This is a genomic window from Variovorax sp. YR566 (assembly GCF_051992195.1).
Taxonomy (GTDB): domain Bacteria; phylum Pseudomonadota; class Gammaproteobacteria; order Burkholderiales; family Burkholderiaceae_C; genus Variovorax.
This window is the reverse complement of the sequence record NZ_CP197093.1, coordinates 57,672-173,014: the sequence shown is the minus strand read 5'-3', so window position 1 is coordinate 173,014 and position 115,343 is coordinate 57,672. Positions and strand designations below refer to the sequence as shown.

97 protein-coding genes and 8 pseudogenes (1 of these 105 only partly in view) are annotated in these 115,343 nt (G+C 63.5%); 75 read left to right on the top strand and 30 right to left on the bottom strand.

Features of this window, described 5'->3' with window-relative positions:
* Positions 1-400 precede the first annotated feature (400 nt).
* The gene (locus ACTG4X_RS34865) at positions 401-631 is read left to right on the top strand and encodes a hypothetical protein (RefSeq protein WP_440534626.1); all 231 of its coding nucleotides are present in this window, start codon (positions 401-403) and stop codon (positions 629-631) included.
* Positions 632-751: 120 nt separating this feature from the next.
* Here ACTG4X_RS34865 and ACTG4X_RS34860 read toward each other — a convergent pair whose 3' ends face one another.
* Entirely contained in the window at positions 752-2,572 is a 1,821-nt protein-coding gene (locus tag ACTG4X_RS34860; protein WP_440534625.1) for a glycoside hydrolase family 28 protein, read from the bottom strand.
* A gap of 143 nt (positions 2,573-2,715) precedes the next feature.
* Positions 2,716-2,940 (bottom strand): hypothetical protein, encoded by a 225-nt coding sequence (locus ACTG4X_RS34855; RefSeq protein WP_440534624.1) that lies wholly within the window; start codon positions 2,938-2,940, stop codon positions 2,716-2,718.
* Positions 2,941-3,422: 482 nt separating this feature from the next.
* On the opposite strand from ACTG4X_RS34855, the pseudogene ACTG4X_RS34850 reads away from it, so the two are divergent.
* From ACTG4X_RS34850 to ACTG4X_RS34815, 8 genes and pseudogenes are all read left to right on the top strand, one after another.
* Positions 3,423-3,527, top strand: a pseudogene (locus ACTG4X_RS34850) (helix-turn-helix domain-containing protein); the annotation flags it as partial.
* Between the two features lie 192 nt (positions 3,528-3,719).
* Complete coding sequence (locus ACTG4X_RS34845; RefSeq protein ID WP_440534679.1) at positions 3,720-4,361, top strand: substrate binding domain-containing protein; 642 nt, start codon at positions 3,720-3,722, stop codon at positions 4,359-4,361.
* Between the two features lie 147 nt (positions 4,362-4,508).
* A complete protein-coding gene (locus ACTG4X_RS34840; RefSeq protein WP_440534623.1) occupies positions 4,509-5,252 on the top strand; it encodes a response regulator in 744 nt (247 codons plus the stop codon).
* Positions 5,253-6,096: 844 nt separating this feature from the next.
* The gene (locus tag ACTG4X_RS34835; protein WP_440534622.1) at positions 6,097-6,486 is read left to right on the top strand and encodes a hypothetical protein; all 390 of its coding nucleotides are present in this window, start codon (positions 6,097-6,099) and stop codon (positions 6,484-6,486) included.
* On the top strand, positions 6,483-7,076 hold the full coding sequence (locus ACTG4X_RS34830; RefSeq protein WP_440534621.1) for a pilus assembly PilX family protein: 594 nt from the start codon (positions 6,483-6,485) through the stop codon (positions 7,074-7,076). Before ACTG4X_RS34835 ends, ACTG4X_RS34830 begins: the two co-directional genes overlap by 4 nt.
* Positions 7,077-7,093: 17 nt before the next feature.
* Positions 7,094-10,870 carry a pilus assembly protein gene (locus tag ACTG4X_RS34825; protein WP_440534620.1) on the top strand — a complete coding sequence of 1,259 codons (3,777 nt, stop codon included), beginning with the start codon at positions 7,094-7,096 and terminating at the stop codon, positions 10,868-10,870.
* On the top strand, positions 10,870-11,652 hold the full coding sequence (locus ACTG4X_RS34820) for a hypothetical protein (RefSeq protein ID WP_440534619.1): 783 nt from the start codon (positions 10,870-10,872) through the stop codon (positions 11,650-11,652). Before ACTG4X_RS34825 ends, ACTG4X_RS34820 begins: the two co-directional genes overlap by 1 nt.
* A gap of 230 nt (positions 11,653-11,882) precedes the next feature.
* Positions 11,883-12,170: a hypothetical protein gene (locus ACTG4X_RS34815; RefSeq protein WP_440534618.1), complete on the top strand. Its 288-nt coding sequence runs from the start codon at positions 11,883-11,885 to the stop codon at positions 12,168-12,170.
* Here ACTG4X_RS34815 and pdxR read toward each other — a convergent pair.
* Positions 12,156-13,709 (bottom strand): MocR-like pyridoxine biosynthesis transcription factor PdxR, encoded by a 1,554-nt coding sequence (pdxR, locus tag ACTG4X_RS34810; RefSeq protein WP_440534617.1) that lies wholly within the window; start codon positions 13,707-13,709, stop codon positions 12,156-12,158. The two genes, ACTG4X_RS34815 and pdxR, sit on opposite strands and share 15 nt — an antisense overlap.
* A gap of 127 nt (positions 13,710-13,836) precedes the next feature.
* Here pdxR and ACTG4X_RS34805 point away from each other — a divergent pair, with 127 nt between their 5' ends.
* The 7 genes from ACTG4X_RS34805 (at position 13,837) to ACTG4X_RS34775 (ending at position 19,935) form a co-directional block, all read left to right on the top strand.
* The gene (locus ACTG4X_RS34805) at positions 13,837-14,046 is read left to right on the top strand and encodes a rubredoxin (protein WP_440534616.1); all 210 of its coding nucleotides are present in this window, start codon (positions 13,837-13,839) and stop codon (positions 14,044-14,046) included.
* Between the two features lie 52 nt (positions 14,047-14,098).
* Positions 14,099-14,740, top strand: coding sequence for an FMN-binding negative transcriptional regulator (locus ACTG4X_RS34800; RefSeq protein WP_440534615.1), 642 nt, complete (start codon positions 14,099-14,101; stop codon positions 14,738-14,740).
* Between the two features lie 22 nt (positions 14,741-14,762).
* Positions 14,763-15,944, top strand: coding sequence for an NAD(P)/FAD-dependent oxidoreductase (locus ACTG4X_RS34795; RefSeq protein ID WP_440534614.1), 1,182 nt, complete (start codon positions 14,763-14,765; stop codon positions 15,942-15,944).
* A gap of 3 nt (positions 15,945-15,947) precedes the next feature.
* Positions 15,948-17,351 (top strand): amidase, encoded by a 1,404-nt coding sequence (locus ACTG4X_RS34790; protein ID WP_440534613.1) that lies wholly within the window; start codon positions 15,948-15,950, stop codon positions 17,349-17,351.
* A 67-nt stretch (positions 17,352-17,418) separates the two neighbouring features.
* Positions 17,419-18,390: a tripartite tricarboxylate transporter substrate binding protein BugE gene (locus ACTG4X_RS34785; protein WP_440534612.1), complete on the top strand. Its 972-nt coding sequence runs from the start codon at positions 17,419-17,421 to the stop codon at positions 18,388-18,390.
* An 83-nt stretch (positions 18,391-18,473) separates the two neighbouring features.
* Complete coding sequence (locus tag ACTG4X_RS34780; protein WP_440534611.1) at positions 18,474-19,376, top strand: NAD(P)-dependent oxidoreductase; 903 nt, start codon at positions 18,474-18,476, stop codon at positions 19,374-19,376.
* A gap of 118 nt (positions 19,377-19,494) precedes the next feature.
* Positions 19,495-19,935: a helix-turn-helix domain-containing protein gene (locus ACTG4X_RS34775; protein ID WP_440534610.1), complete on the top strand. Its 441-nt coding sequence runs from the start codon at positions 19,495-19,497 to the stop codon at positions 19,933-19,935.
* Positions 19,936-19,999: 64 nt separating this feature from the next.
* Here ACTG4X_RS34775 and ACTG4X_RS34770 read toward each other — a convergent pair whose 3' ends face one another.
* Together ACTG4X_RS34770 and ACTG4X_RS34765 are read right to left on the bottom strand one after the other, a co-directional pair.
* Positions 20,000-20,368, bottom strand: a complete 369-nt coding sequence (locus ACTG4X_RS34770; protein ID WP_097201029.1) for a hypothetical protein — start codon at positions 20,366-20,368, stop codon at positions 20,000-20,002.
* A gap of 482 nt (positions 20,369-20,850) precedes the next feature.
* Positions 20,851-21,282, bottom strand: coding sequence for a hypothetical protein (locus ACTG4X_RS34765; RefSeq protein ID WP_440534609.1), 432 nt, complete (start codon positions 21,280-21,282; stop codon positions 20,851-20,853).
* 313 nt (positions 21,283-21,595) lie between these two features.
* Here ACTG4X_RS34765 and ACTG4X_RS34760 point away from each other — a divergent pair.
* Positions 21,596-21,946: pseudogene (locus ACTG4X_RS34760) on the top strand (LysR family transcriptional regulator); the annotation flags it as partial.
* Positions 21,947-22,210: 264 nt separating this feature from the next.
* Here the strand turns inward: ACTG4X_RS34760 and ACTG4X_RS34755 are convergent.
* Positions 22,211-22,675 (bottom strand): hypothetical protein, encoded by a 465-nt coding sequence (locus tag ACTG4X_RS34755; protein ID WP_440534608.1) that lies wholly within the window; start codon positions 22,673-22,675, stop codon positions 22,211-22,213.
* A gap of 1,025 nt (positions 22,676-23,700) precedes the next feature.
* Here ACTG4X_RS34755 and ACTG4X_RS34750 point away from each other — a divergent pair.
* The 4 genes from ACTG4X_RS34750 (at position 23,701) to ACTG4X_RS34735 (ending at position 33,709) form a co-directional block, all read left to right on the top strand.
* Complete coding sequence (locus tag ACTG4X_RS34750; RefSeq protein WP_440534607.1) at positions 23,701-27,729, top strand: RHS repeat-associated core domain-containing protein; 4,029 nt, start codon at positions 23,701-23,703, stop codon at positions 27,727-27,729.
* Between the two features lie 394 nt (positions 27,730-28,123).
* Positions 28,124-28,513 carry a hypothetical protein gene (locus ACTG4X_RS34745; RefSeq protein ID WP_440534606.1) on the top strand — a complete coding sequence of 130 codons (390 nt, stop codon included), beginning with the start codon at positions 28,124-28,126 and terminating at the stop codon, positions 28,511-28,513.
* Between the two features lie 145 nt (positions 28,514-28,658).
* Entirely contained in the window at positions 28,659-33,221 is a 4,563-nt protein-coding gene (locus tag ACTG4X_RS34740; RefSeq protein WP_440534605.1) for an RHS repeat-associated core domain-containing protein, read from the top strand.
* Complete coding sequence (locus tag ACTG4X_RS34735; RefSeq protein WP_440534604.1) at positions 33,218-33,709, top strand: hypothetical protein; 492 nt, start codon at positions 33,218-33,220, stop codon at positions 33,707-33,709. The genes ACTG4X_RS34740 and ACTG4X_RS34735 overlap by 4 nt, the downstream gene beginning before the upstream one ends.
* Positions 33,710-33,831: 122 nt before the next feature.
* On the opposite strand, the gene ACTG4X_RS34730 is transcribed toward ACTG4X_RS34735, so the two are convergent.
* The 3 genes and pseudogenes from ACTG4X_RS34730 to ACTG4X_RS34720 form a co-directional block, all read right to left on the bottom strand.
* Positions 33,832-34,617, bottom strand: a complete 786-nt coding sequence (locus ACTG4X_RS34730) for a metallophosphoesterase (protein ID WP_440534603.1) — start codon at positions 34,615-34,617, stop codon at positions 33,832-33,834.
* Positions 34,618-34,801: 184 nt separating this feature from the next.
* A pseudogene (locus ACTG4X_RS34725) lies at positions 34,802-34,849 on the bottom strand (hypothetical protein); the annotation flags it as partial.
* An 879-nt stretch (positions 34,850-35,728) separates the two neighbouring features.
* A complete protein-coding gene (locus tag ACTG4X_RS34720; protein WP_440534602.1) occupies positions 35,729-37,102 on the bottom strand; it encodes a RepB family plasmid replication initiator protein in 1,374 nt (457 codons plus the stop codon).
* A 550-nt stretch (positions 37,103-37,652) separates the two neighbouring features.
* Between ACTG4X_RS34720 and ACTG4X_RS34715 the strand changes: the two genes are divergently transcribed.
* The 7 genes from ACTG4X_RS34715 (at position 37,653) to ACTG4X_RS34685 (ending at position 46,444) form a co-directional block, all read left to right on the top strand.
* Positions 37,653-38,894 (top strand): AAA family ATPase, encoded by a 1,242-nt coding sequence (locus tag ACTG4X_RS34715; RefSeq protein WP_440534601.1) that lies wholly within the window; start codon positions 37,653-37,655, stop codon positions 38,892-38,894.
* 453 nt (positions 38,895-39,347) lie between these two features.
* The gene (locus ACTG4X_RS34710; protein WP_440534600.1) at positions 39,348-40,445 is read left to right on the top strand and encodes a ParB/RepB/Spo0J family partition protein; all 1,098 of its coding nucleotides are present in this window, start codon (positions 39,348-39,350) and stop codon (positions 40,443-40,445) included.
* 1,170 nt (positions 40,446-41,615) lie between these two features.
* The gene (locus tag ACTG4X_RS34705; RefSeq protein ID WP_440534599.1) at positions 41,616-41,879 is read left to right on the top strand and encodes a hypothetical protein; all 264 of its coding nucleotides are present in this window, start codon (positions 41,616-41,618) and stop codon (positions 41,877-41,879) included.
* Positions 41,876-43,771 carry a phage integrase family protein gene (locus ACTG4X_RS34700; RefSeq protein ID WP_440534598.1) on the top strand — a complete coding sequence of 632 codons (1,896 nt, stop codon included), beginning with the start codon at positions 41,876-41,878 and terminating at the stop codon, positions 43,769-43,771. Before ACTG4X_RS34705 ends, ACTG4X_RS34700 begins: the two co-directional genes overlap by 4 nt.
* Before the next feature lie 438 nt (positions 43,772-44,209).
* Positions 44,210-45,259, top strand: a complete 1,050-nt coding sequence (locus ACTG4X_RS34695; protein ID WP_440534678.1) for a Bug family tripartite tricarboxylate transporter substrate binding protein — start codon at positions 44,210-44,212, stop codon at positions 45,257-45,259.
* Between the two features lie 55 nt (positions 45,260-45,314).
* Entirely contained in the window at positions 45,315-45,683 is a 369-nt protein-coding gene (locus ACTG4X_RS34690) for a chorismate mutase family protein (protein ID WP_440534597.1), read from the top strand.
* A 140-nt stretch (positions 45,684-45,823) separates the two neighbouring features.
* Positions 45,824-46,444 carry a hypothetical protein gene (locus ACTG4X_RS34685; RefSeq protein ID WP_440534596.1) on the top strand — a complete coding sequence of 207 codons (621 nt, stop codon included), beginning with the start codon at positions 45,824-45,826 and terminating at the stop codon, positions 46,442-46,444.
* A 175-nt stretch (positions 46,445-46,619) separates the two neighbouring features.
* Here ACTG4X_RS34685 and ACTG4X_RS34680 read toward each other — a convergent pair.
* Together ACTG4X_RS34680 and ACTG4X_RS34675 are read right to left on the bottom strand one after the other, a co-directional pair.
* A pseudogene (locus ACTG4X_RS34680) lies at positions 46,620-47,337 on the bottom strand (DDE-type integrase/transposase/recombinase); the annotation flags it as partial.
* A 57-nt stretch (positions 47,338-47,394) separates the two neighbouring features.
* Complete coding sequence (locus ACTG4X_RS34675) at positions 47,395-48,051, bottom strand: GntR family transcriptional regulator (RefSeq protein WP_440534595.1); 657 nt, start codon at positions 48,049-48,051, stop codon at positions 47,395-47,397.
* Positions 48,052-48,488: 437 nt separating this feature from the next.
* Between ACTG4X_RS34675 and ACTG4X_RS34670 the strand changes: the two genes are divergently transcribed.
* The 5 genes from ACTG4X_RS34670 to ACTG4X_RS34650 are packed head-to-tail and all read left to right on the top strand — an operon-like array spanning position 48,489 to position 55,847.
* A complete protein-coding gene (locus tag ACTG4X_RS34670; protein ID WP_097201009.1) occupies positions 48,489-49,577 on the top strand; it encodes an ABC transporter substrate-binding protein in 1,089 nt (362 codons plus the stop codon).
* A gap of 2 nt (positions 49,578-49,579) precedes the next feature.
* Complete coding sequence (locus tag ACTG4X_RS34665) at positions 49,580-50,476, top strand: ABC transporter permease (RefSeq protein WP_179830547.1); 897 nt, start codon at positions 49,580-49,582, stop codon at positions 50,474-50,476.
* A 44-nt stretch (positions 50,477-50,520) separates the two neighbouring features.
* Positions 50,521-51,282: an ABC transporter permease gene (locus ACTG4X_RS34660; protein ID WP_440534594.1), complete on the top strand. Its 762-nt coding sequence runs from the start codon at positions 50,521-50,523 to the stop codon at positions 51,280-51,282.
* 9 nt (positions 51,283-51,291) lie between these two features.
* On the top strand, positions 51,292-52,368 hold the full coding sequence (locus ACTG4X_RS34655) for an ABC transporter ATP-binding protein (protein ID WP_440534593.1): 1,077 nt from the start codon (positions 51,292-51,294) through the stop codon (positions 52,366-52,368).
* Positions 52,368-55,847, top strand: a complete 3,480-nt coding sequence (locus tag ACTG4X_RS34650) for a molybdopterin-dependent oxidoreductase (RefSeq protein ID WP_440534592.1) — start codon at positions 52,368-52,370, stop codon at positions 55,845-55,847. The genes ACTG4X_RS34655 and ACTG4X_RS34650 overlap by 1 nt, the downstream gene beginning before the upstream one ends.
* Before the next feature lie 118 nt (positions 55,848-55,965).
* Here ACTG4X_RS34650 and ACTG4X_RS34645 read toward each other — a convergent pair whose 3' ends face one another.
* Positions 55,966-56,922: a LysR family transcriptional regulator gene (locus tag ACTG4X_RS34645; RefSeq protein ID WP_097201005.1), complete on the bottom strand. Its 957-nt coding sequence runs from the start codon at positions 56,920-56,922 to the stop codon at positions 55,966-55,968.
* An 86-nt stretch (positions 56,923-57,008) separates the two neighbouring features.
* Here ACTG4X_RS34645 and ACTG4X_RS34640 point away from each other — a divergent pair, with 86 nt between their 5' ends.
* Entirely contained in the window at positions 57,009-58,265 is a 1,257-nt protein-coding gene (locus ACTG4X_RS34640) for a PLP-dependent aminotransferase family protein (RefSeq protein ID WP_440534591.1), read from the top strand.
* A complete protein-coding gene (locus ACTG4X_RS34635; RefSeq protein ID WP_179830546.1) occupies positions 58,262-58,426 on the top strand; it encodes a hypothetical protein in 165 nt (54 codons plus the stop codon). The genes ACTG4X_RS34640 and ACTG4X_RS34635 overlap by 4 nt, the downstream gene beginning before the upstream one ends.
* 297 nt (positions 58,427-58,723) lie before the next feature.
* On the opposite strand, the gene ACTG4X_RS34630 is transcribed toward ACTG4X_RS34635, so the two are convergent.
* Positions 58,724-59,650: a LysR substrate-binding domain-containing protein gene (locus tag ACTG4X_RS34630; RefSeq protein ID WP_097201003.1), complete on the bottom strand. Its 927-nt coding sequence runs from the start codon at positions 59,648-59,650 to the stop codon at positions 58,724-58,726.
* 120 nt (positions 59,651-59,770) lie between these two features.
* On the opposite strand from ACTG4X_RS34630, the gene ACTG4X_RS34625 reads away from it, so the two are divergent.
* From ACTG4X_RS34625 to baeS, 7 genes are all read left to right on the top strand, one after another.
* Positions 59,771-60,859 carry a tartrate dehydrogenase gene (locus tag ACTG4X_RS34625; protein ID WP_097201002.1) on the top strand — a complete coding sequence of 363 codons (1,089 nt, stop codon included), beginning with the start codon at positions 59,771-59,773 and terminating at the stop codon, positions 60,857-60,859.
* Between the two features lie 159 nt (positions 60,860-61,018).
* The gene (gene dctA, locus ACTG4X_RS34620; protein ID WP_440534590.1) at positions 61,019-62,380 is read left to right on the top strand and encodes a C4-dicarboxylate transporter DctA; all 1,362 of its coding nucleotides are present in this window, start codon (positions 61,019-61,021) and stop codon (positions 62,378-62,380) included.
* Positions 62,381-62,397: 17 nt separating this feature from the next.
* Positions 62,398-63,702 (top strand): glycerate kinase type-2 family protein, encoded by a 1,305-nt coding sequence (locus tag ACTG4X_RS34615; RefSeq protein WP_440534589.1) that lies wholly within the window; start codon positions 62,398-62,400, stop codon positions 63,700-63,702.
* A gap of 1 nt (position 63,703) precedes the next feature.
* Positions 63,704-65,119 carry a pyruvate kinase gene (gene pyk / locus ACTG4X_RS34610; protein ID WP_097201000.1) on the top strand — a complete coding sequence of 472 codons (1,416 nt, stop codon included), beginning with the start codon at positions 63,704-63,706 and terminating at the stop codon, positions 65,117-65,119.
* Between the two features lie 12 nt (positions 65,120-65,131).
* On the top strand, positions 65,132-66,436 hold the full coding sequence (eno, locus tag ACTG4X_RS34605; RefSeq protein WP_440534588.1) for a phosphopyruvate hydratase: 1,305 nt from the start codon (positions 65,132-65,134) through the stop codon (positions 66,434-66,436).
* 86 nt (positions 66,437-66,522) lie between these two features.
* Positions 66,523-67,500 (top strand): Bug family tripartite tricarboxylate transporter substrate binding protein, encoded by a 978-nt coding sequence (locus ACTG4X_RS34600; RefSeq protein WP_097200998.1) that lies wholly within the window; start codon positions 66,523-66,525, stop codon positions 67,498-67,500.
* 568 nt (positions 67,501-68,068) lie between these two features.
* Positions 68,069-69,457 carry a sensor histidine kinase efflux regulator BaeS gene (gene baeS, locus ACTG4X_RS34595; RefSeq protein ID WP_440534587.1) on the top strand — a complete coding sequence of 463 codons (1,389 nt, stop codon included), beginning with the start codon at positions 68,069-68,071 and terminating at the stop codon, positions 69,455-69,457.
* Between the two features lie 128 nt (positions 69,458-69,585).
* Here baeS and ACTG4X_RS34590 read toward each other — a convergent pair whose 3' ends face one another.
* Positions 69,586-70,275, bottom strand: a complete 690-nt coding sequence (locus ACTG4X_RS34590) for an SGNH/GDSL hydrolase family protein (RefSeq protein WP_143696838.1) — start codon at positions 70,273-70,275, stop codon at positions 69,586-69,588.
* Positions 70,276-70,811: 536 nt separating this feature from the next.
* Between ACTG4X_RS34590 and pilQ the strand changes: the two are divergent.
* From pilQ to ACTG4X_RS34545, 9 genes and pseudogenes are all read left to right on the top strand, one after another.
* Positions 70,812-71,657 (top strand): annotated as a pseudogene (gene pilQ / locus ACTG4X_RS34585) (type IV pilus secretin PilQ); the annotation flags it as partial.
* A 429-nt stretch (positions 71,658-72,086) separates the two neighbouring features.
* Positions 72,087-72,905 (top strand): VOC family protein, encoded by an 819-nt coding sequence (locus ACTG4X_RS34580; RefSeq protein ID WP_097200994.1) that lies wholly within the window; start codon positions 72,087-72,089, stop codon positions 72,903-72,905.
* A gap of 10 nt (positions 72,906-72,915) precedes the next feature.
* The gene (locus ACTG4X_RS34575; protein ID WP_440534586.1) at positions 72,916-73,674 is read left to right on the top strand and encodes an IclR family transcriptional regulator; all 759 of its coding nucleotides are present in this window, start codon (positions 72,916-72,918) and stop codon (positions 73,672-73,674) included.
* Positions 73,652-75,304, top strand: coding sequence for a bifunctional 3-(3-hydroxy-phenyl)propionate/3-hydroxycinnamic acid hydroxylase (locus ACTG4X_RS34570; protein ID WP_440534585.1), 1,653 nt, complete (start codon positions 73,652-73,654; stop codon positions 75,302-75,304). Before ACTG4X_RS34575 ends, ACTG4X_RS34570 begins: the two co-directional genes overlap by 23 nt.
* Positions 75,276-76,274, top strand: a complete 999-nt coding sequence (locus ACTG4X_RS34565; protein WP_097200991.1) for a Bug family tripartite tricarboxylate transporter substrate binding protein — start codon at positions 75,276-75,278, stop codon at positions 76,272-76,274. The genes ACTG4X_RS34570 and ACTG4X_RS34565 overlap by 29 nt, the downstream gene beginning before the upstream one ends.
* A 9-nt stretch (positions 76,275-76,283) precedes the next feature.
* Positions 76,284-77,138 carry a fumarylacetoacetate hydrolase family protein gene (locus tag ACTG4X_RS34560; RefSeq protein WP_097200990.1) on the top strand — a complete coding sequence of 285 codons (855 nt, stop codon included), beginning with the start codon at positions 76,284-76,286 and terminating at the stop codon, positions 77,136-77,138.
* On the top strand, positions 77,135-77,308 hold the full coding sequence (locus tag ACTG4X_RS34555; RefSeq protein ID WP_179830543.1) for a hypothetical protein: 174 nt from the start codon (positions 77,135-77,137) through the stop codon (positions 77,306-77,308). The genes ACTG4X_RS34560 and ACTG4X_RS34555 overlap by 4 nt, the downstream gene beginning before the upstream one ends.
* A 20-nt stretch (positions 77,309-77,328) precedes the next feature.
* On the top strand, positions 77,329-77,580 hold the full coding sequence (locus ACTG4X_RS34550; RefSeq protein ID WP_143696837.1) for a hypothetical protein: 252 nt from the start codon (positions 77,329-77,331) through the stop codon (positions 77,578-77,580).
* An 82-nt stretch (positions 77,581-77,662) separates the two neighbouring features.
* A complete protein-coding gene (locus ACTG4X_RS34545) occupies positions 77,663-78,643 on the top strand; it encodes a helix-turn-helix domain-containing protein (RefSeq protein ID WP_097200989.1) in 981 nt (326 codons plus the stop codon).
* Between the two features lie 12 nt (positions 78,644-78,655).
* Here the strand turns inward: ACTG4X_RS34545 and ACTG4X_RS34540 are convergent, their stop codons facing one another.
* The 8 genes from ACTG4X_RS34540 to ACTG4X_RS34505 all read right to left on the bottom strand — a co-directional run bounded on the left by ACTG4X_RS34540 (position 78,656) and on the right by ACTG4X_RS34505 (position 85,516).
* Complete coding sequence (locus ACTG4X_RS34540; protein WP_440534584.1) at positions 78,656-80,104, bottom strand: aldehyde dehydrogenase; 1,449 nt, start codon at positions 80,102-80,104, stop codon at positions 78,656-78,658.
* Between the two features lie 9 nt (positions 80,105-80,113).
* A complete protein-coding gene (locus ACTG4X_RS34535) occupies positions 80,114-81,571 on the bottom strand; it encodes a carotenoid oxygenase family protein (RefSeq protein WP_179830542.1) in 1,458 nt (485 codons plus the stop codon).
* 41 nt (positions 81,572-81,612) lie between these two features.
* Positions 81,613-82,797, bottom strand: coding sequence for an MFS transporter (locus ACTG4X_RS34530; protein ID WP_179830541.1), 1,185 nt, complete (start codon positions 82,795-82,797; stop codon positions 81,613-81,615).
* 566 nt (positions 82,798-83,363) lie between these two features.
* The gene (locus ACTG4X_RS34525) at positions 83,364-83,852 is read right to left on the bottom strand and encodes a transposase (RefSeq protein ID WP_440534583.1); all 489 of its coding nucleotides are present in this window, start codon (positions 83,850-83,852) and stop codon (positions 83,364-83,366) included.
* Positions 83,831-84,253 (bottom strand): hypothetical protein, encoded by a 423-nt coding sequence (locus ACTG4X_RS34520; RefSeq protein ID WP_440534582.1) that lies wholly within the window; start codon positions 84,251-84,253, stop codon positions 83,831-83,833. Before ACTG4X_RS34520 ends, ACTG4X_RS34525 begins: the two co-directional genes overlap by 22 nt.
* Before the next feature lie 174 nt (positions 84,254-84,427).
* Entirely contained in the window at positions 84,428-84,928 is a 501-nt protein-coding gene (locus tag ACTG4X_RS34515) for a GNAT family N-acetyltransferase (protein ID WP_440534581.1), read from the bottom strand.
* The gene (locus ACTG4X_RS34510) at positions 84,925-85,212 is read right to left on the bottom strand and encodes a DUF1778 domain-containing protein (RefSeq protein WP_440534580.1); all 288 of its coding nucleotides are present in this window, start codon (positions 85,210-85,212) and stop codon (positions 84,925-84,927) included. The genes ACTG4X_RS34515 and ACTG4X_RS34510 overlap by 4 nt, the downstream gene beginning before the upstream one ends.
* A 115-nt stretch (positions 85,213-85,327) precedes the next feature.
* On the bottom strand, positions 85,328-85,516 hold the full coding sequence (locus tag ACTG4X_RS34505; protein WP_097200981.1) for a GntR family transcriptional regulator: 189 nt from the start codon (positions 85,514-85,516) through the stop codon (positions 85,328-85,330).
* 35 nt (positions 85,517-85,551) lie between these two features.
* Between ACTG4X_RS34505 and ACTG4X_RS34500 the strand changes: the two are divergent.
* Positions 85,552-85,867, top strand: a pseudogene (locus ACTG4X_RS34500) (transposase); the annotation flags it as partial.
* A gap of 422 nt (positions 85,868-86,289) precedes the next feature.
* Here the strand turns inward: ACTG4X_RS34500 and ACTG4X_RS34495 are convergent.
* Positions 86,290-87,207: a LysR family transcriptional regulator gene (locus tag ACTG4X_RS34495; protein ID WP_097200979.1), complete on the bottom strand. Its 918-nt coding sequence runs from the start codon at positions 87,205-87,207 to the stop codon at positions 86,290-86,292.
* A gap of 111 nt (positions 87,208-87,318) precedes the next feature.
* Here ACTG4X_RS34495 and ACTG4X_RS34490 point away from each other — a divergent pair, with 111 nt between their 5' ends.
* From ACTG4X_RS34490 to ACTG4X_RS34480, 3 genes are all read left to right on the top strand, one after another.
* Positions 87,319-88,746, top strand: a complete 1,428-nt coding sequence (locus ACTG4X_RS34490; RefSeq protein ID WP_440534579.1) for an amidase — start codon at positions 87,319-87,321, stop codon at positions 88,744-88,746.
* A gap of 69 nt (positions 88,747-88,815) precedes the next feature.
* The gene (locus ACTG4X_RS34485) at positions 88,816-89,859 is read left to right on the top strand and encodes a Bug family tripartite tricarboxylate transporter substrate binding protein (RefSeq protein ID WP_440534578.1); all 1,044 of its coding nucleotides are present in this window, start codon (positions 88,816-88,818) and stop codon (positions 89,857-89,859) included.
* 86 nt (positions 89,860-89,945) lie between these two features.
* Positions 89,946-90,131: a hypothetical protein gene (locus tag ACTG4X_RS34480; protein WP_440534577.1), complete on the top strand. Its 186-nt coding sequence runs from the start codon at positions 89,946-89,948 to the stop codon at positions 90,129-90,131.
* A gap of 21 nt (positions 90,132-90,152) precedes the next feature.
* Here the strand turns inward: ACTG4X_RS34480 and ACTG4X_RS34475 are convergent, their stop codons facing one another.
* From ACTG4X_RS34475 to ACTG4X_RS34465, 3 genes are read right to left on the bottom strand one after another with little or no spacing between them, the layout of a single operon-like run.
* On the bottom strand, positions 90,153-90,434 hold the full coding sequence (locus ACTG4X_RS34475; protein WP_440534576.1) for a hypothetical protein: 282 nt from the start codon (positions 90,432-90,434) through the stop codon (positions 90,153-90,155).
* Positions 90,409-90,837, bottom strand: coding sequence for a type II toxin-antitoxin system VapC family toxin (locus ACTG4X_RS34470; RefSeq protein WP_440534575.1), 429 nt, complete (start codon positions 90,835-90,837; stop codon positions 90,409-90,411). The genes ACTG4X_RS34475 and ACTG4X_RS34470 overlap by 26 nt, the downstream gene beginning before the upstream one ends.
* The gene (locus ACTG4X_RS34465; RefSeq protein WP_440534574.1) at positions 90,779-91,045 is read right to left on the bottom strand and encodes a hypothetical protein; all 267 of its coding nucleotides are present in this window, start codon (positions 91,043-91,045) and stop codon (positions 90,779-90,781) included. The genes ACTG4X_RS34470 and ACTG4X_RS34465 overlap by 59 nt, the downstream gene beginning before the upstream one ends.
* Before the next feature lie 339 nt (positions 91,046-91,384).
* Between ACTG4X_RS34465 and ACTG4X_RS34460 the strand changes: the two genes are divergently transcribed.
* Positions 91,385-92,488, top strand: a complete 1,104-nt coding sequence (locus ACTG4X_RS34460) for an ABC transporter substrate-binding protein (protein ID WP_440534573.1) — start codon at positions 91,385-91,387, stop codon at positions 92,486-92,488.
* Positions 92,489-93,423: 935 nt separating this feature from the next.
* A complete protein-coding gene (locus ACTG4X_RS34455) occupies positions 93,424-93,681 on the top strand; it encodes a hypothetical protein (RefSeq protein ID WP_179830539.1) in 258 nt (85 codons plus the stop codon).
* A 314-nt stretch (positions 93,682-93,995) separates the two neighbouring features.
* Here ACTG4X_RS34455 and ACTG4X_RS34450 read toward each other — a convergent pair.
* A pseudogene (locus tag ACTG4X_RS34450) lies at positions 93,996-94,214 on the bottom strand (GntR family transcriptional regulator); the annotation flags it as partial.
* Between the two features lie 334 nt (positions 94,215-94,548).
* On the opposite strand from ACTG4X_RS34450, the gene ACTG4X_RS34445 reads away from it, so the two are divergent.
* From ACTG4X_RS34445 to ACTG4X_RS34420, 6 genes and pseudogenes are all read left to right on the top strand, one after another.
* Entirely contained in the window at positions 94,549-95,061 is a 513-nt protein-coding gene (locus tag ACTG4X_RS34445) for a hydroxyquinol 1,2-dioxygenase (RefSeq protein WP_440534572.1), read from the top strand.
* Positions 95,062-95,098: 37 nt separating this feature from the next.
* Positions 95,099-96,106: a hydroxyquinol 1,2-dioxygenase gene (locus ACTG4X_RS34440; RefSeq protein ID WP_440534571.1), complete on the top strand. Its 1,008-nt coding sequence runs from the start codon at positions 95,099-95,101 to the stop codon at positions 96,104-96,106.
* Positions 96,107-96,174: 68 nt separating this feature from the next.
* On the top strand, positions 96,175-96,498 hold the full coding sequence (locus ACTG4X_RS34435; RefSeq protein WP_440534570.1) for an aldehyde dehydrogenase family protein: 324 nt from the start codon (positions 96,175-96,177) through the stop codon (positions 96,496-96,498).
* Between the two features lie 74 nt (positions 96,499-96,572).
* Positions 96,573-97,493 carry a tripartite tricarboxylate transporter substrate binding protein gene (locus ACTG4X_RS34430; protein WP_440534569.1) on the top strand — a complete coding sequence of 307 codons (921 nt, stop codon included), beginning with the start codon at positions 96,573-96,575 and terminating at the stop codon, positions 97,491-97,493.
* A 7-nt stretch (positions 97,494-97,500) separates the two neighbouring features.
* On the top strand, positions 97,501-98,574 hold the full coding sequence (locus ACTG4X_RS34425) for a maleylacetate reductase (RefSeq protein WP_440534568.1): 1,074 nt from the start codon (positions 97,501-97,503) through the stop codon (positions 98,572-98,574).
* A gap of 145 nt (positions 98,575-98,719) precedes the next feature.
* Positions 98,720-99,016: pseudogene (locus ACTG4X_RS34420) on the top strand (alpha/beta hydrolase); the annotation flags it as partial.
* A 189-nt stretch (positions 99,017-99,205) separates the two neighbouring features.
* On the opposite strand, the gene ACTG4X_RS34415 reads toward ACTG4X_RS34420, so the two are convergent.
* The gene (locus tag ACTG4X_RS34415; protein WP_440534567.1) at positions 99,206-99,970 is read right to left on the bottom strand and encodes an IclR family transcriptional regulator; all 765 of its coding nucleotides are present in this window, start codon (positions 99,968-99,970) and stop codon (positions 99,206-99,208) included.
* A 299-nt stretch (positions 99,971-100,269) separates the two neighbouring features.
* Between ACTG4X_RS34415 and ACTG4X_RS34410 the strand changes: the two genes are divergently transcribed.
* Positions 100,270-100,428 carry a hypothetical protein gene (locus ACTG4X_RS34410; RefSeq protein WP_440534566.1) on the top strand — a complete coding sequence of 53 codons (159 nt, stop codon included), beginning with the start codon at positions 100,270-100,272 and terminating at the stop codon, positions 100,426-100,428.
* 130 nt (positions 100,429-100,558) lie between these two features.
* Here the strand turns inward: ACTG4X_RS34410 and ACTG4X_RS34405 are convergent, their stop codons facing one another.
* A complete protein-coding gene (locus tag ACTG4X_RS34405; protein WP_440534565.1) occupies positions 100,559-101,488 on the bottom strand; it encodes a fumarylacetoacetate hydrolase family protein in 930 nt (309 codons plus the stop codon).
* A gap of 495 nt (positions 101,489-101,983) precedes the next feature.
* Here ACTG4X_RS34405 and ACTG4X_RS34400 point away from each other — a divergent pair, with 495 nt between their 5' ends.
* From ACTG4X_RS34400 to ACTG4X_RS34350, 11 genes are all read left to right on the top strand, one after another.
* Complete coding sequence (locus ACTG4X_RS34400) at positions 101,984-103,426, top strand: MmgE/PrpD family protein (protein WP_440534564.1); 1,443 nt, start codon at positions 101,984-101,986, stop codon at positions 103,424-103,426.
* 62 nt (positions 103,427-103,488) lie between these two features.
* A complete protein-coding gene (locus ACTG4X_RS34395; protein WP_440534563.1) occupies positions 103,489-105,024 on the top strand; it encodes a carbohydrate porin in 1,536 nt (511 codons plus the stop codon).
* A 250-nt stretch (positions 105,025-105,274) separates the two neighbouring features.
* Positions 105,275-106,051: a helix-turn-helix domain-containing protein gene (locus ACTG4X_RS34390; RefSeq protein WP_440534562.1), complete on the top strand. Its 777-nt coding sequence runs from the start codon at positions 105,275-105,277 to the stop codon at positions 106,049-106,051.
* 557 nt (positions 106,052-106,608) lie between these two features.
* Positions 106,609-107,763, top strand: coding sequence for a thiolase domain-containing protein (locus ACTG4X_RS34385; protein WP_440534561.1), 1,155 nt, complete (start codon positions 106,609-106,611; stop codon positions 107,761-107,763).
* The gene (locus tag ACTG4X_RS34380; RefSeq protein ID WP_440534560.1) at positions 107,760-108,188 is read left to right on the top strand and encodes a Zn-ribbon domain-containing OB-fold protein; all 429 of its coding nucleotides are present in this window, start codon (positions 107,760-107,762) and stop codon (positions 108,186-108,188) included. Before ACTG4X_RS34385 ends, ACTG4X_RS34380 begins: the two co-directional genes overlap by 4 nt.
* Positions 108,185-109,591 (top strand): 3-oxoacid CoA-transferase, encoded by a 1,407-nt coding sequence (locus ACTG4X_RS34375; protein WP_440534559.1) that lies wholly within the window; start codon positions 108,185-108,187, stop codon positions 109,589-109,591. Before ACTG4X_RS34380 ends, ACTG4X_RS34375 begins: the two co-directional genes overlap by 4 nt.
* Positions 109,592-109,831: 240 nt before the next feature.
* Complete coding sequence (locus ACTG4X_RS34370) at positions 109,832-110,683, top strand: fumarylacetoacetate hydrolase family protein (protein ID WP_440534558.1); 852 nt, start codon at positions 109,832-109,834, stop codon at positions 110,681-110,683.
* Between the two features lie 41 nt (positions 110,684-110,724).
* Positions 110,725-111,372 (top strand): NADPH-dependent F420 reductase, encoded by a 648-nt coding sequence (locus ACTG4X_RS34365; RefSeq protein ID WP_440534557.1) that lies wholly within the window; start codon positions 110,725-110,727, stop codon positions 111,370-111,372.
* A gap of 312 nt (positions 111,373-111,684) precedes the next feature.
* Positions 111,685-113,007, top strand: a complete 1,323-nt coding sequence (locus ACTG4X_RS34360; RefSeq protein ID WP_440534556.1) for an MFS transporter — start codon at positions 111,685-111,687, stop codon at positions 113,005-113,007.
* A 73-nt stretch (positions 113,008-113,080) separates the two neighbouring features.
* Entirely contained in the window at positions 113,081-114,403 is a 1,323-nt protein-coding gene (locus tag ACTG4X_RS34355) for an MFS transporter (protein WP_440534555.1), read from the top strand.
* A complete protein-coding gene (locus ACTG4X_RS34350; protein ID WP_440534554.1) occupies positions 114,400-114,930 on the top strand; it encodes a carboxymuconolactone decarboxylase family protein in 531 nt (176 codons plus the stop codon). Before ACTG4X_RS34355 ends, ACTG4X_RS34350 begins: the two co-directional genes overlap by 4 nt.
* On the opposite strand, the gene ACTG4X_RS34345 is transcribed toward ACTG4X_RS34350, so the two are convergent.
* On the bottom strand, positions 114,927-115,343 hold the 3' portion of the coding sequence (locus ACTG4X_RS34345) for an integrase core domain-containing protein (RefSeq protein WP_440534553.1). It continues 9 nt past the right edge of the window; the window shows 417 of its 426 coding nt (coding positions 10-426); the start codon falls outside the window, past its right edge; it ends in the stop codon at positions 114,927-114,929. The two genes, ACTG4X_RS34350 and ACTG4X_RS34345, sit on opposite strands and share 4 nt — an antisense overlap.

Genomic DNA, 115,343 nt, shown 5'->3' with positions numbered 1-115,343 from the left:
TTTCCGCCGCATCCCGGACAAGTGGCCGGATGCGGTTGGCCCACGGTTCCGAAATGCCATTCACTACTCTGAGGAGAGGGCTTGTACGTCTCGCTCCCCAACATGTACGAGTCATCGTCGTGCCCGTACAGCGCGTATGCCCAAGCGGTCCGACTCCTTTTCATCTACCCCTCTTGCATGTCAACTCATGGCGATTGAATGGCCACCATGAAGGTCGGCTACTGGCGCGTTGATGCCAACCGGTCTATGAACCCCCTGGCAACGGCGTACGCGCCTGCATCGTCCATTCCGAAGTGCTCAGCCAGGTAGCGTGCTGATGAACGTTGGCTGGTCTCGATGACCACTTCGGGTGGCGGTTCATCGAATTAAAACAGGTCCACAGCAGCGGCGGAATCTACTCATGACCACAAAGCAGGAATTTCCCGACGAGGCACTGAGTGCAATGGCGATCCTGTGGCGCAGGAAGGCACTCGAGGGAGACCTTCACGCTCGCGGGATAGCCCACGAACTCGAGACGGAGTTGCGCAGGCGTGCCGGTGCGCGGTTCACCAACTACGACGCCCTCGATTTGCGGCCGCTCGAGATGAGGGCCGCGCGGGTCCGTTGGTGGCGGTTCTGGCAGGGACGCTGACGGCCATTCATGCGGTCAACGCCACGCCCGTCGCTCCACCGAAATCCAACAGAGGCGTACTCATGGCGTCGGCTGCCTGCACTTTGAAGGGTGCGATGGCAACACAACACGCACCGGCAATCAGATCGGCGAGCTCGCGAGCACCGAACTCAGTGGAACGAAGGCCGCGCTGCAATCGACGGCCGTCGAGCTCCCGGACGAGCCGCTGACCGTGACGTCTTTCGCTGCCGACTCGGTGATGGCCGATGCAAAGCTCACTGCGCCCGGCCCGAAGCTGAAGTGCGCGGCCGCGGGCTGGGTGCTCGGGCCGCCGTTGTGCCCGGCCTCGAAGGCCGGCTGGGCGCCGTCGAACACCACGTTGTCCAGTGAGATGGTCAGTGGGTTCTTCTGTCCGTTGAGCTCGTAGCCGACGAAGGTGAGCAGGCCGCTGCTGTACTTGTTGCTGCCCAGGTTGCGCAAGCCGCTGATCGAGATGTTGGTGAAGGACGGGTAGAGGCTGCCGGTCGAGCTGCTGTAGAACGGGTCGAACACCAGCGGCCGGCGCACGTTGCGCATGCAGACCTGGCTGTAGCTCACGCTGTCGACCAGGCCGCCGCGCGAGGCGTCCGACTTGATGCGCAGGCCACCGCCGTTGGCGCTGTCGAAGCCGTCGACGGACAGGTCATTGACGGCGAGTTGGCTCAGGCCCGCATCGGTTTCACTGCCGATCGACATGCCGTGCCCGTAGTAGAAATGGTTGTGCGCAAACGTCAACTGGCTCGACGCCGGGCCGCTGTGCGACTTCACTGCCACGTGGTCATCGCCGACACTGATGTACGAGTGGGCCAGCAGCACCTGGCTCGACTGCCCAGGATCGAAGCCATCGGTGTTCTTCACCGTGTCGGGCGTGAAGCAGGTGGCCGGCGTTGCAGCGTCCGGCGTCGTCCCCGTGGGGCAGGCATAGCCGGCCCTTGTGTAGACCAGGCTCGGCGACAAAATCTTGATGCCCCATGCAGTGACGCCCTTCACGCCGCTGGTCACGATGTGGAAGTTCGGCGAGTTCTGCACCGTGATGCGGTAGAGCGTGAAGGCGCTGCCTTTCTTCACCTGGATCATGCGCGGGTTCTGCTGGTTCAGGCCGGAGGTCTTGTTCTGGTAGGCCACGTCCCACCAGGTGCGCAGGCCCGCGTTCGGGCCGCTGGTGAGCAGGCTGCCGCCTCGGCCATCGATCGTGCCGTCGCCCACGATGGCGCTGCCGGTCGTGCCGTTCACGCTGATGAGCGGATCGCAGGCGTTCGCGTCCGACGAAGTCGCCGTGCCGCAGGTGCCGGGGCCGTTGTCGTAGTCCGCCGGATTGCGTGAGCCGAAGAGCGTCACACCGCCGGCGATCCACAACGTCACGCCGGACTTCAACTGCAGCGGACCGCTGAGAAAACCTGCTTCGCCTGAGCTGCCTTGCACCAGTTTCACGGCCTGACCGGCGGGGCAGGCGTCGATAGCGCCCTGGATCCGCTGGGCATCGGGCTGTGAGGCCGAGGCACTGCTGTCGGCGGCGTCGAGCGAACCATTCACCGGGCTCAACCGGGCTGCGAGCGTGGCGCACACTGCGGTTGCGCTTGGCAAGCCGGGCTCGCTGACGGTGCCCCACTGGGTGCTGACACTCGCGGCAGCTGAAGACGAAGACGAAGACGAAGACGAGGACGAGGACGAGGACGAGGACGCAATGGTCGATGCCGATGCGGCAGACGCCGATGTTGTCGCGGAGCCCGCATCCCCCGACGCTGCGGAGCCAGAGGAAGCCAGGGCGGAGGAGACCAGGGCCGTCGACGACGAGCCGCCGCCACCACCTCCCCCGCAAGCGGCGACGCATGAAATCAGCGCAACGCCGGTCAGCCAGCGTGCGTTCGCGATGAAGTCAGGGCCTTGCTCGAGTGGGTGGAAGGAAACTGTGGGATCGCTCATGGAGGGGAATTGGACTTGGCGGAGGCCGCCAATTCTTCGCATTCAAGGCATCCATGACTAGACGCAAAAATGAGGTTCTGTCCTTCATGGATGCTCGGATGCAGGCGCGGCCTTGCGCTTTCCCATTTCCCTTCAGCGCGCACCTACTTCTCGTCGCGCAGCCAGTACCAATTGCAGAGCATGCGCTGCCCGATGCGCCTGAACGGCGCGAACGCACGCGACTCGACCATGCCCAGCACATTGGGCAAGGGCAAGGGCGAGCGCAGCTCGAAAACCTCCCTGCCCGAGTCCTTGCCCGCCACGCGTTCGGCCACCGGCAGCAACCGCCGCCTATCGGACTCTCGCTGCCACGGTTTAACGATCATCATGGACAGGCGACCTTCGCGCTGCTGAAGATCGGCATCGGCAAAGGGTGAGCTGCCGCCGGTCTACGACACGATCGCCATGGTGGTGGCGCTGCGTCTCGCGGGCTTGGTACGCACCGAATGCCTCGGTGGGGTGCCTCTTCGCACACTGATCATGAGGCGGTGAAGGCAGTTGTTTGACCGTCTTGCCAAACCTTCACGATGGTTTTAATTGATTGATTTGAACAACTAGTTGTGGCAACTTCATAATCAAAAGGCAATGCAATTGCCATTGTGCAGAAGATGAAATCCACAGTTCTGATCGTCGTTAGGCCTCTTTCTGAGCTGCAATCGATCTTAGTGGATTATTCAAATATTTTCATGATTTTGGATTTAAATGCTGCAACCAGGGTGGTCGGCAAGGACTGAAGCACGTCCGACACACGACAAGACAGCGCGCCATCTCCCGATGAAAGACCCCGGTGCTCGATCTCAATGATGTGGCGATGTTCGTGGAGGTTGCGTACTGTGGCAGCTTCGCTGAAGCGGCCCGGCGCCTGCGCGTACCCTCCACCACCATCAGCCGGCGCATTCAGCAACTCGAAACGCACCTCGGTGCCCGGTTGATGCAGCGCTCCACCCGAAAGTTGACGTTGACGGATGCGGGCCGGACCCTTCGCGAGCGGTGTGGTCCAGCGGTCCAGGAACTGATAGTCGCCGGTCGACGACAGAGCATGGACAGTCAAGAACCGAGGGGCTTGGTGCGAGTGGCGGCGCCAGCTAATTTTTTCGAGTTCTTCCAGATGGAATGGGTTCACGCATTCCTTGACGAGCATCCGCTGGTGAGGCTCGAGTTCGCGCTCAGCGATCTTCCGGTCGACTTGATCGCCGAGCGTATCGACATCGCTTTCCGGGGTGGTCCTTTGTCCGACTCAAGCTACGTTGTACGGAAGATCTTTACCAGCCAAGGGGAGTTGCTTGCCAGCCCGACCTATCTCACGGCGCATGGGACACCCACGAGCTTGCAGGAGCTGACGAAGCACGCGTGCGTCATTTCGCCACCGGGCAGCGGCGACTGCACCACTTGGCGCCTGCAGGGCCCCGATGATGCAAGGATCGACATTAAAGTGAGCGGGCGTTTCATCAGCAATTCCCTGGAAGTGCAGCGTCTCGCGGCTTGTGCTGGACTTGGGATTGCTGCACTGCCATCGGTCTTGGCCAAGGCCGACGTGGAGTCGGGCAAGCTCGTCCCCGTTCTGCCGCAGTACAAGCGCACCGGTCGCCGTCTGAGCGTTCTCTATACGAGCCGCCAACAACTCCCGCGGGCTATTTCGGCGTTCGCCGACATGGCAGTGGACAAACTCAGCTTGCTGGAGTGGAGCCCCGGAACTGGAATTCGGGCAGCTCGGCCAAGCCGGATTCTCCAACTGCCAGCTCAGGCTTAAGAAGAGTTCATGCGAACCAAGGCTGAGTTGTCCTTCGTCTGTGCGCAGAGCAAGACGCGTTTGAAAAGAGCGAGGACGCGTAGGCAGTCGGATTGAGTAAGCCGGCCAGACCTCGCCAACGTCCCTCATGCACGAGTGCTTGTTTCTATGACTACAGCCCAGGGTGGCGACGCGATCGCGATCGTCGACAACGATTCGCACGTGAGGGAACTGCTCGCCGACCATCTTTCGCAGGAAGGCTTTGAAGTGTTCCAGGCCGATGACGGCGCATCGCTTTCCGCAATCCTGCATCGCCGCGCCATTGCCCTCATCGTGCTTGGCCTGCAGTTGCCAGGCGAAGACGGCCTTTCGATCTGTCGGCAACTGCGCTCTGAAGGCGTGCGAACACCGATCATCATTCTCAGCGCCAAGGCGCAGGATGCCGACCGAATCGCGGGTTTGACGATGGGGGCCGACGACTATGTCTGCAAACCATTCAATCCACGGGAACTGCGCGCCCGCATCCAGGCCATCCTGCGCAGAAGCTTTCCAAGGGAGGAGCCGGGTGGGCCTTCCGTCGAAAACGAGGTGGTCCGATTCGGGCCATTCGAGTTCAACATGGGCACGCGCATGCTTCGGAAAGACGGCCGGCTTCTGAGCATCACGACCGCTCAGTTCGCGATACTCAAAGTACTGGCTCGCCATGCAGGACGGCCGATTTCGCGGGAAAAACTTGCGCAGGTGGCGCGTGGTCGCGAGCATGGCGCTTTCGAACGAGGTCTGGATGTACAGGTCGTGCGCATTCGAAAACTCCTGGAGGACGGATCGTTCTCGTACATCCAAACGGTTTGGGGTGTGGGGTACATGTTCGAGCCCAGTGGCAGGGGCAGTGCAATCCGACATCGCCAATGAACGACTCGCGCAGTCCCCACGCTTGCGCTGCAGGCACTGCCCGTCACAGCGCTACGCCCTTTGCCCATACAGCGGGCAGCGGTTGATTCAGCGCGCTTGGCGCCAGACCGACTGACTCGCGTCAGCCGGCTTCCCAATCGTCCCGACGGCGATCAACGTCGCTGCCGGCATCCATGAGTGGCTTGCGATCGCGCTCCCCGCGTGGCCTTCGGCCTTGCCAGGAGGTCTGCCGAATCACCTCCTCACGCATCACCATGCGGCCATCTGCCGCGGTCGGTTCCAGCACCCGTACGACGTTGCGCCGAGCAACATCGCGGCGTTGTCGTCTCATGCAAGTACTTTGGGCCGTTCTGGCAGATCGGCTTCGTTCAACATGCGCCATACGGTCAGCAACTGGTCGTCAGCGCCGCGCAGGAACGGTTGCGCCGACCTCGACATTGCAGCGCTGGTGTCGATCCTGAGAGCATCTGATATCGCTGCCGGCAGGCGGGTGTGGGCGCTGCCGCAGTACACGCGGGCCGGCAAAAGCTGAATATGCGGGAGCGGATGCCGGCATCCAACGGAAAAGCTTCCTTGGCGCTCGGCATCACTGGCAATTGCGCAGAAAAATGGCGGCTTGCATCCCATTTTTCATGGCTAGTCGCAAGTGTGCGATTCTGAAAATAATCGCCACCTAAAGTTTCCAAATGAAGCGCGTGCCTGCATCGTTGGGAGATCCGATTCTTGTGGCCAGGAAGAGCAGCCGATGCGGACACGACGCTTGAATGTTGAGAGCTGCGAAACAGCAGCAGTGTGTGATCGACATCGCAGCCCGAGGGATCTCGGCTTCACGCTGATCGAAGTCATGATCACCGCAGACCTGGGTCACCAGGCAGGGTCAGTCGTTCCCGACGACCGGTCGCAGGATTCGCCTGTCGGGCTTCACGAGATCATGCTGACGATGCCGGCCATGCCGTCGTTCACTGCATGGCTCACCAACAACACGGTCCGCTTCGGACTGGTCGTGACGTTGGCGGTGACCAGCATCGTGGTGGTGGGCGAGATGCACAAGCGCGTCGCCACCTCGTCCAACGACATGGAACGGGCCGCCAATCTCAGGTTGTTCGGGAACTTCCAGGACGCGTCGAAGAAGTCACTCGCATACCCCGCGACATGGAGCGCCGACGACGATCGGCACCGCCGCTACCGGGGCGGCGATTTCACCATCCCGTTGCGCAACATGCTGCTGCCATGAAGATTTCCATGCCCTTGCGGGCCACGCGCCAGCGCGGTGTCATCCTGCTGTTTTGCCTCATCGTTCTCGTGATCCTCATGGCAGGTAGCGTGGCGGTGGTGCGCTCCATGCACACGTCGCTGGCCACTGCCGGCAACCTGGCCTTCCGGCGCGACCTCGTGAACCAGGGCGAGCGCGCCGTGTCCCTCGTGTTGGCCAAGTTCGTCGGTAGCGGAACGCTGGCGGATGCGACGGACGACCTGCCTGGGGAGAACTTCAAGGCGACCAAGCTCGATACCAACACGCAGGGCGTGCCGAACGCACTGCTGAACGACAAGACCTTTGCCACCGTCGGCAAGGCTTCCAACGACATCACCGACACCGCCGCGCAGGTGAGCATCCGCTACGTGATCGATCGCCTCTGCAGCAACACCGGCCCGGCCACCAGCACCGGCTGCGTGCAGTCTTCCGCGGCACCGGCCGGAGGCACGGTCACGCCCACACCGCCGCCGGCGGCGCCCACCGCAACGATCTACCGCCTGAGCCTGCGGGTCAGCGGTCCCCGCGACACGCAGGTATTCATGCAGTCGACGTTCACCAAGCCAGATTGAGAAGGCGCCGCATCTCCATGACAAGCATTTTTCGTCATTCATCGACAGTGGCCTCCAGAGCCGGTGTGATCGCAGTCGCATTGCTGGGCTTGTCGAGCATGGCTGTGCTGGCGGCCACCGCGAAGCTGTCCGATCAGCCTGTCTTCGCAACGGCCGACGTTCCGGGCAACCTGCTGCTGGCACTGTCGGTGGAATTCCCCACAGCGATCAGCGTGGCGAACCTCAACGACTATGCGGATGCCACCGAGTACCTGGGCTACTTCGATCCCCGCAAGTGCTACACCTACCAGTACACCAAACCGACCGAAAAAAAGGCCGATGCGTCCGACAGCTACTTCCAGCCGGCGGGTGCGGCCACGGGCACCAACAAGCACAGCTGTTCGGGCCAGTGGAGCGGTAACTTCATGAATTGGGCCACCATGCAGACCATCGACCCGTTTCGATGGGCACTCTCAGGGGGTTATCGCAGCGTCGATACGACGAGCGAGACCATTCTGGAGAAGGCATGGGGCTCCAATCAGGGCAACCTGACCAACTTTCCCCTGCGGGGGACCGACCAGCCCACAGGGCACAACCTGCCCAGCGCCCTGATCTCCGCTGTCACGCCATTCAGCAAATGGAGCAATTTCAACTCGAGCATCTGGTCGCGCGGCAACACCATGGTGTTCACCGGAACGGGCGACCTCACGGGGACTGGAGACCTCACCGAGACGGGAGACGACCTGAGCAATCTCGACTCCGCGAACAGATCGAAGAAGGCGGATTCTCTCTACCGGGTTTACGTCAGGGTCAAGGTCTGCGACAGCGCGGCCGCAGCCGGCGGCGTCGAGGCCAACTGCGTCAAGTACGGCAGCAACTACAAACCGGAAGGTCTGCTGCAGCAGAACGCCAGCAAGATCCGCTACGGCACGTTCTCGTTCCTGAATGCTGGGGGTGATACGCAGCAAGGTGGCGTGATGCGCGCTCCGATGGGCTTCATCGGGCCGACGTACCCGCAGCCGCTGTCCACCGCGGTGGTCACCAACACCCGCGGCGAGTGGGACGCCACGACCGGCATCATGACCAGCAACCCCGACACGGTCTCGGCTACCGCCAGCGGCGTCTCGCAGAGCGGGGTGATGAACTACCTCAACAAGTTCGGCCAGGCCGCCAAGACCTACATGACGTACGACAACGTCAGCGAGCTCTATTACGCGGCGCTGCGGTACTTCGAAAACCTCGGCAATGTGGCGGAATGGACCAATTCGGTCGCGGCCGACGCGACAGACAGAGACACCAAGCTCGACGGATTCCCGGCAGTGGTCGACTGGAAGGGGAAGGACCCCATCGTTTACTCCTGCCAGAAGAATTTCATTCTGGGCATCGGTGACGAAAACACCCACTACGACTACAACGTAGGCGGAAGTTCAGTCAGCAGGCCGCGGGCCATTCCTGCTGCAGTGGCGGGGGATACGCTGAACAAGGCCGATGCGTGGACGAAGAATGTGCAAGCGCTCGAGGGCTTGAGGTCGACTCCTTGGTGGAACAGCACTGCGACCTACTACATCGCGGGCTTGGCTTATGGCGCGCACATCAACGACATCCGCCCGGACCTTGCCGGTGTGCAGAACATCTCCACTTATTGGATGGATGTCATGGAATACCAGCGGGCCAAGGACCTGAACCCCTACTACTTGGCGGCCAAGTACGGTGGCTTCAGCGTGCCCGCGAGCTACGACACGGCCAACACCACGTCGCCGCTGACGCAGAACTGGTGGAACACGGCTGGCGACAGCATCGACATGAACGGCAACACCCGCCTGCGGCCCGACAACTACTTCCTGGCCGGCAATGCAGGGCAGATGGTGAGCGGCCTGAAGTCGGCATTCACCGACATTGCCAACGCCATCAAGGCATACACGACGTCCTTCTCCCTCTCGACCGCACAGGTGTCTTCCACCGGCAACGCCTCCTTTGCGTCGCAATACGACTCCAAGGGCTGGACGGGCGTGCTGACGGCCAGCACCATCAGCTTCGCAAGCGACGGCACGCCATCCACCGCAGCGGCCTGGACGACCAGCACCACGCTCGAAACCCAGCTTGCCAACGGCGGATGGGATGGGTCTCGGCGCGTCGTCACGTGGGACGGCAGCAAGGGCGTCGCATTCCGCGCCGCCAGCGTGACCTCGGCGCAGCTGGCCGCGCTTGCGCCTGCCTATGCAACGGGAAACACCAGCACCGACTACCTCAACTACCTTCGGGGCGACCGCAAGAACGAAACCACGTCGACCGCCGCCGGAAGCACCAAGGCCCTGCGCGCCCGAACCCTGTTGCTGGGCGACATCGTCAACGCGAAGGTGACACCCGTGGGGCCGCCTGTGCAGAGTTATTCCGAGAACAGCAACCCGGGCTATGCCGCTTTCAAGGCCAAGTGGACCGGCCACCGCTCCACCATGGTCTATGCCGGCGCCAACGACGGCATGCTGCATGCCTTCAACGGTGCCCTCTCGGGCACTGCTGCAGGAACAGAGCAGTTCGCCTACGTGCCGAGCGCCCTGTTCCAGGGGCCAAACGGCACGCCGCAGGTCGACGGGCTGGCGCAGCTCGGCAACCCCAGCTACGCGCATCACTACTACGTGGACGCAACGCCGCTGGCCTTCGACATCGACTTCAACAATGCGGGCGGCGCGTTCACCACCACGAGCACTGGCAGCAATGCAGACTGGCACACGCTGTTGATCGGAGGCCTTGGCAAGGGCGGAAAGAGCTTCTACGCGATCGACGTGACCGACCCGGACAGCATGGCCAGCGAGGCCGCGGTGGCAGGCAAGGTGAAATGGGAATTCACCGACACCACCATGGGTTACAGCTACGGTGCACCCACGGTCGTGAAGACCAGGAAATACGGCTGGGTCGTGCTGCTGACCTCGGGCTACAACAACAGCGACGGCAAGGGTTACCTGTACATCGTCAATCCAAAGACCGGTGCGTTGCTCGAGAAGATTGCAACGCCCACGTCCTCCAACGGACTCGCGCAGGCCTCTGCCTACGTCGCTGACTTTGCCGACAACTCGGCCGATGTCGTCTATGCGGCAGACCTCGACGGGCAACTCTGGCGCTTCGATCTCACGGCCGCCAAGGGCAGCACAAGCTCCTATCCGGCACCGACCCTGATGGCCACGCTGGCCGATGCATCTGGCATCGCGCAGCCTGTCACCACGGCGCCCCTGATCGAGATCCACCCGGTGACGCGCAAGCGCTTCGTGCTGCTCGGAACAGGCAAGTTGCTGGACTCGTCGGATGTGAATTCGAAGGCCGCGCAGTCGTTCTACGCCATCCTCGACGGAACGGCCGGCGCCTTCAGTGCCGTTCGCACCCCGATCACCCGCGCGAATCTCACGCAGGTGACTGACGTGACGACGGGCACTACCTTGTCGAACACCTCGCTCGGCTGGTACCTCGACCTGGGCACCGACGCCAATATCAGCTGGCGCATGGCTTCCAATCCCGTGGCCTACAACGGCATCGTGGCATTCTCCAGTCTGCTGACCACGGGCGACGCCTGCAGCCCGTCGGGGCAGAGCCGGGTCTACGCCATCAACTATGGCACCGGAAAATCGGTGCTGCTGTCATCGCCGGCCGGCTATGTGGCCATGCCCAGCACCGTGACCGATCTGCGCTTTGTCAGCGTGGGCCGCAACACCCAGCTCATTGCTGGAACGACCAAGGGGGACATCACCAAGATTCCCACGGACCCGAAGAGCGGCATCTCGTTGCGTTTGTTGAACTGGCGCGAAGTGCCGACGATGAACTGATGCTGAAAACTCGACTGGATCCGCGAATTCCCATCGACATGTCTGACGCAGGGACCCTCGGATTGCACGCGCACGCGAGGACAGAAACTTCCGTATTGCGACTTGGCGTCTACAAGTTGCCGGTTGCCGAAGTCGCCGTGATTCGAACCATCATCCAACTGTATGCGAACGACGGCGCCTTTCCGTGGACGCTGGTCAATGCACCGCCGTATGACGCGTTGCTTGTCGATGGGACTGCGGCGGAGACTGAGCGCTGCGAGGTGGCCCGCATGGCCGGCGCCGTGCTCGCGCTCACGCGCATGAATTCCGACGAGCGACCCGATACGCTGGCGCGACCGATACGTGCCGACAGACTGCAGCGGTGGCTGAACAGCACCGAGCGCGCTTTGCGCCAGGCGCAGCCAACGGAGGTGGCCGCGGGCGACCAAGCCGCCCCGAAAATCGAGGTCTTCGATTCGGCTCGCTTCATGCTTCGGCGCTGGCCTTCGTCCTTGCTGTTGCGCAACGACCTCGACAAGGTGCGCCTGGCGAGCCTGCTGTCGCGACGGGCAATGAAGGCCATCGAACTCGCAGATATCAGTGGACTCCCGCTTTCTCAATGCGTGACATTCCTGCAGTTGCTGCGAGCAGCTGGCACGCTGGAACTGCATGTGACTCCGGCTGCGACGGCACAGGTGGAGCCGCCAGGATCCGGGGAATTCTTCGCTGCACCCAACCGGCGCAGCTACGTGCGCAGCCTCGTCAACGGCATCCGGCGCCGGCTGGGCCTCAGAATGCCATGAAGAAGAACCAGATTCTCTTCACGGGAACCGTGGGCGCAGGCAAAACGACGGCGATCGGATGCGTGATCGAGGTGTTTCCTGTCGCGAACGATGCGTCGAGCTCCGACGCGTCAGTCGGGAAAGCATGTGCCACCGTGGTGGCTGGATTTCGACCCGTTCACGCCGGACACCGGAGATCGCCTTCGCCTCTTTGAAACGCTGCTGGCACAGCCCGAAGCCGACCGGCTGAGATGGCAGTGGTGAATTCTCAATTGAGCGCATTCAAGATGGTCGAAGCACCGGTGCATCGCGAAACACGGGAATTGCTCGATGAACTTTGGGCAAGCCACCCTTGTCAGCACTCATTGGAGCCGCTCCTCATACGCCTTTTCCCCGTGCGTGTGCTGCGCGTTGCGATGTTTCCATTCTTCATCGCGCTGACGGCACAGGCCGCCGGCGACACCATGAGCAGGATTCGCGAAACGCGCACGATCGTACTCGGCGTTGCCCGGATCACTGCTCTACTACCGACGCGATAACGATCCGTTGAGGGGGTTTTTCGATACCCTTTGGCTGGCAAGCGGTTTTCGTTTTCGCACTGTCATGAGTACCGCGGCGAGCTGCCGCACTGCTGCTTCCATCTGCTCGTTGCTGAAGCCTCCCAATCCCAAGATCAGCCCGGGTTGCCCATTTCCTGGTGAATACATCGGAGACACAGCGCGCACTGCAACTCCAGATTCCAGAGCGCGTAACGCAGCGAGTTCATCATTGATGTCTTTGGCCAGCCAGAGCATGAGATGCATGCCTTGGTCACTTGGCTGCAACCAGCCGAGCTCCTTTGGAATCCATCGGGCGAGCATCGCTATCAACTGCTCCCTCCGGTCCGCGTAGACACCGCGGATTCGCCGAATATGCCGCTCCAAATGGCCTTCGGCGATGAAAGCGGCGAGAACATGCTGATCCGCGCTTGGCGAATGTCGATCGATCAAGTTTCGCCCCCCACAGAACGCCGGCACGAGAGCATCCGGAACGATGGCATAACCCAGGCGCAGTGACGGAAAAAGGATTTTGCTGAAGGTACCGAGATAGACCACACGATCTGGTGCCAGGCCTTGGAGCGACGGAAACGGATGGCCGGAGTAGCGAAGCTCACTGTCGTAGTCGTCCTCCACGATCCACGCATCGTTCGATCGTGCCCACGCCAGCAGTGCGCTCCTCCGTCCCATGCTCATCGGCACACCGAGTGGATACTGGTGCGAGGGAGTCACGAATGCGGCACGCGCGTGCTTGGCCATCGCGATGCCCGCATCGACATCGATACCCGCATGGTCGACGGGAACGCTGATCATGCGATCTTTGCGCCCCATGCTCTCCAGAATCCCCGTGATACCGCGATACGCTGGGTCTTCGACCCAGGCTGTGTCCGATGGGTCGAGCAAGACCTGACAGGCGATGTACAGGCCCTGCTGCGTGCCCGTGGTGACGACGACTTGATCGGCACTGCAACGCACCGACCGTGACCGGCGTACATAGTCGGCGATGGCTTCGCGAAGGACGGGTACGCCATGCGGATCGTCATATCCGGAGGGGGCTCCCGGACCGCGCGCGCGGATGCGATTGCCGAGTCGCCTCCAGACGTCATCAGGAGCTGCTGGTCCAGTGGGAACAGATACGGCAAACGGTATGGGCGGCAGGGGCGCGAACTGTCGCGAGACATTCGCAATGGTCGTTGCGGCCTGACTGAGACGAGGAGGCGCCGCTGTCTCCACCCGCTTGCCCGCGCGTGCGCGGGCCGGGCGCAAGTCAGTGAGGGTAGTGGCAACCCGCGTACCGGCACGGGAGTGCGCCTCGAGAAATCCTTCGGCGATCAACTGTTCGAACGCTTCGGATGCTGTGCCACGTGCAAGGCCGAGCGATTTGGCCAGGTGGCGTGTTGACGGCAAAGGCTCTCCGGGCTTCAGCGCACCGGAGCGTATCGCATCGCGCAGGGCCTGGGTCAGTTGGCGCCCCAGTTGGCCCGCTGAGCGGTCCAGCGCGCCGATCGATGGCAGTTCCATGGTTTGCGGTCGTCTGGGCATCGCTATTCTGGCCTATTAAGAATTGTCAATACTGGCTCTATACCATAAGCCAGTGGGCCACAACAATCTCGGCCATGAAGCGGCTACTCCAGTCGCATGACCGCTCGCGAGGACAGCAGGAACCACCATGAACCACGAGACCGCAGCACCAGTAGGCGCGCCGACAACAGCCTTCAAGAGCTGGCTATGTGTGCTGTGCGGATTTGTCTACAACGAGCAAGACGGTCTGCCGCAGGAGGGCATTGCGCCCGGTACCCGCTGGGAAGACGTACCCGAAGGCTGGGTCTGCCCGGAATGCGGTGCCGGCAAAAGCGATTTCGAGATGACCGAGATTTGAACTCGGCATTCGCCCTGCAGGCAATGCCTGTTTCCCAAACAAGGAGTTTGATATGTATGTATCCCCCCATTTTGATGAGTCGCGAACGGAAGTGCTGCACGACCTGATTGCCAAGCACCCTTTCGGCATCCTGTTCACTCATGGCAAGAGCGGATTGGACGCGAACCATATTCCGTTCGAGCTGAACGCCAAAGAAGGCGCCAAGGGAGTGCTGCACTGCCATGTCGCGCGCAAGAACCCGGTATGGCAAGACATCGTCAATGGCGACGAAGTGTTGGTCGTGTTTCAGGCCGCGGACGCCTACATCTCGCCGCAGTGGTTTCCCAGCAAGCATGAGTTTCACAAGCAAGTCCCCACGTGGAACTACATCGTGGTCCATGCTTATGGGCGAGTCACCATTCGAGATGACGAACGATATGTCCGCGGCATGGTGGCTCGGCTCACTCGAACTCACGAGGCATCGCAGCCAGTGCCGTGGAAGATGACCGATGGCCCCAAAGACTACATCGACATGATGCTGGCCGCCATTGTTGGAGTTGAGATCGAAGTGACACGCTTGGTGGGCAAGACCAAGGTGAGTCAGAACAGGGAAGTGCGCGATCTTGTAGGCGCCGGAAATGCCTTGAACGCGAAAGGCGAGCGGGTGATCGGGGACGCCATGTTGGCGTGCGCCGAAGCCAAGGCCGCTCAATAGACGCGGGCGCAAGGAGGACGCGATGACCACCTGCCAAGAGCCCATCGTGATCGTTGGCGCGGGCCACAGCGGCGCCAGGGCCGCTGCTGCTCTTCGCAAGCATGGTTGGACCGGAGGCATCAGCCTCGTGGGCGAGGAGCAGTGTCTTCCTTATGACCGTCCTCCGTTGTCCAAGGCGGTGCTCCTGGGCAAGAAGACGGGTGAGCAATGCGCCCTCTACGCCGGATCGTGGTACGCGGAGAATGGCATCGATCTGCTGCTCGCCCAAAGTGTTGATCGCATCGATCGACATTCTGTTCAGGTGATGTTGCAAGGTGGACGAAGCCTTGCGTATCACCGGCTTCTGCTGGCCACGGGGTCGAGCATCAATTCGCTCACAGTGTCGGGGGCGGATTTGAACGGGGTATTGCCCTTGCGAACGCCCCAGCATGCTCACGCAATTGCGGATTCGTTGCAAAGTGGCAGCCGCTTGGTTGTCATTGGTGGCGGCGTGATTGGACTGGAAGTTGCGGCTGCGGCTCTACAGCGCGGTTGCACGGTCACGGTGCTCGAACGTGCGCCGCAAGCCATGGGAAGGAGCGTGCCGGCGATCGTCTCGGAGGCGGTGGTGGCTGAGCATCGACACCGCGGCGTGGATGTGCGATTTGGTGTTGAGGTCGCGTCACTCGATGGGACGATCGGGGTGCAATCCGTGCGCCTGTCGACTGGCGAAGCCCTGCCATGTGACATCGTGGTTTATGGCCTTGGTGTTCGACCCAATGCGGACCTGGCTGCAGCCGCAGGCCTGTCGACCGACAACGGCATACGAACAGACCCGTATCTGCGCACCGACGACGACCGAATCTTTGCGTGCGGCGATGTGTGCTGCTACGACAGCCGACTCTACAAGCGGGCGATAAGGCTGGAGAACTGGCGCAATGCCGAGGATCAAGCCGACACCGCAGCCCGAAATATGCTCGGTCAGCAAGTTCCGTTTGACGCGGTCCCTTGGTTCTGGAGCAATCAGTACGACTTTGCGCTTCAAGTCGCCGGCCTTCCCTCGCTGGGCACCGAAACCAAGGTTGAGACGATTGGCCGGTCACGATTGTTTCTCTCCACCGACGCCGAGGGAGTTCTGCGCGGCGCGAGCGCCATCGGTTCGATTCGAGACATTGCGGGCCCCATCAAAGAATTCAAGACTGCGCTTGCAGCGACCGCGAGCTGACCCATGCGCCCCTCGGTCCAATCCCCCCTCCTGGACGCTGATCCGCTTTGCCGCCTGCACACGGCAGAGCTCACCCCGCTTTATCGCTCGGGGGAACTCTCCCCTGTCGAGGTTGCGCGCGCGGCACTTGCCAGGGCCGAAGCGATCAACAGTCCCTACAACGCGTTCACCTACATCGATCACGAGGGCGCGACCGAGCAGGCCCGCGCGGCCGAGCAGCGTTGGCGCTCGGGGTCCCCGCTGTCGCCGATCGATGGCGTTCCGACAACGATCAAGGACATCGTCTGGGTCAAGGGCTGGGTGATTCGCTTCGGTAGCCTCACGTCCAAGGCGCAGCCGCAGCACGAGGACGCACCAGCTGTCGAGCGACTACGCCGCGCTGGGGCTGTCTTCCTTGGTTTGACCACCACGCCCGAGTTCGGCTGGAAGGCGGTCACGGACAGCCCCTTGAGTGGCATCACGCGCAATCCATGGATGCCCCGCGTGACAGCAGGAGGCTCGTCCGGTGGCGCGGCCGTAGCAGCGGCCACTGGCGCCGGTGTCCTTCACCTCGCCACAGACGGCGGTGGATCGGCGCGCATTCCTGCCTCCTTCACCGCGACGGTGGGATTCAAGCCAAGCTTCGCGCGCGTTCCCGTCTTTCCGGTGAACGCGTATGGAACCCTGACCCACATTGGCGCCATCGCAAGGAACATAGCCGACGTTGATGCCATGGTCTCGGTGATGGCGGGCAGAGACGTGCGCGACTGGACACAGTGTGCGTACGTTCCCACAGCACCTGAACACAGCCAAACCGCGCTCACTGGGGCGCGAGTTGGCTACTGGTCACAGCCCGCTGCGGGAAAGGTCGATCCGGAGGTCGCCCAGATCGTCGAGCGAGCCGTTCGCCGAATCGAGCGTGCAGGCGCGTGTGTAGAGCCTGTGCAACTACCCCGCGACGACGTCTTGGACATCTTTCAGCACCACTGGCTCTGCGGTGCGGCGACCCGCATCGACGCGATCCCTGAGCAAGATCGAAGTCGCGTTGATCACGGCTTGCTGGAGGCTGCGTGTCTCGGCAGTCACATGACCTTGGGACTCGTCTCCGCGCAGATGCGTCGGGCCGAGTTCGGTAGCGCCATGGATCAGTTGCTGCGCGAATACGACGTCCTCGTTTCGCCGGCCGCCGCGGTGGCGCCCTTCGAGGCGGGCCACGAAGTGCCGCCAGGCAGTGGCATGTCCCGATGGTTCGACTGGGCCGGCTTCAGCTTTCCAGTCAACCTGAGCCAACAACCTGCCATCGTGCTCCCTTGCGGCCTGACCACGGACGGTCGCCCGGTCGGCATTCAATTGGTGGGGGCCCGGGGCGAAGACGGCCGATTGCTGTCTGTTGCGGGCGACGTCGCACGACTTCTCAACTCGCCATAGGTTCCTCGCGGCGAGCGGCGTCGTTCTCGCCTTCACTTTTCCCACACTGAACTTCAAGGAGAAATACATGAATAGGCGTGAATGGTTTGCATTGTCGAGCGCCGCACTGGCACTTGCCGCCGGGCCCGCGCTCGCGCAAAGCTACCCCAATAGGCCGATCAGGTTGGTGGTGCCGTTCGCACCGGGCGGCACCACGGACATCATCGCCCGCGTGATCTCCGAACCGCTGGCCAGGGCCCTGGGCCAGCCAGTCATCGTGGAGAACAAGGCCGGCGGCGGCGGCGCGGTCGGCACGCTCGAGGTGGCGCGCGCGGCGCCTGACGGCTATTCACTGGGCATGGCCACGATATCGGCCACCGCGGCCAACCCCGCGATCAATCCCAAGATTCCGTACAACCCGCTGACCGACTTCACTCCCATCATCAACATCGCGGCCACACCCAACGTGATCGCCGTGCACCCGAGCTTCCCAGCCAAGGACTACAAGGCCTTCCTCGCCGAGATCAAGGGGGCACCGGGGCGCTACTCCTACGCGTCGTCAGGCACCGGCGGCTACGCCCACCTGCAGATGGAAATCTACAAGAGCCTGACCGGCACCTTCATCACCCACATTCCGTACCGCGGCGCAGGCCCGGCCGTGAACGACACGGTGGCCGGTCAGGTGCCGATGATCTTCGACAACCTGCCCTCGTCCCAGCAATTCATCAAGGACCACCGCCTGGTCCCCATCGTGGTGGCGGCGCCGGAGCGCTTGCCCAGCCTGCCCAACGTGCCGACCTTCAAGGAAGTCGGGCTGGAGCCGATGAATGGGCTGGGCTGGTACGGCATCCTCGGCCCGAAGAACATGCCCAAGGAATTGATAGACAAGATTCACGCCGCAGTGATGAAGGCGCTGCAGGATCCGGCTGTGCGCAAACGCATCGAGGACGCCGGCTCCATCGTCATCGGCAATACGCCGCAGCAGTTCACCGCAGAGATCAAGGACGCGTACATGGACTACAAGAAGGTGGTTGAACATGCCAATCTCAAGCTCGAATGAGCCGCGACGCTTCCGTTCAACCGAGAGGATTGGCAATGGTGCAGAGCTCACCTTGCCCACGGCGAAATAAGTGAAAGACCCCTATGAACAGTACCAATCCCAAAATCTACGAATCCACCACCAGCCGCAAGGTAGCTTTTCTGGGGCTCGGCGTGATGGGCTTTCCGATGGCCGGGCACTTGGCCCTGGCCGGCCACCGCGTAACCGTCTACAACCGCAGCGCGGGCAAGCGGGACGACTGGGCGAAGGAATTCAAGGGCGCTGCCGCCGCAACGCCGCGCGAGGCCGCGGCGGATTGCGATCTGGTGTTCTGCTGCGTTGGCAACGACGACGACCTTCGTTCGGTCGTGCTGGGCGCCGATGGCGCATTCGCGGGTATGAAGAAGGGCGCGGTCCTGGTCGACCACACGACGGCATCGGCCAACGTGGCCCGCGAACTGTCGGCTGAAGCTTTGAAGCACGGCCTGCAATTCGTGGACGCGCCCGTCTCCGGCGGCCAGGCGGGCGCGCAGAACGGCTTGCTCACGGTGATGTGCGGCGGTGACGCCGCCGCGTTCGAGGCGGCCAAGCCGCTAGGCATGGCCTTCTCGCGCGCCTTCACGTTGCTGGGCGCGAGCGGCGCCGGCCAGTTGGCCAAGATGGTGAACCAGATCGCCATCGCCGGCCTGGTGCAGGGCCTCGCGGAAGCCATCGCATTCGGCCAGAAGGCCGGCCTGGACATGGAGCAGGTGCTGCACGTGATCGGCAAGGGCGCCGCGCAGAGCTGGCAGATGGACAACCGCGGCAAGACCATGATCGCCGACAAGTTCGAGTTCGGCTTCGCAGTGGACTGGATGCGCAAGGATCTCGGGCTCGTGCTCGACGAAGCCAAATGCAACGGCGCGCGGCTGCCGGTGACGGCGCTGGTGGACCAGTTCTATGCGGACGTGCAGAGCCTTGGCGGCGAGCGCTGGGACACGTCCAGCCTGATCAAGCGACTGACCTAACCCCGATACTGTTCAGACACGGAGTGCCAGTGTCGGCTGATGCCTCTGGTGGAGCAACTCGCCGTGACGGCGGATTGGCCATTGATGCCCGCATCCAGCGCAACGGCACAATACGGCCATGCCCAACATCGCCTCGATCCTCAAAGCCGAAATCTCCCGTGTCGCTCGCAAGGAAGTGCGCGCCGAGATCGAAACGCTCAAGAAAGCGTCGGTTGCACATCGCGCGTCAATTGCCGAGCTGCGCCGCCAAGTGAACGCGCTCGAAAAGGCGCTGCGTCGTGTCGCAAAGGAAGCGACGCGCCCCGCCGCGACGCCTGGCCTGCACGATGAAGCAGCAGCTGGAACGAAACGCCGGTTCAGCGCAACCAGGTTGGCGACACATCGCGCAAGGCTTGGGCTGTCCGCCGCCAGCTATGGACAACTTGTTGGGGTATCGGGACAGACCATCTACCATTGGGAGCAAGGCAAGGCGCGTCCGCGGGCCGCGCAACTCGAGAATCTTGCGGCGGTGCGGGAGCTCGGCGCACGCGACATTGCGCAGCGCCTAGGCACGCAATAGCGCAGCGGCAGGACTCGAGGCCGGGCGGGCCAATGGCTCTCCGGCAGATTCGCATGGATCGACGTTACCTCCAGCCGTCGCGATCCTCGTGGTAGCGGCGGTGCTGCTCGCGCTCCCACTGCCGGCGACGCCATTCACGGCGCTCTTCCCAGCGCTGCGCGCGACGTTCCTCCCAGCGAGATCCGGGGTCGTCGTAGACAGGCGCCGGAACGGCGTACACCGGTGGCGCAGGCCGCTCGTAGATCGGCGCCGGCCGCGCGTACACGGGTGCCGGCTCGTAGTACACCGGGGCGGGCTCGCGCACGACCACACCGGGTACGTTGATGCCGATGGACCAGCTTGTGTCCGCATTGGCCGATGCAGCGATGAACAAGCCACCGGCAGCGGCGAAACCTGCGGCAACCAGCTTGAGAGCAGTTCGGGGAAAAGTCATTCCATCTCCTGAAGGGCGAGCAGCAGCCCTAATACATGCCCAACGCCCGGCTGTTTGACGCCGCGCACATCGCTACAGTGAAGAACGTTCCCAAATGTCACGCCGCGAACGGATCGACTGAGGGTGCTGGCCTACGACTTCGTCTGGGACACCGCATCGCTTTGAAAAGAAGGGGGCAAGCGTGTGCGCAGCTACGGGGACACCGCCTTGTTCCTGACACGATTCGGATTGCCGTACAAGAGCTCCGGCGTCGCCGCCCTCTCGCCCGAGCGCTTCGCGAGTACGAGATCAGTGAATGGTCGCGCGGCGCATGACCGCTCGTAGGCTCTGGGCTTTCAAATTTGCTCCAGCCAGGCGAACCCCACAGGGAGGACTACCCCCTCGGTATCGAGCGAAATCCTAAGGACTGGACAAGTCGGCGACCCCATTCGATCCACTCGAAGACTATCGGTCGCTCATTTCTGCAAGGTTGGCTTGCCATGTCAGGTAAGGTCCTTCGGGTTCGTTAGCCCCTTCTCCTTCAACCTTCCCTGGTATTTGTTGTGCAGATATCTGTCGCTATCGCACCAGGTAAAAAGCACCCAACCGTCGTCGATCAACTTTCCGTAGTCCGTGGTGGATTGATTCGCCCCATCCGTCAAGATGAAAGAGGCACCTGGATATAGCTTTTTGATTCCTTCCGCCGCGCTCAGATCTTCCGGAGAAAATGGATCGCAGCAGATCCCGTTGTTATCTCCGTGGAATCCATAGATAACACGAAACTGCTTTCCCTTTGTAGGCGCCTTGGCAATTGCCTTTGTTATCGCATCGAACGCAAGCACCAGCTTCACGCCGAAGTCTTCGACATCCGATTGACCGCTATTTGTGAACACGGAGTTCTTGTACTGAAGAATCTTTCCGGTGTAGTTTGGCATGGATTCCCTCTTTGAATTTGGTCCCAACTGATGCAGGCATCGAGACGGAAATCTAAGAGCCCCCCGGTGGAGGGGCAATCCCCGAAAACAAGTAGGCAACCAACGGCGAGATCCGGTTCGCTCGAGAGCAGACACTCGGTACGCTCGCACATCAAACACGAGCACCCTGGAAGCATTCTGAAAGAACACTACCCCGATTGGCGGTACGGGCCTCCAGCGTGCGCCGCCGCGATTGCAGAAGCCGAAGCGAAGCTTGGGCTCCTTTTCCCGATGAACTTCGAGCGCTTTATCGCGAGGCAGATGGCATGAGAGAGAACAACCGGTCGTACCCGCCATCTGCAGCAATGACGAAGTCTTCGAACTGCAGGCCGTGCTAGCGGGGAAGGTCTTGGGGCAGTTGGCTGGTGTGACAGCCGCGCCCTATATCCGTTCAGGGCAGTTGGTGCCCATACTCGCCGACCATATGCCGGACTTCGCCAGCTACTTTGTGTACTTCGGCAGCAGGACGTCGCAACCGGCGCGAGCGCGGGCGTTCATCGACCTCGCGGTCAAGCGGCTGACCGACAACACCGAGTATGTGCTTAGTGAAAAGGAGTTGCGGGGCGGGCATCGCGAAATTCCTGGCCGTGCCCGAAGAAAAAATTCGGGTGCCCCAAAAGGTTGAGCAATTGAGATCACATTGGGTCGAACGGACGCTTCCAGCCTGACCCACACCTGGCGCCGACGGACGCTCGTGACTGGCGGCTGTCAGTGGCCGCGTGGTGACTACCGACAAGTGCGGCTTACCGATTGTTGGCAAGCACTTCCCCTGTATCGACAGATCAGACATGAGCGACCGCTTTTCGGCAGCAAGATCAGCGACTCGAAGGTCCGCCCTGAATAGTCACTCGCACTTCTACAAAGCGGCCGTTCACCCGTACGCATCCTCTCACCTAGGGGCTTCGTCGGGTGCCTCGGAGCTCCAACCCTTTGTGGACTTCAAAACCTCTCCACATGTAGAGATGGCTAGCCATTGCGTGTAGAACGCCTCGACATCCCGGTTCGGATCTCCTCGATTGCGTTCGTAGGTCACTCGCACTTCTGGCGCGTTCCATCCAAACATAACGTCCAGGATGTTTCTGTAGTAAGGGTCTCTGTCTACAGAGCAGCAGTTCGGATGGCTTTTCAGGAAGTCCGCCACCGCCTCTGGCGACTCGTCAATCTTCATGGGCCTCCATTGGCGTCCCTTGAGATCACCGTATGACTGGGACGCCAGATGGGTCACGGCCACCTCGATCAACTGTGCGTCAGTCCAATAACGTCGTTGCTTGACACACGCTCCTCCAGCCTGAAAGGCAAGAAGCGTTGCAAGAACGCATAGTGAGATGGCAATGAAGAGGACTTTGGCCTTCATTCTGAGAGCCTATCGCGCAGGCCCGCGCAAGCCAATGTGGCACATGGTAGTTCTCGTGAGGTCAATCGATCTGCTGGACGGGGCTCTGACGGGTGCGGTGGTCAAGACGGGCCGGGTTGCCCACGTGCGGCACCGGCTGGATGCACAAACTCAGGTGGATCGAGCACGAAGTCGATACTGCGATATTCGAGATACGTCCACTTGGGATGGTCTCTGCGTACGTCCTCGGTGCGCTCGAGGCTGTGCCTGTCCTGGTCTTTCGCGGGTGACCGATGGATGTGTCTAACACCGGGTGCAGTGGCGGCGGCGTCGCACGGTCCGCAAGAGATTTGAGACCAATCCACCAAATCTCTCCTCAATCACCCCTTAATTTCCTCATTGCCGCCCACGCTGCATCCTGAGCGATCGGCTTGAATCAAGAACAAGCCCGAAGTGGCCCTGAGGAGAAGAACATGAGCGCTTGGCGCCGGTGGATGCGTGTGGTTGGAGGAGGGGCGATCCTGTGGATGCTGGCGGTATGCAGCCAGGCCCAGACCATCGACGCGAACTGCAGGCAGTTCATTGCCACTGGCAACATGAATTGCGAGCTCTCGCCAGCGAGCTTCTCGGGTTGGACCTACGCCACAGGCTATGGAAGCGGCTCGACCGAGGAGGAGGCGATCCAGAGCACATGGAACGCGTACTTCAGCAGCACCTCGAACCTGTGCCAGATGGCCTACACCACAGGCACGCAGAGCACGACCGCGAGCGATGGTTTCGTCAACTCGAACCAGGCACTCACCACGAAACGCAGCTTGTCATTTCAATGGGGGTACCTGTCCGGCGGCGCATGTTCGGATGTCCAGACCAGGGCCCTGTTCACCATCACTGGGACGCGTACAGCGAATTGCCGGACCGGCTGGAGTCAGATCTGGGACTCTCCGTATGCCACGAACTTTTGCGGCATCTACGCGTCCCCCATGCCGGCTGAGCCAGCGTCCGCTACGGCCGCCCAGTCTTGCCGTGCACCGAGCGCCGATGCCGGCATGACGCGCGCAGCTGACGGCGAAACCTTCGGCAACCCCCTCGTGCCCGCCACGGCCGAGAAGCTCCAGAGCGAGACGGATTTCGTCGACGGCGGCCTGGCACCACTGAGCTTCGTGCGCATCTACCGCAGCAACTGGGCCAACAGCAGCGCCATCAGCCACGATGTCACGAGTCTGGGCACGGCCTGGAGCCACAACCACGCCATGCGGCTGGGCGTGACCACCGGCACCATCGGCCTGGTCACGCTCACCACGGGCGAGGGCTACCTGCGTTTCTTCAAGCGCGCCAGTGACGGCGTGAGCTGGCAAGCCACCAACAGTGTCGACACGCTGATGGTCACGGCCAGCGGAGGCTGGACCTACCGGCGAGCCGATGACGATGCCACGCTCAACTTCAACGCCGCCGGCCTGCTGCAGACGATGGTCGCGCGCAATGGTTGGACGACCACCTACCTCTACGACAGCGCCGGCCGACTGGCCTCCGTCAGCAATGCCTTCGGGCGCACGATCACATTCGCGTACAACGCCGCGGGCCTGCTGCAATCTGTCACCACGCCGGACGGGCGAAGCATCGGCTATAGCTACGACGGTTCGGGCCGACTGGTCACTTTCACCGCTGTGGACGCCACGACACGCACCTACCTGTACGAGAACACGTCGTTCCCACAAGCGCTCACAGGCATCACCGACGAGGCTGGCGTGCGCTTCGCCACCTTCGCCTACAACTCGCTGGGCCAGGCGATCAGCAGTGAGCACGCAGGCTCGGTGGCTCTGTACCAGGTCAGCTATCCATCGTCCACGACAGCCAAGGTGACCGATCCGCTGGGGACCGTTCGCAGCTACACCTACAACACGGCGGCCAACCGGTTGAACGTCGTCAGCGCCTCGACCCCCGCCGCGATGGGTGAGCGCGATGCGGTCTCGCGCACCGTGGACGGCAACGGCCTGGTGACCGCCGAATCGGACTTCAAGTACCTCCCGGTGCGCAGTGTGACCTGGGACACCACACGGCGCTTGCCGCTGACCGTCGTCCGTGCGCCCAACGCCACTGAGGCGCAGAGCAAGACCATCCAGTGGCATGCGACGCTGGCCCTGCCCGTCCTGGTCACCGAGTCCGGGCGAACGACGGCATGGGCCTATGACGCGAACGGCAACGCGCTGTCGCAAACCGTCACCGATACCGGCTCGACGAGTGCCACTGCGCGGACCTGGCAATGGACCTACAACGCCCAGGGGCTGGTGGCGACCGAGACCGAACCCAACGGCGCTGTCACCAGCTTCACCTACGACACGCTCGGCAACCTCGTCCAGGCTTCCAGTGCGCTTGGCCAGGCCACCAGCTACGCCTACGACAGCGCCAACCATCTGGTGAGCATGAGCGCGGCCAACGGATTGGTGGCGACCTACACCTACGACACCCGGGACCGGTTGACGACGTATACGGTGGGTGGCCTGCAGATCACCACGCTGACCTACAACGCCACCGGCACGCTCGCGACCTTGAGTCTGCCGACGGGCCTGGCGTTCAGCTACGCCTATGACGCCGCTCACCGCCTGATTGGCTGGAGCAGCAACCGCGGCGAGTCCGGCACCTACACCCTGGACGCCATGGGTAACCGCACCGCCGAACAGATCAAGGACAGCGCCGGCAACGTCGCCTGGACGAGCGCCCGCACGATCAACGCGATCAACCGGGTTTCGGCCAGGACGGATGGGCCGAACCAGGCAAGTGCCTTCGGCTACAACAACAACGGAGACTTGGTCACCGAAACCAACGGGCTGAGTCAGAGCACTCAATACAGCCTGGACAACCTACGCCGCGTCAAGACCGTGACCGATGCGGCCAGCGCCAGCGCAAGCCTCAACTACAACGCCCTGGACGCGGTGACCTCGGCCAGCGACTTCAAGGGCGTCACCACGACCTACGCACGCGATGCCCAAGGCAACGCCACCACCGAATCCAGCGCCGACACCGGCGGCTCCGGCACCCAGTACGACGCCCTTGGCCTACCGAGTCAGGTCACCGACGCCCTGGGCCAGACAACAACCATCACCCGAGACGCCCTGGGCCGCCCCACCGGTCTGGTCTTTGCCGACGGCAAGACCACCACTCTGCGTTACGACCTCAGCACCAACAGCAAGGGGTATCTGTCCGAGATCGTCGACCGCAGCGGCACCACCGAATACACCCGGGACAGCTTCGGGCGCGTCACCCTCAAGAAGCAGACGCTCGCCAACGGCACCACCCAGCAGGTCAGCTACGCCTACAACCCCAACGGCACGCTCGCGAGCATCGGCTATCCCAACGGCGGCACGCTCAGCCACAGCTACGACGCTACCGGCCGCCTGACTGCCTTGAGCTGGAACGGCAACCCGCTGGTCAGTGGCATCGCCTGGAACCCATTGGGTCAGCCCACGGCATGGACTTGGGCTTTCACTACCAGCAGTCCTCAACTGGCAGCCAGCCGCAGCTACGACACCGCAGGCCGACTGATAACCACCGAGTTCAGCGGCTACAGTTACGATGCCGCGGGCCGCATCACCAGTCTCACGCAAAACCTCTGGCAGCCCGGCGACAGCGATTCCACCAACAGCACCATCGCCAACGCCAATGTCACTTGGAGCGCCGGCTACAACAGCGTGGGTCGCCTCACGAGCTTCAACGCAACGGGCAACACTGCCAGCTTCGGCTACGACGCCAATGGCAACCGCTCCAGTAGCACCCGGGTCCTGAACGGCCAGACCACCAGCCGCACCTATACCGTAGGCTCGGGCGTCAACAAGCTGATGGGATTTGCGCAGACCATCAACGGCTCGAGCAGCACCAGCGTCACCTACGGCTATACCGCCAACGGTGACCTCGTGAGCGACGGACTGCGCAGCTATGGCTATGACGCCGAAGGGCGCCTGAGCAATGCGACGACGGGTGCGACCGACACCAGCCCGACCACGCGCTATGCGCACAACGCGCTGGGCCAGCGGGTGTTCAAGACCGAGCCGTTGTACCCGGCCACGCAAGGCGACGAAAGCGACTCGGGCTTCATGGCCAGCCTGATCGCGTTTTTCCGGCAACTGTGGAGTCCGACGACCGCGACGGCTGAGCAACTAGGCTATGCCTACATCTACGACGAGCAAGGTACGCTGATCGCCGAGGTGGGCAGTGGTGGCACGAACAGCACGGGCGAGGCGCAGTACGTCTACCTGCCCACGGCGAGTGGGCCGATGCCGATCGCAGCCATCATCAACGGCAACACCTATGCCGTGCACAGCGATCACCTTAACACCCCGCGCAAGCTGACGAATGCAGACGGCCAGCCTGTCTGGCAATGGGGCGATAGCGCCTTCGGGGAAGACAAACCGACGCTGGCGAAGTATCGCTTCGCCAACACGGAGACAACACCGAACCCGGGCACCACCGGCATTGCGGAGGTGAAGTTCAACCTAAGGTACCCAGGGCAGTACGCGGATGAGGAGTCGGGGCTGAGCTACAACGGATTCCGCAGCTACATTGCGGGACTGGATCAATACACGCAGAACGATCCGATCGGCCTCGCCGGCGGCTGGAATCGGCGAATCTATGCGGAAGCAAATCCTTTGAGTTTCATCGACCCACAGGGACTCTCTACAGCTGCCGAAATTAGCGCAGCGCTTGGAACACTTCGGGATAGCTATCCAATGGATTTTCCGAAATCGCCTTCTTCAGTGAATCCTTTCCCGATGGGTGAGAACGGGTTAGGCATGACCGATTGGACGAACAACATCAGAATAAATTCTGATCGATTCGGCGATAGTTCCAAGTGTGTAAGGAGCGGAGACGAATACCAGTTCTTACAGACCCTCGCGCATGAGCTTCTCCATGTCAATGAGTCGATAGCTCGACGACTGCTCAGCAACAGCTTCAGAATGGGCAACCCACTAGGCTACTTCCATCGACAGTTGGACGACAAAGCCGATGTAATGATCACTCAACAGCTCATCACGAAGTACATCAAGGCACGCAATGCAATGAAGGACTGCACATGCAAATAATGAAATTCATGCGGTGCGCGTGCTGCGTGCTTCTCTTTGCCGGCGTTGGTGCGTGTAGTCACGTCGATGAGGTCACGCCGCGCTCTTATGTTGGCTTGCTCGTAGGAGACACAACGTCACTTCGCAACGAGATATCGCAGGCACTCTCAACGGGCCAGGCCGTGCCCAACGCAGGAGCGATGACACTGAAACCTCGGAGCGATGGCTTGAGCGTCGTGCCGGTGGATTTTGGCTGGATCACTGCAAGTGGTTCGATTGTTGTGCACAGCAAAAAATACGGTGTGGTTGTGATTCAGGAGCCGACACTGACGCAAGGTAGTGTCAAGTGGGGATGCGTTGTATATCCCTCCGAGGCCAAACCCAGCATGTGTGGTTCTTCTTGAGGATCGTGCCAATGCTCAAGGAGTCTCGCGTTGGATTGACACAGAAATCCGACGATCCACTCGCCCGTATGCCCCGCCGACATGAGCATTCTCTATTGAGAGCGACCTTTGGTTTGCCTACGGCACACCTCTTCGCAACTGCTACATCTCTTTTTGGTCGGTTTTTTCATCTGGGCCGAATGATCCTTGGAGGCGACTTGGGCAAGGTGATTCAAGGCATTGTTCTGGACAAGTGGTTTGCTCGCATTCCCTGCTGGCAGAGTGGTGGCTACGATTCCGAAGTGATCGATATTGCGACGGGGCGATTGATTTATTCGAACCACGAAATGCTTAAGGTGGGGCAACTGCTTTCAAAGCAGCTAACTCCCTTCTTCGGTGCGATCGGCGTGGCGATGAAATAGCTCTTTCCCGGCCAGCAAGAGAGAAACAAAAAACCACCATATTTCTCCTCGATCGCCCCTTAGTGTCCTCGTCGCTGTCTGCATCGAACCCTGAGCGGCCGGCTCGAATCAACAACAAGCCCGAAGTGGCCCTGAGGAGAAGAACATGAGCGCTCGGCGCTGGGGGATGTGCGCGCTTGATCGGCGCCGCTGCGGGCGATTTCTTGTGCAATGGGCGCTTGCGATGCTGATGCTGCCTCCGCTGGTACACGCTGACGTGCAGGCGGTGAACTATTGGAGCTTCACCTCTTCGACCAATGTAGGTAGCGGCTACACAAGTGCTCAAGCTGCGTGCGATGGATACGTGGCCGCCAGACAGAAGGCAATTCCGGGTTGGGCCTTTGAAGCCGGCGTGGTCACGATGGGATCGGTGGTTGGTGGCAATCAGGAGGCCACGTGTACTGTGTACGCGATGGCCGGAACAACGCGTGTCGGCCCAATGACGGCCAACCTCTATACGCCCATCGCTGGAACCTGTCCCACGAACAGCACCGCAACATCATCCGGCAGTTGCCGGTGTGCACTGCGTTATCAGGACGATCCATCTGGAACCGCTTGCGTCGCCGCGACTCCCGAGCCGCCTATCTGCAAGGTGGCAGGCTTGGGTACAAAGAACCCTATCCTTCCCGCAACGGCCGAGAAATACCGTTTCGAGACGGACTTCGTCGACAGCGGACCGGCAGCCCTGTCCTTCTCCCGGATCTACCGCAGCACCTGGGGCACAGACGCCACGCACTCGGCCGGCTCAATGGGGAAAGCCTGGGGGCACAACCACACGACGGCTCTGACTGCGACACCCTCGACCAGCCCAACCGCTGTCACCATCACCAGCGCGGAAGGCTTTCTTCGGACCTTCTTCAAGACCTCTGGTGCCACGGCCTGGAGTGCCACAAACAGCGCCGACATTCTCAGCCAGAACACTGACGGCACCTGGAGCTATCGCCGCGCCGACGACGATGCCGTTCTGAGCTTCACAGCCGATGGGAAACTCCAGACGCTCACCCCGCGCAACGGCTGGACCACGGCCTACACCTACGACACCGCGGGGCAACTGTCCTCCATCAGCAACGGCTTCGGCCGCACGCTGGCCCTGACCTACAACACCGCCGGCCAACTGGTGAGTGTCACCACACCTGACCTGCGCGTCATTGGCTATGCCTACGACACGACCGGCCGCCTGGCCGTTGTCACCTATCCGGATGCCAGGACTCGCAGCTTCGTCTACGAAAACACATCCTTCCCGCAGGCCCTGACGGGCATCCTTGACGAGAGCGGTGCGCGCTTTGCCACCTTCGCCTATGACAGCCAGGGACGGGCGATCGATTCGGCCCTGGCGGGCTCAGTGGACCGTTACCAGGTCAGCTATTCGGGCAGCACGGCTTCGATCGTTGACCCCTTGGGTACTACGCGCACCTACGGCTATAGCGCCACGAAAGGCAGACTGACGGCCATCAGCGGTAGCCTGGTCTCGGGTCTCGATGAAGTCGATGCCGCCAGCCGCGTGCAGGACACAAACGGCCTGATCACTTCGGAGACCGACTTCAAGGGTGCGGTGACCGCCACGACCTGGGACACCACCCGACGTCTGCCCACCGCGGTCGTCCAGGCCTCCGGCACCACCGATGCCCGGACAGTGACGACGCAGTGGCATGCGACCTTCAGCTTGCCAACATTGGTGACCGAAGCCGGTCGCACCACTGCCTATACCTACGACGCCCTCGGCAATGTGTTGTCGAAGACCGTCACCGACACCGCCACCAACAAGGCTCAACTCTGGCAGTGGACCTACAACACATCGCAGTTGGTCGAAATCGCCACCGAGCCCAACGGTGTGGTGACGAGCTTCACCTACGACAACCGCGGCAACGTCCTCACGTCGACGAACGCGTTGGGCCACGTCACCAGCTACGCCTACGACACCGCGAATCGGGTGGCGAGCAGTACAGCGCCCAACGGTCTGGTCACCACTTACACCTATGACCAGCGCGACCGCCTCCTGACCCAATCCGTCGGCGGCCAGACCACCACGCTGACCTACAAGCCCTACGGCACGCTGGAGACAGCGTCCTTGCCCAGTGGTCTGATCCTGACTTACGCCTACGACGCAGCCCACCGCCTGACCGGCTGGAGCAACAACCGCGGCGAGATCGGCACCTACACCCTCGACGGCATGGGCAACCGCACTGCCGAGCAGATCAAGGACAGCTCAGGCAATGTCGCCTGGAGCGTTGCGCGCACCGTCAACAGCATCAACCGCCTTTCGGGCCGGACCGAAGGTGCCAATCAGTCCAGTAGCTTCGGCTACGACACCAACGGTGAGCTCACCCAAAGCGCCAACGGCCTGGGCCAGATGTCTCTGTACAGCCTGGACACCCTGCGCCGCGTCAAGAGCGTGACCGATGCGGCCAGCGCCAACGCCAACCTGAGCTACAACGCCCTGGACGCGGTGACATCGGCCAGCGACTTCAAGGGAGTCGTCACCAGCTACACCCGGGATGCCCAAGGCAACGCCACCGCCGAGAGCAGTGCGGACACAGGTGGCTCCGCCACCCAGTACGACAACCTCGGCCTGCCCAGCCAGGTCACCGACGCCCTGGGTCAAGCAACGACGATCACCCGCGATGCTTTAGGCCGTCCTATCGGCCTGGTCTTCGCCGACGGCAAGACCACCACCCTGCGCTACGACCTCACGGCCAACAGCAAGGGATACCTCTCCGAGATCATCGACCGCAGCGGCACCACCGAGTACACCCGCGACAGCTTCGGGCGGGTGACCCTCAAGAAGCAGACCCTGGCCAACGGAAGCGCTCAGCAGGTCAGCTACGCCTTTAATGCCAACGGCACCCTCGCGAGCATCGGCTACCCCAATGGCGGCACGCTCAGCTACAGCTACGACAGCACCGGCCGCCCCACGGGCCTGAACTGGAACGGCAACCCGCTGGTCACAGGCATCGCCTGGAACCCGCTGGGCCAGCCCACTGCATGGACCTGGGCCTTCACCACCAGCAGCCCACAGTTGGCAGCCAGCCGCAGCTACGACACAGCCGGGCGCATGACTGCCACCGAGTTCAGCAGCTATGGCTATGACGCGGCTGGCCGCATCACCAGTCTCACGCAGAACCTCTGGCAGCCAGGCGACAGCGATCCGGCCAACAGCACCATTGCCAACGCCAATGTCACCTGGAGCGCTGGCTACAGCAGCGTGGGTCGCCTCACCAGCTTCGACGCCACTGGCAACACCGCCAGCTTCGGCTACGACGCCAACGGCAACCGCACGAGCAGCCGCCGGGAAGCGAACGGCCAAGTCACCACCCGCACCTACACCGTGAGTTCGACGAGCAACCAGCTCTCGGGGTTTACACAGCTCATCAATGGATCGAGCAGCACCAGCGTCACGTACGGCAACAACGCCAACGGTGACCTCGTGAGCGACGGACTGCGCAGCTATGGCTATGACGCCGAAGGGCGATTGAGCAATGCGACGACCGGTGCGACCGACACCAGCCCGACCACGCGCTATGCGCACAACGCGCTCGGACAGCGGGTGTTCAAGACTGAACCGCTGTACCCGGCCACGCAAGGCGACGAGAGCGACTCGGGCTTCATGGCCAGCTTGATCGCATTCTTCAGGCAGCTTTGGAGCCCGACGACTGCCACGGCCGAGCAACTGGGCTATGCCTACACCTACGATGAGCAGGGCACGCTGATCGCCGAGGTGGGCAGTGGTGGTACGGCCAGCACGGGCGAGGCGCAGTACATCTACCTGCCCACGGCGAGTGGGCCGATGCCGATCGCTGCCATCATCAATGGCACTACCTACGCCATCCACAGCGATCACCTGAACACGCCGCGCAAGCTCACGAACGCAGACGGGCAAGCTGTCTGGCAATGGGGCTACAGCACCTTCGGCGAGGACAAGCCAACGCTGGCGAGGTACCGATTCGCCAACACGGAGGCCACACCTAACCCGGGCACCACCAGCATCGCCGAGGTGAAGTTCAACCTCAGGTATCCGGGGCAGTACGCGGATTCGGAGTCGGGGCTCTTCTACAACGGCTTCAGGACGTACTCACCACTAGGCGGCTTCTATACGCAGAACGATCCGATCGGATTGGGTGGCGGTTGGAATCGTCGGATCTACGCGGGGGGCAATCCCCTTGGAATCTCAGATCGCGACGGGCTGGACTGGGATTGCTACGTGCCCTTTGGTGGTTGCGTGCGTCGACCGCCTTTGCTCGATCCTGACGGCATTCCTATTCCACCTCCTGGTATATCGTGGCCCCGACTACAACCTCGACCGATCTCGCCCCTGGACATGACCATACCGGGGCGAATCCTGGGAATTTGCCAAGGAATCGGCGACCTGATTCAGTCGTCAAAGGGTAACGGGGACGTAGAGGATGATGCACCTGATGGACCGTTCAGTTGGTGGCACAAGGGGCGATGGAAAAACCTGGACCAGTTGCGAGGCGATTGGGAGAGAGGAAATGGAGCTTCGTGGCCGCAGGACGCCAGTGGCAAAAAGCATCAGGGGTCACATGAAATTCCGCTTGCTGATGGAGGAACTGATGATTGGCGAAACATCAAACCAAGACCGGACGATGAGCATCGAGGCCGTCATGATGACGCAGGTGATTTTTCACGATGGGGGCGAAGGGGTAGACGATGAGTATTGATTTCTCGAAACTGTTTTCTTGGGACAAATACTTCCTCAATGCGGGGAGTCTTGATCCTGATTCAGAGTTGATCAAAAAGCTGCATGAAGAAGCTCGAACCTTCCTTGAGTACTACACTTGGTGTGGGCGCATTACTGAACAGTATGTTGGCTTGATGTACCCAGGAATAGTTGGCGTCTTCCTGTTCAGGATTGAGCCGACCCGACAGGATGTTGACGAGTGGATCTGGGTCATCGTTGGAGACCTCCCGCCTGCATACATCACCTGCGAGGAGAGTCCAAACCCCGCGACCGCTCTTGATGCCTACGTTGGTGCGATGCAAGAATGGGTTGAGGCGGCCGAACAGGGGGGCCCCATAGACCAACTCATCCCGGTAAACGTGGAGCCATCGAAAGAGAACGCCGCGCGACTGAAGACGCGACTGAATTTCTTGGATGAGGAGATCTTGTCAGGGTATGAAGAAGATCTGAAAGCAAGATAAGGTCACGCCAAGGTAGCCATAGTGCACGCAGCAGGCGGAAGTGATGCTCGCATCACACTTCAATTGGGAAACTCACTGCACTACTCCATGAGGAGTGGCGCGCAGACGCCTCGGACAAGCACTCATACATCGATCCTTCCGCTCCAGTTCACATAACCTCGCGGGTTGCATATCACCCGGCAGGACCGGACCTGATAATCGAAGCGCTGATGTGTGTGTCCGTGCACCCAGAGCACAGGTACTTCGAAGAAGACCTCCGGAAGCTCGGTGACAAAGGCGCCTGAAGCCCAATCGTCGGCGTAGCGCTGCGCCAACGACCCGCGATGAGGCGCATGGTGCGTCACCACCACCGTCGAGCCGGCGAAGGGTTCTGCAAGTTTTTCTTGCAGCCACGCGCGCTGCGCCTGATGAATCTGAAGCGTGTCGGCCGCTTGCAGCTTTCTTCCTTGCTTGTGGCGCCAGGTGTCGGGCTCTGCTGACTCGTCGGGTGCCCGGATCAGTGTGTAGTCGTTCAGCAGGTTGGTCGCCATCTTCATGGCGCGTGCTGCGTCGCTGATCAGTCCTTCGGGCGTCTCGACGGCGAGCTCGAAGTCTGTCCACAGCGTCGCGCCGAGAAAGCGCACGCCGTCGATCACCAGCTCGTCACCGTCAAGGAGATGAACGTTGCTGCCCTCGGCCTCCCGACGTGCATCGGTCAGTGTCGTGTCCAGGCGGCCGTCGTAGTACTCATGATTGCCCAGCAGGTACACCACGGGCTTGCGGCGGAAGCGATCCGCTGCCCATTGGACAGCGCGCTTGGCTGGCGAGTGGATGTCGCCGGCGAGGATGACGACATCGAACTCGAGACTTGGCTCCGGCTCGAATGGCGCGAACTCGAGATGAAGGTCGGAAAGGATCAGGAGTTTCATCGGGAGATACCTTCAAAGCGAGCGCGAAGCTCGGCACTGGCCTTGTCGTCGAAGCCGGTGAACGAGCCACACGCCACCAGGTGGTCTTTGCAGTGACCGAATTGCCAATAGGCGTCGTCGAGCGCAACCCAGGGTTCGTCAGCCCCGTCGACGCCTTGAAGGCGCGGCTGTAGTGCGACTGCGAATAGCCAGCCAGTTGCGCGAGTGTCGCAAGCTCCACTTTCGACGGCATCTTCGCCTCGAGATAGCTGATCGCATCCGTGAGCTGTATCGCCGAGAGCCCAGGCACGCTCTCTTTCACCTCGGCGGGCCGTTCTAGAAGCCTTGCTGCAATCGCCGCAGTGAGCGAGTCACCGTATAGCTGGGCGCCCGGATCGTGATCGTCGATCGCGTCTACTAGCAGGCTGATCAACGTCCACAAGCGGTCGTCATTGAAGCGGAGCCGGGGAACGTCAAGCAGTCGCAGGGATTGAGAGAGCCCTAGCCGCTCTCGAAGCGCGCTGCCGTCGAAGCTGATCGTCGCGCACTTGATGTAGCGGGAATCTGCCGAGTGACCCCACACATCCATTTTCGCCGGCGCGAAGAACATCGGCCGAGGCTTGTACTGGTACGGATTGGGCCTGTTGGGTGCCGTCCTGGCTTCTGCCCGGTCCTTTCCCACCTCTTCAAGTTGAGCGACCAGCCGGCTTGACTCTTCATCTTCCTGCTCGATCTGAAACAGGATCCGGCCCGTGCAGTTGAACTCGTGCAGATCGACGTTCACGCCGTTCCAGCGACGGCTGATCGTCTTCCGACTGGCGACGTTCTGGGGGAGTTCGGGTGGGTCCGACATGGGTTCGGGGATCGTCGCATCCCTTGTGGTGTTGCGGTAGCCTTGGTTGCTTGCGTGTCGCACAAACTGAAACGCTGGAAGGATCGAGATGGATATTGAAGACCTGCGACCTTTCGTGGAAGTGGCCAACGCGGGAGCCGTGACCGCAGCCGCCTCGCGCTGGGCGTCGCCAAGTCCATCGTCAGCCGGCGGCTCATCCGACTGGATCCGAGCCGCTCTTGCAGCCCTATTGAAAGCAACCACTCACATCCATGATCTGAAGCCGCCGGGCACAGGGGTCTACATTCCTGCGACGCCCTGAGCCAGAGCAAAATCGAGCAGCACCCGATCGGAAGGTTCCTCGGGCCAGGTGATCTGTGCCAGCCAGCGATGGAAGGTCGTTGCCGCAATGCGGCTGGCGGGCCCGTCGCGGCGCCACGCCCGGGCGATGGGCGCGGCGATCTGCGCGAGCCGTTCGGCCTCGAAGCGCGAGCGCATCTCGGATTGCATGGCTTCGGGCATTTCCAGGTAGAGCGCCTTGGCCTTTTGCATGCGATCGTTCTCCCACAGCTCCCGGATGCGGTGCATGCGGTCCTCGCCTCCAAGCGCGGCTGCGGGCCGTCCCTGGGACGGGCCCGGCAGGGCCGTCGCCGCGGGTGCTTCACTCGCCCCCTTCACGCCGGCATAGCCCTTCTTCAGGGCGTCCTTGAAATACGCTGCTGGCGACTTGAGTGCCGGCAGCGTCTGGTTGCGAAGCCGCTGTTCCACGTGCTCGAGTGTGCCGCGCAGCTGTCCTTCGTCAGTCGTCGCATACAGGTCCTGGGCCTCGTCCTGCTTGAGACCGAGCGCGATCAGCTTGCCGACCAGTTCCAGGTCGAACACGTTGCGGCTTGGATCGTCGGCCGCGCCCAGACGCTGCTGCAGCTTGGGCACGACCCGGAACTGGATTTCCTCGATGCGCCGGCCCCGCTTGTGTTCGATGAGTTCGAGGCTGAAGTCCTCGCACAGCGCCTCGATCTCGGCCAGCGCCTTGCTGATCACGTCACGCTTGAGGAAGCGATAGTCGACCTGCGTGATGTCGCTGCGCCCGGTCAGGACGGCCGCCCACCACAGCACGTCCTCGCGCATCGACAGTCGGCTGGGCGAGGTGAGATAGCGCGCACCGATTTCGTAGAGCACCGCCGCGGGATAGCTGCGCATCTGGCCGCTGATCTCGAGCAGCACGCGCGTGTACTGGTGCGGCTTGACGAGGCGCTCGCGGATCTCTTCGGGATAGCGCCAGGTGATCGTGCAGGGCCGCCCCCTGCCCTGCTCCTCGATCGTGACGGTGCCGAGCAGTTGGGAGGACACCCAGCGCTTCAGGCCGGTGCCGCTGGTGGACCATTCGATGGTGGTCGCCTGCATGTCGCGCAGGTGGGACTTGAGCAGCTCGGTGTTGTTGGAGTTGAAGCGCGCGTCACCGATCAGCTCGCTCAGGGCCAGCTTGTAGACAGGCTCGTCGACGCCCTGACGCTGCGAGTGGTAGAGCAGCGCGTTGTAGATGCGCCGCGACAGCAGCGTCAGGCGGCCACGTTTGGGGCGGATCGCAATGGCCTCGTTGGCCTTGGCAACGCTCTGCTCGTCCAGGGTTGGCAATGGCTTGGGCGACTGTCGCGGAACTTCGCCCTCTTCCATGGACTTCTTTCAGGGGATCAACGGTTTCACATCATGCCCACGATTTGTGAATCGGTCAATTTACAGATTCGCGGAGAGTGCCTTGAGACATTGAAATGAAACACTTGGAGAGATTGAAGAATTGACGAAGCAGTTTCTCGAACGCTGACAAGGACTTGGAAAGGTTTGTGTGAGTGCCGCTGGGATTTGGTGTGAGAGGCTTTGGGATTGAATGTGAGATCGGATGGGATTCGACGCGGCTTGACGTGTGCATGGTTGGGATTTGATGTGAGTGGACAAGGGTTGCCACGCACTGCCTGGATGTTTTGGGCGAGAGAACCTCGCCGAACGCCGGTTCGACGGGGCTTTTGAGGTCCCTGCCCCGCCGGATCGGCTGAAATCCCGGTCGTCTGGACGCCTGTCGCAGGCCGCAATCCCAATGGATCTCACCTTGGTCCCCAATCTCTCTCACAGTTCGCACCTCCGCACAGGTGCTGTTCTTTGCGTATCTTGTTCATTCGACGGATTCCCATAGAATGGCCAAATTCTGTCGAATAAAAGGCCCTTCTCCATGGCATTGCCCGCTCCCGCCGGTGCTGGAAACCAGGTTTCCACGCTCCCCCCGTCCCTCCCCTCCCCTTCCCGTGCGCGCATCGACATGCCGCGCATCGCGGCCCTGGCCGTGCGTGCCGGCTCCATGGTCGAGCAGATCCGCAGCCGGCTGCTGGCGCCCGAGGCCCGCAAGGTTTCACCGATCTACTCTACCGCGCATCTGGCGGCCCTGTGCGGTGTCGACAAGGCACACGTGGCCTACCGCATCACCAAGGAGGATCTGCCGAGCGGGCGGCTGACGCCGGCCGGCGGCAAGCGCAACTTTGAGCTGAGCGAACTGCGCGCGTGGACGCGCACCTACCGCGCCGACAAGATGCGCCCCGCCGGCAAGAAGGCGTTCACCATTGCCGTGGGCAACTTCAAGGGCGGTGTCGCCAAGACGACGACGGCCATGGTGCTGGCGCAGGGGTTGAGCCTGCGCGGCCACCGGGTGCTGGCCATCGACACCGATCCGCAGGGCTCGCTCACGACCCTGCACGGGCTGCTGCCCGAAGCGGAGATCAGCGAGGACATGACCATCGCGCCCCTGTGCGACGGCAGCCAGTCCGACATTCGCTACGCGATCCGCTCGACCTACTGGGACGGACTGGATCTGGTGGCTGCGGCTCCTTTCCTTTTCTCGGCCGAGTTCGCACTGCCGGCGCGCCAGATGCAGGAGCCGGGCGCACGCTTCTGGGATGTGCTCAATGCCGGACTGGAGAGCGTGCGCGATCTCTACGACGTGATCGTCATCGACACTCCCCCGTCGCTCTCCTACGTGACCATCAATGCGTTGTGGGCAGCCAACGGGATCATCGTGCCGGTGCCGCCCTCCGGCCTGGACTTTGCGTCGTCTGCGCAGTTCTGGTCGCTGCTGGCCGACCTGGGCGGCAACCTCGACGCGCAAGGCGGTGATCTGGCCGGCAAGGCTTTCGACTTTCTGCATGTGCTGCTCAGCCGTGTCGACCCGAGCGATCCGGCCACGCCGGCGGTCAGGCAGTGGATCCAGGCCACCTACGGCGAGTACACGCTGCCGGTGGAGATCCCGAAGACCAGCGTGACCAGCAACAAGGCGGCCGAGTTCGCCACCGTCTATGACGTGCAGAAGTACGAAGGCGCTGCCAAGACCTACAAGCGCGCGGCCGATGCCTACGACTCCTTCGTGGATCTGGTCGAGCAGTCCGTGGTGAGCAGCTGGTCGGACAAGGCACAGGTGCAATGAAAGCCTTGACGCACGAATCGAAGAGGGCGCCGACGCTGCGTGGAAACCCGGTTTCCACCGGGCCGTCGGCATGCCTGTCACGACCGGACGCAGCACGCAGGCTCAGGCCGTGCGAAACCGGACACTCCGATGACGGGCGCCGTGCCTGTCATCAACAGCTGGCATGTTCAGGTGCGTGGAAACCAGGTTTCCACACACCGGCTCCGGGCTCGCTGCCTGGAAACCAGGTTTCCAGACACTCGGCTGCGGGCGCTTCCTTCGACCTCGTCTCGCCGATTCCGCGCCGCACGGCATCTGCGTGGACACCATGTTTCCACGCACCGGCTGCGGCATGCCGTCTGGAAACCAGGTTTCCAGACACTCGGCCGCAGGTGTCTCTCTCGATTTCACCCCGCCAATTCCGCGCCACGCAGTGCGCGCGGAAACCTGGTTTCCACCGCCCTGGAGGTTCCAATGGCTAGTACCCGTAAACGTCTCGAAGCTTTGACGGCCGGCCTGTCGATCCCGGAGCCGGCGCCCGCGGCGGCTCCGGCTTCCAATTCGACGGCGCCGGTCCCGACGGCGCCGGTCCCGACGACGCTGCCCGGCGCCGCTGCCGCCGTGGAAACCAGGTTTCCACCCGCGCAGACCAGTCAATTCGCCCCACGCACCGGTCCCGGCCAGATGCTGGCGTTCCGTGGCCAGATGCAGGCTGTGGAAGGTGAACTGACAGCCCTGCGGGAGCGGCTTCATCAGCACGATGGCTCGACGCCGACGCGCAAGCTGGACCCTGCGACCATCCGGGCCTCCCGCTGGGCCAACCGCCATCCGGCCTCGTTCGAGAACGCGGAGTTTGCCGGGCTCAAGGCCGACGTCGAGCAGGCTGGCGGAAATGTGCAGCCGATCCTGGTGCGTCCGGTGGCGGATGAGCCCGGGCAGTACGAGCTGGTCTTCGGGCACCGGCGCCATCGGGCTTGCCTGGAGTTGGGCATCCCGGTCCTGGCGGCGATCTGGCTCGACGAGCTCGGCGACGCCGAACTGTTCGCGGCCATGGACCGCGAGAACCGCGAGCGCGCCGATCTCTCGCCGTATGAGCAGGGCGTGATGTACCAGCGCGCGCTCGAGGAGCAGCTGTTTCCGACCCAGCGCCAGCTGGCTGAGAAGCTTGGCGTGAGTCACACCTGGATCCGCAAGGCGCTGACGGTGGCGCAGTTGCCGTCGGCCGTGCTCGAGTGTTTCCGCAGTCCGCTGGAAGTGCAGCACCGGCATGCGGAGCAACTGAACGCGGCCCTCGACAAGGATCGCCGCAGCGTCCTGAAGCGTGCCGAGAAGGTGCGTGGCCAGAAGCTCGCGCCGGCGGCCGTGGTGGCGCGTCTGCTGGGGCTGGAGGCGGCCGCGAAGCCGGAGAAGCTTGCCCTCCTGAACGAGGGCAAGACGGTGGGCTCGTGCCTGCGGGCACCCGACGGTGCCGTCACGCTGACCTTGCTGCCCGGCCCCGTGTCGGACCTGCCGACGGACGTCCTGCTGAAGTGCGTGGCCGAGGCCCTGCAGAAGGTCAAGCTGCTCGGCTAGCGCGGGCAGGCCCCACCGTCATGTGAGTGCCATTGGGAATTGCACAGGGAACGGATGGGGCGGGGCAGGGCGACTGGCAACCAGGCGTCCATGTCCCGAATCCAGGGCCTCCTGACTCACGCGACGGCCTGCTTGCTGCGGGCCAAAGCCATGATCGCAGTGGCCTTGGCGTCGAGCGGTCGACCTGGCACGGGCAGGCCCGGGCTTCGTTCCATCCTCAGGCTGCTCGCGGGGCTCAATGAGAACAGAAAATCCCCCGTCAAGTCGCAATGTGTGCGCTCACATTGTTCAGGTCACGCAGCTGAGCCCGATGCCCAAACCGGGGCCAGTGTTGACGTGAAGCACACCGACTGGACGCAGCCAAGCGCCGATCGCACTCGGGTTCGGGTTTGGAATGGCCAGTCCCTCAGCGCAAGCGAGTTCCTCAGGCAGCGGAGTCCCGCACCGTGGCATCCGCCTTTGATCCTCGCTGTGCTCACAAGAGCGCCAGAAACACGTCGCCAGCGGTCTTTCCTTCATGACAAAAACCAATCTGACGAGGCCCCAAGGAAAGAGCAGGGGGTTGCCGTTCGAGTCGAGTGGGCTCTTGCGTGTCCGCAAGGTCCGTCCGCTGGCCGGCCTTGGTGTGCACAGGTGCTCGTTCCTGGCCACACGAAAATCGCGCCGGGCCGTCCCGCTGCGGGAAGGTTCCCTCGCGATGCTCGTTGCGAGCGGAGAGTCGACATGACGCTCAAATCATGAATGAGAGCACCCACTTACAGTGCAAAGCCAAAGCAACCACTCAACTACAGTCTTCTTTCGACCTTCAGCGGCATGCAAAGCCCCAATCAGGCTTGGAAAATCCCAATCCAATCAATGGCTTAGGGCTTGCCCCGATGCTAGTTTCGAACATAGGCCGTTCCCGGCAACTAGAATTAGAATTGATGATTATGCGAACCGATGGGCAAGGCCAAGTTCTCACCCGGGCACAGAAAAGAGAGGGAAGCGTGACGAATTCTGAGCATTTGCACCTTGTCCGACCGATAGCATCAAGGGGAAACGTATCGCAATGAATGCAGCAGTGAACAAGATGATCTGGAAGTGGGGACCCGCACGGTCACTGGCCAGGCGGTCCGCGCCGGCGTCGGCAGTCCCGTCGGCCGGCATCAACGAAGAAGGAGGCCCGACGCGATGAGCCGCCACCCCGTCCCAAGCGCCGAGGAACTGGCCGGATTGGACGACGAAGAACTCGAGCGCCTGACCGTGGAATGGCGCGCGCGAGCTTCGCGCGGTGCGAAGCAGGCCTACGGCGTGGCGCATGCGCTGGAAGTCGAGCTGCGCCAGCGCATTCGCATCAGCCGGGCGCAGCAGTTGCCGCCACCCGTGAGCGCGGCGCGGCGCTGGTGGAAGTTCTGGCAGACCAGCCCGACCTCCGGCGCCACGACCTCCACGTGAAAAAGACGCCCCCGCGCAAGCTGCACCGGGGCCACTTCGCCTTCATGCGGGCGCTTGCCCAGGGGGTCGACGAGCGCGCCAGCTGGGACCGCTACCTGCGCCTGGAGGGCGAGCACGTCGATCTGCGCACCGTGCGCCGCACGATCGCCTGGATCCGTGACGCGTTTGCCGCGGCCGCGCGCCGCGAACAGAAACCGGGCACCGCGCGCCTGATCTTGCTCGACCCCGAACGCTTCACCGCCGCGCCGGCGTTGCCGAGCCTGGCCGAGTTCGCGCTGGCCCGGGGGATGGAGGATTTCTCGGAGGCCGAACAGATCGAGGCCTACGAAGTTGCCTTCGGGCAGGCCGGCGCTGGGGGAAGAAGCCGGGCGGCAGGCGGCGGCCAGAGCTCACGGCGCGCGCGCGTCATCGAGCGTCAGCTGGAGGCGCTGCGCTGGCTCGAGGGCCTGGTCGCGCAGGACCCGCGACCGGGCGACGCCGTGGCCGCCTGGCTGCATCCGGTGTTGGCCGAGCGGCTCGAGCGCGCGGGACTGGCGACGTTGTCCGCGCTGGTGGAGCGCATCAATGGCGCCGGTGCGCGCTGGTGGGTGCATGTGCCGGGCGTGGGCGAACGCAAGGCGGCCCGCGTCCTGGACTGGGTGCATGCGAACGAGCGGGTGCTCGGCTTGCGCATCGGTGTGCACGCGGCGCAGCCGCGCGCGCAGTTGAGCCCATCTGCCTTGGCGGCGGTGGTCCCGGCGGCCACCGCATTGGTGCCCTACGAGAAGTTCGTGCTGCCCGCCGCGCTGGATGGTCGTGCGGGCGCTTGCCGCGCCCCGCGGGAGGCCTGTCGGCTCGCGGCGGCCAACGACCATGAGGCGATCGGCGCGTGGCTGGCCTCAAAGGGCAGCAACGCCGCTGAAAAAGGCTCCCTGTCGTCTACGCAGCGCTCGTACCGAAAGGAAGCGGAGCGGCTGCTGCTCTGGGCGGTGCTGGAGCGTGGCAAGGCGCTGTCTTCGCTCACCGGCGAAGATGCAGGTGCCTACCAGGCCTTCCTCGCCGCGCCGCCCGCCGCCTGGTGCGGGCCGCGCCATCATCAGCGCTGGTCGCCGATGTGGCGGCCGCTGGAGGGCGCGTTGACGCCGGTGGCGCAGCGCCAGTCCCTGATCATTCTTCGCAGCCTGTTCGCCTTCCTGGCGAGCCAGGGCTACGTGACGGGCAACCCTTTTTCGGAATCGGCCTTGCCCCCCGACTCGCAGCGCCCGCTCGGCGCGAACCGCACCCTGAGTTTCGCGCAGTGGGACCACATCGATGCGCTGCTGTGCGTCCACGTGGACACCGCTGCCGGGCGGCGCCTGCGCCGAGGCATGCGCTGGCTGTATGCGACCGGACTGCGGCTGGCCGAGATCACCGGCGCGCGCTGCGAGCACCTCCAGCTGCGACATGCGACGGCCGCCGACGGTTCGACCACAAGTGCCTGGCTGCTCTCGGTGAGCGGCAAGCGCGGGGGCCAACGCCAGGTGCCCGTGCCCGCCGAACTGGTCGATGAGCTCGGGGATGAGCTGGCGCGCCACGGCTTCGATCGGCAGGTGGATGCCGCCGGCAACCGTGGCATCCCCGTGCTGGCGCGCTTCGAGACGGGGGGCGAGTACCCTCCCGGCTGGTCGCCTTCGGGGCTCTACCAGGCCATCAAGGCATTCCTCGCGCGCGCTGCCGCCCAGGGCCTCGACGTGGCCGATGCCGAGCAGCTCAGGAAGGCCAGCACGCACTGGCTGCGGCATTCCCACGGCTCGCATGCCTTGCGGGGCAGGGCAGGGCAGGCACCGCTGCCCCTGCAGGTGGTGCAGAACAACCTGGGCCATGCATTGCCGAGCACGACCTCGATGTACCTCGCGAGGCGCCGCTCCGGCTAGGCAGGGGCAGGCGTGCGCGAATCCTGCTCCCGGCGCCGCGCAGGGTTGCGCATGGCCGAGCGCTGGTGGTACATCCGCGGCACTTTCATGATCGAAGACCACGGGCTGACTGGAGGCGTTTTCGTGACGCTCGCGGGGCTTCGGTGCCACTCGGCTCAGGCAGCGCCGAAGGTCGCGACCTCGGGCCATATCGGCCTTGCCGGCAGCTGGGCGGCCTGCCCGGCATGCATGCGATGGGTGTGCTGCAACCGGTGTGCAGGTGCTCGACAACGATCTTGCATGGCAAGCAAATGCGGCAAGCCTTGGCTGCGCCCGCTCGTGGGCAAGTCGGGCCCATGCGGCGGTGACGCGAAGTGGAGTTTTTGCGCATCAAGCAGGAGTTGATTCGGCGCTTTGGCGAAGAAAGACTTGGGCCTCCGATTCCCAATTTCTCACGCCATGACCCTTCTCTTTTTTCGTTCATTTGCCGCGCGCCTGCTGTGTGTTTTGGGCGCGCTCGCCTGCACTGGCGGTGCCTCCGCGCAATCGTCCGGCGCAAACCGCTCCGATCTCGGTCCGCCGGGCGCCTCGAGCACCCGTTCCGCGGATCTGAACTGGCCAACGCGGCCGCTGCGCCTCGTCGTCGGCTTCGGCGGCGGTTCGTCGCCGGACTTCGTGGCACGCGTCCTGGCCACCCCGATGGCGAAGGCGCTGGGTCAGCCGGTGATTGTCGAGAACCACGCCGGCGCCAGCGGCAACATCGCAGCGGACATCGTCGCGAAGTCCACCGACAAGCACACGGTCGGCATCCTCATCAACGGCAACATGACGATTGCCAAGATCCTCAATCCGGCGATCCCCTACGACCCGCAGAAGGACCTGCTGCCGCTGAGCATCATCTGCACGGCACCCCTGGTGCTCGCCACGACGTCGGAGGTCTCGAAGGCCGATGCCCGCGGCTTCCTCGATGCGGCGCGCGCGGCCGGCAGCCACTGGAGCTACGGCTCGCCCGGCATCGGCACGATCGGCCACCTCGGCATGGAGCTTCTCAAGACGCGCACTGGCATCGGCGCCGTCCACGTGCCCTACCAGGGCAATCCGCAGGTCATCTCCGGCCTGATCGGCGCGCAACTGCAACTGGCGCTGCTTCCGCCGGGCCTTGCCGACGAGCAGATCAAGGCCGGCAAGCTGCGCGCGATCGGCGTGACCTCGCCGCGCCGCTCCGCGCTCGTGCCGGACTACCCGAGCCTGCAGGAAGCGGGGCTGAAGGATTTCGAGCTCGAGATCTGGACTGCGGCGGCGGCACCTGCCAGCCTGCCGGCCCCCATCGTCCGGCGCCTGAACCAGGTCCTCGCCGAAGTCATCCGCTCGCCCGAGGTGCGGCAGAAGCTCTTCCAGCACGGCTACGAGGCCGTCGGCATTTCGGGCGAGGCGCTGGTGCGCCGGGTGAAGGCGGACACGGCGGCACTCACGCAGATCATCGCGAGCCAAGGCATCCGGCTTGAGTAAGGAGATTCATATGCATTCAGCACAAGAGTCGCGCCCGGACGGGCGCGAGGAAACCATGGAACCCGCAGCCCATGACGCAGCCTCGGCCCCGAAGAGCACGGGCGCAATCTCTGCCGGCCGCAACGAGGAAGCCGAGCGGATCCTGCAGTCGCTGCGCGACGAACTCGATGGCCTGGACAGGACGCTGTTGGAGACCTTGAGGCAAAGGCTTGTCTGCTGCTGCCGTATCGGTCTGCACAAGCGCAACCATGCGATTCCGATGATGCAGCCTCACCGCATCGGCGTGGTGCAGGAACGTGCGGCCGTCTTTGCCGCCGAACACGGCATGAGCCCGTCCTTCCTGCGCGCGCTCTACGAACTGATCATCACGGAGACCTGCCGGTTGGAGGATGAAATCATCGGCGCGCCCGTTGCCGCTGCATGAGGCTGCGCATTTTCCGTTCGGATGAGATCCGGCCAAGGCATCGCTGGCGCCAGCAGGTCGCGCAGGCCGGGAGCCTTGCCAAGGCGGGCGTCGAGATCGACCATCTTCCGGAAGTCTTCCCCTACCGCTAAAGCAAGTACATGCTCATCTTTTCGACGCTGGGCCGCGAGGGCAGCAACCACCACTTCGTTCTCCAGCAGTACTTGGTCGCGCATGGCATCGCACAAGCCACTCGCATCGTGCTGTTCGACGACTTCCACTGCGGCGCGCGTGCGCTGATCGCCGGCGAGGCGGACTACCTGCTTCAGTGCGCCGTTCACCCCGCAGCTGCCGAGATCACGGGCACCTATCGCACGGCCATGGCGGTGGTCGACGCCTTCATTTCTCCCAGCCGGCCCATGGCGCTGGTACGGGCCATGGGAAGCGGGGAAGGCTCCGGCAAGGTGGGCGTGCAGCCCGCCACGCAGAGCTATGCCGATCTTTCCGCCTGGCCGACCGTCGTTCACGAGCCCACGGTGCTCGCAGTTCAGGCCGGCCTCGCCGAAGGACGCTACGAAGCGGGCATCGTCTTCGCATCCTTCGCCGCGGCACACGCCGAACGCTTCGAGGTGATGGAGCCCATCGGCACTGTCTGCGACGCGTGGATCGTCTACGGACGCGAAGCCGTCGACGAAGGCAGGGCTGTGGTCTGGAATGGCAGCCCGGTCGCACGGCAGTTCCTGGAACGGATCGGACGATCGCCGAAGCCCGGCGGCAGCTGAAGCGTTCTCGGACGATCACGCCGCAAGCATGTTCGGCGCCTGTACCAGAATCATCGCGGGTGCATTGTCGCGGGCGGTTTTCCATGGGCAGCACCGACCGAGTTGGTGCGATGTCTGCACCGCATCAAGGATGCGTGGCCATCTTGCGCGACTTGCAGCCACTGACAGGCCCTGCTGGATGGTTGGGCTTGGTCGTGCGGTGCTCGATGCCAGTGGCAGCACATGCGCGATCAAACATGTGCACTCGTAGCCTGGCCGTCGGCCCATTCCTGCGGGACGGAAGGTCGCAGAACTGGATGTCGTTGTCGGTCAGCACCGTGTGTATCTTGTAGGGCACGGCGCTGAGCAAGGCCCGTAAGAGCGCAGCGGCGGTCTCTGCTGTGGCTTGCTCTTCCAGGCGCACGAAGGCGAACTTGGAGGTGCGATCGATGGCAACGAACAGGTACAGCTTTCCTTCAGCGGTTCGTACCTCGGCGATGTCGATGTGGAAGTAGCCGATTCGGGTAATGCCTGAACGCCTTGCGCACCGGTTTGTCGCCTTCGACATGAGGCAATCGGCTGATCCCATGACGTTGCAAGCAGCGATGGAGTGACGATCGTGTCAGATGGCGGATGGTCGGCTGCAACGCGTACAGACAGTCGTCCAGGGCAAGCAGCGTATGCCGCCGGAAGGCCACGATGATCGCTTCCTCCTCAGGAGAGAGGACCGTGGATCTGGGCTGCCTTGGGCCAGTCTGCAGATCGGCCGCAAACCCACGCTGCTTGCACTTCGCGATCATCTTCTGATTGACCCCATGGCGCTTGGATAACGCCCTCAGGCTCTCTTGACTCCCTTGTATTGCTCGACGGACCGCCTCTGTCGTGGTGGCGCAGCCGTGAAGAATCTGGCCCATAGTGCCTCCTTCCATTGGGGGGAAAAGAATGCACCATCAAGCCCTGGGATCGAACACCTAGTCGATGTCGACAATCGCATCCACGAAGACGGGCTCCCAGTCCAGGATGTGGCGCTTCATGAGTTCGATCGCTTGGGCAGTGTCGTTCGCCTCCAGCAGATCGACGATACGGTAGTGCTCGGGCACGGAAATCTGCTGGCGCCGCAGGCCGGCATCCGAGTCGATGCCGTACAGACGCATGTTGTCGCGCAGATTCATGATCATGTCGAGCAGGCGCCTGTTTCGCGCCAGACCGACCAGGTGCAGGTGATAGACGCGGTCGGTTTCCAGATACTTGAGCGTGTTGCGCCGGTTGACGGCTTCCTCGATGGCGCGCGCTTGCAGGCGCAGCGCGGCGCATTCTTCGGAGGTGACCGAGGCGATGCAGCTCAGCGCGTAGGCCTCAAGCTGCGCGCGCAACGCAAAGAGCTCCTTCATGTCGGTCACCGTCGGGCGCTTGACCTGGAAGCCGCGGTTGCGTCTGGCCTCCAGCAGCCCGACGCCTGCCAGCTCCAGCAGGATCTCCCTCACAGGAGTGGTCGAGACGCCCCAAGCCTTTGCCAGGGTGGGCACCGTCAGTATTTCACCCGGGCCGATCTGCCCGGACACGATCTTCATGCGCAGTTCCTCCAGCAAGGACGAGCGCGGGCTGGCGTCGAGGGCGGATTCGCCCATCCAGTTTTTATCCACGAAGAAGCCTCTCCATCAAGTCGAGTGCGTCCCGCGGCCTGCGGGCGCAAGCCGTGATCTTAGACCCATTGCAATAGTGGCGCGTGACGCGCTACTATTGCGGTAAGTGATGTGTGACGCGCTACTCTTTTCGCCCAAGGAGATCGACAAAGGCCCCAAATGGGGGCAGCGAGCACTGTTCAGGGGGTCCGCTTTTTCTGCCAGAAGGCGCGTCGCGCTTGAATCGCGACGCTTGTCGACGGATTGAGCACGTATTGGATATTGAATTAGCTGATTAGAAATCAGCGGATGAAGTGTGCCTTTTTATTCTGAATAAATTTTGATTTGAGTTGCTTTGGTGCGCCAGATTTATTGGCACGATCCGTGCTGATCCCGCTGTGAGTGCGATGAAAGTTAATGACTTCTCAACATAAGGAATTGTCATGATCTCTTGGCCGAATCAAATTAATTCGCTCGACTTGGCGGCCGTCAAACTGCCGCGGCGAAAATTCATTCGAAGCGCTGCAGCAGCATTGGGCGCTGCATGGGCAGGCGGCATGCCGGCCTGGGCGCAGGGCGCGGGCGGCGAATTGCTGGTCTCCAATTGGGGCGGAGACTGGAACAGCAATGTGATCAATGCGCTTGAGCAGCCCGAGCTCGAGAAGGACGGCATCAAAATCCTGCGCGACCTGGCGGCAGCGCCCGCTCGCAAGACCAAGATCCTGGCAGAGCGCAATCTGCCGCGAGGCTCGGTCGACATCGCGCACTTCACCGACGCCGATGCCTATGAGCTAAATGTACAGGGTGCCCTGGAGGAGCTCGATTACGCCAAAATACCAAATGCCAAGCATTTGCTGCCGGGCGTGCAGAAGCCCTACTTCATTCCGTTCTATATCAGCGGCGTGGTGCTGATCTACAACAAGAACAAGATCAAGACGCCCCCGACCTCATTTGCGGATCTTTTGAATCCGAGCTATGCGGGAAAGGTGGGTTTGATCGATCAGATCTATTTCAACTATTTCCTGGCGATGGGTTTGCTCAACGGGGGCAGCATGGCCAATGCCGAGCCCGCTTACGACAAGCTGCGCCAACTCAAGCAGGCGGTTCAGCCGCGCATCTATCCCTCGCACCAGCAGGCTGCCGCGGCCCTGGCCTCCGAAGAGATCTGGATCACAGCCAATTACAACGCACGCGCTGCCCAGTGGAAGGCCGACGGTCTTCCCGTCGAGGCGGCCTACCCGAAAGAGGGCGCCATTGCCTTCGAAGGTGGCGTGTGCATGCCCAAGCGTGCCCGCAACAAGGACAACGCCTACCGCTACCTCAACGCGATGCTGCTGCCTTCTGTCGCCCAGAAGATCGGCAGATCGACCTACTACGCGGTGCCGATCGACAACGCGAATCTGCCGCCCGAGCTTCAGGCAATTGACTTCACGCCGGCGCAACGCAAGAGCTTGAACCGCCTGGACTTGGGCTACACCGCCAAGAGCCAGTCGACATGGCTGGAGTGGTGGAACAAGGAAATCAAGGTCTGACGATGTCGCGGCAGTTGCAACTGGGGCCCTTGCGTCCCACCGGCAGCAGCGCCTCGATGCTGCTGTCGCCGTCGCTGATCCTGGTGGTGGTCTTGCTGCTGGGGCCGCTGGTGCTGCTCGGGCGCTACAGCCTGAACCGTTTCGAGCCGGGCCAGTTCATGGTGGCGGGCTTCACGCCCGAGAACTACCTGCGCTTCGTCGCCGATCCGTTCTACCGGGGCGTGCTGTTCCGAACCATCTGGATCAGCGTGCTCAGCACCCTCATTTGCCTGGTGCTGGGCCTCCTGCCGGCCTACTACATCGCCCGCGTCAGATCCGGCAAGGTCAAGAGCCTGCTGCTGATCCTCGTGATCCTGCCGCTGTTCATGGGCAATGCGGTTCGGGTCGCCGGCTGGATGGTGCTGCTTGGCGACCGGGGGCTGGTCAATGCCTTTCTGAGCGCGGTCGGTCTGACCGACGCGCCTGTACAGCTGCTCTACACCGGCACCGCTGTGTTGATCGGGATCATCTCGGTGAACCTGCCCTTCATGATCATCACGCTGCAGAGCGTGATCGAAGGCATCGACCGTCCGCTGGAAGAGGCGGGCCTGAATCTCGGAGCCAACCATTTCGAGATGTTCCGCAGGGTCTTGCTGCCCTTGATGATGCCGGGGGTCGTGACCGGCACTGTGCTGTGCTTCATCCTCGCGATGAACGCCTACGCCACGCCTTTGCTGATCGGTGGGCCGAAGTTCCAGATGATGGCGCCTGCCGTCTATGACCAGATCACCCGCTCCAGCAACTGGCCCTTTGGCGCCGCCCTGGCGTTCGTGTTGATGGTCACCACCCTGGTGCTGACGGTGCTGTCGTCGTGGCTGCTGGGGCGCAACAGCCCGAAGGCCGCGGAGGCACACGCATGAAACCGGGCCACCTGACATCTGCGGCCTACCGCTTGGCGGTGTGGGTGACGCTGTTCTTCGTGCTGACACCGCTGCTCGCGGTGATTTGGGTCAGCAGCTTCAGCAACAAGATCATCAGCTTTCCGCCGCAGGGCTATTCGCTGGACTGGTATGCCAATGCCTGGCGGATCGAGAACTTCCGCGATGGCTTTCTGTTGAGCCTGAAGGTCAGCCTGCTGGCGACGCTTTTCGGCCTGCTGGTCGGGGTGCCGGCAGCGCTCGCTCTGGTGCGCGGCAGGTTTGCTGGCAAAGGGTTGATCAGCACGGTGCTGATGTCGCCCATGATGATCCCGGGCGTGGTCGCCGGCAGCGCGCTGTACGTGTACTTCATCCAGTTCGAGCTTCTCACGACCTGGCAACTCGCTGCTACCTTTCCCGGGCTGGTCGGCGCGCATTCGGTGCTCACGGTTCCGTGGATCGTCCGACTGGTCACGGCCTCGCTGATGTCCAACGGCAGCAGCATCGAAGAGGCGGCTTTGAACCTGGGTGCCACGCCTTGGACGGTGCTGCGCCGCATCACTCTGCCGATGGCCCGGCCCGGTCTTGTAGCGGGGGGCTTGTTCAGTTTCATCGTGTCCTTCACGGACCTGGAGAAGTCCATCTTCCTGGTCGGGCCCGGCAGCACGACGCTGCCCATCGCCATCGTCAACTACCTCGAATGGAACCTGGACCCGACCGTGTCTGCGGTCGCCACGGTGCAGATTTTGATGATCGGTGTCGCGCTCGTGTTTTCCGACCGGTATGTCAAGCTCAGCCGTGCCTTCTAGAACCTCCCCATGACTTCCTATCTCGACTTTCAGGGTATCGGCAAGCGCTACGGCAGCTTCCAGGCCGTCAGCGATTTCAGCCTGCAGATTGAAGAGGGCGAACTGGTCGCCCTGCTGGGGCCCAGCGGTTGCGGCAAGACCACGACGCTGCGCATGCTGGCCGGTTTCGTTCCGGCCACCGAGGGGGCCATCCAGTTGTCGGGCAAGGACATCACCCACCTGCCGTCCTTTCGCCGCAACGTGGGCATGGTGTTCCAGGGCTATGCGCTGTTTCCGCACATGACGGTGGAGCAGAACGTGGCTTTCGGCTTGGAGATGCGCAAGATCGAAGGCGCCGAGATCGGCCGCAAGGTCGAGAAAGCGCTGGCCCGCGTACGTCTGAACCAGCATGCCAAAAGGTTGCCGCGCGAGTTGTCCGGTGGGCAGCAGCAACGGGTGGCGCTGGCGCGCGCCATGGCGATCGATCCGGCGGTGCTGCTGCTCGACGAGCCCCTGTCGGCGCTGGATGCGCGTCTGCGCCACGAAGTGCGCGCCGAGATCCGCCAGCTGCAGAAGGAGTCGGGACTGACGACGCTGATGGTGACGCACGATCAGGACGAGGCACTGAGCATGGCCGACCGGTTGGTCATCATGAACCAGGGGCGGATCGAGCAAATCGGGAGTCCGGGCGAGGTCTACGAGCGTCCGGTCAATCGCTTCGTTGCGGAGTTCATGGGCAAATCCAATTTCCTGCAAGGCGCGGTCGCGGGCGATGGCCGGTTCATGACCCGGGCCGGCGAGTCGCTGGGCGCCGCAAGCGGCGCCTTGGCCGCTGCCGCCTGTGCGCTGCTGAGTTTCCGGCCGGAGCGCACGCGGTTGTGTGCGGCCGATGCCACCGTTGCCGGTGGCTGGAACAGCCTGGCCGCACGGGTGCTGCGTTTCTCCTACCTGGGCCCGTTCGTCGAATACCGGCTGGCCCTGCCCGACGAGACCGAAGTCACGGCCGTCCTGCCCAACGCCGGCGAAGGCGCGCTGCCCGAGCTCGCTGCCGGGGCCGCCGTCAGCGTGCAATGGCAGGTCCGGGATTCGCGCCTGCTGCCGTCGTGATGTCCGAGGCGCGCCAGCACGCCGCCGCAGGCGCGGTCGAGATCCCCGGCTACTGCACCCTGTGCCGATCGCGTTGCGGCACGATCAACCAGGTCGAGAACGATCAGTTGATTGCGGTGCGGCCCGATGTGTCGCACCCGACCGGCAGCGCCATGTGCATGAAGGGCAAGGCTGCGCCGGAGATCGTGCACAGCCCGCACCGGTTGATGTACCCGATGAAGCGCACCCGGCCCAAGACCGACCCCGACCCGGGCTGGGCGCGCATCGGGTGGGAGGAGGCCCTGTCGATCACCGCCGAGCGGCTGGGCACGATCCGGGCCGAGTCGGGCGCAGAAGCGGTGGCGTTCTCGGTCACGACGCCGAGCGGCACCCCGCTGTCCGACAGCATCGACTGGATCGAGCGATTCGTCCGCCTTTTCGGCAGCCCGAATACGGTGTACGCCACCGAGGTGTGCAACTGGCACAAGGACCACGCGCATGCCTTCACCTTCGGATGCGGCATCCAGCCGGCGGACTACGCCAACGCCGAGACCATCGTGCTGTGGGGCCACAACCCGGCCAATACCTGGCTGGCGCAGGCCAATGCAGTGGGGCAGGGCCGCGCCAAGGGCGCCAAGCTGGTCGTGGTCGATCCGCGCCCGACGGCTTTGGCGCGTCAGGCCGATGTCTGGCTGCAGGTGCGCCCCGGCACCGACGGCGCGCTGGCGCTGGGCATCGTCAACCTGCTGATCGAGTCGGGTCGCTACGACCACGACTTCGTACGCCGATGGACCAACTGCCCGTTTCTGGTGCGCGCCGACAATGGCTTGCTGCTGCGGGAAAGTGCCATCTGGCCGGATGCCACGGGCAGCCGCTGCGTGGTGTGGGATGCGGCCCGCAATGCATGCGTGCCCTACGATCCCGACGTGGCGCTGGATGAGGCAGCCAGCCAGTCGCTCATGCTCGAAGGCAGCGTCACTGTGCGGGACGTCTCGGCCTTGGTCGACATCGTCTGCGAGACGGCATTCACGGTGCTGCGCCGCGAGGCGAGCCGCTACACGCCCGACGAAGTCGAGCGCATCACGGGGGTTGCGCCCCCACGCCTGCAGGAAGCGGCCGACTGCTTTCGAGGTGGGCAACGGCTGGCCTATCACGCCTGGAACGGCGTGGGCCAGCACACCAATGCGACGCAGACCGAAAGAGCGCTCGCCACCCTGTACGCATTGAACGGCAGCTTCGACGTCGTTGGCGGCAACCGCGTGCGCGAGGGCCCGCCAACCCATGAGGTTGCCGGCATGTCGCTGCTGAGCCCTGCGCAGCGGGGCAAGGCCCTGGGGCTGGCGGATCGACCGATCGGCCCGCCTGCCAGCGGCTGGGTCATGGCGCTCGATGTCTACCGGGCTATCCTGGAGAAGAAGCCCTATGCGGTGCGGGCGATGATGGCCTTCGGCACCAATCTGCCGGTCTCGCACGGGGATACGGCCCTGGCGGAGCAGGCCCTGCAGAGCCTGGAATTCCACGTGCACCTGGATCTCTTCGAGACGCCGGCAGCACGTTACGCCGACGTGCTGCTGCCGATCAACAGCCCGTGGGAGCGCGAAGGCCTGCGGGTCGGCTTCGAGATCAGCGACGCGGCGGCCGCGCACGTGCAGTTCCGGCCACAGATGGTCAGCGCGCGCGGCGAGTCCCGCTCGGACAACGACATTGTTTTCGAGCTGGCCGTTCGGCTCGGCATGGGCGGGGCGTTTTTCGGCGGCGATCTTCACGCCGGCTGGAACCACATGCTGGCGCCCACCGGGCTGGATGTGGCACAACTGCGCTGCGCGCCAGGCGGGCTGAAGCTGCCGATCGATGCGCGCGAGCGCAAATACGCCATCGCCCTTGCCGGTCGCGCCGATGCGGTCCGTGGTTTCGACACGCCCACTGGCCGTGTCGAGGTCTATTCCGAGACCCTGCACCGCCACGGCCAGCCGGCCGTGGCGAGCTACCAGCCTGGCGCCGAAGGCCTGCGCCAGGACAGGCAGCGCGGCTCGCGGTTTCCACTGCTTCTGAGTTCGGCCAAGAACGGCTATTACTGCCACTCGCAGCATCGCAGCCTCGTGTCGCTGCGCAAGCGGGCACCGGAGCCCGTCGCCGAGATCAGCCCGGGACTGGCCGCGCTGCGCGGGGTGCGGCAGGGTGACTGGATTCAGGTTTCGACACGTGTGGGGCAGGCTCGGTTCCAGGCGCGCATCACCCCCGGCCTGGCCGACGATCTGGTCGTCGCCGAATTTGGCTGGTGGCAGGCTTGTCCCGAGTTCGGCCGGGACGCGCTGCCGCTCGGCGGTGGTGCGTCGAGCAACTACAACAGCCTGATTTCTGCGCAGGACAGCGATCCGGTCAGCGGCTCGGTTGCGATGCGGTCGTTTCGTTGCGACATCGCGCCCGACACCCAGGCGTTGGCCAGCTGGCGCAGCTGGTCCGGTTTCCGCGCTTTCCGCGTCGCCGCGCGGGTGGCGGAAGCGGACGGGGTCATCGGTGTTGAGCTGGCAGCGATGGACACCGACCCAGTGCCTGATTTCCATCCCGGCCAGCATGTCCAGATCCAGCTGGAGGTGGGCGGCCAGTTGCTCAGCCGCGCTTACTCGCTGACCGGTGCCGCCGTGCTGACGGGGCGTCGCGGCTACAGCATCGCAGTGCGTCGTCAGCAGGGACGCAGCAGCGAGGGTGGACTCTGGGAGGGGCTGGTGTCCGGTCACCTGCACCGCGAGGTGGCCGTGGGCCAGGTCGTGGCGCTGAAGGCCCCGGCTGGCACTTTCCTGGTGCCGCGTCGTTCGCCGCAGCCGCTGATCCTGCTGGCGGGCGGCATCGGCATCACGCCGTTCATCAGTTTGCTGGAGTCCCTGCCGGACGGCGATCCCCTGGAGCTGAATCTCTACTACGCCAACCTGAATCACCTGACCCATGCGTTCATGCAGCGCATCATGGCGCATCAGAGGCGGCTGCCGGGGCTGCGGGTCTTCAACCACTACTCGCGCCCGGTGGACGGCTGGCATCCCTTGCGCGACGAGGTTCGCACCGGCCGCATCAGTGCAGAAGCGGTGCCCCAGGCGCTGATCGAGCGCCGCGCCCGCATCTACATGTGCGGGCCGGTGGGCTTGATGGAGAGCTTCGCCCAGGGGCTGGTCGCGCGTGGCGTACCCCGCTTCGACATTTTCCGGGAGGTGTTCCGTTCACCGCCCGGGCCCCTGCGCGAAGAGGGGCGCACCTACCAGGTCATCTTCGGCCGGTCGGGCACGATCCGCGCCGACTGGTCGGCGGCCAAGGGTACCCTGCTCCAATTGGGTGAGTCCGTCGGCGCGAGACTGCCCAGCGGATGCCGCGTGGGGCAATGTGAAAGTTGTGCGGTCAAGATCGTGTCGGGCAAGGTGCACCATCTCCATGGTGCAGAGCCCGACGAGCTCGACGTGTGCCTGACGTGCCAAGCGGTGCCCACGACCGACTTGGTTCTCGACATCTGAGCCCCGGCAGGGAGGGCGTGGCAATCCTCTTGCTGCGAGCCAGCCGGACCGGCAAATGGGCAACGGGCGCCGAATACATCGCTTGCATCCGCGTGCCCGGGCGTTGTCTCCTCATCCTTCAGATCGACATAGGGCCCGGCGAGCGAGAGGACGGCCGTGCAGCGGACTGCCCCGATGCCTCCGCAAGGGCTCGCAGTTCGTCGAGGAACTTCGCCGCCGGTCCTGGCAGCATGCCGACGCGGCGGCGAAACGCGGTGAGGTCTCTGCGGCTTGTGATGCCTTCGATGGGAAGCGTGTCGAAAAGGCCGGCCTGGCGCTCGGTCTCGAACATCGGCTCGTTCATCCATCCGAGGAAGCCGAACCGTGCGACCAGGTTCTTCATGACGAGCACCGAGCGCGTGTCCACAACCATCTCCGGCATGGCCAGCCCCTGGCCGGCGACGGTGCGTTCGAACTGGTTGTACGGCTCCGACCCCTTGCCGGGAAGAACCCAGCGTTGTTCCAGGAGATCGCTGTAGCTCAGGGCCTGCCTGGACCGCAGCGGGTGGTTGCGTGCCGCCACCACGTACGAGGCGTCGGTCCAGCGGCAGTCCTGCACCGCCTCGATCTCCTCCGTGTCCGGCAGGCACGGTGCGAGCGCCAGATCGATTTCGTTCTGCACGAGTGCAGCGGCCAGGCGGTCCCAGAAGCCTTCCAGCACCTGCACTTTCAGATGCGGCCAGCGCCCGAGAAAGTTGCCGATCGCCGTCGGCAGGACGGAGCATGCAACGCTGCTGACGGCGCCTACCCGGATGGTGCCTTTTGCCAGGCCGCGCATCGCATCGATCTCCTCTCTGGCAGCCCTGGCTTCCTGCTGGAGCCAGTTCGCGCGCGGCAGCAGCGCCCGGCCGATGTCCGTCAACTGCATGCCCTTGGAATGCCTTTCGAAGAGCGCAGCACCCACGCTTTCCTCCAGCCGTTGAATGGTTCTGCTCAGGGCGGACTGGGTGACGTTGAGTACAGCGCTCGCGCGTCCGAGGCTGCCGGCGGCCACCACGGTCGTGAACGCGCGCAGTTGCTGCAGGTCGAAAGTCATGCAGGGATGGTATGACTCTTCGATCAAAAGGCAATATCGCGCAAGCATGTTGCGCTCGATACTCCAGCCTTCAACAAGGACCCTTCGTGAACTGGAAACTGGCATCACGCATGCAGGCGGCAGGCCCGTCGATCATTCGCGATCTGAGCAAGATCGTGGCTCAGTCGCCCCATATCGTGAGCCTGGCGGCCGGGGTGCCGTCGCCGGAGACCTTCCCTGTGTCCGAGTTCGCGTCGGCATGCGATCGCGTGCTCTCGCGCAGCGATGCGCGCGCGTCGCTGCAGTATTCGGCCACCGAGGGGCTGCCCGAATTGCGCCAAGCGGTGGCGGACATGCTGCCGTGGCGCGTGGACCCCGATCAGGTACTGATCACGAACGGATCCCAGCAAGGGCTCGATCTGGTCGCGCGGGCATTGATCGACAAGGACAGCCGGGTCCTGGTCGAACAGCCGACCTATCCGGGAGCGCTGCAGGCGTTCGCTGCGTCGCAGCCCGAAGTGCAGGAGGTGCGCTGCGCGTCCGACGGCATCGACCTCGCCGACCTTGCGAAGCGCAGCGGGTCCGCAGCCGGACGTGCTCGCTTCCTGTACCTGCTGCCGACGTTCCAGAATCCCACCGGCCGCACGATGAGCGATCCCCAGCGGGATGCACTGGTCGACGCCGCGGGAAGACTGGAACTGCCGCTTGTCGAAGACAACCCATACGGCGATCTGTGGTACGACCGGCCGCCACCTCTTCCGCTGGCAGCACGCTGCCCCGACAACTGCATCTACCTCGGCACGTTCTCGAAGGTGCTCGCGCCCGGAATGCGTCTTGGCTTTGCCGTGGCGCCGAAAGAGATCGTGGCAAAGCTCGCGCTGGCCAAGCAGGGGGCCGATCTGCAGCCTCCTACGTTCAACCAGCGCGTGGTGGCCGAGGTGATGGGCAACGGCTTCCTGGAGCGACACGTTGCAACCATCAGGGCACGCTACAGGGTGCAGCGCGACGCGATGCTGGCTGCGCTGCAGCGGGAATTCGGCGAGGACGGTATGGCCTCACCCGACGGGATGCAGTGGAATACGCCGGGAGGGGGGATGTTCATCTGGGCTCGGCTTCCGGCCGGGGTCACGTCCAGGGCCGTGCTTCCTCTTGCTCTGGAAAGAGGCGTTGCATTCGTGCCGGGCGAAGCCTTCTATGCACAGGGCGGCGACGCGCGGGCTGTCCGCCTGTCCTTCGTCACCGCGTCGGTGCCGGAGATCGAACGCGCCATAGCGGCATTTGCCAACGCCGTGAGAGCGGCTTTGGCGCTTTCTACTGGCGGATCCCGCAGCGGCCATGCGAGTGGCGATACTACGCGCGCATGAGCGCCCAACTGCAGGAACAGCGACAAGGGCTGCAATGGCACGCCGTGCGGCTGTGCCTTCTGCGACTGGCGCAGCAGCATGGGAAAGCGCCGACCACCCGCTCGCTTCACTCGTCTTCGCAAGCGCTGGACAAGGAACGCCACAAGCAGTTCATTGGCTGAGCCATTCAGAACAAGTCCCCGACAGCCAGAGTTCTGAGCTTCAATGAAAGCAGGGTCTCGGGCCGAGCTTGGCGTGGGTGTGCGGGGGCCGGTGTCCGCGCCGCGAGAGGCCGCAGGCGGCTCGATGGTGCAAGCCGGCTGCCTTGCCTGCAACGCTGCATCGGCATGGCAACCCGAACCGGCGGTCCAGTCAACGGCAGACTTTCATTGCGCAGGCAGCACGGAAGTGCACATGGCCTCGGGCGGGTGGATCAACGCCAAGACATTCGTGCGAAGCTGGGTTCGAGGTCGAGTGCTCTAGGTTTTTGCCGATGCCGCCTGCGTGAACGAGAGCACCAGGAAATCCACGAACGCCCGGACCCGGGCGGCGAGTTGGTGGCGCTGTGGATACACCGCGTAGATGTCGGCATCCGGTGTGGCGTACTGCGGCAACACTTGCACCAGACGGCCATTGCGAAGGTAGCGCTCGATGTCCCACTCGGCCCTCATCAGGATGCCGTGTCCATCGAGCGCCCAGTTCACCGCGATTTCGCCATCGTTGGTGGTCAGATTTCCGCGCGTCTTCACCGCTTCGGTGTTCGCATTCCGATGCCTGCCGCTGGCGAGTCGCCACACGCCGTAGGCCTCCTCGCCCTGACGGATCCCGATGCAGTTGTGCTTGGTCAGGTCGTGAGGAACCTTCGGAATGCCGTACTTGGACAGGTAGGCTGGCGCAGCGCAAAGCAGTCTGCGGTTGGCCGCGACGCGCTTGGCGATCACGCGGGAGTCTGGCGGTGCGCCGAAGCGGATGCAGACGTCGAACGTGTCGTCGGTCAGCGGCGGCGGGTTGACCGAGAGCTGCAGCTGAACCTCGACCTGCGGATGCTTTCTGACGAACTTCGAAATCAGCGGTGCCACGTGGCTGCGGCCGAATCCCAGGGTGGCGTTCACACGCAGCAGTCCCTTGGGCGTTGCCCTGGCCACGCCCAGCAACTCTTCCATGCTCTCGATCTCGCCAAGGATGCGCCGTGCGTTCTCGAGGTAGACATCTCCTTCCGGTGTCATGCTCATGCGGCGGGTGGTTCTGTTGACCAGAGAAACGCCAAGGCGCGCCTCCATCAGCGCGAGGTGCTTGCTCACCGCAGCGGTCGTCACGCCCAACTCTCTGGCAGCCGCACTCAGGCTGCCGGCCCCTGCCAGGGCCGAGAAGAACCCCAAGTCCGTGGGTTGGATTGCAACGGTCATCTCCCGCTCCCATTGTTGAATTCAATTTGAAGATGGATTTACTTTAGGGCCGAGTCAAAACCCTGTCCAGTTCTTACAGTCACGCCAATCTCATCGACCACCACCCACCGGAGACAACCCATGAAGACATACAAGATTGCAACCATCCCTGGCGACGGCATCGGCAAGGAAGTCGTGCCCGCCGGCCAACAAGTGCTGGAAGCCCTGGCTTCGGCCGACAGCAACTTCAAGTTCGAGTTCGAGAACTTCGACTGGGGCGGCGACTACTTCCGCGCGCACGGCGTGATGATGCCGGATGACGGCCTGAATGCGCTGCGCGACAAGGACGCCATTCTTTTCGGTTCGGCGGGCGATCCGCACATTCCCGACCACATCACGCTCTGGGGCCTGCGCCTGAAGATCTGCCAGGGCTTCGACCAGTACGCCAACGTGCGGCCCACGCGCATCCTGCCGGGCATCGATGGTCCCCTCAAGCGCTGTGGCCCGGACGACCTCAACTGGGTCATCGTGCGCGAGAACTCCGAGGGCGAGTACGCCGGCGTCGGCGGCCGCGTGCACCAGGGCCACCCCATCGAAGCGGCCACCGACGTGAGCATGATGACCCGCGCGGGCGTCGAGCGCATCATGCGCTTCGCCTTCAGGCTGGCACAGTCCCGCCCTCGCAAGCTGCTGACTGTCATCACCAAGAGCAACGCGCAGCGCCACGCGATGGTGATGTGGGACGAGATCGCGCTGCAGATCTCCAAGGAGTTCCCCGACGTCGCCTGGGACAAGGAGCTGGTCGATGCGTCGACGGCGCGCATGATCAACCGGCCGGCCTCGCTCGACACCATCGTCGCCACCAACCTGCACGCCGACATCCTCAGCGACCTCGCGGCCGCGCTGGCGGGCAGCCTGGGCATTGCGCCCACCGGCAACATCGACCCGGAGCGGCGCTATCCGTCGATGTTCGAGCCCATCCACGGTTCGGCCTTCGACATCATGGGCAAGGGGCTGGCCAACCCGGTGGGCACCTTCTGGTCGGTGGTGATGCTGCTGGAGCACCTGGGCGAGGCCGAGGCCGCGCGCCGCGTCATGAACGCAGTCGAAGCCGTCACGGCGGATGCATCGCTGCATACCCGCGACCTTGGAGGCACGGCAACGACCGCGCAAGTGACCAAGGCCGTTTGCGACCAGGTCGCCGTCGGCGCGCAGCGCAAGGCCGCCTGACGGCGCCACCCGACGCCGGCCGGCACGCAACGACGGCCGGCGCGTCCCCTTCCTGACTCTCGGGGGAGCCGCGCAGCACGCGCCGCTCTCCGCCCCTCAAGCAGCCGCCAAGCGCTGCGGGGATCGACTCGTTCCCGCACATCCACCAGGAGACAAATCATGCACCGCTTCTTCGGAAAGCTGTACGTCCAAGTGCTCATCGGCGTGTTCGCCGGGGCTGCGCTGGGCTTCTTCGTCCCCAACATCGGGAGCGATTTCAAGCCCATGGGCGACATCTTCATCAAGCTGATCAAGATGGTGTTCGCACCGATCATCTTCGCCACCGTCGTGCTGGGCATTGCCCGGATGGAGAACATGAAGGAGCTCGGCCGCGTCGGTGTCCGGGCTCTGATCTATTTCGAGGTCCTCTCGACCTTCGCTCTGGCGCTGGGCCTGGTGGTGGTCAATGTGGTCGGTCCCGGCAACGGCATGAACGTCGACCCGACCCAGCTCGACACCAAGGCGATCGCCAGCTACACGGCCGCCAGCGCCAAGCCCGAGGGCTTTGTCGATTTCCTCCTGCACCTGGTGCCGACCAGCGTGGTGGATGCGCTGGCGCGCAACGACATCCTGCAGATCCTGGTCTTCGCGACCCTGTTCGGCGTGGCGTTGTCGCACATCGGGCCGCGTGCCAAGCCGGTGGTGGAGTTCCTCGATTCCTTCACGCACGGCGTGTTCGCTGTGGTCGGAATGATCATGCGGCTTGCTCCGCTGGCGGCCTTCGGCGCCATGGCCTTCACGGTCGGCAAGTATGGCCTGGGCTCGGTCGTCTCGCTGGGCAAGCTGATGGGCACGATGTACATCACCTGCTTCCTGTTCGTGGTCGTCGTGCTCGGCGTCATTGCGCGGATGTCCGGATTCAGCCTCTGGAAATTCCTGAAGTACATCAAGGACGAGCTCTTCACGGTGCTGGGCACCAGTTCCTCGGAATCGGTCGTGCCGCAGCTGATGCGCAAGCTCGAGCATGCCGGCGTCTCCAAGCCCGTTGTCGGCCTCGTCGTGCCCGCTGGCCTGACCTTCAATCCGGACGGCCAGTGCATCTACTACACGATGGCCGCGATCTTCATCGCCCAGGCCACCAACACGCCGCTGACGATGACCGACCAGCTCGTGGTCCTGGGCGTGCTCCTGCTGACCTCCAAGGGTTCTGCCGGTGTCACCGGTTCGGGCTTCATCACGCTGGCCGCCACCCTGGCCTCGATGGGCAAGATCCCGGTCGCGGGCATGGTGCTGCTGCTCGGCGTCGACCGCTTCATGTCGGAGGCGCGGGCCATCACCAACACCATTGGCAATGCTGTCGGGACGATCGCGATCGCCCGCTGGGTCGGTGCCGTGGACCGCGAGCGCCTGGCGCAGGTGCTGGAGGGCAAGAGCGATCCGCAGAACCTCGCCGAGTTGTACGAGGGCGATGACGGCGGGGCCACCAACGTCAAGCCCCTGCGCGCCGAACTCGGGACCGCGGCTGCGCGAATCGCCGCCTGAGCCGGATGACTGCCTTCATGAATCCCGCAGACCCCCGGCGCCTGCTGCGCGCCATGTTCGACGCCGCGGTCGCGGCGGCCCAGCCCGCGCTGTGCGTGCCGCGCCACCTGCCTGTGCCTCCAAAGGGCCGCCTGGTGGTGATCGGCGCCGGCAAGGCTTCCGCTGCCATGGCGCGCGCCGTCGAGGATCACTGGCACGGACCGCTGAGCGGCCTGGTCGTGACGCGCTATGGCTACGGCGTGCCTTGCGAGCGCATCGAGATCGTCGAAGCAGCACATCCTGTGCCCGACGCGTCCGGCGAAATCGCAGCCAAGCGCATGTTCGACATGGTCCGCGGCCTCACGAGCGATGACCTCGTGCTGTGCCTGATCTCCGGTGGTGGCTCTTCGCTGCTGCCGCTGGCGTTGCCCGGCCTCACCCTGGAAGACAAGCAAGCGCTCAATCGGCGGCTGCTCGCGAGCGGAGCCAGCATCAGCGAGATGAACTGCGTGCGCCGCCACCTCTCGGCGATCAAGGGAGGACGTCTGGCCGCGGCATGCCATCCGGCGCGCGTGCTCAACCTGCTGCTGTCCGATGTGCCCGGTGACGATCCCGTGGACATCGCCTCCGGGCCGACCGTGCCGGACAGCACCACCTGTGCCGACGCGCTGGAGATCCTGCGGCGTCATGAGATCGATGTGCCCGCGCAGGCACTCTCGATTCTGCGAAGCGGTGCCGGGGAGACGTTGAAGCAAGGCGACCCCCGCCTGCCGCCCATCGAGACCCGTTTCATCGCGACGCCGCAGATGGCGCTCGAAGCCGCGGCGGCGCTCGCCCGGGAAGCCGGCCTGGCGCCCTGCATCCTCGGTGACGCGATCGAGGGAGAGGCGCGCGAGGTCGCGAAGGCGATGGCCGGTATCGCACTCCAGGTGGCCCGTCACGGCCAGCCGCTTGCCGCGCCCTGCGTCTTGCTGTCCGGCGGCGAGACGACCGTCACGCTGCGCGGACGTGGCAGGGGCGGGCGCAACGTGGAGTTCCTGCTGTCCCTGGGCATCGCGCTCAACGGCGAGCCCGGCATCCACGCGCTGGCCGGCGACACGGACGGCGTCGACGGCCAGGAGGAGATCGCAGGCGCGGTGCTCGCACCCGACAGCCTGGCCCGAGCGCGGGCGCGGGGCATGAAGCCGCGCGAGCGCCTGGACGACAACGACGGCCACGGCTTTTTCGAGGCGCTCGGCGACTCGGTGGTGACCGGGCCGACGCTGACCAACGTGAACGACTTTCGCGCGATCGTGATTGCCGCCGACCACGGCAGCAGCGAGCGCGTCCACAGGAGAAATTGAGATGCGCAGAAACAAACACGCAAAGATCGTCGCGACGCTTGGCCCGACAAGCGATGAACGCGCAACCATCCAGGCACTCTTCGATGCCGGTGCCGACGTGTTCCGGCTGAACTTCAGCCACGGCACGCACGAGGACCACCGGCGCCGGCTGGACCTGATCCGCGGGATCGAGCGCGACAGCGGCCGCCCGATCGGCGTGCTGCTGGACCTGCAGGGGCCCAAGCTGCGCATCGGCACCTTTGCCGATGGCCCGGTCCATCTGGCCGAGGGCAAGGCCTTCCGGCTCGACCTCGATGCGAAGACGCCGGGCAGCGACAAGCGCGTCGCGCTGCCGCATCCCGAGATCTTCGCGGCGCTCGAGGCGGGCACCGACCTGCTGCTGGACGACGGCCGGCTGCGGCTGCGGGTGGAGAAGTTCGGCAAGGACTTCGCCGAGACGCGCGTGCTCAACGGCGGCAAGCTGTCCGACCGCAAGGGCGTGAACGTTCCGGGTGTGGTGCTGCCGCTGTCTGCCCTGACCGAGAAGGACCGCACGGACCTGGCATACGGCCTGAAGCTCGGTGTCGACTGGGTGGCCCTGTCGTTCGTGCAGCGCCCCGAGGACATCGTCGAGGTCAGGACCATCGTCGACGGGCGCGCCGGCATCGTCGCCAAGCTCGAGAAACCGGCGGCCATCGCGTCGCTCGACGCCATCGTCGCGGAAACGGACGCCGTGATGGTCGCGCGGGGCGACCTCGGCGTCGAGATGCCCGCCGAGCAGGTGCCTTCGATCCAGAAGCGGATCGTCCGCGCCTGCCGGCGCGCCGGCAAACCCGTCATTGTCGCCACGCAGATGCTCGAGTCGATGGTCACCGCGCCGGTGCCCACGCGCGCCGAGGCCTCGGACGTGGCGACCGCCATCTACGAGGGCGCCGATGCGGTCATGCTCTCGGCCGAGTCGGCCAGTGGCCGCTATCCGGTGGAGGCCGTGAGGATGATGAGCAGCATCATCACGCACACCGAGGGCGATCCGAACTACCGCAGCGCGATCGATTCGTCCCGCGCCGAGCCGCTTGCGCGCGCGGCCGATGCCATCGGCTGCGCGATGCGCGACATCACGGGCCTGCTCAATGCGGCGGCCACCGTCGCCTACACCAGCTCGGGCTACTCGGCGCTGCGCATGGCGCGCGAGCGGCCGCGCGCGCCCATCATCGGAATGACGCCACGCCTGGCCACCGCCCGCCGCCTGGCACTCGCGTGGGGCGTCCATGCCGTGCTCTGCCACGAAGTGGTGGACGTTCCCGAGATGAGCGAGCTTGCCTGCCGCACCGCGCTCAAGGAAGGCTTCGGCGTCTCGGGACAGACCATCGTGATCTCGGCCGGCATGCCTTTCGGCACTTCCGGCACCACCAACCTCCTGCGCATCGCGCAGATCTGAACGGGAGCGGACATGGCAACGATCCAACGAATCCGCGGCTTCGAGATCCTGGACTCCCGTGGCAATCCCACAGTGGCCGCCGAGGTGGTCCTGTCGGACGGCGCGAAGGGCTTTGCGGCCTCGCCCTCGGGCGCCTCCACAGGCGCGCGGGAGGCCATCGAGCTGCGCGACGCGGACCCGCAGCGCTACCTTGGCAGGGGCGTCACCAAGGCGGTGGGCCACGTCAACGGCGAGCTGGGCAAGGCGCTGGTCGGCCATGCCGCGGCCGACCAGGCCGCGCTCGACCGCAGGATGATCGAGCTCGATGGAACGCCGACCAAATCGCGCCTGGGCGCGAACGCGATCCTGGCGGTGTCGTTGGCGGCCGCCAAGGCTGCGGCGGCCTCGGCAGGCGAGTCGCTGTACCGCCATCTCGGCGGCGAGCGCAAACCGGTCCTTCCTTTGCCCATGATGAACATCATCAACGGCGGCGCGCATGCGGACAACAACGTCGACATGCAGGAGTTCATGATCGTGCCGGTGGGCGCGCCCGGCTTCGCGGAGGCGATGCGCTGGGGCGTCGAGGTGTTCCACTCGCTCAAGGGCCTGCTCAAGAGCCGCGGTATGTCGACCGCCGTGGGCGATGAGGGAGGCTTTGCGCCCGACCTCCCGTCGAACGAGGCGGCCATCGAGGTCATTCTTCGCGCGATCGAACAGGCCGGGTTCAAGGCCGCAACGGAAATCGCGCTGGGCCTGGACGTTGCAAGCTCGGAGTTCCACAAGAGCGGCCACTACGAACTGGCGTCCGAGGCAAGGCGCTTCGATTCGGCGCAATTCGTGGACCACCTGGCCCGCTGGGTGGATGCCTATCCGATCGTGACCATCGAGGACGGGATGGCCGAGGACGACTGGGACGGGTGGGTGCTGCTGACGCAGAAACTGGGCCACCGGGTGCAGTTGGTCGGCGACGACCTGTTCGTCACGAACACCGAGATCCTCCAGCACGGCATCGCGCGCCGCGCAGCCAACTCGATCCTCATCAAGCCGAACCAGATCGGCACGCTCAGCGAAACGCTCGCGGCGATCGCCATGGCGCAAAAGGCCGGCTACACCGCCGTGATTTCGCACCGCTCAGGCGAAACCGAGGACACCACGATTGCCGACCTGAGCGTGTGCACCGCAGCCAGGCAGATCAAGACTGGCTCGCTGTGCCGATCGGACCGCATGGCCAAGTACAACCGCCTGCTCCTCATCGAGGCCGAACTGGGCCGCGACGCCGCCTTCGCAGGCCGCATCGCGCTGGCCTCCAGCCGGGCCCTGCCGCCCGGCGACTGTTGAATTCAGGTTAACGACGAATTCACCTGGACGCCGGATCCAAGACCTGTAGCTCCCTACAGTCATATCACAACCATATGGAGACAACCATGAAGAATCTGATGTTCCGCCTTCGCGCTGCCTCGACGGTGGTCGCACTCGGCCTGGCCGCCTCGCTCGCATGGGCGCAGGCCTATCCCGTCAAGCCGATCACCCTGGTCGTGCCGTTCCCTCCGGGTGGAAGCTCGGACGCGCTGGCCCGCGCGATCACCACGCCGCTGTCGCAAAGCATCGGCCAGCCTGTGATCGTGGAGAGCAGGCCGGGCGCGGGCGCCACGGTCGGCGCCGACTATGTCGCCAAGGCCAGGCCGGACGGCTACACGCTCCTCATGGGGGCCGTGCACCACACGATCGCCACGAGCGTATACAGGAAGCTGCCCTACGATTTCGAGAAGAGCTTCGCGCCGGTCACCACCGTGGCCCTGGTGCCCAACGTGCTGGTGGTCAACGCGAAGTCTTCGGCGACCGACGTCAAGAGCCTTGTGGCGCTGGCCAAGGCATCGCCGGGCAAACTGTCGTATGGCTCGAATGGAAACGGGACGGTGCAGCATCTGATCGGCACGCAGTTCTCCACCATCGCCGGCGTGGAACTCCTGCACGTACCCTACAAGGGCAGCGCGCCGCTGACCACCGATCTGCTCGGCGGACAGGTCGACATGTCCTTCGACACGCTCACGCCGTTGGTGCCGCACATCAAGGGCGGCAAGCTGCGTGCGCTGGCCGTGACCACGGCCAAGCGCTCGAGCACGCTCCCTGATGTGCCGACGCTGGCAGAGGCCGGCATCAAGGACTTCAACCAGGGGACCTGGTTCGGCATCCTGGCACCTGCGGGAACGCCCAAGGAGATCGTGGCCAAGCTCAACGCCGAGATGGTGAAGATCATCCAGTCGCCGGAGTTCAAGAAGCGCATGGAAGACATTGGTGCCGAGCCGGTGGGCGACACCCCACTTCAAATGGCCGCGCAGATCAAGGATGACACGGCCAGGTACGCAAAACTTGTCAAGGATGCCAAGGTTGCCATCGATTGATGAACAAGCCCCAGCGTTCGAATGCCAAGCATCGATGCTCTGGAGCCATGAGATAGTGTCCCTTCACGGAAGGCTGCCTTCCATCGCGCCGAAGACGTTCGCCGCGAAAAGCAAAGGGAAGCGGCGGCTCATTTCCGTCGAGCAAACGGTCGTCGCGAAGCCCGGCATCGCAGCGACGCTCCTCGGGCAACATGGCGTTCCTCGGTTTCCTTTGCAGCACGCTGCCCCGCAAGGCGATCCAACGCGGGCCTCTTGCACAGGCTTTCTTGTTGGCCACCTTCGTGTCCCATGCCGGGTGCGGCGATCCACCTCCGAGCCGCGCGGCCAGCGTGCACTGGCTGCTGGCTGCTGCGGGCGTATCTCGGATCGCATCCCAGCCACGGCGGGGTGACGCCAGACCAAGGCATCAACTGCCCGCTGCATGGCGTGCGCCGCAGACATGGTGCGTGCTGTTTTCCGATGGGATTGGAGGCGCTGGCCCTCGTTGAATGCGGAGCAAGTATGAAGGCCTTCTCGTCTGCGCGGCCATGGGGGCGTGGCCCTTCGCGCAGGGGTATCTTGTTCCTTCATGAAGGTCAGCATCACCACCAAGCTCTTTGTCGCCGTGCTGGCCACCGCCGTGCTGGCCGTGGTCGCGATGGGCGCAGCCTCGCGCTGGAACTTCGAGCGCGGCTTTGTCGGCTACCTCAACGAGCAGGGCGTGGAGCGGCTCGACTCCGTGCTGCCGAACGCCGTTGCGGCCTACCGGCAGAACGGCAGCTGGGACTTCCTGCGAGACAACCCCCGCCCCTGGTTCGAGATCATGCGGCCCGCGCCTTCCGCCTCGGGCGAGCGCTTCGAGCCGGGGCGCACCCCGGCGCTGGTGTCCGACCTGACGGGCGCCGTGCTGCGCATCGCGCTGCTCGATACGGACAGGAAGGTGATCGTGGGCTTCAGGGAGATTCGCAAGGGTGCCATTGAACGCGCCGTGGTGGTCGACGGCAAGACCGTGGGCTGGGTCGCGATGATGCCGTTCCAGAGCGTGAGCGAGGCCGGCGACCAGCGCTTCCAGAAAAACCAGCTGCGCGCGAGTTGGGTCATCGGCAGCCTGTGCGTGCTGCTGGCCGCGGGCATCGCGTGGTGGATCGCGCGGGTGCTGCTCGCGCCCGTCAAGCGTGTGGCAGCGGCCACGCACCGATTGACATCGGGCGACTACGCGAGCCGCGTGGCGGTGGCATCGCACGATGAGGTGGGGCAACTGGCGCGCGACTTCAATTCGTTGGCCTTCACCTTGCAGCGCAACGAGCGGATGCGCCGCGAGTTCATGGCCGACGTGTCGCACGAGCTGCGCACGCCGCTGGGCGTGCTGCACGGCGAGCTGGAGGCGATGGAAGACGGCGTGCGCCGCCTCGATGCGCAGGCCGTGCGCTCGCTGCAGCACGAAGTGGGCATGCTCAACAAGCTGGTGACCGACCTGTACGACCTGTCGATGGCGGACGTGGGCGCACTCGCGTACCGCAAGGCCGACATCAACCTGCGCGAGCTGCTGGAGCTGAGCGTGGATTCGTTCCGCGAGAGGCTGGCTTCGGCTGGCCTGCGACTGGAGCTGGTGCTGCCCGCGCAGCCGCTGATGATGTTCGCCGACGAGCGGCGCATGCAGCAGCTCTTCAGCAACCTCGTGCTCAACGCCTGCCGCTACACCGACGCGGGCGGTATGCTGCGCATCGAGGCGCGCGAGGCCGACAACCAGATCGCGATCGATCTCATGGATTCGGCGCCTGGCGTCGACGCGGCGCTGCTGCCGCGCCTGTTCGAGCGCTTTTTCCGCGGCGAGGGTTCGCGCAACCGGGCCAGTGGCGGCGCGGGCCTTGGCCTTGCCATCTGCCGCAGCATCGTCGAGGCGCATGGCGGCACCATCGAGGCCAAGGCTTCGCCGCTGGGCGGGCTGTGGATCGCGATCCGCCTGCTGCGGGCCTGAGGATGCGGTGGCACCGGGCCTGCGAAGTGCCTTCACAGGGCGATGGGTGCCGGTGCGCATCACCGCATCGCTCGCTGCGCGCCGGCGCTCCAATCACCCGATTCACCGGGCGTTTGGCAAGTCCGGCTTCACTGGGCGCATTCGGGAGCAAGACTGTCCAGCACATTCACGATGCGTCTCACGAGTCGATCCGAGTACGATTTCGCAGGATGCAGGATATCCGCCATTTCGGCGCGCGAGTACTCGACCGTGTCCCAGTCTGCGAAGGGGACCCGCAGATCAGCTGCCACGCGCCTGATGGCTCCGTCGCTGTACGTTCGTCCTGGAACAGGAACGAGTTGCCGGGATAGCCCGGTCAAGATCACCTCGCGTCCTTCCCGGCGCGACACAGCGATCATGGCCCGCAGCGCGGGCTCCAGAGGAAGATTCTGTGCCGCGTCGTTGATGCCGTGCGCGATCACTACAAAGTGGCCGGTTCGCGACTCCCGTTCGAATACCTTGGCGCGTGCGGTGGCCGTCTCCCCGTTCACGGTGTGGTCGGTGACTTGGTATCGAGGGCGCAGCCGATGCAGCGTTGTCGATGGCGGCTCCTCCAAACGAAATGAGCCGCCATAGCCACCGTGCAGGATGGAGTCGCCATAGAGATCCACGCTGCAATGCGATGCCTGCAAATCCGAAGGACCCTGTGCCTTGGCCGCGGATGCCGCAAAGCTCCGGTGGTGAAGGATCTGGGGCTGCGCTTCAAGCTGCGCAACGAGGCGTCCCGGAGTTGGGGGAGCACCTTCGCAAGCAGATGCAAGAAGGAAAATGCTGGCCATTCCAATGGCTTGGAGCAGCGACGTGACAGGCGGTGGATGGAAGCGCGAGACTCTTGCAGCGAGCATGCGCCCATGCTGGCGAAGCGGTGGTTAAGTGCCGTCTGGCTGGCGCAAGTTATGTAAAGGTGCCATCCATCCGGCGAAGCCGCATGGCCATGCGGGCGCCACTCTTGGCGTTTCGTGCGCGCAGCGGTTGGGTGGCCGTGTTGAAGGCAGCGATGGCAGTGACCAATGAATCCATGATCACCCAGGGGTACGACGCTGGAGCGTCGGGCGAACTGCGTCATGGCCCTTGCTCATTTCTCGTTCGGAAGCGCGGTCTCGAATTCCACGCGAGCATGCCGGGTGCTGCGCAGGCACCGAAGCGTCGCATGACACCTACCTCACTCGAGGAGTGCGGACGCTCCTTGGGAAGCAGGCAAGATCAGCTCCACCAAAAGGCCACCGCCCTCGCGCGGCGATGCCGTGACGCTTCCGTTGTGCATCTGCATCGCGCGACGAGCAATGGCCAGACCGAGGCCCACGCCGTGCACTTGCGCACCAACCAGCTCTTTGTTTCGGACATCCCCTCGCGGCTTCAGCAGGTCGCCGAGCTGATCCAGAAGCTCGATGTGCCGGTGCGACAGGTACCGATCGAGGCGCGCATCGTCGAGGCATCGGACACCTTCAGCAAATCGCTGGGCGTCAAGCTGGGTGGATCGTCCAAGGGCAGCAACAGTTCGATCGGCACCCAGGCGACGACGAGCAGCGACGGCACCGTGTCGTACTCGTCGACCTCCAGCAGCAACTTCGTCAACCTGCCGGCCAGCAGTTCCAGTGGCACTTCCACGGGAACCTTCGCGGTTTCGCTCTACAACTCCAGCATGTCGAAGATTTTGAATCTGGAAATATCCGCGCTGGAAGAAGACGGCAAGGGCAAGGTCGTGGCGAGCCCTCGGGTCGTCACGGCCGACCAAACCAAGGCCCTGATCGAACAGGGGACTGAACTTCCTTACCAGTCTGCCACGTCGAGCGGTGCGACCTCGGTCTCCTTCAGGAAGGCGAATCTCAGGCTCGAGGTCACGCCGCAGATCACGCCAGAAGGAAACATCATCCTGACGCTGGATGTGAACAAGGATTGCGTCGGCCAGTCGACCACTGCGGGCTACGCCATCAACACGAAGCATGTTCAGACCGAAGTGCTCGTAGAAAACGGAGGAACTGTCGTGATCGGCGGGATCTTCGAACTGTCGGAAACGAACGACGAGTCACGGATACCGGGACTCGGCGAATTGCCCTATGTCGGGGTGCTGTTCCGATCACGCACCCGCGAGGTCAAGAAGAGCGAACTGCTGATCTTCATCACCCCGAAGATGATTACCGATCGGAACGCGGCCCGCTAGCCGCGATGCGATGTGGGGACGAGCGCAGTGCGCTCAGGCGGCACTGGGGGAATTCATGTCGGCAGGGGGCGCGTCACTGCTAAAAGCACCTTCGGCCAACCACTGGAGGAAAAATAGGTGCATCTATCGCGGCGCATACCTCAGGGAAACGCCATAGCGGACCGATGAAATGTCACCGATGAACGCGAGATCCGCCATGGAAGTGCGGCTCGGCGGGGCCATGCACCGTGCGTGGTTGCCTGCGTGTTGATTTCCGTGCCGACGTGACCCGTCGCCTAAGCCAACAGGCCCAACACACCGGAACACGATTGCGCCTGAGACTCCGGCTTCCGTTGTTTGATGTTCAGGTTCTCAGAATCTGAGAATTCCGTTTGTGCTTTGAGAAGCGGCAATCGATGATCGAGCCATCCAAAGATCAGGAGAGACAAGATGGAAATCGGTGCATCCCTCGCCGCACTGGAGCTGTACTCAAGCGATCCGGCCGCGATCGCGAGCTTCTATGCCAAGACCTTTTGTCTGTCTTGCGACCCGACGGGCGGGTCGATCGATTGCCATGCAGATGGCCGTCGGTTGAAGGTCTTCGCGGGACAAGCCGGCCAGTTGCGGCGGGCCGTTTTCCGGTTCCATTCACGCAGCGATTTCGACGCTCATCGAAGGCTTCTTTCGACGCGGGGAATCCAGGTGTCCGAGCCCGGGGCGAGCCACTACACCGTTTCGGACCCGGACGGCCGCTGGATCACTTTTCTCGCGCCCGAGGTGGATCGACCCATGCCGCCGGGAGACAGTCTTCTGCGCGCGCGTCTTCAGCATTTTGCATTGCGTTCACCGACGCCGACGAAGCTGGTCGAGTTCTTCGTGGACGATCTGGGCTTTGTGCTTTCCGACAGGGTGCTTGACGCGCAGGGCGACCTCACCGCCGCCTTCATGAGAACCGACTCGGAGCACCACTCGCTGGCGATCTTTCGTGCGCCGCAGGCGAGCTTCGATCACTTTTCGTGTGAAGCGCCGGACTGGCAGCAGCTGCGCGACTGGGCCGATCACATGGCCCGCACCGGCACCGACCTGGCCTGGGGCATCGGGCGGCACGGGCCGGGCAACGACACATTCCTGATGGTCCGGGACCCTGATGGAAACATGGGCGAGATCTCGGCAGAGCTGGAAGTCTGTCGGCCCGGTCGACCGGCGGGTGTGTGGCCGCACCGGCCGCAAACCCTGAACCAGTGGGGCGTGGCCATCATGCGCAGTTGAGGCGCCTGCCATGTCCAAGACCAGCAATGTCTTGCAGGTTCTTCGCCTTTTCGGTGGCGCGCGCAAGCAGCTTCGGGCCACCGACATTGCATCTTTGCTCGGCGTGTCGGCCGCAACGGCCTACCGCTATGTGTCCGAACTGGAAGAGGCCGGATTCGTCGAGGGCGCATCGGCCGGCCGCTATGTGCTGGGCCCGACGATCGTCGAGTTGGACCGGGAGATCCGGGTCAACGATCCCTTGATCGCTGCGGCTTCGGAGGTGATGCGAACGCTGTGCGAGCGCAGCGGTGCCACCGTCATTCTCAGCCGCCTGCACGGCCACAAGGTGGTCTGCGTGAGCGAGATGCGCGGTCGCTATGGTCCCACGACCGTGAGCTACGAGCGGGGCCGTGCGATGCCGCTGTATCGCGGCGCGACCTCGAAGGTGATCTTCGCCCACATGGCTGCTGCCGAGATCGCTTTGATCGTGGAACGCGATGCGAGTGGCCTTCGAAGTGCGGGTCTGCCCTCCAGCCGGGAGAGACTTCTCGCATACCTCACCGAGATCCGGGCCCAGCCCGTCTACGCCACCGCAGGCGAGGTCGACGCGCAGGCTATGGGCTGGGCAGTCGCCCTTCATCACGGCCAGCATCTGCTGGGAAGCTTGAGCGCGATCTATTCGAAGGCGACGCCCGAGGCGGCCAGGGCAAGAGTCGGCGATCAACTGGTCCGCGCAGGGCTGCGAATCGAAGGCCGCATCGAGGCCCATGGACCCACGAGCCAGACATGAAGGCAGAACGAAAACGGAGATACGCATGACCGATGAAAACTCATTCGATGTGGTCGTGGTCGGTGCGGGGCCGGTCGGCCTCACGCTGGCCAACCTTCTAGGCCAGTACGGCGTGAAGACGCTGGTGGTGGAGAAAAACCGTCAACTCGAAGCCGAGCCACGCGCCGTGACGCTGGATGACGAAAGCCTTCGCACGATGCAGGGCGCGGGCCTCATCGACGCCGTGGCAAGGGATGTGGTGCTGGGCTATGGCGTGCAGTACTTCGACTGGCGGGGCAAGCCATTCGCGTCCATCCAGCCAACACGCCAGGAGTACGGCTACCCCAAGCGCAACGCGTTTCGTCAACCCATGCTGGTGAAAGCATTGTTCGAGGGACTGGCCCGATTCCCGAACGTCGAGGTGCGGTTCGGCCATGAACTTCTCTGCATCGAACAGGATGCCGACGAAGCACGTTGCCAACTGGACCACGAGGGTGGCCCGAGCGTGCTGGCTGCAAGATGGGTGGCTGCGTGCGACGGTGGACGCAGCAAGGTGCGCGACCTGCTGAAGATCACGCTCGATGGCAAGACGTACCCCGAGCGCTGGCTCATCGTCGACCTCGCAGAACGCACGCTTGCCCTGCGCCACACGAGCACGTACTGCGACCCACGCCGGCCCGCCATTCGACTCCCCGGCCCACGAGGAAGCCTGCGCTACGAATTCATGCTTCGTGACAGCGACCATGACGAGGACGTCCTGAATGAGCAGACGTTCCGGCAATGGATCCGCGAACGGGTGGCGCAGGATGCAGAGTTGCCACTGGTGCGCAAGGCCATCTATGGATTCCACGCGCGCGTGGCGACACGATGGAAGGCGGGACGCGTGCTGCTCGCTGGTGATGCGGCGCACCTGACGCCACCGTTTGCCGGTCAAGGACTCAACAGCGGTATTCGGGACGCCACGAATCTCGCCTGGAAGCTCGCGGCCGTTGTCCGATGGGGTGCGCTGCCGGCGGTGCTGGACACTTACGAACTCGAACGCCGCCCCCATGCTGCGGCCCTGATCCGCATGGCATTGCGCATCGGCGCGTTCATGCAGCCGAAGACCGTCCCGGGGGCCTGGCTTGCCCAATCCGCACTCCGCCTGGCCTGCCTGATCCCTGCCTGCCGTGACTACATTCTTCAACTGCGTTTCAAGCCCAAGCCGCAACTGCAGCAAGGCGCGTTCCGTCCGACGGCTGCGCATCCCCGGTCCGAATTGATCCCGCAGCCGGACGTCGAATTGCAAACGGGAGAAATCGTGCACCTGGACAGCGTGCTCGGGGAAGGCTTCGCCGTGCTCGGCTGGGATACGCCGGCCTTCCGCGCACAGGCGGCTTCGCTTTTGCCGGACGGCGCGCCAGGGCGGGTCGTCGCAATGCTGCGCGCTGACGAGGACTTCCTGCCCGCGCCGATCGACGCCGCGATCGTGGCCGTGCGCGATCGCAGCCGCGAACTGGAGAAAACGCTGGCCAGACACGATGCGGTCGCGTGGGTCATTCGACCCGATCGTTACTGGTCGCGCTTGATCGACCAGAACGCCCTTGCTTCCCCTGCCAGGCAATCCAGCCAAGGAGACAGCCATGTGCCAGCACACCAAGCACTCGCGTGAAGGCGCCCGTATCGCGGCGTTTGCGGCCAGCCTGGTGCTGGCGGCCAGCGTCGCAGGCGCCCAGCCGGCGTTCCCCACGAAGCCCGTACGGTTGATCACGGCCTTTGCGGCAGGCAGCGGCCCGGACGTGGCCTTGCGGGTGGTGGCCGAGCGGCTTTCCAAAACGTGGGGCCGGCCGGTCATCGTGGACAACAGACCGGGTGGCAACGGCTTCATCGCCATTGCGGCGCTTCGGCAGGCGCCTGCGGATGGTCACGACTTGATCCAGCTGGACAGCAATCATGTGACAACCCATCCCCACACGTTCACGAAGTTGCCATACGACGCACAGAAGGACCTGGAGCCGGTGCGCCCGCTGTTTCGAAACAACTTCTTCATCGTCGTTTCCAGGGACAGTCCGTACAGGTCGCTCGATGACATCGTCGCTGCCGCACGCCGCAAGCCGGGCCAAGTGACTTACGGCTCCTGGGCCAACGGAAGCCCCGGCCACCTTGGCGTGCTGCGTTTGCAGAAGATGCAAGGCATCGCGATGCTGCACGTGCCCTACAAGGAGATGAACCAGCTCTATGCCGCGGTCGCCACGAAAGAGGTGGACTGGGCGCTGGGCAGCGCTGCGAGTGCCGGTGCTCTGGAGAAGGCTGCAAAGGTCAGATTCATCGCCATGGCTGGGCCGAACCGATCGAAGGGCCACCCCGACGTTCCTTCGGTCGATGAGCAGCCCACCACCAAGGGCTACGAAGTCGTCGCCTGGACCGGCCTGTTCGCGCCCAAAGGAACGCCCAAGGCGCTGCGGGAAAAGATCAGCGCGGACATCAAGGCGGCGCTCGACACGCCCGAGGTGCGCGAGCGCTACCGCGGCTTCGACTACGAACCGCTCGATGCCGATCCGGATGCGTTCGCGCAGCTCATCCGTCGGCAAACCAAGGGCTGGGACGACATCATCAAGTCGGCCCATCTCAAACTCGACTAAGGAGAAGACATGAAATTCATCAGCTACCGGCTCGCGGGCGAGGCATCCTACGGAATGCTGCGCGGCGCGTCCGAAGTCATCGATCTTCGCAAGCGCCTCGGCTCGCAGGCGGGCACCCTGAAGGCACTGATCGAGACTGGAGAAGCAGCAGCCCTGGCATCCGCACATGCGGGGGCCCTTGCCGACCACACGCTCTCCCATCTCGAGCTCTTGCCGCCGATCGCCGATCCGAAGACGATCGCATGCGTTGGCCACAACTACGAAGCGCATCGCGTCGAGACCCAGCGCGATCCGACGGCACATCCGTCGATCTTCTTGCGCGGGAGCGAGTCGCTCCAGGCGGCAGGCGAACCGCTGCTCAGACCTGTGGAATCGACGCAGCTCGACTATGAAGGCGAGCTGGCCATCGTCATCGGCAAGAAGGGGCGCCGCATCTCCGAGGCCGACGCCTGGGACCACATCTTCGGCGTGAGCTGCTTCAACGACGCCAGCGTGCGCGACTGGCAGCATCACACGCGTCAGTTCACTCCAGGCAAGAACTTTCCGAGGACCGGCGGATTTGGCCCATTCCTGGTGACCCTCGACGAACTCCCCGAGGACCGTACGCTCGACCTGCGCACGCGCGTGAATGGCCAACAGGTGCAGCATGCGCGAACTGACCAGATGATCTTCCCCATCCCGGTGCTGGTGAACTACATCTCAACCTTCGTGACACTGGTCCCGGGCGATGTCATCGTGACGGGAACGCCCGGAGGCGTGGGCGTCAAGCGCACGCCCCCCCTGTGGCTCCAACCGGGGGACCACGTCGAGGTGGAGATTTCCTCGGTGGGCCTGCTGAAGAATGGCGTGGTGGCGGAGGAATGAATGCCGACATCGCGCTGGTCCTGTCGCAAGAGAGGCCGCGCGGCCGCCTTCTGGAGGAAGGCGATATCGAGGCGGTCAGCCTCGATCGCGGAGACGGTCGTGTGCGTCAACCCGGCGCGCTGCGGGATGACGCTTCTGAAGGTGGTGAGCAGATTTCCAGGCTCGTTTGACCCCCCGGGGTCAGGATTGCGTGGAAATCAACAGCGAGGGATGTACCGATTTCCATCCGGTCTTTGTTGATCTATCGATGGCCGGATCATCGATTGCCGCTTCTCAAAGCACCAACAGAATTCTCAAGGTCTGCGAACCTGAACATCAAATCGCGAGCGCCGAGGTTTGCAGCAAAACCGTGTCCAGGTGCATCGGACAGCGTCTGCGCCGCCCGCAAGAGGAAGGGCTAACCCCCTTTCTTGTCGCTCAGCAAGCTTTTTCTTCTTATTGAATTCTCAGTTTTTGAGAAATCGATTTGACCGAGAGCCCGTGCGCTACGGAACATACCGCTGCGAACGAAGGAGACAACAAACATGACAAGTCGCGCTCAGGTTTCGGTCGATGCAGTGAGTCCGTCCCAACGACTGCCCGCGTGGCATAGCTTGGTGAGTACGCATCTGGGGCGCACGCCAGAGTCGTTTCGGGCCCGGGATTCCGGCCGGTGGGAACCCTTGGCAGGCCAGGCGTTTTGCGGCAGCCTCGAATACGGCATGCTGGGCGGCGCTGGTCTTTGCCGTCTGATTGCCACGCCCCATCGATTTGTCCGCTCGATGTACACCCGCCTGGAAGACGCACCGAGCCCGCTGATGCTCGTGATGCAACAAAAGGGTTGCGCCGTGTTCGAGCAGGATGGACGCAGCGGAATGCTGGAGCCGGGCGATTGGTGCATCCTCGATGCCGCCATGCCGTTCGCCGTGGACCATCCGTCGGGTTGCGACCAGATCATTCTGACGCCGCCTCGGCCTTCCGATCCGGCGCTGGTCGAACTGATCGCACGGGGGCGCGCGCTGCGCTGTGGCGGCAACAGGGGATCTTCGCGGCTGGTGCAAACCATGCTCGGCGAGGCGTACGGGCAGTTTGACCGACTGCCGTCGGATACCGCCAGGATCCTGGCCGATGCCATCGCATCGTTTGCCTGGCACGCCGTGCAGGAACGGTGTGCGACTTCAAACAAGGACACGGTTCGCGATACCCTGCGCCACAAGCTGAAGGCCTTCATTGACAAGAATCTGTCCGAGCCCCGTCTCTGCGTCGAGATGATCGCGCAAGGCTGCGGCTGTTCCGTGCGCAGTGTTCACCGCGCATTCGCAGACGATCCTCAGGGTTCGGCTTCCGAGCACATCTGGCATCGGCGCGTGGCACAGTGCGCAAGTGCGCTCAAGAACCCGAACAACGCATCGCGTTCGGTCACCGATATTGCGATGGACTGGGGGTTCTCCAGCCCTTCACACTTCAGCCGGGTATTCAGGAGCCACCTCGGGGTCTCCCCCAAGGCCTACCGGCTGGCCCGGTAGGGCGGGAAGGCTTCAGAACGGATAGTGCCGAGCCGATGTCTGCACGGTGAGCCAGCGCAGATCCGTGAATGCATCAATTCCGGCGTGCCCCCCGAACCGGCCGACGCCACTGGCCTTGACGCCGCCGAACGGCATCTGGGGCTCGTCGTGCACCGTGGGCCCGTTGATGTGGCAGATGCCGGATTCGATGCGTTGCGCAACCTGCAGTGCGCGCGCGATGTCGCGACCGTAGACTGCGGCCGACAGGCCATACTCGTTGTCGTTGGCGCATCTCACGGCCTCTTCCACGCCCTTGACCCGGACAATGCCCTTGATGGGGCCGAAGGATTCTTCGCCATAGATCTTCATACCTGGTTGGACGTGATCGAGGAGCGTCGGTGCCATGAGTGTGGTGTCAGCGCGACCGCCGCACAGCAGGCGAGCGCCGGCGGCCAGCGCGTCGTCCAGCAGCATGTTGCAGCGCTCCACGGTCGCCATGTCGACGACCGAGCCGAGTGCTGCTGCGGAGCCTGCTGGCCCGGGAGCCAGTGCGCGTGCCTTGCTGGCGAGCCGCTCGACAAACTCGTCCGCAATGGACGCATCGACAATGATTCGCTCGGTCGACATGCAGATCTGGCCCGAGTTCAGGAAGGCCCCAAAGATGGCGCCATCCACGGCTTGATCGAGGTCGGCATCGTCGAGCACCACCAGCGGCGCCTTGCCGCCCAGTTCCAGCACCACCGGCTTCAGGTGCGCGGCGCATTTGACGGCGATGATCTTCCCCACCTTGGTGGAGCCGGTGAAGTTGATGCGACGCACGGCGGGGTGCGAGATCATGGCGTCGACGACGGCTTCCGCGTCGGCCGGGGCGTTGCTCACGAAGTTCACGACGCCGGGGGCAACACCGGCGCGGGAGAACGCATCGACGATGCACCGGTGAGTCGCCGGGCAAGCTTCCGATGCCTTCAGAATCACGGTGTTTGCGCAAGCCAGCGGCACGGCGATCGCACGCACGCCGAGAATCAGGGGCGCATTCCAGGGCGCGATGCCCAGGCAGACGCCGGCGGGCTGGCGCACGGCAAGGGCCAGGTTGCCGGGAACGTCCGAAGGAATGACTTCGCCGCTGATCTGGGTTGTGAGTGCGGCGGCCTCGCGCAGTATTCCGACCGCGGTGGTCGCATTGAAGCCCGCCCAGAGTTCACTGGCACCGGTCTCGCTCATCATGGTGGTGATGAGGGTCGGCAGGTTGCGTTCCAGTTCATCTGCTGCCTTCGTCAGGATCGAGCGCCTCTCGGCAGGGCCGGTTCGCGCCCAGGCTGGAAAGGCTCGCTGCGCTGCGACAACTGCCGCGACGGCGTCCTCGGGCCCTGCCGCCGCCGCCGTCGTGACCACCTCTTGGGTGATCGGGTTGCATCGCTGGAACGTTGCGCCTGAGCGGGCAGGGGCGAGTTCCCCCTGGATTTGAAGTTGAACAATGTGCATTTGTTTCTCCTAGAGGATCGTTGGATTCGCGGGGGCCCAGTCACCGTGGAAGGCGTCGCGCAGTCGGATCGGCAGTTTGATCTGTGCGATCGGTCCGGCTTCGATGTCGGCGGCGTTCAGCACGACCACGGATGCCAGTGCTGTGTCGTGGTGATCCAAAACAGCCAGCAGCAGCCCCTCCGCTGCAGGAACGGGCACGAACTGCGGCTCCTGGAATGTGGTTGTGTCGGACAGAAAGAGCGCCTTGACGTCGCCGGTTTGCGTGTCGACGCGGACCAGGTGGTTCGAACCCAGCCCGATCGGTCCCGCCACGAGTTGACTTCGGCTGGGATCGATCCCGCCGTAGTAGATGAAGCGATGCGGGCGCATCGACAAGCGTTCGTCGATCCGAGGCAACTCTCCTGGCATCGAACTCAGGACACGCGCATCGAACGAAGTGTCCGGACTTTCGGCGTCGAAGCGCCAGCGCGTGAGAAAGGGTGCATTCGCTTGCGGGTCGTGCGCGCTGCCATCTACCGCGGGCACGTAAGGGAACACGTTTCGTGCAGAAACGCAGAGGTCGATCGTGATCTGGCTGCCTTCGTTGAAGGCGTTGGCGACGTGGTACGAATAGCAAGCCGGCCTGCGAAACCAGCGCATGTCCTTTGCGCAGCCGTGCCTGGGCATCACCCCGATCCAGGTGTCCAGGGCGTCGTTCCACATCCAGTGGGTCCCTCCCGCTTTCAGGCGATCCAGATCGCAGGTTGTGGGAAAGACGCAGAAGATGACGTAGTCGCGCGTCACCGCGAAATCGTGCTGCATGGCTGCGTACGGCGCCTCGAACCACTCTTCCCGTACCAGCGTGCCGTGTCTGTTGGCGACGCAGTAGGCGACGCTCTTGCTTGCATCGCCTGCCGCTTCATACCCGAAGAACACCCATTCGCCGGTCTCCGGATCGCGCTTGGGGTGCGCGGTGACTGTGCGCGAGCGCAGCTTTCCATTGAAATCGTGCCGGCCCTTGGTCTCCAGGGTCACCGGATCCAGCTCGTACGGAAGGCTGTCCTCCTTCAACGCGAACAGCCGGCCCGCATGCATGAACGCTGTCGTATTGGCCGTGCCACGATCGAGCCCGCGCACTGAAGGGTGGTCGGTGAACTGGTTGCGATACAAGCCGAACAGGGCTTGGCGGGCCGCGCGCTCGGCCTCGAAGCGCTGCGTGCGCACGTACCTCATCTTGAAGTCAACATGGCCGTTCGCGAAGGTGAATGCGCTGACGACACCGTCGCCGTTGATGTAGATGTCGTCTCCCAGCATGGGCGGGTATTGCGGGTCGGGACCGCACCGGTACCAGGTGCCCTCGAGTGCCTTGGGCAGTTCGCCGATGACTTCCAGGTCCTGTATCTGGCATTCGACGCGTGAGGGCGCATTCATTCCAGTGAAATGCGGCAATGCGGGGAAGTTGCGTGTGTTGCTTGAAGGGTTGTGCATGGATACAGATGAACTTCGAGATGGGAATGGATGCCCCGGCATCAGGTGGGGCTGAGAGGGGAGGGCGCGCGGTGGCATTCGCCGCGTGCATGGCGCGATGTCACCAGCACCGACAGGGTGAGCGCGATCGCGTAGATGGCGGCGGCAGCCCAGCCGACGCTCCTGAAGCTGCCGACGCCCACAGCAACCGCGCCGACCACCGGGCCCAGCGCCTGGCCCATGAAAATTGCAGCATTGGCGAGGCCGGGCAGTCGGCCGGTGGGGTCCATTTCAGCCGTCAGGGTCAGAAGAGAGGTGAGCCCGAAGAACCACACCAACATGATCACGCAGGCGGTCAGCGCATAGACCGCCAGGCCACTGCCGTAGACCATCAGCAAGGTGGCGAGGATGGAGCCGGTGAAAGCAATCAGCTGGGCGGTGCAATGGCTGATCCGCCGGCCCACGATGCCGGCCAGCGCCGCGCCAGCCGCGCCCGACAAGACACTCAGCCCGAGAATCATGCCGATGCGATCAGGTGCAATGCCCATCGCCTTGCCGATGCGCTCCTGGTAGACCCACAGTGCGCCATGCCCGGCAAACAGAAGGACCACGAGGACAAGCAGCAACGTGCTGTTTGTGCGCAGCGCCTTGACGGCGGCGCGACCCGGGTCGCCTTGCTCGCTCGCTGGAGCTTGGGCAGGAATTCTTCCGCACAGGCCCAGACTCAAGAGACAAAGCATGATGAAACCTGCGAACACCGCCGGAATTCCGAAAGCCGAGATCACCGGCGGGAGAATGCCCAGGCAGGTCGCGCCCCACAGCAAGATGCAGATGTTGAGAACCGCGAAGGTCTTGTCTTTGTGGGTGCGCAAGGCGGCGCTGGCGTACACCACCGCCTGTGCCACGCCTCCGGAAGCACCCGCGAGCAAGCGCGCGATGCACAACATCGCGAAGCTCTCTGCCAACGTGCTCCAGGTGCTGGCGATCAGAAGCACAACCAGGGCTGCCCGCGCGAGCTGCTGTCGGTTCTGTCGGTGCGTGCCAAAAGCCGCGACCGTACAAGCCAGCGCCATGGACACCAGTTCGATGCCGAACAGCATTCCCATTTGCTGCAGGCTGATGCCCATGCGGTCCACCAGGGCGCCGCCCAGGACGGGCTGCATCTGGATGGTGCCCATGGCTGTCACCATGCAGATTGCCAGCGCGAACATCGTTGTCCTGCTGTCGATTTTTGTCGTGACATCCATGGCGCTGTTTCTGTGAATGAGGATCAGGCAAGGGTAGGAGTTGGCGTTGAGCGGGTCTGGCATCGCTGCGACGGCATTGCCTGGGCGCGCCAGCGCAATCCCAGGGGTTTCCCTGACTGGGGCGCGTGGCGCTTTCTTCCGGGCCGGATGATCGTTGGGCTTACGGACGCGTCGCGTCGCTTGCCTTTTCTCTCTGCAAACGACGCAAGCGCGCGAAGATCGGGTGGACGGCGTGCGTGGCCCACGCGGCAAGGTCTGGCGCGTGCCGCGGCCAGAATGCCATGCTTCATGTGATGGATAAATCGGAAACCTGAGGAAAAAATCAACTGCTCAGAAGAGTTCGTGTGCGCCAGATTTGGCAAATAAGATCTGTTTTCGATGAGCCAGGTTCGGCGACCATCCGCCTGTCACGCCGCGGTCGCGGGCTCGGGTCCCGTCCACGCCGCCAATCTCTCAGGAAAGCGGCGCCTTCGCAGGCTGTGTAATTAGTCTGCTGGTCGCTTGAATCGAAACGCCCCGCGCGAGCGGGGCATTTTTGATTGGGCGAACAAATGCGCCAAGGGGCCTCAGCCCCGCAACGCTTGGTGCATCCAGGCCGCGCCCTTTATGTTGAACACCCGCTTGAGGTTGTAGGCCATCACTGCCAAGCTGAATTCCGCGCGTGCGCCGCGTGTGCCTCTCATCAGCAACCGGGCGTTGCCGAAGATCAGGCGCTTGATGCTGGCGAAGGGATGCCCCACTGTCTGTCGCCTCAAGGCCATCATCCAAGGCGATGCGGCCAGCCTGCTCGCGTTGGCCTGCAGAGGCTCTTCGTACAGATGGCGCGAGACGAAGCGCTGTCTGGCGGTGGTGCATTGGGGTTTGCGCGCGCAGCAGGCGCAATCGCTCGGCTGCACCGCATAAATCACCCTGCTGTCCTTGAGCGAGAGTTGCTTGCGCCGCAGGAGTTGGCCTGCGGGGCATGTGAAGTTGTCGCGGATCGCGTCATAGACGAAGGCGCTGCTCTCGTACAGGGTGCCGTCACCCAGGTTGTTTACCGAACGGTTGACCGCCACGTAGCTGGTGATACCTTGAGCGTCCAGGGCTGCTCCAATGCGCGGCTGGCCGCCTCTGCCATGGGCTGCAACTGGCGCTGAGCGCTTGTCTCGCAAACCACTTCATGCGTGACGATCAAATGGCTTTGCATCTCCACCGCCGTCTGCAGGTTGTAGCCCGGCCGGCTGTCAAGACTGCGCATCGGACGCGCTGCGGGCTCGCCGCTCACGATGGTGCTGGCGCCGCTGCGCATGAGTTGCTGCGCTTCATTGGCAATGGCGCGACCCTCGGCCTTCAGGCGCTCCAGCGCCTGCACCCAGGCGTCCACCACCCGCACCAGTGCGTCCTGCCCCTCCAGCTCATCGAGCATCAGCGGGAATAGCGTCGCCTGTCCACGGTCCTGTCCGCGTCGATGTCCCATTGGCCAGCCTCCAATGAAAAATGCCCCTCCAGACCAGCGTCTAAAGGGCACTTATCGCGGACTCAACGCAGATTGTTTACACAGCCTGTTCGCGGCCCGTTTTTTCTTTCTACCCCCTTACACCCCCTCGCATCTTTGGCGAGCCACGCCGTGACAAGTCGCGCCCGCAAGTGCTCAGTTCTTCTTTGCAAGGGTTGCAATCGGCAGCACATAGGTCAGCGGGTTGCTGCTGAAACTGACGAAGCCATGATGCTCGTAGAACGCGGCGGCGGTCTTGCCCTTGGCATCGACAACCAATGCGAAGACGCCCATGCCTGACTGCATGGCGCGCAGCCCTGCATCCCACAGAAGCGCCGCGCCGAGCCGACGCTTCTGGAACGCCACGCTCACCGCAAGGCGGCCAATGCGCGCGACGGGAACAAGAGGGTATTGCGGCAGCTTCTTCGCCATCGCCTCGGATAGGTCGGTGAGAGGCACGCTGCCTGCTGCGAGGGTGTAGTACCCGGCGATCGCATTCGTCGCTTCGTCGATGGCGACGTAGCAGGCGCTGGTGCGACGGCGCATGTCCTGCGACGCTTGCTCTCGCAGGTACTTGTCAAGGGGGTCGCTGCCGCAGGCGAAAGCCGCGCGGTCATGTTCAGGCGCAAGCGCCTCTATGCGGAACTGACCAGTCACCGCGCGGAGGTGATCAGTTTCTTGTGAGCTTTGGCCGCGCGCGCCATCGCAGGAGAGAGCGCGGGAGGATCAAGCAGCAACGAAGTAAAGCGCTGCTGCTCTTCCATCGACAGTCGGATGATCTGCGTCTGCTCGATCGTGCGGCGTGCCGCTTCTTGCGCGGCACCGACGAGGAAGTCACTGAGGCTGCGCCCTTCGATCTCTGCCGCGCGCCGAACCACAGCCAGTACGTCAGGCGCAATGCGGGCTTCGACACGCTCGGTTCGGGTGATATCGGTGGACATGGCAAACCCCTCTTTCCTGTTAAATGTACGGTATTTTGCCGTACAAGTCAAGAGGAAAGAGTTCCTGACCGCAAAGGCTCATTTCTAACTTTCGCGGATATCAGATACGCGAAAGTCAGACTCTTCGCCTCACCGTCGGGCGCTTGACCTGGAAGCCGCGGTTGCGTCTGGCCTCCAGCAGCCCGACGCCTGCCAGCTCCAGCAGGATCTCCCTCACAGGAGTGGTCGAGACGCCCCAAGCCTTTGCCAGGGTGGGCATCGTCAGTATTTCACCCGGGCCGATCTGCCCGGACACGATCTTCATGCGCAGTTCCTCCAGCAAGGACGAGCGCGGGCGACCGGGCCAAGGGCCGCACACGCCGCAAGACGATGACGCTCGATGCCGACGAGTTCAGGCGCCGCTTCCTGCTGCATGTCCTGCTGGGCGGCTTCCATCGCATCCGCCACTACGGGTTCCTGGCCACCGGCAATCGAACCGCCAGCCTCTCACGCATTCGCGAACTGTTGCTGCAGCAAGCCGATGTCGCTGCGCAAACACCGGGCTTTGACGGCGAGCTCGAATCAGCGCGACCGAGTTTCTTCTGCCGCACACTGCGGCGGTCCGATGCGCATCCTGCAGACCTTCGCGCGCGGGCAGTCGATTCGCGCGCCGCCTTACAGCAACAGTCTCGGACACCATGAGTACACGTCTGCATCAGCGTTCAGTCCGAGCCTCAGTCCTTCATCCTCCTGGGTCGACGCGGAGTCTTGCCTTCGCCCTCGACGAAGGCCTGGCCGCCGGCCCCATTGCTGCGCGACTCGACGCCCCGGCGTCGGTCCGCTGCGCCTCATCGACGCCATTGGCCGAACTCTTGCCTCGCGTCACCGGCACGTGTTCGACTCACGCCGACCGAATCCCCATAGCTTCGTAGCCTTCTCAGCCCTCAGCGATGCATTCCGCGGTTTCCTCCAGGGAGGCTTGTCCAACACCAGCCCTCGGGCCGTTGGTGCGGTCGGCGCTGTTGTCGTGCACGGGCTGGTATCGGACAACTCTAGACCAAGGCGACCAGTGGGTACGCTCCGAATCAGCCGTAGCAATCACAAGGTTGGCTTGACGCAAGGCGTCCCCGAGAGGGCAGAGCGCACCGCGTCCACGAAGGGCTCGATCAAGGGACTTTGGAGGTCGCTTCTCCAACAGACTGCGACATCGAACTGGTCCTCGACATCTGCCAGCGGCCGGAACTCCAGGCCAGGCGGGCTGCCATAGGCCGCGCAGGCAGGCAGGATCGCAACACCTTCGCCGGCCATGATCAGGGGGTAGGCCGAATGGATGGTCTCGACGCGGTGTGCGATCGTTATGCTGATGTGCTCGCGCCGTAGAAGTCTGGCGACCAGAGAGTGGTCGACGCCTTCCACCGGCCCTGGCAGACTGATGAGATTGTGGCCACACAAAGTCGCGAGAGGGATGCGGCGGAGCTGCGCGAGCGGCGAATCTGCTGCCATTGCCACGCACAAGGGCTCAGACGCGACTGTCGAGGTCGCGATGCCGTTGCGGCTCGCTGGTGGCATGCACACGGCGACTGTGACCTTCAGGTCAGAGATCATGGCTTCGTAATTGGCCGCGCTCATCTCCACAAACTGGAGTTCGACGTCCGGCATTTCGGCCCTCAGCTGCGGCACGAGTTTCGGCAAGAGCGAATAGCCCAGCGCGAACATGTAGCCGACCGTGAGACGGCCGCGTCGGCCCGCGGCCACGGCACGCGCCGCCTCGAAACCGTCCTGCGCGAGCGCAAGCGCCGATCGCGCCCGCACCAGCAACGCCTGGCCGGCATCAGTCAACTGCATGCCGCCTGACAAGCGGCGAAAGAGCTGCGCCCCAAGTTGGGTTTCCAGCGCACGGATCTGCACCGACAGCGGCGGCTGCGCCATGTGCAGCCGCAGTGCCGCTTTGCCAACACTCTGCGCATCGGCCACGGCGACGAAGTAGCGAAGGCTTCGCAGGTCGACCCTGCTCATACGACTCTCATATGGCTCTGTTGTTTCTCTGTATTGGACGGCAAGCACCCTCCATGCCAACCTTCATGCATCGGCTGCCGGGCGGCAGCAGAGATGAAGGAAATCGAGGACATGAGCGACGAGTTGTGTTTCATGACAGCGACTGCACTGCGCAGGCATATCGCGCACAGGGAACTGTCCCCGGTCGAGGTGACGAGGGCGGTGCTCGAGCGAGCCGAGCGGCTGCAACCCGAGCTCAACTGCCTCATCACGATCTGTGCCGACGAGGCCCTGGCACAGGCCAAAGAGGCCGAACAAGCTCTCATGAGGGGCGAGCCGCTGGGCCTGCTGCACGGCGTGCCCTACACCTGCAAAGACGTGATCGATACGCAGGGCATTCGCACCACCTATGGTTCGCTGCTGCACGCACAGCACGTTCCCACACGAGATGCGGAGGTGGTAGCACGGCTGCGCCGACAAGGTGCAGTCCTGGTGGGCAAGACCACGACCCCCGAGTTCGCCGCCAAGTGCCTGACCGACGCGCCGCTTTTCGGTCGCACGCGCAATGCCTGGAGCGCCGCACATTCAAGCGGGGGCTCGAGCGGCGGCACAGCCGTCGCGGTCGCGGCATCGATCGCGCCCATCGGTGTCGCAACCGATGGTGGTGGCTCCACGCGCATCCCAGCTGCCTGCAACGGCATCGTCGGTCTCAAGCAGAGCAGCGGACTGGTACCCCACAGCCAGGCCGACGACGTCTACGGCAACGTGACCTTCGTCACTCCGATGTCCCGCACGGTGGCCGACACCGCACTCATGCTGCAGGTCATGGCCGGCGAGGATGCGGGCGAGCCATGGTCCACCGGCGTCGAGGTGCCAGATTACGTGAAGGCTTCCGCGCCGCAGGGTGACTTGCGCGGCAAGCGCGTGCTGTACCGCGTGGCACCCGAAGGGCGCATTGTGTCGGCCGAGGTGGAAAGAGCCTTCCACATATCGCTCGCTCATTTGCAGGCCCTGGGCGCGGATCTGATCGAGATGCCTGGGAATGCGTTCGACATCGAGCCGATGTGGCGCGTGATCAATCACACAGTCTGGCGGACCTGCTATGCCGACATGGCGCGCGAGCATCCACAGATGCTGAGCGCAACCTTCCAGAAGCAGATGGCTTTGGTCACTTCGGTGAGTGGCGTTGACTACCAGAAAGCCATGTTCGAGCGGACGCGCTTCTTCCGCTTTGTCCAGTCACTCTTGAGTGACAACGACCTCCTCGCGATGCCGACCTTGACGCGCACGGCCCTGCCCATCGAGCAGGACTTGTTCGGCAGCCTCGAGATCGACGGTCAGGTGTTTCCAGAAGTCCGCCCCAACTGGTTCCCCTGGACCATGCCCTTCAACCTGACCGGACATCCAGCCATCAGCCTGCCGAACGGCTTCGGCGCCTTCGGTCTGCCCATCGGCATCCAGCTTGTCGGCCGCCTCCGTAAGGATGCCGAGCTGCTGCGCTGCGCGGCGCTGCTGGAGCGGTCACAGGGCCTGCTGGACCGCAGGCCAGCGATCGGCTGATTCACCGACCAGTTGCTGCGCGCGCCTATCGAAGTTCATTCTCCGTTCATTCCATCCTTTCGCCCGATCATGACCAAATCATCTTCCTGCCCCGACCCTGAGGTTCCCGCGCTGTTCCCGCTACGGCGCTCGCTCGTCGCGGGCGCGGTCTTCGCGACCCTGGCCCTTGCGATGGCGCCGTTGCAATCAGCAGGCGCCGCCACCTATCCGGACCGACCCGTGACAATCGTCTCGGCGTTTCCCGCAGGCGGCATCGTTGACGCCATCGCGAGGCGAATCGCACAGGGCATGTCCGATCGCCTCAAAACCTCCTTTGTGGTCGAAAACCGCACGGGCGCGGCGGGCAGCATCGGTTACTCCTATGCATCTCGCGCCAAGGCAGATGGCTACACGCTGGTGCTCGCCAGCGGCCCGACAACGATGGTGCCGCCTGGCGCCACGGCCTCGAGCTGGAACCCGATGACTGGCTTCAGCGCAATTGGGATGATCGGCACCATCCCGCAGGCCTTCGTCGTTCCTCCCAAGACCTCGTCGCGTGACCTTCGCGACTTCGTCAAGTCTGCGAAGGGCGAGGCTACGCACTTCAACTACGGGTCGCCTGGCATTGGGACCACTCCCTTCTTCACACTCGAGCTGCTCAAAAAGCAGCAGGGCATTGCGCTCACGCACGTCAGCTACCGCGGACAACCCGACGTGATGATTGATCTGATGCGCGGAGACTTGAACATCACGGCGGTGACGCTGCCGCTGGTCTTACCGAACGTGCAAACCGGAAAGATGACGGCCATTGCCGTGACGTCCCAGACGCGCTCGCCATCACTGCCCGACGTACCGACAGTGCACGAGCTCGGCATGCCCGAGCTTGGCATCTCGAACTGGTTTGCACTGCTGGGGCCTGCCAACCTGCCGCCCGACATCGTGAACACGCTTTCAAAGACACTGGGGGAGGTCCTGAAGGCGCCGCAGATCCAGGCTGATATGAAAGAGATTGGCTTGCTGATCCAACCGATCCCGCCGGCAGAGACCATGGACTTCGTCAAGTCTGACATCGCCCGATGGACCGCAATGATGGCCAACTTCGGCGAGGCCGACTCGCAACAGGCCAAGAAGTGAGATGGGCCCCGGCTCTTTCTCGCACACACATATCCAGCCGCTGCCCCCATCGCCGACTGATCCGGTCCGCATCCATCTCTTCTTTCATGGTGGCCCTGGTCGCCGCCTGCGCGCTGGTGCCCGCCCATGCCAACGACGAAGGCACGCCCTACAAGCTGGTGCTGGGCTTCCCGGCCGGCGGCGCACTGGACGTGCTGGCTCGCTCGCTGACGTTGAGCAACGCTGTAAGGCAAGGCCAGCGTTGCGGTCAGCAACTGCTTCCAGATGCGTGACCAGCCGTAGCAGCCGCGTGTCTAGGCGTGAATGGCTTTGATATGCACCAGCAAAGCATCGTCGCTCATCTGGCGCCGCTGAGCACCGCAGGCCTTGCGAGCGAAGTGCTCGTGGTATCCCGTCATGCTGATTCGCAACACCCGGCATTGCACCGAGATCGGCCACACCCGTCGATGACGTTGGACGAAGGCGTGCTTCACCGCTGCGCTTTCGCGAAGTACGCCGTCGCTTTTTCCAGGATGCCGCGCTCCATCTTCACGCTCATTTAGAAACGGCTTATTCGGCCTGCCACGGATTGACAAGTGCCACGCTCGTTTTAGCGTATCCACCGGTATCCCGTGACACGATCGTCAGCCCATGATGCAGAGCGGTGGCCGCAATGATGAGATCAGGTTGGGGGAACGTGCGGCCACTCTTACGTCCTTCCTCGACCAGCAACCGCCACTTGAACATGATGTCTTCGCTGATGGGGAGAACACGGTTCTCGAACATCGGGCGCAGCTGCAGGTTCAACCAGTCACTAAGGGATGCACGTTTGTGGATGTCTTCAATCAGCTCGATATCGAAGCGGATCTCTGCGAAGGTGACAGCACTCACAAATAGATTGTCCAGCGGCTGTGCGCTAATGAAAGAAACGACTTTCGGTTCAGGTCGAACGCGCCACAACTCGGACAGGATATTGGTATCGAGCAACCAGCCTGTCACAGCTGAACATCCCGAACGGGGGAGGCTTCAGAGGGGGGCAAGAACCAAATCGATTCGCGATGTGGCGAGGCTTGCAGCGCGTCCACCAAGGCTTTGCCTGTCTGCTCACCCGGCAAAGCCTGAATTCCTCGGCGGCGATGACCAGGACTTCATCGCGACCATGAACAATCACGTGTTGCGGCCCGTCGCTACGGACGCGCCGTACCAACTCGCTAAAACGCGCTTTGGCATCTTGAAGCAGCCAGTGCCCCGGTGGAGGGGCTGGCCGCTTAGATGAAGGATTGCTTGGCTCGAAAAATCTGGTCTTACTGACCAGATCAGTACCGCCGTCTCACCGATACAAAAAAAAACCGGCGTCGCCGCTCCTGTGGCGTCCAAGGGTTGAGGGTCGGTTCAGTACCGCTGGGCGTGGTGCCTGCAGGGCGGTCCGGCCATCCGGGATTTCCCGCGGATGACGTATCAATATGTTGCATATATTCAACGCTCTTTAATACAAAAGAGGAAACCGGCCATGAAACACGGGGGACTCGCACAGTGGCTCGCAGTCATGGCAATCGCGACGGCGGCGATGAGCAATGCATGTGCCCTTGAGGTGCTGGTGGCGCAAGTCGCGCCCATTCGCGGTTTGGAGGCCAGGCAGGGCGCGGGCTACGCTGCCGGCATGCGTCTGGCGTTCGAGGCTGCAAACCGCCGGGGCGGCGTGAACGGCCACACCTTCGTGCTGACCACCGAGGACGATGGCAGCCGACCGGAATCCACCGTCGAACAGACCCGCAAGCTGCTCACGGAAAAACGCCCGCTGGTGCTGGCCGGCTACTTCGGCAGCCAGAATCTGCGCGAGTTACTGGCCGCGCGACTGCTGGAGCAGCAGCACATCGCCCTGGTGGGTTACCGCACGACTGACATTGCGCCCGCGCACGCGCAGCTCTTCAACGTGCGCGCCGACATCCCGAGCGAACTGGCCAAACTCACCAACCAGTTGGCGACTGTGGGCGTCACCAAACTGGGCCTGCTCTACGAGGCGGGCCCGGGGGCCGATGCGATCGTCGCGGCGGCGGACCAGGCCGCCGCGCAGGCCAAGGTCCGTTTCCTGACGCGCACCTCCTACGCGAGCGGCAACCGCAACGCGAGCACATCGATTGCCGATGCGGTGCAGGTGTTCACCAAGGCTGCGCCGCAAGCCATCATCCTGGTGGTCAACGGCGCCCCGACCGCAGCCTTCATCGAGGCCTATCGTCTCAGCGGCGGCACGGCGCAGCTCTTCGCGTACTCAGGCGCGGACATCGAGCAACTGTCGCAGCGCCTGGGCGAGGACCACTTGAAGGGCGTGGTCATCTCCCAGGTCACCCCGAATCCCTACAAGAGTACCAGCCGCCTGGTGCGCGAGTTCACCGAAGCCGTGGCCCAGCAGAAACCCAAGGAGTCGAAAAGCTACGTGATGATGGAGGGCTACATCGCCGGACGCGTGATTGTGGAAGCGGTGCAGCGCCAAGGCCGCACGCCCACGCGCGAGGGCATGATCGCCGTCCTCAATGCGATGAACGACTACGACCTCGGGGACTACACCATCGGTTTCAGCGGAGGTGCGCGCAGCGGTTCGAGGTTCGTGGAGCTTTCAATAGTGAACAGCAATGGCAAGGTTCAGCAGTGACCAAAGCTCCGTGCAACCCTGGTTGAATGGAGCCGATTTTCTACCGCAGAGGCTTCCTTGCGTTGGGAAGACCCGGCCTGAAAGAGGAACGGGACGGGAAGTTGGCACCATCTTTCCTTGACCCGCACCGCGACGGACCTGTCGCGCCTGGTGTGGTCGAGACGCTCCAAGCGTGAGGAGGCTTTCGCCGAGGAGAGCAGGTAGCGCAATCGTCAACCAGGGGTCAGCTCAGGCAGGCCCTCCAGCTGCAGCGTGGGCATGTGTTGTGGGCTGAATCCCGCCACGGTACGAACGCTTGGGCATTTCATGCATGACAGGGCGGTGTGATCTTGAATCAGCTTGCGGCCACCTCTGATTTTGAACAAATAAGAAAAGAAGGATTTGGCCAAAACGCCGATCACCCTGCCGACCAGGATTCTGTTGAACTCGGTCCCACGCAGCGAGTTGCTGCGTCAACTTGGAGGGCGCCTCGCGTTGACACGCCGCTCGTAACAGATGACGGCCGCTGACTTTGCTTCGGAGCTTGGAATTTCCCGAACCACCCGGACTGCCGCAGAACGTGGGGATCCCTCAGTGCCCATGGGCACGTACGTTCGCATCTTGGAAAAGCTGGGCAAAGTTGCCGACCTGGCATTCGTTGTCGCATTTTCGCGAGGCCGCGCATCCGCCCGCAGGGCTCGGCGCTGCTCAACGAGGTCAAGAAGTTCCTGCTGGCCGAAACCTGGTGAGCCGGGACTTCGCGCTGGCGCAGTGGCGCGTTGCCCCTGAGGATTACTTCAGCGCAGATATCTCCCGGCTCTTGATGAGCCGGGCCCGAAGCGCAATCGCCTCTGCATGGCGAGCAGCCATTCGCTCTATGCGCTCTGTGTCGAGGCCCACGGTGCCGTCTGAGGGGCCCCCGCGGCAATCGACGGATGGGCGTCTAGCGATTGGGCATGCAGCTTGAAAACGCCACCCTGCGCCGCCGGGGACTTGGCTCGATGCTGCTGTTGCGAGGGCCTTGTCCGATGTCGCCGGCGAACCATCGAAAGATGTTGGCGCGGTTTCTCCACCCGTCGCTGAAGCGCACGAAGAGAAAGCCCCGCTCTGCGTTGCCGAGCGCGTCAACGGGTATGCCGGCGGCGCGCAAGGCCATGATCTCTGCGTCGATAGCCATGTCGGATGGCAGCTTCAAGGTGATCGTTGCGCTGTGAATGGGGTGCCTGGGCATCGTTTCGCTTCCGTCAAACTTCCCGAAGGCGCAGTTGACCTGAAGAGAGCTTCTTCGGGGATCCCGCATTTATAGGATGCGCTGGCGACAGCCTATGGGACGGCTCGCGATAACACCGCCCGCTCCAGCAGTCCTCTCAGAAAGACCCAGGGAAAAATTCCCCTGTCGTGCCCGTCGTTGAACACGAATTGAACTCCGTAGGCACCGACCGGCAGGATGTCCATTACGCACAGTCCGGTGGCGGGCTGCAGGTCTTCGGCGTCGTCGGCGCGTGGGGTCGCGCGCAGCGCCTTGCAGAATCTTGAAGATCAGGTTCTCGCGCTGCAGGTCGCTGAGCGCCTGGCGCACCGTGATGCGGCTGACCTTGAACAGCGCGACCATTTCGCTTTCCGAAGGCAGCTGCGCATGCGGTGCGTAGGTGCCGTCGAGGATGCGCTCGCGCAGCGTTTCGCGCACCTGGGTGTAGAGCGGGACGGGCGAAAAGGCGATGGGCTCGAGCGCCCTGGCGGTGGACATGCGGCTGACCTGTTATGACCGGTTGAATGAGGTCGGATGCTAGTCAGCGATGCTTTTTTCTTTAAATAAGGAAACGTGCTTTGATATGCGGGAAATAGGATGATCAGGCGGCGCTTCAGCAAGGTGCCTCAGTGGGACGCAGGGATGTTCGCAAAGGGATCCTGCCGCGGACGTGATCACCGACTGAGGCGGCGCTGCTTGCGGGTTAACCCCGTCGATTGACCGGATTTCGCGAACAATGAGATCTGCATTCAGGGCCTACCCCTGAGCAGGCGTGGCTCTTAGAGTTCAGCCCATCGCACACGATAGGCTCAATGCCACAGAGACCCACCCCATGACGGAAGTCGCCTACAAGACCCGCTTCGGTTCACTCAAGCACTTCGAGAAGGGCCACGTCGAGCCCATCGACGACGACGTTCGCCACTACGCCTTTTCCAACTGCTTCGAGATCGCGAGCATCAGCAAACCCTACGAGAAGGTCGTGTTCGGCCAGAACCAGATCTACGTATTGGAGACGCTGCGCGCCGAAGGCACCTCGCCCTGGTACACCTGCGCGCACGACGAATTCGCGCTCGTGATGGACGGCGACGTCGAAGTGCACCTCGTGCAGCTCGACGACGGCCAGACAGTGGCCGACAAGGAAAAGAACGGCGCCGTGCTTGTCAAGGGCGAGCCCAAGGGCAAGAAGATGGGCTGGATGAAGCTCTCGCGCGGCCATCAGGGCCTGCTGCCGAAGAACACCGCCTACCAGTTCCGCAGCGCCGGCGAGCCGGGCGTGATCGTCCTGCAGAGCTGCAAGGGCGACCTCTCGGTCGAGAAGTGGGCCGACATCTGCCAATCGCACTGAGTGCATTGACCGCACCCGAATCCAGGAGCCACACACCATGAACGCACCCGCAGAACTCGCCAAGGTGATCGCGTCGCAGCCCGACGCCACCCTCGGCTACAAGGACTTTTCGCTCGGCAGCTTCAGCTTCCGCCGCGACGAATACTTCGTGCATATCGGCTGGAAGACCCGCGACGGCCGCCCCATGAGCCACACCATGGACGCCGGCAGCCACCTGCGCGCACTGATGCGCGACGTGGCCTGGGGCTTCTTCTACGGCTGGGTCAACTTCGACGACGTGTTCGGCACCGTCAACCACTACGAGTCGGTCGACCTGTACGCCGGCAGCTTCAACGGCACCATGAAGGACGCGGGTATCGACCTGCTCGAGAACTTCCCGACCGCGCAGATCCGCGCCACCTTCGAGGCCATGCTCGACGACTGGACCAACGAGAGCTTCGACCCCTTCGCCGCGCCGCAGGAAACCGGCTCGCCCTACGGCCGCAAGAACGGCAACAACACCGCCAAGATCACGAGGGCGCGCGAACTTGCCAAGCGCTGCGTGGGCCTGAAGGGAGACCTCGACCTGCGCAGCGACGAACGCGGCGCTCCGGTGAACCGCGCCTTTGCCGACGTGCCGCAGGGCCAGCCCGAGCTGCACCCCGAGCCCGGCTTCGAGAACGATGTGCACGCCTTCAATCTCTTCGGCTTCCTGAGCCGCTCGCAGGTCACCTGGAACCCGAGCTTCACCTCGGTGGTGAAGCACAGCTACATGTGCCCGACGACCGAGGAGCACATCCTGCCGATCATCCACGGCAACGACCGCGTCGAGTGGTTCTTCCAGATGACCGACGAAATCCACTGGGACTGCGGCGACAAGAACACCGGCAGGCCCATGGCCCGCGTGATCATGAAGGCCGGCGACATGGCCGCCATGCCCGCCTACTGCCGCCACCAGGGCTTCAGCCCCAAGCGCTCGATGCTGCTGGTGTGGGAGAACGGGTCGCCGAGCCTCGTGTACGAAATCCAGAAGGGCGAGAGCCCGGAGATTCCGGTCGAGTTCTGACCGGTTTTTCTCTCCCTCCCGACGCCCTTCCATCCAACTCTCCCCAAGCGGGGAGGGAGAGGAAACTCATGCCTGCTCTTTCCATTCGCCACCAGCTCTTCATCGACGGCCGCTTCGTCGACGCCGAATCCGGCGAGACCCTCGCCACGCTGAACCCGCACGACGGCATGGCGCAGGAAGAGGTGTTCGGCCCGTTCGGGACGGTGATCACTTTCAAGGACAGCGCCGAGGCGGTGGAGATCGCCAACGGCATCGACTACGGGCTGGGAAGCGGCCTCTGGACCAACAACCTGCAGCACGCCCACAAGGTCGATGCGACGTGCGAGTACACGCAGGTCAGGAGCGTCGGGATGAACGTCGACGCGCAAATGCCGCCGCACTTCAAGCACTGACACCGGAGACACAACCGATGAATTCACTTCTTGCCCGGTGTCTGATGGTCTGCGCACTTCTTGCGGGAGCGTCCATGCCAGCGCAATCCCAGACGCCGGCCTGGCCGAGCAAGCCGGTGCGGCTGGTCGTCGCCTTTCCGCCCGGCGGCATCGTGGACAACGTGGCGCGGCAGATCCAGCCGCGGCTGCAAGCGGCATTGGGCCAGACCGTGATCATCGACAACCGCAGTGGCGCAGGTGGCACGGTCGGCTCGATGGAAGTTGCCCGCGCCGTGCCCGATGGGTACACGCTGCTGATGGTGTTCGACAGCTACGCGACCTATCCGCTGGTGTATCCCAAGCTGGGATTCGACGTTGCGAAGGACTTGCTGCCCGTCACGCAGATCGCTAGCAATCCGCTGGTGCTGGTGGTTAACCCCAAGGTGCCGGCCCAGGACCTCAAGGGCTTCGTCGGCCTGCTGAAATCGCAGCCTGGCCGCTACAACTACGCGAGCGTCGGGCCAGGCTCCAGCAATCATCTGACGGCCGAGTATTTCAAGGCCGAGACCGGCACCTTCGTCACGCACATCCCCTACCGCGGCGGTGGTCCGGCCCAGCAGGATCTGCTGGGCGGACAGGTCGAGATGATGTTCCTGTCGGCCGTGCTGGCGCAGCCCCATGTCAAGGCCGGCAAACTGCGCGCGCTGGCGCAGACCGGTGCCCGTCGAGCGAGCGCCTATGTCGATCTGCCGACAGTGGCCGAGAGTGGCTACCGCGGCTTCGAGGTGAACTCCTGGGTCGGCATGCTGGCGCCGGCCGGCACCCCGCGCCCGATCGTCGACCGGCTGCAGGCCGAGATCCGCAGGATCGTCATCGACCCCGCCTTCGCGGCGCGGTTGCAGGAGCAGGGCCTGACCGGCATCGCCAACACGCCCGAGGCGTTCGGGGCGGCGCTCAAGCTCGAGCAGGCCAAGTGGACGCGGCTGGTGCATGAGCGTCAGCTCAGCCTCGAATAGGCAGGCGATGAGCGCTCGCGACTTCATCCACACCTCCCGTCCGCAGCGTGTCGTGTTCGGTGCCGGGGCGCTGCAACACCTGGCGCGCGAGATTGACGCGCTGGACGCGCGCCGTGCGTTGGTGCTCTGCACACCCGAGCAGCGCGGCCAGGCCGAGCGCGTCGCCGACATGCTCGGTGCCCATGCGGCGGGCGTGTTCGACCGCGCCGTGATGCACGTGCCGATCGAGACGGCCCGCGAGGCACGCGCTGTGGCGCAGCGCCTGGATGCGGACTGTGCCGTGGCCATCGGCGGCGGTTCGACCACCGGCCTTGGGAAGGCCATCGCGCTCGATTCGGGCTTGCCGATCGTGGCCATCCCGACCACTTACGCGGGCAGCGAGATGACGCCGATCTACGGGCTCACCGAGGGTGGGCTGAAGAAGACCGGAAAAGACCCCCGCGTGCTGCCGCGCACGGTGATCTACGACCCCGAACTCTCGCGCACGCTGCCGGTCGGCTTGAGCGTGACCAGCGGCATCAACGCCATGGCGCATGCGGCCGAAGGTCTGTACGCCCAGGACAGCAATCCGGTGATGGACCTGATGGCCGAGGAGGGGATTGCAGCGCTGGCGCGCGCGCTGCCGGGGATCCGTGCCCAAGCCGACGACATCGACGCGCGCAGCGATGCGCTCTACGGCGCCTGGCTCTGTGGCAGCGTGCTGGGCGGTGTCGGCATGGCGCTGCATCACAAGCTGTGCCACACCCTGGGCGGCAGCTTCAATCTGCCGCATGCGGAAGTGCACACGGTCGTGCTGCCGCATGCGCTGGCATTCAACGCCGCGGCGGCACCTCAGGCGATGGCACGCATCGCCCGTGCGCTGGGCGTGTCGACGGCCCCGCAGGGCGTGCAGGACCTGGCCCGTGCCAACGGCGCACCGGTCGCGCTGCGCGACATCGGCATGAAGCAAAGCGATCTCGAACTTGCGGCGGACATCGCGGTGCAGAACCCGTACTGGAATCCGCGGCCTTTCGGCCCCGCCGAGCGCGACGCCATCCGTGCGCTGCTTCAGCGCGCCTGGGCCGGCGCGCCACCCGGTTGATTGCGCATTCCCGATCGCAGATCCAACAAGAAGAAGGCAACGATGACCCCGCTCGCGCTTTCGGCGAGGTCGGTGAGCCTTGCGAGGTTCGTGGCGCGGCGCGCGACCTCGGCGGCGAGCCGATGCCAGCGGTCACCATGGCGAGGCGTTCACGGCTCGTGATTTCCGCCCCAGCAACGCGTGGTACCTGAACGATGATGCCAACATCGCCTACGCTCGCAAGGCGCCCAATGCCGGCCGCCTGCCGCAGCCGGTGCTGTACGTCAACGGCCACTGGGATGGGATCTGCAGCATCATCGGAAATCGCCAAGGCGATCCGATGCGCGCGGCCTGCGCAGACCTTGTTGTGACGAGCGTGCCCGCCGGACATTGGCTGCGGTTGGAACGCAAGGCAGAACACATCCAGGCCACCCGCACCCGGCGCCAGAGCAAAAAGCTTTGATGGCGGCAGCGGGAAAGTGAAGTCCCGCACTCGGAGCGGTTGTCCTACGCTGGTTCAGCCGCTCCGCCAGCACCTGCGCCAGCAGGTCGGCGGTGGGCCCCTTGTCGAGGACGTGAGCCGGCACCGGCGCTTGGGTGATCCTCCTCACAGCACCTGCACACCGGCGTGAGTGATCCAGCAGTCTGTTTGCTAAAAACCTGTCGCCTGGGGCTGGTCGGCCTGGATCAAGGCGATCTCGATCTGCCGTGCCGCGTTGTGCATTCGCTCGATCAGCAGCGGCTTGTCAATGAGCGCGAAGTGTGGCCGGGTGGTCACGATGATCATGGCCGAGGGTTCAATCAAGGTGCCCGACGACACCGGAACGGCGGCGCCGGCCGCGTCGGGATCGAGTTCGCCAACGGATACCACGTAGCCATCGCGCTGGATCTGCACCATCCGGGCGCGGAATTCCTTGAAGTTGCCGCCCAGCCCGGCCGCTGCAATGTCGGCGGCGTGATCTTCGTAGAGTCGCCTGTGTCTTGCCAACGACAACGAAGCAATGATCACCTTGGAGCCGCCGCCCCTGAACAAGGGCATCGGTCGCCCCCGGCCGAATGCCAGGGGCCCGGACTTTGCGCCGATCTCCTGGTGGATGGCCAGAATGCTCGCGCCGTAGATCGTGGCCAGCAGCACGTTGCAGGTGGTTTCCTGCGCAATTTGGCTCATCACGGGCCGGCAGGCCATCAGCAATCTGTCGCTCTGCTGGATGTAGTAATCCATCTCGATGATGCGCGGCCCCAGGGAGTATCCGTTTTCCGCGCGCCTGAGCAATCCGGAGTCGCAGAGCTCCTTGAAATACCGATATCCCGTGGGCCGCGAAAGCCCGCTGCGGGCCAGCAGTTCGTCGGACGTCCAGACCGGTCGCTCGATGGAGAAAAACTCGAGCAGAGACAGCATCTTGTTCAGACTGGACATCGCGATTTCCGCCGGATCGTTGTGAATCGAGCATGCTAGCTGACCACCTGCGCTGCGCCGTCACCAGTGCCGGGCCGAGACGGTCCCTCGAGGACGGAGGCGAGCTCCGACACTGCTTCTCGGCGCTGTGTCGATCAAGCGAACTGAGTCAAGGTGAACGCGATGGTGGAGGTGTCGCCGGCTTCCGAGGTGTGGGTTGCAATGGTCTAGGGTTTTCCCTAAACTGGGGTTAACCCTTGAGGAGGCCGCTCGAAGCGGCCTGTGCCTCAAGCCTTCAATGGTACGTACAGGAATTCGACATGAGCCCCACCACTTTCCTTGCCCGCCGTGCCACCGGCCACCCATCCAATGCACGGGCGCAAGCCGCTGCGGCCGCCACGAAGCGAGCAGGCTGGTTGCATTTCGCCAATCACATGGCGACCTGGGCCACGGGTGGCCGACTGCCGCTGAGCGAATAACGCTGGGGCCTGGCGCCAACAAGAAAGAGAAAGGACCGCTGGAGCGGTCCTTTTTTCTGGCCGGCCGGCAGCCGCCAGTCGGTTGAATCGACCCGCCCTCGAACTGTGTCTCGGGCGCGCAATCGACTGACTAGCTCGGGGTGTATTTCCCCGAGAGCTGGGGCGACAGGGCAGGCAGGCCCTTGGCCTGGCGTTCCAGACGGGTTTCAGTCGACCAGGTTCGTTGCAGGTCGTCCCGGACGAGGACCGAGAGGGTGCCGACGCGTTCGACCGTCAGCTCGAGCCGGTCGCCGTGCTGGACGGCACCCAGGCCCCGGTGGTTGGTGCCGGTCGCGACGATGTCACCTGGCTCGAGCGGATGAATATGGCTGAGCCATTCGATGCACTTGGGGATGTCGTGTGCCATGTCGTCGGTGTTGAAGTCCTGCCGGAGCGCGCCATTGATGCGCATGGCGATACTCAGGTTCTGCGGGTTCTCGATTTCGTCCGCCGTCACGATCCACGGGCCCAGCGGCGCAAAAGTGGCGCGCGATTTCATCTGGAAGAAGGTATTTCTGTCGGGCTTCACGCCACGCGCCGAGCCGTCGATAAAACCCGTGTAGCCGAAGACATAGTCTTTCCAGTCGGCAGCGGCAACCTTGTCCGCGCGACGGCCGATGACCAGCGCAATTTCAGCTTCGGCCTCGAACACCGAGGCCGCCATATCCGGTAGTTCCATGGTGTCGCCGTGGCCGATCACGCCGGACGACGCCTTGTGAAACGCGTTGATCAGCGGAGGTTCGGCCAGCGAACCGTTCTCCATGTAATTCACCGCCATGCAGACGATATTCCCAGGCTTGGGGATCGGGGGACGAAGCCGTACGTCAGGCAGCGGTATGCGCGGGCCTTGCCTTGCGGCCTCCACCAACGCCGACTTTTTTTTGGCGAAGTTTTCGATGAGCCAAGTCATGGCCAGGCTTGCTGTGGCCTCGGTGTAGGGCGGCACCTGGGAAGAAATATCAACGACTGCGTCGTCGGTGACCAGGCCGAGGCGATAAGAGTCGAAAAAAGCCAGTTTCATGGGAGAGAAGTTCCTTAGCTAGAAGAATCGATGCGAGTCAGGCAAAGCCATGCATGCGGGCGAAAACCCTGGAAGCCGCGGATTGCGGCTGACGAAAGCGACGCGCAGTTCGACGTCATCGGCGACGACAACGCCGAACCTTCCACGCACTGCCTTTTCATCGTTGCGGATCGCGGATCCGCAGCCCATGCAGGCTGATCGATGCGCGACCCATCGCGTCACCTTGATCGCGATCGGAAGGGTTCGGCGCCTTGGTGCTGAGCGATCAGTGAAATCTAGCATTATGAGATTTATTGGTCAATCCCAAGCAGCGAAAAGGGACGCGCCGAGCACGATGCGGGTCCGATAATTTTCATCTGTCAGAAGCGTAGCTATCGCCCGTTGATGAGCCAATGAGGATGGTGTCGGTGTTTGCACCTAGTCTCGTTATATGAGATTTGGCTTCAAATCCATAGCCGGCCCTCCCCTGACTCCTGCAACGAACGCTTCCGCCTCATGACCCGTATCGACACGATCGCGCAACGCCTCACCTCCGGCCTGCTACCCGCCGCGCTTGAAGGTGCTTGCCCGGCCTTGCCCATTCATCTGCTCGATACCGTCGGGGCGTGGATCGCGGGCAGGGCATCCCCCGAAGGCGTGCAGCTTCACCGGCTAAAAGGGCAGGGCACCCACGTGCCGGCGGTCTTCGCTGCATCCATGCTCGATTCCATCGCCCTGGCCACCGCAACCGCACGGCTGACCGAGGTCGACGACGTGCACATGGCGTCCTGCACCACCCCAGGGGCGGTCGTCATCCTCAGCGCCCTGGCGCTTGCCGCCAGTGCCGCTTCCGGTCCGGCCGGCGCGATCGGGCCGGGCCGTCTGGCTGCGAGCATCCACGCGGGCTACGAAGTGATGACCTGTCTGGGCGAGACGTTTTCGGGACCCGAAATACTGCACAGCGGCATCTGGCCGACGCTGCTGCTGGCACCGGTCACCACCGCGGCGGTGGCCTCGACGCTGCTGGGCCTGGACGCCGAGCGCACCGCAAACGCACTGGCGATCGCGCTCACGGCGTCCAACGGGCGCCCCGGGGGCAGTGCCAGCGCAGGCGTGGCGGCCGGCCCAGGGACCTCGGCCCGATGGCTGCTGCTCGGTATGGCGGCCAGGGCCGGTGGCGCGGCGGCCCTGAGCGCCGCGCGGGGATTCAGCGGTGACCGGACGCTGCTGGACGGCTCGGCGCTGGCAGCCCTGCACGGCATCGCGTTGGCACCGCAAGTCGTGGAAAGTTTCTTGCGCCGGGGTTCTGCGGTGCAGCGCACCAGCATCAAGCCCTATTGCATGGCCAAGCACAACATCGCGGCGGTCCAGGCCTTCAGGCAGTTGCTCGAGGAGGGCATCGCGCATGCGAACCTGACTCGAATCCGGGTGAAGCTGCCGCCCGCCCATGCGCGGATGGTGGGTCACGACGACACCGAAGCGAGTCGGCTTTCTCGCATCACGAGCTGCGCCTACAACATCGCGCTGGCCGGCGCGAGCCCGCAGCATCTGCTGGACATTGAGCGTCGGGAGCCGGTGCACAGCGCGGACATGTCGCGGCTGGCGCACAAGGTCGAGGTCGTGGCGGACGACCAGCTGCAAAGCCTTGCCCCGCAGGCATATCCGGCCACCGTCGAGCTCTTCGTCGGCGAAAAGATGGTGGCCTGCAAGACCGTCGTCGACGCGTGGGGCGACCCAGCGCTGCCCTTCGACATGGCAGCTGCCCGGTCGAAGTTCAGGCGGCTGGCAGGCGAGGTGGTCGATGAAAACGTGGCGGCAGAGGTCGAGACCCTGTGCAGTGGGTTGTTCGACAGCGCCACGGCCCCGCAGGTGCTATGGCGCGCGCTGGCGGGCATCGACAAGGCACACCTGCAAAGACCCGTTTCCAAGGTTCCTGTCGGCCCGCCGGCGCGGCCGTGACCTGCGTCGGGCCCGCATCAAAGATCCCGTCCAAGCGAAGCTAAATATAAGGAAAGAGAGACATGAAACAAGTTACGAACATCACGCGGTATGCCAAAACAGTTGTCGTTGCATTGGGATGCTCGTCCCTCACGGCGATGGCTGGCGGCCCGGACCTGGAGACAGTCACCGCACAGGCCGGTGCAACGGACAGCACGCAGGCTGCTGGCGCCCCCGCCACGGCCGACAAGCCGCTTGATCCTGCCAGCGCGCCAGAATCCGTCAAAGGCGTTTTCCTGCCGACTCCGAATGAAAGCAAGCTGAATCCGCCGAGTGCCGCGAACATCGGCGCACGGCCTCCACCCGGTGCCCCTCCCCCCAGAACAGGGCCGTTGAGCGGGATTGGCGATGCGCTCGAACAGCACGGGGTCGACCTCGGCTTGTATGTTGCGAACGGGCACTTCGCCAACCCCTCGGTCGGTGTCTCCAGGGGCAGGTCCGTTGATTACTTTGAGCTGGGGTTTTCGGCCAATGCCGATCTTCAAAAGCTCGTGGGCATCTACAACACAAAACTTCATTTCACGGAGTTTTGGCAGCCACCCTCCAACAACACTGCCAACTTCTCGTCTCAAGTGGGTGCCGGGCTTGCGCCGTTTCCCCCGACACAAACGAATTCAAATCTCGTTAAATTGACGCTGTCGCATGAATTCTTTGATGAGAAGCTTCATGTTGAATATGGGCGCATGAATCTGACGGACGACTTCATGGTCGCAAACATGTGCACCGGCTGCTTTGCAGCGACACCGCTGATAACGCTGGGAGTGCCACCGCGGGACAAATCACTCTGGGGCGCGCGAATGTCGTACGCGCTGTCAGACCGTACCCGCCTGGGGTTCGCCGTCGTCGAAGACAACTACGACCTTCAAACCACGTCAACGGGTTGGAATTGGAATGGCGCCAAGACGCGCAAGGGCTGGATAGGTGTTGGGAACCTCACGTACAAGTCGGACTTTTCCAACAGCCAGCATCCGCTCAATGCCGAGGTCGGCGTGTATCACAACACGAAGCCGTACGTCGACGACCGCAGTTTTCCTGTGCCTGTTCGTGGGCCTGATGGCGCCCTGATTCCTGTGACGACCCATGACAGCGGCACGTGGGGTCTCTACGGCCAGGCAAGAAAGGTCGTCTGGAAAGAAGCGGATGCCCAAGGCCCCTTTCCTCCTAACGTCGCACTCTACGGTGGGGCATACGTCACGCCAGGTACTGGTCAGCCATTTCCCATAGAAGCGTATGCGGGCGTCGAATATGGTGGTTTTCTCAAGAGCAATCCGATCGCATCGATCGGCTCGACCTGGCGCTATCTGCAGCTGAGCAAGGGACGGGCTGCATTCGAACAGCAGTCTGGCGTGGGCAGCAATTCAGTTCACCGAGACACGTTCGCATTCGATGTGCACGGTCAGTATGGACTGGCCCCCGGCGTGCTGATCAACGCCTCGCTCCAATATTTTCTGCATCCGAACAGGATGGGGCGTTCTGTTTCGGCGGGGACCACTCGCAGCGGCTGGTTGTTCGGCGTGTTTCTCGTCGTCGACCTTGGCCGCATCACGGGTTTGAAGTAGCAGGGAGCGGGCCCTTCTTTCCTGAGCCACCCTGGCGAAGGAACCATCTTGCGCAGGCCGAGCCGAAACCGTATGGACCGTCGAATCACGTGGTTGACCGCCGTGGCCGGGAATGGTGGCTGTGGGCGCGCGATTTTTTCCTTGCCGTCGCATAATCTTGCGCCACCGCCTCGCCGACGCGACAAGCGACGGTGCAGGCATGTGCGAAGGCTTGCGAGTTCATTTGGTAGCTGGATCTGCTGGAGGGTACATGACACCGCCACTGCGAACCCTTGACCGTGGGCTGAACGTTCTGGGGTATCTCAATAAAGTACGGATCGCCTCGGCGCAAAATATCGCCAAGGCGCTCAAATTGCCCTTGCCGACTGTGTATCGGATCATCGAAACGCTTGTCCACGGCGGTTTTGTCGAGCGAGTGAATCCCGATGAAAACGTCTATCGACTGACTATCGCGGTGCGTCGTCTGAGCGGGGGAATGACCAGCGAATCCGTGTTCGTCTCAGTGGCGACGCCGGTGCTCTTCGGGCGACGGCAGCAACTGAAGTGGCCGAGCGCAGTGTCTACCTTCGAGGATGACCGCATCGTCGTGCGCGAAAGCACGGACCGCTTCAGTCCGCAGCCGATTGGACTGGGTGCCGTCGGCAGGCGGATTCCGATGTTGTCGACCCCCCTGGGATGGGCCTATCTCGCGTTTTCCGACGACGAGCAACGACGTGAGATCCTGGCGCACCTGCGCAAGTCCCAAGCACCGGAAGATCGTGTCGCTCGGGACACGCACCACATCACTCACATGATCCGATCGATTCAGGCGGATGGCTATTGCGCGTCAGACGAGGTCCCGTACAAGCGTTGCGACAGTATCGCGTTGGCCGTGCTTTGCCGGGGCAGGGTGTTCGGTTGCATCAGCACCGTGTGGCCCCACTCGTTGATCCCCGAGGACGTCGCCATATCGCGGTTCCTGCCCGTACTGCGTGAGGCCAAGGCAGAAATAGAACATAACCTCGAAACCGCAGGGATCGAGTGGTAGGGCGCGCCGATGCGCGTCCGACGCCGATCGGACGCTGAAGTGATCGCGCAATGCTCGCCGTTGCGCGGCGCTTTCCAGGAATCGGCGCGGTCAACGGCATCTTCATCCGCAACTCGAACCAGATCGGCGCGTTTGAGTCGGGCCTGACTTGACTGCCTATCGGCTCGGTTCGGTGCCCGCCATCGTGTTCGGCGGCGCGCCCACGGCAGCGACCGTGGGCATGGTTGCACTGCCGGTCGCGCCATTGCCCCGAGCAAAGGAAATGCGTGCGGACATGGCCACCGCCCGTGCACGACGGCAGATCCAGGTGGAGTGGTCAAGGGGATCTGCAGTTCTTCACACGGCGTCCCCGCAAATCCGATCTGCTCTGGCGCGAATGCCTGCAGCGCCACGGACTCGGCGTGGGCATGACATGGCATGCCACGCACGTCATCCCTTCATCTGCCTTGTTTCTCATGCGTCCGTCGATTCACACGGCGGACACTTGCACAGTCTGCATGGCAGTCCCGGCTCGGTGTCGATAACCTCGTGAAATCGAACCGTGACGTGGAGTACGCGTGAGCCTCAATGGAAAAGCAGTCATCATTGGTGCCTATGAGCACCCCGGCAGGGACTTGCCGGATCGTTCAGCGGCGCAGATTCACGCCGATGTCGCGTTGGGTGCTCTTGCCGATGCCGGGCTTGGATTGCAGGACGTCGATGGCTACTTCTGCAACGGCCAACTCGGGTTTGGTGCCATCTCGCTTGCAGAGTACATTGGCCTGAAGCACCTGCGCTACACCGACTCGACCTTCACGGGCGGATCCTCTTATCTCTGCCATGTCGGCCATGCGGCGCTGGCGGTGGCAAGCGGCAAGTGCCGCATTGCCTTGGTGACGCAGGGCGCACGCGTTCGCGGCATCGTGCGTGGCGCGAAGCTGCCGCCGGACACGCCGGAGTACCCCTTCGAAGCGCCTTACGGCGAAACCAACATCGGGATCTACGCACTGGCCGCGAAGCGGCACATGCACGAGTACGGAACGAGTGCGCGGCAAATGGCCGAAGTGAAGGCGGCTGCCGCGTTTCACGCCCAGTACAACCCGAACGCCATGCTGCGAAAGCCTGTCACCGTCGATGACGTGCTCGCTTCGCCGTTCGTCGCCGATCCCTTGCGCAGGCTGGATTGCTGCGTCGTCACCGACGGTGGTGGCGCGGTGATCGTCACCACCCCGGAAATTTCAGCAGGCCTGACGCGCCGATCGGTCAAGGTCCTGGGTCACGCAGAAGCGATCAAGCACACCATGGGTGGACGTCTGGATGTGACCTACACCGCAGCCGTGTGGTCGGGCCCCGCGGCATTCGAAGAGGCGTCGGTAACGCCGGCTGACATCGACTACGCATCCATCTATGACTCCTTCACGATCACGGTGCTGATGACACTCGAGGACCTGGGATTCTGCAAGAAGGGCGAGGGTGGCGCGTTTGCTGCCGACGGGGCCTTGCGAGTCGGCGGGCGTCTCCCGGTCAACACCGATGGCGGGGGTCTGTGCAACAACCACCCCGGCTATCAAGGCGGCATGGTCAAGATTATCGAGGCGGTTCGACAATTGCGCGGCGAAGCCCATCCGGAAGTGCAAGTCAAGAATTGCGAACTGGCTTTGGCGCATGGCACGGGAGGCGGTGTCTCGCGCCTGTGCAGCGCGACGCTGATACTTGGTCGAGGTGACGCATGAACAACGTTGAGCTGCCGGCGCCTGCGCCGCTGATCAGCCAGGAGGCCAAGCCATTCTGGGACGGAACCAAGGCAGGCAAGCTGATGCTGCCGCGCTGCCCCCGGTGCAGCTTCGTCATCTGGTACCCGCGGCAGTTTTGCCCGGAGTGTGGACACGACGCCGTGGAGTGGTTCGAGGCAAGCGGCCGCGGTTCGATTTACAGCTTCGCCAGTGTTCGTCGTGGCGAAGGCGCGTACCGCGAGACACAGCTCTATGTGCTCGCCTTGGTCGAGCTGCAAGAAGGCCCGCGCGTTCTGACAAACATCATCGACTGCGATCCTGCGGAACTGGAAATTGGACAGTCCGTCAGCGCAGTGTTCAGCGAGGCGGGCGATGAAGCAGCGCTGCTGCGTTTCAGGCCACTCATTACCGACAAGCACCCATGACCAAAATATTCTCCTCGCCCGAAGCCGCCGTCGCCGACATTCCCAGTGGCTCGACCATTGCGATCGCCGGCTTCGGCGTGGGACATAGTTATCCGAACAGCCTGGTGATTGCCCTGAAGGAGCAGGGCGCGCGCGAACTGTGCCTGGTCGCCAACTCGCTGGGCGCTGGCGAATATCGGCCGGAGCTGCTTCTGGAGAACGGGCAAGTCAGCAAGGTCGTTCTGTCATTCTCGGCACGGCCTGGTTTTCCTTCTCTCGTGGAGCAGCGCGCCGCGGCCGGCGAAGTGCAGCTTGAAATGGTCCCCCAGGGAATCCTCGTCGAACGCTTGCGCGCCGCCGGCGCAGGACTGCCAGCGTTCTACAGTCCCGTGACGGTGGGCACGCCATTGGAAAACGGCAAAGAGTTGCGCGAGTTCGGCGGCAAGCAGTACGTGCTCGAACAGGCACTGCCCGTCGACTATGCGTTGGTGCGAGGTTTTCGTGCGGACGCGAACGGCAACGTGGAGTTTCGCGGCAGCAGCATGCATTTCCATCCGAGCTTCGCCAAGGGCGCGCGCGTCGCCATTGTCGAAGTCGAGGAGATTGTCGATGCGGGTGTCATCCCGCCGGAGCGGGTGGGGCTGCCAGGCATCTTCGTGGCTCGCGTCGTGCTCGCCACCAAGAAGGTGGCAGTGCCAAAAGAGGCGATGAGGCGCAGAGCCCCCGACAGCCGACGCGACTACTTCGGCAAGCCAGCGCTGTCGCGGATGGAGTTCGCTCAACGCGCCGCCGCGCTGTTGCCGGAGCATGGGTATGTCAACCTGGGTTCAGGCTTGCCCACCTTGGTGGCCTCGCATATTGCAGGTCGCAGCATCATGCTGCACGCGGAGAACGGGGCACTGGGCTATGAACTGCTCGGCGACTCCGGTCTACCCGACCCTGACTTCTTCGACGCCGCGGGTGGCTTCATCGAGATGCGGGCCGGCGGGGCGTTGTTCGACAGTGTGGTGTCGTTCGAAGTGGCCCGATCAGGCAAGCTTTCTGCCGTGCTGCTGGGCGCGTACCAGGTGGCACAGAATGGCGACCTCGCCAATTGGAGCGTGCCGGGCCAGGTCGGTGGTGGCATAGGCGGCGCGATGGATCTAATCGCCGGCGCCCGCAAGCTCATCGTCGTCATGGAGCACAGCGACAGCAAGGGTCGCTCGAAGCTCGTTCGCGCGTGCGAATATCCCCTCACGGCGCCGCGGTGCGTCGACATGATCGTCACTGACCTCGCGTTGCTTGTTCGCCGCGGCGATCGATTCGTGCTCGAAGAAGTTGCGCCGGGTTTCTCCGTCGCCGAGATCCAGCAATTGACCGACATGGAACTGCTGGTCTCGGACAACGTGCGCGTCATGCAGCCCGACGCCGAACCGGTGCGATGAGTCGATCTCGGGGGAATGTGCGCGCTGAAAAATGCTGCCGAACTCGGGCAGAAACCGGCCGCCGACCTTGCCCCGACAGGCCCTGATACACAGAGCGGACAGATCGGGTGGCGTGCTTGTTCAACGCACTCACCGCACGCTATTCTTCATTCAGGCGAGTGGGTAGAGCCAAGAGTTCTCATGCCGTCCCCGGTGCGCAAACGGCATCCATTTCCAAAAACATGACAAAGAGACAAGACAATGAAGCTGCTGAGTTTTGAGGTTGGTGGGTCGCAGAGATTCGGTGTTTGGGTCGATGGCGGGGTGGTCGATTTCACAAAACGTCTCGGCGGTAAATTCCCTGATCTGCTGAGCGTTCTGCAAGCTGACGCGCTGCCCGAGATTGCTGCGGCTCTGGAAGGCGCCGTCCCGGACTTCGCCCCTGAGCGAATCACATTTCTGCCGGTGATTCCAAGGCCGCCGAAGATCATCTGCATCGGGATCAACTACGAAGAGCATCGCTCGGAAACAGAGCGCGAGCCCACGCTCAAGCCGCCGGTCTTCGGCCGTTTCGTCAACTCCCAGGTGGGCCATCTGGGCGTCATTCCATTGCCGACCGAGTCCGAAAAGCTCGATTACGAGGGTGAAATCGCCGTCATCATCGGCAAGGCCGGACGTCGCATTCCTTCGGATCAGGTCTGGAAGCACGTCGCCGGCTATGCGCCATACAACGACGCATCGGTCCGCGATTGGCAAGGCCATACGCAGCAGTGGACGCCTGGCAAGAACTTCTGGCACACCGGCGGGTTCGGGCCCTGGATGAGCACGGCGGACGAGTTCGGCGACGATCCAGTGCTTCATCTCAGCACGCGGCTCAACGGCCTCGAGGTTCAGCGCGCGACCAGCCGGCAAATGATCTTTTCGATTGCTGAGCTCATTACCTATTGCTCTACGTTCACGGCGCTCGAGCCGGGCGATGTGATCGTGACGGGAACGCCTGGCGGCGTGGGCGTGCGCCGCAAGCCCCAGTTGTTCATGAAGCACGGCGACATCGTCGAAGTCGAAATCACCGAGATTGGTGTGCTGCGCAACGTCATCGAAAACGAAGCGTAACCGCTGCACGCGCTTACTCAATCGCAAAGGACAAGGACATCATGATTATTGGAATTCTGGGCGCTGGGAAAATGGCGCAGATGCTGGTGCCGAAGCTCGTCTCGGGCGAGCATCGCGTGATCCTCAGCAACTCCAGAGGCCCCGCATCCCTGCAAGCGCTGGTGGAGAAGCTGGGGCCGGGCGTGAGCGCGATGGAATCGAGAAAGATGCTGGCCGATGCTGATCTGGTGATCCTCGCCACGCCATGGGAAAAAACCGCCGCCGCGGTCGCTGCCGCAGGTTCGTGGGCGGGGAAGGTGGTCATCGACACCACCAACAATCGCCGCGGCCCGCGTCCGGAGGATCTCATCGACATTGGCGGTCGAGGTTCCAGCGAGGTCGTTGCCGAGCTTCTTTGGGGGGCTTCTGTCGTGAAGACATTCAACTACGAACCGATTCCCGTTTTCGCCGGCGGCCTGCCGCCCGAAGGTGACAGCGGCGCGATCTTCTTCTCGGGAGACGATGCTCAAGCCAAGGAGAAAGTGGCTCAGTTGATCCGCGACATCGGCGGCGAGCCGATCGATGTGGGCTCGCTGGCCGAGGGCGGGAAATTGCATGGCATGGGCGGCCCGCTGTCGCTCAAGATGAAATTGCTGGCGCCCAAGGAAGCGAAGGCGTTGCTCGCGAAGGCTCGCCAAGTCGAGAAGTAACGAGCAGGCGCATCGAGACTGCAAGTGCGATCTTTTCGCCAAGTGTCGCAAACATCCGGCTGATCGATCAGCGCAACCTCCGCGCGGCCATGACAGACCTTATCGGCGTGCTCACTGCCCGTGTCGCGCAGGGCAGGCCACGAGCTCGCCTGCGCGACGGAGGCGCGGGCCTGCGTGTCCGAGTGATGAATGGATCTTTCATCATCGTCTGGCCGATGCGGCGCAGGGTGTTTGCATTGTGAATCTCCTCAACAATTCTTCCAGCCACCGCCGAGTGATTGGATAAGCCCCACTTTGACTGGCAGGTTTCCGATGACAACAAGTTTGCAATCACGCTGGAGCGTTCTGGGCGCGTTGTGCTTCATGATGTGGGTCGGCTTGGCCCTGCCCATCTACGGTGGCAGCGTTCTCGGCACTTACATGACCTCGGAACTGCACTGGGAGCGCAGTGCACTGGGACTTCTTATCGCTGCCAACATGACCGCCGATGGGCTGGCTGCCCCCTGGGTTGCTGCGCTGGTGACAAGAATTGGCGTGCGCCGGTGCCTGTTCATCGGCTGCATCCTGATGGGGGCCGCATCGGTCGCGCTCGCCACCTGGGTGAGCGCACCATGGCAAGCTGCGTTGGCATTCGGGGTGATGGGTTTGGCCGCTGCGTTCATCAGTGTGATTCCCTGTCAGACGGCAGCGGCCGCGTGGTTTGGTCACAGGCGCCCCTTCGTGTTGTCCGTTCTCTTTGCGGCCGTGGGCCTTGGCGGGTTCGTTTTCGTGTGGGTCATGACCGGAGCGATCCAAGGTTCGGCGATCGGCTATCGAATGGGATGCTGGGTGTTCTTCGGCTTCGCGGTGGTGGGCCTCCTGGTCGCCTTGTTCTTTGTGCGCGACAAACCGGATGCCGAAAGACTTGAAGCCTGGGAGAACGCCGACAGAGAACGCCTCTCGAAGCATCGCTCCAAGCTCAATTTTCCGCAGCCTGCCGGGCCGAGCGGGACCGGGTTGCGGGTCCGGGATGCGCTTCGCTCGCCCGCGTTGTGGGCGATCTACTTCTGCATGTTCGCCACGACCTGCGGTTCGGCCTTTGTCATTGCGCATGCGCAGGCACATTTGCGCGATCTGGGCCATTCGCCCGTGGCTGCTGCTGCGACCATCGGGATCATTTCCGCGGCGCTGGTGGCGGGCAATCTGGGAATCGGTTCGCTTGCGCAGCGAGTCGCTCCCCGGTCCGCCTATTTCGGTGCCTTGGTGCTCTTTGGACTCGGCCTTCTCACATTGGCCTACGCGACTGGCCCGGTGGGCTTGTATGGATACGCGGTCATCTATGGCGTGGGGTTCGGCGCAGTGCAGGTCGGTCCCATGGTGCTGTTAAGCAGCTACTGGAATCTCAAGGTATTTCCGATGCTCACGGCCATCGGGCTGCTCATGCAAACCGCCGGCGCCGCGCTCAGTCCTGTATTGGCCGGCATCTATTTCGATCACACAGGGCACTATGAGCCGGTCCTTGTCACGATCGTTGCCATGGTGTGTGTCTCGATGGTCTTGCTGCGCGTGATCGGTCCGCCGAAGTCCAAAGGCGTCGAAGCGCTTCCCGCTGGAAGTCATGCGGGCGTGCACGCCGACACGCATGCCGCGCGCTGAGCCCGCACACCTCCGCGAGACGGGTTATTTTTCCGAATGAACGGCGGGGCCGTCGACAAGAACAAGAAATGCAATGGACGATAAGAACGCGTTCCAGGTTGCGATCCAACGCTCCGCCGACGACAAGTGCGTGTTGGCAGCGACCATCGTCGGCACGTCGATCGAGTGGTACGACTACCTGATCTACGCTCAGTCGGCGGCGCTTATTTTCGGCGCGCTGTTCTTCGCGCCGGCCGTGCGCTCGGACCCGGACCTGGGTCAGATCTTTTCGCTGGCCACCATCGGCATCGCGTTCCTTTTCAGGCCACTGGGCGCGGTGCTCTGCGGTTACCTGGGAGACCGCTTCGGCCGACGCGCCATGCTGGTCATCACGCTCATGCTGATTGGTAGCGCCACCGGCCTGATCGGCCTGTTACCTACCTATGCCAGCATCGGCATCTGGGCGCCGATTCTCCTGAGCCTGCTGCGCATCCTGCAGGGATTTTCGGCCGGTGGCGAGTGGGGCGGCGCGGCCTTGCTGGCGGTCGAGCATGCACCGCCTTCCAGAAGAACCTCGTTCGGCGCCTTCCCGCAGGCGGGAGTACCGATCGGACTGTTGATTGCCACGGGCGCGATGCTGGCAGTAGCGGCCTCGTTCGACCCGGACCAATTGCTGGCCTACGGCTGGCGACTTCCCTTCCTGTTTTCGATCGTGCTCACCGTGGCCGGCTGGATGATCCGGCGGCACGTCGAGGAGTCACCCGTCTTCAAGGCGTTGCAGAGCCGGCGGGTCCAATCGAAGGCACCGCTGCGCGAGGTGTTCAAGTCACATTTTCGGCCGATCCTGCTATCGGCCCTGATCTGCGTGGGCAACAGCGCGGCCGGTTACCTGTTTCTGGCCTTCACGATCAGCTACGGCCAGTCGGTGCTGCATCTCCCGGCCAACCAGTTGTTGGGCTGCTCCATTGCCGCGTGCGCGCTGTGGCTGGTCTCGACTTTCGCCTCCGGCTGGATCGGCGACCGCATCGGCGCGGCTCGCACGCTGCAGCTCGGCTATGTGCTGCTGGCCTTGTGGGCAGTGCCCATGTGGCTGCTGATCGACGCGGGCACCGTCATCCATTTTCTGATCGCATTGCTGGTGTTCGCGGTGCCGCTGGGGTTGTCCTATGGGCCGCAGGCAGCGATGCTGGCAGATCTGTTTCCGGCCCGGGTGCGGTACTCGAGGATTTCGATCGGCTACGCACTGGGTTCGATCCTGGGCGGCGCCTTCGCTCCGACGATCGCGCAGGCCATCATGGTCCGCTACCACCACTCGTTCGGTGTCGGGCTCTACATCACAGCTCTCGCGCTGATTTCGCTGGCAGCAGTGACGGTAGCGAAGTCGCGCCGCTGCCAATTGGGGGACCCGATCCAATGAGTGCCAATCACAAAGTTCTCGTGGGGCTTGTTGTCCCTGGATCGCGGCCTTCCCTTGCGGACGTTGAAGCCCGCCTCATGGCGGAGCGGGGCCGCGTGTCATTGCTCTACCAAGTCCTGCTCAACAGCGCTCCGATTGCCTGTGGGTGGGAGCGCATGCTGACGGCCGTTCGCAACCAGACAGGTGTGTCGGCTGCATTGCGTGAACTCATCATTTTGCGAGTCGCTGTGCTCAACGGAGCCCCCTTCGAATTCGAGGCGCATGCGCCGATTGCCTTGCGTGAGGGTGTGAGCGAGCACAAGATAGCAGCGGTGTCGGAGAGCGCCATCGCGAAGATCTTCGACGCAGATGAGCGCCTAGTGCTCGAACTGACGGATTCGATGACGCGTGACATCGCCGTGCCGAATGAGCTGATCCTCGAGCTCAAGCGGCGCTACGACGACGAGCGGCTGGTGGAACTCGTGGCCACCGTGGCGGCCTACAACATGGTGTCGCGCTTCCTGGTGGCGCTCCGCATCGAGCACTAGTTGTGAAGCGTCAAGAGGTTATTTCTTGACGCGTTGCGTCCCGACATGGGCGCGATGCCGCCGATGCCGGTGTGCGGGCGATGCCAGTTGCAGTGGTGCCGCCGGCTTGCCAGGGCATTGCTTCGATGCGCTGAGTTCTGGTGGGTCCAGCCGCAGCCCCGCTCACACAACGCGGAATGCATGAACCTCTGGGCTTTGCCGTTGGTCTGCGGCCACTGGGGCCGCGTGAAGCTGTGCTTGATGCCGAACTCGATGCAGGTTGCCTTGAACTCGCACGAGCGCAGCACCGGGCCGTTGCCCATCGACAGGCGCTGCACAGTGATACCCCAGCGGATGCAGCAGGCCACCGCATTGCGCAGGCACAGGATTGCCTGTGCCTGCTTCTGGTCGGGGCATGGTGCATGGCGGTAAAT

Coding starts and splice junctions, on each gene's coding strand:
- ACTG4X_RS34865 (WP_440534626.1), top strand. CDS start 401: ATGACCACAAAGCAGGAATTTCCCGACGAGGCACTGAGTGCAATGGCG.
- ACTG4X_RS34860 (WP_440534625.1), bottom strand. CDS start 2,572: ATGAGCGATCCCACAGTTTCCTTCCACCCACTCGAGCAAGGCCCTGAC.
- ACTG4X_RS34855 (WP_440534624.1), bottom strand. CDS start 2,940: ATGATGATCGTTAAACCGTGGCAGCGAGAGTCCGATAGGCGGCGGTTG.
- ACTG4X_RS34845 (WP_440534679.1), top strand. CDS start 3,720: ATGGAATGGGTTCACGCATTCCTTGACGAGCATCCGCTGGTGAGGCTC.
- ACTG4X_RS34840 (WP_440534623.1), top strand. CDS start 4,509: ATGACTACAGCCCAGGGTGGCGACGCGATCGCGATCGTCGACAACGAT.
- ACTG4X_RS34835 (WP_440534622.1), top strand. CDS start 6,097: ATGATCACCGCAGACCTGGGTCACCAGGCAGGGTCAGTCGTTCCCGAC.
- ACTG4X_RS34830 (WP_440534621.1), top strand. CDS start 6,483: ATGAAGATTTCCATGCCCTTGCGGGCCACGCGCCAGCGCGGTGTCATC.
- ACTG4X_RS34825 (WP_440534620.1), top strand. CDS start 7,094: ATGACAAGCATTTTTCGTCATTCATCGACAGTGGCCTCCAGAGCCGGT.
- ACTG4X_RS34820 (WP_440534619.1), top strand. CDS start 10,870: ATGCTGAAAACTCGACTGGATCCGCGAATTCCCATCGACATGTCTGAC.
- ACTG4X_RS34815 (WP_440534618.1), top strand. CDS start 11,883: ATGGCAGTGGTGAATTCTCAATTGAGCGCATTCAAGATGGTCGAAGCA.
- pdxR (WP_440534617.1), bottom strand. CDS start 13,709: ATGCCCAGACGACCGCAAACCATGGAACTGCCATCGATCGGCGCGCTG.
- ACTG4X_RS34805 (WP_440534616.1), top strand. CDS start 13,837: ATGAACCACGAGACCGCAGCACCAGTAGGCGCGCCGACAACAGCCTTC.
- ACTG4X_RS34800 (WP_440534615.1), top strand. CDS start 14,099: ATGTATGTATCCCCCCATTTTGATGAGTCGCGAACGGAAGTGCTGCAC.
- ACTG4X_RS34795 (WP_440534614.1), top strand. CDS start 14,763: ATGACCACCTGCCAAGAGCCCATCGTGATCGTTGGCGCGGGCCACAGC.
- ACTG4X_RS34790 (WP_440534613.1), top strand. CDS start 15,948: ATGCGCCCCTCGGTCCAATCCCCCCTCCTGGACGCTGATCCGCTTTGC.
- ACTG4X_RS34785 (WP_440534612.1), top strand. CDS start 17,419: ATGAATAGGCGTGAATGGTTTGCATTGTCGAGCGCCGCACTGGCACTT.
- ACTG4X_RS34780 (WP_440534611.1), top strand. CDS start 18,474: ATGAACAGTACCAATCCCAAAATCTACGAATCCACCACCAGCCGCAAG.
- ACTG4X_RS34775 (WP_440534610.1), top strand. CDS start 19,495: ATGCCCAACATCGCCTCGATCCTCAAAGCCGAAATCTCCCGTGTCGCT.
- ACTG4X_RS34770 (WP_097201029.1), bottom strand. CDS start 20,368: ATGACTTTTCCCCGAACTGCTCTCAAGCTGGTTGCCGCAGGTTTCGCC.
- ACTG4X_RS34765 (WP_440534609.1), bottom strand. CDS start 21,282: ATGCCAAACTACACCGGAAAGATTCTTCAGTACAAGAACTCCGTGTTC.
- ACTG4X_RS34755 (WP_440534608.1), bottom strand. CDS start 22,675: ATGAAGGCCAAAGTCCTCTTCATTGCCATCTCACTATGCGTTCTTGCA.
- ACTG4X_RS34750 (WP_440534607.1), top strand. CDS start 23,701: ATGACGCGCGCAGCTGACGGCGAAACCTTCGGCAACCCCCTCGTGCCC.
- ACTG4X_RS34745 (WP_440534606.1), top strand. CDS start 28,124: ATGCTCAAGGAGTCTCGCGTTGGATTGACACAGAAATCCGACGATCCA.
- ACTG4X_RS34740 (WP_440534605.1), top strand. CDS start 28,659: ATGAGCGCTCGGCGCTGGGGGATGTGCGCGCTTGATCGGCGCCGCTGC.
- ACTG4X_RS34735 (WP_440534604.1), top strand. CDS start 33,218: ATGAGTATTGATTTCTCGAAACTGTTTTCTTGGGACAAATACTTCCTC.
- ACTG4X_RS34730 (WP_440534603.1), bottom strand. CDS start 34,617: ATGAAACTCCTGATCCTTTCCGACCTTCATCTCGAGTTCGCGCCATTC.
- ACTG4X_RS34720 (WP_440534602.1), bottom strand. CDS start 37,102: ATGGAAGAGGGCGAAGTTCCGCGACAGTCGCCCAAGCCATTGCCAACC.
- ACTG4X_RS34715 (WP_440534601.1), top strand. CDS start 37,653: ATGGCATTGCCCGCTCCCGCCGGTGCTGGAAACCAGGTTTCCACGCTC.
- ACTG4X_RS34710 (WP_440534600.1), top strand. CDS start 39,348: ATGGCTAGTACCCGTAAACGTCTCGAAGCTTTGACGGCCGGCCTGTCG.
- ACTG4X_RS34705 (WP_440534599.1), top strand. CDS start 41,616: ATGAGCCGCCACCCCGTCCCAAGCGCCGAGGAACTGGCCGGATTGGAC.
- ACTG4X_RS34695 (WP_440534678.1), top strand. CDS start 44,210: ATGACCCTTCTCTTTTTTCGTTCATTTGCCGCGCGCCTGCTGTGTGTT.
- ACTG4X_RS34690 (WP_440534597.1), top strand. CDS start 45,315: ATGGAACCCGCAGCCCATGACGCAGCCTCGGCCCCGAAGAGCACGGGC.
- ACTG4X_RS34685 (WP_440534596.1), top strand. CDS start 45,824: ATGCTCATCTTTTCGACGCTGGGCCGCGAGGGCAGCAACCACCACTTC.
- ACTG4X_RS34675 (WP_440534595.1), bottom strand. CDS start 48,051: ATGGGCGAATCCGCCCTCGACGCCAGCCCGCGCTCGTCCTTGCTGGAG.
- ACTG4X_RS34670 (WP_097201009.1), top strand. CDS start 48,489: ATGATCTCTTGGCCGAATCAAATTAATTCGCTCGACTTGGCGGCCGTC.
- ACTG4X_RS34665 (WP_179830547.1), top strand. CDS start 49,580: ATGTCGCGGCAGTTGCAACTGGGGCCCTTGCGTCCCACCGGCAGCAGC.
- ACTG4X_RS34655 (WP_440534593.1), top strand. CDS start 51,292: ATGACTTCCTATCTCGACTTTCAGGGTATCGGCAAGCGCTACGGCAGC.
- ACTG4X_RS34650 (WP_440534592.1), top strand. CDS start 52,368: ATGTCCGAGGCGCGCCAGCACGCCGCCGCAGGCGCGGTCGAGATCCCC.
- ACTG4X_RS34645 (WP_097201005.1), bottom strand. CDS start 56,922: ATGACTTTCGACCTGCAGCAACTGCGCGCGTTCACGACCGTGGTGGCC.
- ACTG4X_RS34635 (WP_179830546.1), top strand. CDS start 58,262: ATGAGCGCCCAACTGCAGGAACAGCGACAAGGGCTGCAATGGCACGCC.
- ACTG4X_RS34630 (WP_097201003.1), bottom strand. CDS start 59,650: ATGACCGTTGCAATCCAACCCACGGACTTGGGGTTCTTCTCGGCCCTG.
- ACTG4X_RS34625 (WP_097201002.1), top strand. CDS start 59,771: ATGAAGACATACAAGATTGCAACCATCCCTGGCGACGGCATCGGCAAG.
- dctA (WP_440534590.1), top strand. CDS start 61,019: ATGCACCGCTTCTTCGGAAAGCTGTACGTCCAAGTGCTCATCGGCGTG.
- ACTG4X_RS34615 (WP_440534589.1), top strand. CDS start 62,398: ATGAATCCCGCAGACCCCCGGCGCCTGCTGCGCGCCATGTTCGACGCC.
- pyk (WP_097201000.1), top strand. CDS start 63,704: ATGCGCAGAAACAAACACGCAAAGATCGTCGCGACGCTTGGCCCGACA.
- eno (WP_440534588.1), top strand. CDS start 65,132: ATGGCAACGATCCAACGAATCCGCGGCTTCGAGATCCTGGACTCCCGT.
- ACTG4X_RS34600 (WP_097200998.1), top strand. CDS start 66,523: ATGAAGAATCTGATGTTCCGCCTTCGCGCTGCCTCGACGGTGGTCGCA.
- baeS (WP_440534587.1), top strand. CDS start 68,069: ATGAAGGTCAGCATCACCACCAAGCTCTTTGTCGCCGTGCTGGCCACC.
- ACTG4X_RS34590 (WP_143696838.1), bottom strand. CDS start 70,275: ATGGCCAGCATTTTCCTTCTTGCATCTGCTTGCGAAGGTGCTCCCCCA.
- ACTG4X_RS34580 (WP_097200994.1), top strand. CDS start 72,087: ATGGAAATCGGTGCATCCCTCGCCGCACTGGAGCTGTACTCAAGCGAT.
- ACTG4X_RS34575 (WP_440534586.1), top strand. CDS start 72,916: ATGTCCAAGACCAGCAATGTCTTGCAGGTTCTTCGCCTTTTCGGTGGC.
- ACTG4X_RS34570 (WP_440534585.1), top strand. CDS start 73,652: ATGGACCCACGAGCCAGACATGAAGGCAGAACGAAAACGGAGATACGC.
- ACTG4X_RS34565 (WP_097200991.1), top strand. CDS start 75,276: ATGTGCCAGCACACCAAGCACTCGCGTGAAGGCGCCCGTATCGCGGCG.
- ACTG4X_RS34560 (WP_097200990.1), top strand. CDS start 76,284: ATGAAATTCATCAGCTACCGGCTCGCGGGCGAGGCATCCTACGGAATG.
- ACTG4X_RS34555 (WP_179830543.1), top strand. CDS start 77,135: ATGAATGCCGACATCGCGCTGGTCCTGTCGCAAGAGAGGCCGCGCGGC.
- ACTG4X_RS34545 (WP_097200989.1), top strand. CDS start 77,663: ATGACAAGTCGCGCTCAGGTTTCGGTCGATGCAGTGAGTCCGTCCCAA.
- ACTG4X_RS34540 (WP_440534584.1), bottom strand. CDS start 80,104: ATGCACATTGTTCAACTTCAAATCCAGGGGGAACTCGCCCCTGCCCGC.
- ACTG4X_RS34535 (WP_179830542.1), bottom strand. CDS start 81,571: ATGCACAACCCTTCAAGCAACACACGCAACTTCCCCGCATTGCCGCAT.
- ACTG4X_RS34530 (WP_179830541.1), bottom strand. CDS start 82,797: ATGGATGTCACGACAAAAATCGACAGCAGGACAACGATGTTCGCGCTG.
- ACTG4X_RS34520 (WP_440534582.1), bottom strand. CDS start 84,253: ATGGGACATCGACGCGGACAGGACCGTGGACAGGCGACGCTATTCCCG.
- ACTG4X_RS34510 (WP_440534580.1), bottom strand. CDS start 85,212: ATGTCCACCGATATCACCCGAACCGAGCGTGTCGAAGCCCGCATTGCG.
- ACTG4X_RS34505 (WP_097200981.1), bottom strand. CDS start 85,516: ATGAAGATCGTGTCCGGGCAGATCGGCCCGGGTGAAATACTGACGATG.
- ACTG4X_RS34495 (WP_097200979.1), bottom strand. CDS start 87,207: ATGAGCAGGGTCGACCTGCGAAGCCTTCGCTACTTCGTCGCCGTGGCC.
- ACTG4X_RS34490 (WP_440534579.1), top strand. CDS start 87,319: ATGAGCGACGAGTTGTGTTTCATGACAGCGACTGCACTGCGCAGGCAT.
- ACTG4X_RS34485 (WP_440534578.1), top strand. CDS start 88,816: ATGACCAAATCATCTTCCTGCCCCGACCCTGAGGTTCCCGCGCTGTTC.
- ACTG4X_RS34480 (WP_440534577.1), top strand. CDS start 89,946: ATGGTGGCCCTGGTCGCCGCCTGCGCGCTGGTGCCCGCCCATGCCAAC.
- ACTG4X_RS34460 (WP_440534573.1), top strand. CDS start 91,385: ATGGCAATCGCGACGGCGGCGATGAGCAATGCATGTGCCCTTGAGGTG.
- ACTG4X_RS34455 (WP_179830539.1), top strand. CDS start 93,424: ATGCAGCTTGAAAACGCCACCCTGCGCCGCCGGGGACTTGGCTCGATG.
- ACTG4X_RS34445 (WP_440534572.1), top strand. CDS start 94,549: ATGACGGAAGTCGCCTACAAGACCCGCTTCGGTTCACTCAAGCACTTC.
- ACTG4X_RS34440 (WP_440534571.1), top strand. CDS start 95,099: ATGAACGCACCCGCAGAACTCGCCAAGGTGATCGCGTCGCAGCCCGAC.
- ACTG4X_RS34435 (WP_440534570.1), top strand. CDS start 96,175: ATGCCTGCTCTTTCCATTCGCCACCAGCTCTTCATCGACGGCCGCTTC.
- ACTG4X_RS34430 (WP_440534569.1), top strand. CDS start 96,573: ATGCCAGCGCAATCCCAGACGCCGGCCTGGCCGAGCAAGCCGGTGCGG.
- ACTG4X_RS34425 (WP_440534568.1), top strand. CDS start 97,501: ATGAGCGCTCGCGACTTCATCCACACCTCCCGTCCGCAGCGTGTCGTG.
- ACTG4X_RS34415 (WP_440534567.1), bottom strand. CDS start 99,970: ATGTCCAGTCTGAACAAGATGCTGTCTCTGCTCGAGTTTTTCTCCATC.
- ACTG4X_RS34410 (WP_440534566.1), top strand. CDS start 100,270: ATGAGCCCCACCACTTTCCTTGCCCGCCGTGCCACCGGCCACCCATCC.
- ACTG4X_RS34405 (WP_440534565.1), bottom strand. CDS start 101,488: ATGAAACTGGCTTTTTTCGACTCTTATCGCCTCGGCCTGGTCACCGAC.
- ACTG4X_RS34400 (WP_440534564.1), top strand. CDS start 101,984: ATGACCCGTATCGACACGATCGCGCAACGCCTCACCTCCGGCCTGCTA.
- ACTG4X_RS34395 (WP_440534563.1), top strand. CDS start 103,489: ATGAAACAAGTTACGAACATCACGCGGTATGCCAAAACAGTTGTCGTT.
- ACTG4X_RS34390 (WP_440534562.1), top strand. CDS start 105,275: ATGACACCGCCACTGCGAACCCTTGACCGTGGGCTGAACGTTCTGGGG.
- ACTG4X_RS34380 (WP_440534560.1), top strand. CDS start 107,760: ATGAACAACGTTGAGCTGCCGGCGCCTGCGCCGCTGATCAGCCAGGAG.
- ACTG4X_RS34375 (WP_440534559.1), top strand. CDS start 108,185: ATGACCAAAATATTCTCCTCGCCCGAAGCCGCCGTCGCCGACATTCCC.
- ACTG4X_RS34370 (WP_440534558.1), top strand. CDS start 109,832: ATGAAGCTGCTGAGTTTTGAGGTTGGTGGGTCGCAGAGATTCGGTGTT.
- ACTG4X_RS34365 (WP_440534557.1), top strand. CDS start 110,725: ATGATTATTGGAATTCTGGGCGCTGGGAAAATGGCGCAGATGCTGGTG.
- ACTG4X_RS34360 (WP_440534556.1), top strand. CDS start 111,685: ATGACAACAAGTTTGCAATCACGCTGGAGCGTTCTGGGCGCGTTGTGC.
- ACTG4X_RS34355 (WP_440534555.1), top strand. CDS start 113,081: ATGGACGATAAGAACGCGTTCCAGGTTGCGATCCAACGCTCCGCCGAC.
- ACTG4X_RS34350 (WP_440534554.1), top strand. CDS start 114,400: ATGAGTGCCAATCACAAAGTTCTCGTGGGGCTTGTTGTCCCTGGATCG.